Origin of the sequence: Marinomonas ostreistagni (genome assembly GCF_016461785.1) — a bacterium.
In the GTDB taxonomy this organism is placed as follows: Bacteria; Pseudomonadota; Gammaproteobacteria; order Pseudomonadales; family Marinomonadaceae; genus Marinomonas; species Marinomonas ostreistagni_A.
The window spans coordinates 1-115,343 of record NZ_JAEMUH010000002.1 but is presented as its reverse complement, the minus strand read 5'-3'; the positions used below and the strand labels follow the sequence as shown (position 1 = coordinate 115,343).

At 43.6% G+C, this 115,343-nt stretch carries 111 protein-coding genes and 4 tRNA genes (1 of these 115 running past the window's edge); 87 read left to right on the top strand and 28 right to left on the bottom strand.

What is annotated here, in order from left to right; all coding sequences use genetic code 11:
* The 4 genes from JHD44_RS02260 to JHD44_RS02245 all read left to right on the top strand — a co-directional run.
* Positions 1–418, top strand: the 3' portion of a protein-coding gene (locus JHD44_RS02260; RefSeq protein ID WP_199460676.1) for an O-methyltransferase. Its footprint begins 284 nt before the window's first position; only the last 418 of its 702 coding nucleotides appear in the window; its start codon lies beyond the left edge, outside the window; it ends in the stop codon at positions 416–418.
* Positions 419–516: 98 nt separating this feature from the next.
* A complete protein-coding gene (htpG, locus tag JHD44_RS02255; protein WP_199460674.1) occupies positions 517–2,436 on the top strand; it encodes a molecular chaperone HtpG in 1,920 nt (639 codons plus the stop codon).
* Positions 2,437–2,509: 73 nt separating this feature from the next.
* Positions 2,510–3,349, top strand: coding sequence for a DNA ligase (locus JHD44_RS02250; RefSeq protein WP_199460671.1), 840 nt, complete (start codon positions 2,510–2,512; stop codon positions 3,347–3,349).
* Position 3,350: 1 nt separating this feature from the next.
* Complete coding sequence (locus JHD44_RS02245; protein WP_199460669.1) at positions 3,351–4,061, top strand: alpha/beta fold hydrolase; 711 nt, start codon at positions 3,351–3,353, stop codon at positions 4,059–4,061.
* On the opposite strand, the gene JHD44_RS02240 is transcribed toward JHD44_RS02245, so the two are convergent.
* Together JHD44_RS02240 and xthA are read right to left on the bottom strand one after the other, a co-directional pair.
* Positions 4,037–4,348 carry an ArsR/SmtB family transcription factor gene (locus JHD44_RS02240; RefSeq protein ID WP_199460667.1) on the bottom strand — a complete coding sequence of 104 codons (312 nt, stop codon included), beginning with the start codon at positions 4,346–4,348 and terminating at the stop codon, positions 4,037–4,039. The genes JHD44_RS02245 and JHD44_RS02240 overlap by 25 nt on opposite strands.
* A 180-nt stretch (positions 4,349–4,528) precedes the next feature.
* On the bottom strand, positions 4,529–5,338 hold the full coding sequence (xthA, locus tag JHD44_RS02235; RefSeq protein ID WP_199460665.1) for an exodeoxyribonuclease III: 810 nt from the start codon (positions 5,336–5,338) through the stop codon (positions 4,529–4,531).
* A gap of 170 nt (positions 5,339–5,508) precedes the next feature.
* Between xthA and gorA the strand changes: the two genes are divergently transcribed.
* The 10 genes from gorA (at position 5,509) to JHD44_RS02185 (ending at position 18,592) form a co-directional block, all read left to right on the top strand.
* On the top strand, positions 5,509–6,867 hold the full coding sequence (gene gorA, locus JHD44_RS02230; RefSeq protein WP_199460663.1) for a glutathione-disulfide reductase: 1,359 nt from the start codon (positions 5,509–5,511) through the stop codon (positions 6,865–6,867).
* A gap of 69 nt (positions 6,868–6,936) precedes the next feature.
* Entirely contained in the window at positions 6,937–8,415 is a 1,479-nt protein-coding gene (locus tag JHD44_RS02225) for an aminoacyl-histidine dipeptidase (protein ID WP_199460660.1), read from the top strand.
* Positions 8,412–9,152 carry a 2Fe-2S iron-sulfur cluster binding domain-containing protein gene (locus JHD44_RS02220; RefSeq protein ID WP_199460659.1) on the top strand — a complete coding sequence of 247 codons (741 nt, stop codon included), beginning with the start codon at positions 8,412–8,414 and terminating at the stop codon, positions 9,150–9,152. The genes JHD44_RS02225 and JHD44_RS02220 overlap by 4 nt, the downstream gene beginning before the upstream one ends.
* Positions 9,152–10,345: an exonuclease SbcCD subunit D C-terminal domain-containing protein gene (locus JHD44_RS02215; protein ID WP_199460657.1), complete on the top strand. Its 1,194-nt coding sequence runs from the start codon at positions 9,152–9,154 to the stop codon at positions 10,343–10,345. The genes JHD44_RS02220 and JHD44_RS02215 overlap by 1 nt, the downstream gene beginning before the upstream one ends.
* Positions 10,342–14,004: an SbcC/MukB-like Walker B domain-containing protein gene (locus tag JHD44_RS02210; protein WP_199460655.1), complete on the top strand. Its 3,663-nt coding sequence runs from the start codon at positions 10,342–10,344 to the stop codon at positions 14,002–14,004. The genes JHD44_RS02215 and JHD44_RS02210 overlap by 4 nt, the downstream gene beginning before the upstream one ends.
* A 269-nt stretch (positions 14,005–14,273) precedes the next feature.
* Complete coding sequence (minC, locus tag JHD44_RS02205) at positions 14,274–15,002, top strand: septum site-determining protein MinC (protein ID WP_199460653.1); 729 nt, start codon at positions 14,274–14,276, stop codon at positions 15,000–15,002.
* Positions 15,003–15,046: 44 nt separating this feature from the next.
* Positions 15,047–15,856, top strand: a complete 810-nt coding sequence (gene minD / locus JHD44_RS02200) for a septum site-determining protein MinD (RefSeq protein ID WP_199460651.1) — start codon at positions 15,047–15,049, stop codon at positions 15,854–15,856.
* Between the two features lies 1 nt (position 15,857).
* Positions 15,858–16,115, top strand: coding sequence for a cell division topological specificity factor MinE (gene minE / locus JHD44_RS02195; RefSeq protein ID WP_133559943.1), 258 nt, complete (start codon positions 15,858–15,860; stop codon positions 16,113–16,115).
* A gap of 141 nt (positions 16,116–16,256) precedes the next feature.
* Entirely contained in the window at positions 16,257–17,438 is a 1,182-nt protein-coding gene (locus JHD44_RS02190; RefSeq protein ID WP_233401633.1) for a cytochrome-c peroxidase, read from the top strand.
* Between the two features lie 101 nt (positions 17,439–17,539).
* The gene (locus tag JHD44_RS02185) at positions 17,540–18,592 is read left to right on the top strand and encodes an aldo/keto reductase (RefSeq protein ID WP_199460649.1); all 1,053 of its coding nucleotides are present in this window, start codon (positions 17,540–17,542) and stop codon (positions 18,590–18,592) included.
* A gap of 74 nt (positions 18,593–18,666) precedes the next feature.
* On the opposite strand, the gene fusA is transcribed toward JHD44_RS02185, so the two are convergent.
* From fusA to JHD44_RS02165, 4 genes are all read right to left on the bottom strand, one after another.
* Positions 18,667–20,757, bottom strand: coding sequence for an elongation factor G (gene fusA / locus JHD44_RS02180; RefSeq protein ID WP_199460647.1), 2,091 nt, complete (start codon positions 20,755–20,757; stop codon positions 18,667–18,669).
* Between the two features lie 158 nt (positions 20,758–20,915).
* On the bottom strand, positions 20,916–22,097 hold the full coding sequence (locus tag JHD44_RS02175; RefSeq protein WP_199460645.1) for a cation:proton antiporter: 1,182 nt from the start codon (positions 22,095–22,097) through the stop codon (positions 20,916–20,918).
* Positions 22,098–22,117: 20 nt separating this feature from the next.
* A complete protein-coding gene (locus JHD44_RS02170) occupies positions 22,118–22,783 on the bottom strand; it encodes a TIGR04211 family SH3 domain-containing protein (protein WP_199460643.1) in 666 nt (221 codons plus the stop codon).
* A gap of 164 nt (positions 22,784–22,947) precedes the next feature.
* A complete protein-coding gene (locus JHD44_RS02165; RefSeq protein WP_199460641.1) occupies positions 22,948–23,532 on the bottom strand; it encodes a superoxide dismutase in 585 nt (194 codons plus the stop codon).
* A gap of 166 nt (positions 23,533–23,698) precedes the next feature.
* Between JHD44_RS02165 and JHD44_RS02160 the strand changes: the two genes are divergently transcribed.
* The 18 genes from JHD44_RS02160 (at position 23,699) to nadA (ending at position 39,704) form a co-directional block, all read left to right on the top strand.
* Positions 23,699–24,670: a hypothetical protein gene (locus JHD44_RS02160; RefSeq protein ID WP_199460639.1), complete on the top strand. Its 972-nt coding sequence runs from the start codon at positions 23,699–23,701 to the stop codon at positions 24,668–24,670.
* Between the two features lie 137 nt (positions 24,671–24,807).
* Positions 24,808–26,166, top strand: coding sequence for a tRNA 5-hydroxyuridine modification protein YegQ (yegQ, locus tag JHD44_RS02155; protein WP_199460637.1), 1,359 nt, complete (start codon positions 24,808–24,810; stop codon positions 26,164–26,166).
* A 157-nt stretch (positions 26,167–26,323) separates the two neighbouring features.
* On the top strand, positions 26,324–27,238 hold the full coding sequence (gene cysD / locus JHD44_RS02150; protein ID WP_199460635.1) for a sulfate adenylyltransferase subunit CysD: 915 nt from the start codon (positions 26,324–26,326) through the stop codon (positions 27,236–27,238).
* A gap of 17 nt (positions 27,239–27,255) precedes the next feature.
* Positions 27,256–28,869, top strand: a complete 1,614-nt coding sequence (gene cysN / locus JHD44_RS02145; RefSeq protein ID WP_199460633.1) for a sulfate adenylyltransferase subunit CysN — start codon at positions 27,256–27,258, stop codon at positions 28,867–28,869.
* A gap of 62 nt (positions 28,870–28,931) precedes the next feature.
* A complete protein-coding gene (locus JHD44_RS02140; RefSeq protein ID WP_199460631.1) occupies positions 28,932–29,417 on the top strand; it encodes a hypothetical protein in 486 nt (161 codons plus the stop codon).
* Positions 29,418–29,583: 166 nt separating this feature from the next.
* Positions 29,584–31,353, top strand: coding sequence for an aspartate--tRNA ligase (gene aspS / locus JHD44_RS02135; RefSeq protein ID WP_199460629.1), 1,770 nt, complete (start codon positions 29,584–29,586; stop codon positions 31,351–31,353).
* Between the two features lie 130 nt (positions 31,354–31,483).
* Positions 31,484–32,032: a crossover junction endodeoxyribonuclease RuvC gene (ruvC, locus tag JHD44_RS02130; RefSeq protein ID WP_199460627.1), complete on the top strand. Its 549-nt coding sequence runs from the start codon at positions 31,484–31,486 to the stop codon at positions 32,030–32,032.
* Positions 32,032–32,631: a Holliday junction branch migration protein RuvA gene (gene ruvA / locus JHD44_RS02125; RefSeq protein WP_199460625.1), complete on the top strand. Its 600-nt coding sequence runs from the start codon at positions 32,032–32,034 to the stop codon at positions 32,629–32,631. The genes ruvC and ruvA overlap by 1 nt, the downstream gene beginning before the upstream one ends.
* Before the next feature lie 3 nt (positions 32,632–32,634).
* Positions 32,635–33,648, top strand: a complete 1,014-nt coding sequence (gene ruvB, locus JHD44_RS02120; protein WP_199460623.1) for a Holliday junction branch migration DNA helicase RuvB — start codon at positions 32,635–32,637, stop codon at positions 33,646–33,648.
* Between the two features lie 14 nt (positions 33,649–33,662).
* On the top strand, positions 33,663–34,337 hold the full coding sequence (gene tolQ / locus JHD44_RS02115) for a protein TolQ (protein WP_199460621.1): 675 nt from the start codon (positions 33,663–33,665) through the stop codon (positions 34,335–34,337).
* Between the two features lie 2 nt (positions 34,338–34,339).
* Positions 34,340–34,762 (top strand): protein TolR, encoded by a 423-nt coding sequence (gene tolR / locus JHD44_RS02110; protein WP_199460619.1) that lies wholly within the window; start codon positions 34,340–34,342, stop codon positions 34,760–34,762.
* A gap of 3 nt (positions 34,763–34,765) precedes the next feature.
* The gene (locus tag JHD44_RS02105) at positions 34,766–35,752 is read left to right on the top strand and encodes a cell envelope integrity protein TolA (RefSeq protein ID WP_199460617.1); all 987 of its coding nucleotides are present in this window, start codon (positions 34,766–34,768) and stop codon (positions 35,750–35,752) included.
* A complete protein-coding gene (gene tolB / locus JHD44_RS02100) occupies positions 35,752–37,050 on the top strand; it encodes a Tol-Pal system beta propeller repeat protein TolB (protein WP_199460615.1) in 1,299 nt (432 codons plus the stop codon). Before JHD44_RS02105 ends, tolB begins: the two co-directional genes overlap by 1 nt.
* A 23-nt stretch (positions 37,051–37,073) precedes the next feature.
* Positions 37,074–37,628 (top strand): peptidoglycan-associated lipoprotein Pal, encoded by a 555-nt coding sequence (pal, locus tag JHD44_RS02095; RefSeq protein ID WP_199460613.1) that lies wholly within the window; start codon positions 37,074–37,076, stop codon positions 37,626–37,628.
* Positions 37,628–38,401: a tol-pal system protein YbgF gene (gene ybgF / locus JHD44_RS02090; RefSeq protein ID WP_199460611.1), complete on the top strand. Its 774-nt coding sequence runs from the start codon at positions 37,628–37,630 to the stop codon at positions 38,399–38,401. The genes pal and ybgF overlap by 1 nt, the downstream gene beginning before the upstream one ends.
* Positions 38,402–38,444: 43 nt before the next feature.
* Positions 38,445–38,520, top strand: a tRNA-Lys gene (locus tag JHD44_RS02085).
* A 22-nt stretch (positions 38,521–38,542) separates the two neighbouring features.
* Positions 38,543–38,618 (top strand) — tRNA-Lys (locus JHD44_RS02080).
* Between the two features lie 36 nt (positions 38,619–38,654).
* Positions 38,655–39,704 carry a quinolinate synthase NadA gene (nadA, locus tag JHD44_RS02075; protein WP_199460609.1) on the top strand — a complete coding sequence of 350 codons (1,050 nt, stop codon included), beginning with the start codon at positions 38,655–38,657 and terminating at the stop codon, positions 39,702–39,704.
* Positions 39,705–39,752: 48 nt separating this feature from the next.
* Here the strand turns inward: nadA and JHD44_RS02070 are convergent, their stop codons facing one another.
* On the bottom strand, positions 39,753–40,976 hold the full coding sequence (locus JHD44_RS02070) for a M48 family metallopeptidase (RefSeq protein WP_199460607.1): 1,224 nt from the start codon (positions 40,974–40,976) through the stop codon (positions 39,753–39,755).
* A gap of 223 nt (positions 40,977–41,199) precedes the next feature.
* Between JHD44_RS02070 and JHD44_RS02065 the strand changes: the two genes are divergently transcribed.
* Both JHD44_RS02065 and JHD44_RS02060 read left to right on the top strand, forming a co-directional pair.
* A complete protein-coding gene (locus JHD44_RS02065) occupies positions 41,200–41,451 on the top strand; it encodes a sulfurtransferase TusA family protein (protein ID WP_199460605.1) in 252 nt (83 codons plus the stop codon).
* Complete coding sequence (locus tag JHD44_RS02060) at positions 41,448–42,533, top strand: AI-2E family transporter (RefSeq protein ID WP_199460603.1); 1,086 nt, start codon at positions 41,448–41,450, stop codon at positions 42,531–42,533. Before JHD44_RS02065 ends, JHD44_RS02060 begins: the two co-directional genes overlap by 4 nt.
* Before the next feature lie 42 nt (positions 42,534–42,575).
* Here JHD44_RS02060 and bcp read toward each other — a convergent pair whose 3' ends face one another.
* Complete coding sequence (gene bcp, locus JHD44_RS02055; RefSeq protein ID WP_199460601.1) at positions 42,576–43,022, bottom strand: thioredoxin-dependent thiol peroxidase; 447 nt, start codon at positions 43,020–43,022, stop codon at positions 42,576–42,578.
* Between the two features lie 173 nt (positions 43,023–43,195).
* Between bcp and dapA the strand changes: the two genes are divergently transcribed.
* Genes dapA through JHD44_RS02030 form a run of 5 tightly spaced genes read left to right on the top strand, consistent with a single transcriptional unit; the run spans position 43,196 to position 47,899 of the window.
* Complete coding sequence (gene dapA / locus JHD44_RS02050) at positions 43,196–44,077, top strand: 4-hydroxy-tetrahydrodipicolinate synthase (RefSeq protein ID WP_199460599.1); 882 nt, start codon at positions 43,196–43,198, stop codon at positions 44,075–44,077.
* A 2-nt stretch (positions 44,078–44,079) separates the two neighbouring features.
* The gene (locus JHD44_RS02045) at positions 44,080–45,171 is read left to right on the top strand and encodes a hypothetical protein (RefSeq protein ID WP_199460597.1); all 1,092 of its coding nucleotides are present in this window, start codon (positions 44,080–44,082) and stop codon (positions 45,169–45,171) included.
* 35 nt (positions 45,172–45,206) lie between these two features.
* A complete protein-coding gene (gene purC, locus JHD44_RS02040) occupies positions 45,207–45,923 on the top strand; it encodes a phosphoribosylaminoimidazolesuccinocarboxamide synthase (protein WP_133559914.1) in 717 nt (238 codons plus the stop codon).
* Between the two features lie 58 nt (positions 45,924–45,981).
* A complete protein-coding gene (locus tag JHD44_RS02035) occupies positions 45,982–47,223 on the top strand; it encodes a lipoprotein-releasing ABC transporter permease subunit (protein WP_199460595.1) in 1,242 nt (413 codons plus the stop codon).
* Entirely contained in the window at positions 47,216–47,899 is a 684-nt protein-coding gene (locus tag JHD44_RS02030; protein WP_199460593.1) for an ABC transporter ATP-binding protein, read from the top strand. The genes JHD44_RS02035 and JHD44_RS02030 overlap by 8 nt, the downstream gene beginning before the upstream one ends.
* Positions 47,900–47,945: 46 nt before the next feature.
* On the opposite strand, the gene JHD44_RS02025 is transcribed toward JHD44_RS02030, so the two are convergent.
* The gene (locus JHD44_RS02025; RefSeq protein WP_199460591.1) at positions 47,946–48,467 is read right to left on the bottom strand and encodes a DUF2062 domain-containing protein; all 522 of its coding nucleotides are present in this window, start codon (positions 48,465–48,467) and stop codon (positions 47,946–47,948) included.
* 170 nt (positions 48,468–48,637) lie between these two features.
* On the opposite strand from JHD44_RS02025, the gene JHD44_RS02020 reads away from it, so the two are divergent.
* From JHD44_RS02020 to katG, 9 genes are all read left to right on the top strand, one after another.
* Entirely contained in the window at positions 48,638–50,311 is a 1,674-nt protein-coding gene (locus JHD44_RS02020) for a ComEC/Rec2 family competence protein (protein ID WP_199460589.1), read from the top strand.
* Entirely contained in the window at positions 50,295–50,906 is a 612-nt protein-coding gene (locus JHD44_RS02015; RefSeq protein WP_199460587.1) for a MotA/TolQ/ExbB proton channel family protein, read from the top strand. Before JHD44_RS02020 ends, JHD44_RS02015 begins: the two co-directional genes overlap by 17 nt.
* A gap of 12 nt (positions 50,907–50,918) precedes the next feature.
* Entirely contained in the window at positions 50,919–51,341 is a 423-nt protein-coding gene (locus JHD44_RS02010) for an ExbD/TolR family protein (RefSeq protein ID WP_199460585.1), read from the top strand.
* Positions 51,338–52,348, top strand: a complete 1,011-nt coding sequence (gene lpxK, locus JHD44_RS02005) for a tetraacyldisaccharide 4'-kinase (RefSeq protein ID WP_199460583.1) — start codon at positions 51,338–51,340, stop codon at positions 52,346–52,348. The genes JHD44_RS02010 and lpxK overlap by 4 nt, the downstream gene beginning before the upstream one ends.
* Before the next feature lie 13 nt (positions 52,349–52,361).
* Positions 52,362–52,550 (top strand): Trm112 family protein, encoded by a 189-nt coding sequence (locus JHD44_RS02000; RefSeq protein WP_199460581.1) that lies wholly within the window; start codon positions 52,362–52,364, stop codon positions 52,548–52,550.
* 4 nt (positions 52,551–52,554) lie between these two features.
* On the top strand, positions 52,555–53,010 hold the full coding sequence (locus JHD44_RS01995) for a low molecular weight protein-tyrosine-phosphatase (protein ID WP_199460579.1): 456 nt from the start codon (positions 52,555–52,557) through the stop codon (positions 53,008–53,010).
* Positions 53,003–54,049: a UDP-N-acetylmuramate dehydrogenase gene (murB, locus tag JHD44_RS01990; RefSeq protein WP_199460577.1), complete on the top strand. Its 1,047-nt coding sequence runs from the start codon at positions 53,003–53,005 to the stop codon at positions 54,047–54,049. The genes JHD44_RS01995 and murB overlap by 8 nt, the downstream gene beginning before the upstream one ends.
* On the top strand, positions 54,046–54,846 hold the full coding sequence (gene murI / locus JHD44_RS01985) for a glutamate racemase (RefSeq protein WP_199460575.1): 801 nt from the start codon (positions 54,046–54,048) through the stop codon (positions 54,844–54,846). Before murB ends, murI begins: the two co-directional genes overlap by 4 nt.
* A gap of 443 nt (positions 54,847–55,289) precedes the next feature.
* On the top strand, positions 55,290–57,419 hold the full coding sequence (gene katG / locus JHD44_RS01980; protein ID WP_233401670.1) for a catalase/peroxidase HPI: 2,130 nt from the start codon (positions 55,290–55,292) through the stop codon (positions 57,417–57,419).
* Positions 57,420–57,583: 164 nt separating this feature from the next.
* Here the strand turns inward: katG and rne are convergent, their stop codons facing one another.
* Positions 57,584–60,766 carry a ribonuclease E gene (gene rne / locus JHD44_RS01975; RefSeq protein ID WP_199460571.1) on the bottom strand — a complete coding sequence of 1,061 codons (3,183 nt, stop codon included), beginning with the start codon at positions 60,764–60,766 and terminating at the stop codon, positions 57,584–57,586.
* Between the two features lie 429 nt (positions 60,767–61,195).
* On the opposite strand from rne, the gene rluC reads away from it, so the two are divergent.
* A complete protein-coding gene (gene rluC / locus JHD44_RS01970; protein ID WP_199460569.1) occupies positions 61,196–62,167 on the top strand; it encodes a 23S rRNA pseudouridine(955/2504/2580) synthase RluC in 972 nt (323 codons plus the stop codon).
* A 78-nt stretch (positions 62,168–62,245) separates the two neighbouring features.
* Here the strand turns inward: rluC and JHD44_RS01965 are convergent, their stop codons facing one another.
* Complete coding sequence (locus JHD44_RS01965) at positions 62,246–62,653, bottom strand: MaoC family dehydratase (RefSeq protein WP_199460567.1); 408 nt, start codon at positions 62,651–62,653, stop codon at positions 62,246–62,248.
* Positions 62,654–62,785: 132 nt separating this feature from the next.
* Between JHD44_RS01965 and JHD44_RS01960 the strand changes: the two genes are divergently transcribed.
* Positions 62,786–63,787: a S49 family peptidase gene (locus JHD44_RS01960; RefSeq protein WP_199460565.1), complete on the top strand. Its 1,002-nt coding sequence runs from the start codon at positions 62,786–62,788 to the stop codon at positions 63,785–63,787.
* Positions 63,788–63,848: 61 nt separating this feature from the next.
* Here the strand turns inward: JHD44_RS01960 and JHD44_RS01955 are convergent, their stop codons facing one another.
* A complete protein-coding gene (locus tag JHD44_RS01955; RefSeq protein ID WP_199460563.1) occupies positions 63,849–64,436 on the bottom strand; it encodes a Maf family protein in 588 nt (195 codons plus the stop codon).
* A 113-nt stretch (positions 64,437–64,549) separates the two neighbouring features.
* On the opposite strand from JHD44_RS01955, the gene JHD44_RS01950 reads away from it, so the two are divergent.
* The 7 genes from JHD44_RS01950 (at position 64,550) to fabF (ending at position 69,633) form a co-directional block, all read left to right on the top strand.
* A complete protein-coding gene (locus tag JHD44_RS01950; RefSeq protein ID WP_233401630.1) occupies positions 64,550–65,101 on the top strand; it encodes a YceD family protein in 552 nt (183 codons plus the stop codon).
* Between the two features lie 11 nt (positions 65,102–65,112).
* Entirely contained in the window at positions 65,113–65,292 is a 180-nt protein-coding gene (gene rpmF / locus JHD44_RS01945; protein WP_067209547.1) for a 50S ribosomal protein L32, read from the top strand.
* Positions 65,293–65,304: 12 nt separating this feature from the next.
* A complete protein-coding gene (locus tag JHD44_RS01940; protein WP_199460561.1) occupies positions 65,305–66,255 on the top strand; it encodes a fatty acid synthesis protein in 951 nt (316 codons plus the stop codon).
* A complete protein-coding gene (fabD, locus tag JHD44_RS01935) occupies positions 66,252–67,178 on the top strand; it encodes an ACP S-malonyltransferase (RefSeq protein WP_199460559.1) in 927 nt (308 codons plus the stop codon). The genes JHD44_RS01940 and fabD overlap by 4 nt, the downstream gene beginning before the upstream one ends.
* Positions 67,179–67,197: 19 nt before the next feature.
* Positions 67,198–67,923, top strand: coding sequence for a 3-oxoacyl-ACP reductase FabG (gene fabG / locus JHD44_RS01930; protein WP_199460557.1), 726 nt, complete (start codon positions 67,198–67,200; stop codon positions 67,921–67,923).
* A gap of 135 nt (positions 67,924–68,058) precedes the next feature.
* A complete protein-coding gene (gene acpP / locus JHD44_RS01925; protein WP_055462884.1) occupies positions 68,059–68,292 on the top strand; it encodes an acyl carrier protein in 234 nt (77 codons plus the stop codon).
* Positions 68,293–68,394: 102 nt separating this feature from the next.
* Positions 68,395–69,633, top strand: a complete 1,239-nt coding sequence (gene fabF, locus JHD44_RS01920; RefSeq protein WP_199460555.1) for a beta-ketoacyl-ACP synthase II — start codon at positions 68,395–68,397, stop codon at positions 69,631–69,633.
* A gap of 38 nt (positions 69,634–69,671) precedes the next feature.
* On the opposite strand, the gene JHD44_RS01915 is transcribed toward fabF, so the two are convergent.
* Positions 69,672–70,085 carry a PA2817 family protein gene (locus tag JHD44_RS01915; RefSeq protein WP_325097032.1) on the bottom strand — a complete coding sequence of 138 codons (414 nt, stop codon included), beginning with the start codon at positions 70,083–70,085 and terminating at the stop codon, positions 69,672–69,674.
* A gap of 54 nt (positions 70,086–70,139) precedes the next feature.
* Here JHD44_RS01915 and JHD44_RS01910 point away from each other — a divergent pair, with 54 nt between their 5' ends.
* The 3 genes from JHD44_RS01910 to queF are packed head-to-tail and all read left to right on the top strand — an operon-like array spanning position 70,140 to position 72,655.
* Positions 70,140–71,057 carry an ABC transporter ATP-binding protein gene (locus JHD44_RS01910; RefSeq protein ID WP_199460551.1) on the top strand — a complete coding sequence of 306 codons (918 nt, stop codon included), beginning with the start codon at positions 70,140–70,142 and terminating at the stop codon, positions 71,055–71,057.
* Position 71,058: 1 nt separating this feature from the next.
* The gene (locus tag JHD44_RS01905) at positions 71,059–71,832 is read left to right on the top strand and encodes an ABC transporter permease (RefSeq protein WP_199460549.1); all 774 of its coding nucleotides are present in this window, start codon (positions 71,059–71,061) and stop codon (positions 71,830–71,832) included.
* Between the two features lie 10 nt (positions 71,833–71,842).
* On the top strand, positions 71,843–72,655 hold the full coding sequence (queF, locus tag JHD44_RS01900; protein WP_199460547.1) for an NADPH-dependent 7-cyano-7-deazaguanine reductase QueF: 813 nt from the start codon (positions 71,843–71,845) through the stop codon (positions 72,653–72,655).
* Between the two features lie 30 nt (positions 72,656–72,685).
* Here queF and JHD44_RS01895 read toward each other — a convergent pair whose 3' ends face one another.
* Positions 72,686–74,239, bottom strand: coding sequence for a hypothetical protein (locus JHD44_RS01895; RefSeq protein ID WP_199460545.1), 1,554 nt, complete (start codon positions 74,237–74,239; stop codon positions 72,686–72,688).
* 98 nt (positions 74,240–74,337) lie between these two features.
* Here JHD44_RS01895 and JHD44_RS01890 point away from each other — a divergent pair, with 98 nt between their 5' ends.
* Both JHD44_RS01890 and JHD44_RS01885 read left to right on the top strand, forming a co-directional pair.
* Positions 74,338–74,904 carry a nitroreductase family protein gene (locus tag JHD44_RS01890; protein WP_199460543.1) on the top strand — a complete coding sequence of 189 codons (567 nt, stop codon included), beginning with the start codon at positions 74,338–74,340 and terminating at the stop codon, positions 74,902–74,904.
* 72 nt (positions 74,905–74,976) lie between these two features.
* Positions 74,977–75,064: transfer RNA gene (locus tag JHD44_RS01885), tRNA-Ser, on the top strand.
* Positions 75,065–75,178: 114 nt separating this feature from the next.
* Here the strand turns inward: JHD44_RS01885 and JHD44_RS01880 are convergent.
* From JHD44_RS01880 to JHD44_RS01855, 6 genes are all read right to left on the bottom strand, one after another.
* Positions 75,179–75,580 carry an acyl-CoA thioesterase gene (locus JHD44_RS01880; RefSeq protein ID WP_199460541.1) on the bottom strand — a complete coding sequence of 134 codons (402 nt, stop codon included), beginning with the start codon at positions 75,578–75,580 and terminating at the stop codon, positions 75,179–75,181.
* Positions 75,581–75,601: 21 nt separating this feature from the next.
* Complete coding sequence (locus tag JHD44_RS01875; RefSeq protein WP_199460539.1) at positions 75,602–76,609, bottom strand: GGDEF domain-containing protein; 1,008 nt, start codon at positions 76,607–76,609, stop codon at positions 75,602–75,604.
* Between the two features lie 147 nt (positions 76,610–76,756).
* Positions 76,757–77,101, bottom strand: coding sequence for a translation initiation factor (locus JHD44_RS01870; RefSeq protein ID WP_199460537.1), 345 nt, complete (start codon positions 77,099–77,101; stop codon positions 76,757–76,759).
* A 9-nt stretch (positions 77,102–77,110) separates the two neighbouring features.
* Positions 77,111–77,839, bottom strand: coding sequence for an RluA family pseudouridine synthase (locus tag JHD44_RS01865; protein WP_199460535.1), 729 nt, complete (start codon positions 77,837–77,839; stop codon positions 77,111–77,113).
* Positions 77,836–78,777 (bottom strand): D-2-hydroxyacid dehydrogenase, encoded by a 942-nt coding sequence (locus tag JHD44_RS01860; protein WP_199460533.1) that lies wholly within the window; start codon positions 78,775–78,777, stop codon positions 77,836–77,838. Before JHD44_RS01860 ends, JHD44_RS01865 begins: the two co-directional genes overlap by 4 nt.
* A 12-nt stretch (positions 78,778–78,789) precedes the next feature.
* Complete coding sequence (locus JHD44_RS01855) at positions 78,790–79,404, bottom strand: arylesterase (protein ID WP_199460531.1); 615 nt, start codon at positions 79,402–79,404, stop codon at positions 78,790–78,792.
* A 13-nt stretch (positions 79,405–79,417) separates the two neighbouring features.
* Between JHD44_RS01855 and JHD44_RS01850 the strand changes: the two genes are divergently transcribed.
* The 5 genes from JHD44_RS01850 (at position 79,418) to JHD44_RS01830 (ending at position 86,000) form a co-directional block, all read left to right on the top strand.
* A complete protein-coding gene (locus JHD44_RS01850; protein ID WP_199460529.1) occupies positions 79,418–80,104 on the top strand; it encodes an ABC transporter ATP-binding protein in 687 nt (228 codons plus the stop codon).
* Positions 80,104–82,560 (top strand): ABC transporter permease, encoded by a 2,457-nt coding sequence (locus JHD44_RS01845; protein WP_199460527.1) that lies wholly within the window; start codon positions 80,104–80,106, stop codon positions 82,558–82,560. The genes JHD44_RS01850 and JHD44_RS01845 overlap by 1 nt, the downstream gene beginning before the upstream one ends.
* 12 nt (positions 82,561–82,572) lie before the next feature.
* On the top strand, positions 82,573–84,906 hold the full coding sequence (locus JHD44_RS01840; RefSeq protein WP_199460525.1) for a DNA polymerase II: 2,334 nt from the start codon (positions 82,573–82,575) through the stop codon (positions 84,904–84,906).
* A 115-nt stretch (positions 84,907–85,021) separates the two neighbouring features.
* Positions 85,022–85,690, top strand: a complete 669-nt coding sequence (locus tag JHD44_RS01835; protein WP_199460523.1) for a TetR/AcrR family transcriptional regulator — start codon at positions 85,022–85,024, stop codon at positions 85,688–85,690.
* Positions 85,683–86,000: a glutaredoxin family protein gene (locus tag JHD44_RS01830; protein WP_199460521.1), complete on the top strand. Its 318-nt coding sequence runs from the start codon at positions 85,683–85,685 to the stop codon at positions 85,998–86,000. The genes JHD44_RS01835 and JHD44_RS01830 overlap by 8 nt, the downstream gene beginning before the upstream one ends.
* Here the strand turns inward: JHD44_RS01830 and JHD44_RS01825 are convergent.
* Positions 85,977–86,756 carry a TatD family hydrolase gene (locus JHD44_RS01825; protein WP_199460519.1) on the bottom strand — a complete coding sequence of 260 codons (780 nt, stop codon included), beginning with the start codon at positions 86,754–86,756 and terminating at the stop codon, positions 85,977–85,979. The two genes, JHD44_RS01830 and JHD44_RS01825, sit on opposite strands and share 24 nt — an antisense overlap.
* 216 nt (positions 86,757–86,972) lie before the next feature.
* Here JHD44_RS01825 and JHD44_RS01820 point away from each other — a divergent pair, with 216 nt between their 5' ends.
* From JHD44_RS01820 to JHD44_RS01795, 6 genes are all read left to right on the top strand, one after another.
* Positions 86,973–87,908, top strand: a complete 936-nt coding sequence (locus tag JHD44_RS01820; RefSeq protein WP_199460517.1) for a chemotaxis protein CheV — start codon at positions 86,973–86,975, stop codon at positions 87,906–87,908.
* 360 nt (positions 87,909–88,268) lie between these two features.
* Entirely contained in the window at positions 88,269–88,700 is a 432-nt protein-coding gene (locus tag JHD44_RS01815; protein ID WP_199460515.1) for a hypothetical protein, read from the top strand.
* A 10-nt stretch (positions 88,701–88,710) separates the two neighbouring features.
* Positions 88,711–89,706 carry a ferrochelatase gene (gene hemH, locus JHD44_RS01810; RefSeq protein WP_199460513.1) on the top strand — a complete coding sequence of 332 codons (996 nt, stop codon included), beginning with the start codon at positions 88,711–88,713 and terminating at the stop codon, positions 89,704–89,706.
* A complete protein-coding gene (locus JHD44_RS01805) occupies positions 89,694–90,443 on the top strand; it encodes an HAD family hydrolase (RefSeq protein ID WP_199460511.1) in 750 nt (249 codons plus the stop codon). Before hemH ends, JHD44_RS01805 begins: the two co-directional genes overlap by 13 nt.
* The gene (locus JHD44_RS01800; RefSeq protein ID WP_199460509.1) at positions 90,443–90,793 is read left to right on the top strand and encodes a hypothetical protein; all 351 of its coding nucleotides are present in this window, start codon (positions 90,443–90,445) and stop codon (positions 90,791–90,793) included. The genes JHD44_RS01805 and JHD44_RS01800 overlap by 1 nt, the downstream gene beginning before the upstream one ends.
* A 6-nt stretch (positions 90,794–90,799) precedes the next feature.
* The gene (locus JHD44_RS01795) at positions 90,800–91,321 is read left to right on the top strand and encodes a type I DNA topoisomerase (RefSeq protein ID WP_199460507.1); all 522 of its coding nucleotides are present in this window, start codon (positions 90,800–90,802) and stop codon (positions 91,319–91,321) included.
* An 18-nt stretch (positions 91,322–91,339) separates the two neighbouring features.
* On the opposite strand, the gene JHD44_RS01790 is transcribed toward JHD44_RS01795, so the two are convergent.
* Entirely contained in the window at positions 91,340–92,206 is an 867-nt protein-coding gene (locus tag JHD44_RS01790; protein ID WP_199460505.1) for a TIGR01777 family oxidoreductase, read from the bottom strand.
* Positions 92,207–92,360: 154 nt separating this feature from the next.
* On the opposite strand from JHD44_RS01790, the gene JHD44_RS01785 reads away from it, so the two are divergent.
* The 8 genes from JHD44_RS01785 (at position 92,361) to JHD44_RS01750 (ending at position 102,934) form a co-directional block, all read left to right on the top strand.
* On the top strand, positions 92,361–92,738 hold the full coding sequence (locus JHD44_RS01785; RefSeq protein ID WP_133559865.1) for a sirohydrochlorin chelatase: 378 nt from the start codon (positions 92,361–92,363) through the stop codon (positions 92,736–92,738).
* Positions 92,739–92,779: 41 nt separating this feature from the next.
* Complete coding sequence (locus tag JHD44_RS01780; RefSeq protein WP_199460503.1) at positions 92,780–94,177, top strand: Wadjet anti-phage system protein JetA family protein; 1,398 nt, start codon at positions 92,780–92,782, stop codon at positions 94,175–94,177.
* A complete protein-coding gene (locus JHD44_RS01775) occupies positions 94,170–94,817 on the top strand; it encodes a DUF4194 domain-containing protein (protein ID WP_199460501.1) in 648 nt (215 codons plus the stop codon). The genes JHD44_RS01780 and JHD44_RS01775 overlap by 8 nt, the downstream gene beginning before the upstream one ends.
* Before the next feature lie 8 nt (positions 94,818–94,825).
* Complete coding sequence (locus JHD44_RS01770) at positions 94,826–98,269, top strand: SbcC/MukB-like Walker B domain-containing protein (RefSeq protein WP_199460499.1); 3,444 nt, start codon at positions 94,826–94,828, stop codon at positions 98,267–98,269.
* A gap of 20 nt (positions 98,270–98,289) precedes the next feature.
* Positions 98,290–98,598 carry a BolA family protein gene (locus JHD44_RS01765; RefSeq protein ID WP_133559861.1) on the top strand — a complete coding sequence of 103 codons (309 nt, stop codon included), beginning with the start codon at positions 98,290–98,292 and terminating at the stop codon, positions 98,596–98,598.
* A 24-nt stretch (positions 98,599–98,622) separates the two neighbouring features.
* On the top strand, positions 98,623–98,928 hold the full coding sequence (locus JHD44_RS01760) for an STAS domain-containing protein (RefSeq protein ID WP_199460497.1): 306 nt from the start codon (positions 98,623–98,625) through the stop codon (positions 98,926–98,928).
* A gap of 247 nt (positions 98,929–99,175) precedes the next feature.
* Positions 99,176–100,381, top strand: a complete 1,206-nt coding sequence (gene sstT / locus JHD44_RS01755) for a serine/threonine transporter SstT (RefSeq protein ID WP_199461018.1) — start codon at positions 99,176–99,178, stop codon at positions 100,379–100,381.
* A 249-nt stretch (positions 100,382–100,630) separates the two neighbouring features.
* Positions 100,631–102,934 carry an FdhF/YdeP family oxidoreductase gene (locus tag JHD44_RS01750; RefSeq protein WP_199460495.1) on the top strand — a complete coding sequence of 768 codons (2,304 nt, stop codon included), beginning with the start codon at positions 100,631–100,633 and terminating at the stop codon, positions 102,932–102,934.
* Between the two features lie 206 nt (positions 102,935–103,140).
* On the opposite strand, the gene gcvP is transcribed toward JHD44_RS01750, so the two are convergent.
* The 3 genes from gcvP to glyA form a co-directional block, all read right to left on the bottom strand.
* Positions 103,141–105,999, bottom strand: a complete 2,859-nt coding sequence (gcvP, locus tag JHD44_RS01745; protein WP_199460493.1) for an aminomethyl-transferring glycine dehydrogenase — start codon at positions 105,997–105,999, stop codon at positions 103,141–103,143.
* Positions 106,000–106,073: 74 nt separating this feature from the next.
* Complete coding sequence (gcvH, locus tag JHD44_RS01740) at positions 106,074–106,457, bottom strand: glycine cleavage system protein GcvH (RefSeq protein WP_199460491.1); 384 nt, start codon at positions 106,455–106,457, stop codon at positions 106,074–106,076.
* A gap of 56 nt (positions 106,458–106,513) precedes the next feature.
* Positions 106,514–107,791 (bottom strand): serine hydroxymethyltransferase, encoded by a 1,278-nt coding sequence (glyA, locus tag JHD44_RS01735; protein ID WP_133559855.1) that lies wholly within the window; start codon positions 107,789–107,791, stop codon positions 106,514–106,516.
* Positions 107,792–108,188: 397 nt separating this feature from the next.
* Here glyA and gcvT point away from each other — a divergent pair, with 397 nt between their 5' ends.
* From gcvT to JHD44_RS01715, 4 genes are read left to right on the top strand one after another with little or no spacing between them, the layout of a single operon-like run.
* Positions 108,189–109,283 (top strand): glycine cleavage system aminomethyltransferase GcvT, encoded by a 1,095-nt coding sequence (gene gcvT, locus JHD44_RS01730; protein ID WP_199460489.1) that lies wholly within the window; start codon positions 108,189–108,191, stop codon positions 109,281–109,283.
* A 56-nt stretch (positions 109,284–109,339) separates the two neighbouring features.
* Entirely contained in the window at positions 109,340–109,882 is a 543-nt protein-coding gene (locus tag JHD44_RS01725) for an elongation factor P hydroxylase (RefSeq protein ID WP_199460487.1), read from the top strand.
* Complete coding sequence (locus JHD44_RS01720) at positions 109,863–110,993, top strand: 4-phosphoerythronate dehydrogenase (protein WP_199460485.1); 1,131 nt, start codon at positions 109,863–109,865, stop codon at positions 110,991–110,993. Before JHD44_RS01725 ends, JHD44_RS01720 begins: the two co-directional genes overlap by 20 nt.
* Positions 110,994–111,001: 8 nt before the next feature.
* Positions 111,002–111,721 (top strand): flagellar brake protein, encoded by a 720-nt coding sequence (locus JHD44_RS01715; protein ID WP_199460483.1) that lies wholly within the window; start codon positions 111,002–111,004, stop codon positions 111,719–111,721.
* Positions 111,722–111,772: 51 nt separating this feature from the next.
* On the opposite strand, the gene htpX is transcribed toward JHD44_RS01715, so the two are convergent.
* Positions 111,773–112,657 (bottom strand): protease HtpX, encoded by an 885-nt coding sequence (htpX, locus tag JHD44_RS01710; RefSeq protein WP_199461016.1) that lies wholly within the window; start codon positions 112,655–112,657, stop codon positions 111,773–111,775.
* 67 nt (positions 112,658–112,724) lie between these two features.
* Complete coding sequence (locus JHD44_RS01705; RefSeq protein ID WP_325097031.1) at positions 112,725–113,939, bottom strand: pyridoxal phosphate-dependent aminotransferase; 1,215 nt, start codon at positions 113,937–113,939, stop codon at positions 112,725–112,727.
* Positions 113,940–114,007: 68 nt separating this feature from the next.
* Here JHD44_RS01705 and msrB point away from each other — a divergent pair, with 68 nt between their 5' ends.
* Positions 114,008–114,427 (top strand): peptide-methionine (R)-S-oxide reductase MsrB, encoded by a 420-nt coding sequence (gene msrB, locus JHD44_RS01700; RefSeq protein WP_199460479.1) that lies wholly within the window; start codon positions 114,008–114,010, stop codon positions 114,425–114,427.
* Between the two features lie 21 nt (positions 114,428–114,448).
* On the opposite strand, the gene JHD44_RS01695 is transcribed toward msrB, so the two are convergent.
* Positions 114,449–115,021, bottom strand: coding sequence for a YajG family lipoprotein (locus JHD44_RS01695; protein ID WP_199460477.1), 573 nt, complete (start codon positions 115,019–115,021; stop codon positions 114,449–114,451).
* Positions 115,022–115,172: 151 nt separating this feature from the next.
* Between JHD44_RS01695 and JHD44_RS01690 the strand changes: the two genes are divergently transcribed.
* A tRNA-Glu gene (locus tag JHD44_RS01690) sits at positions 115,173–115,248 on the top strand.
* Positions 115,249–115,343: the final 95 nt, after the last annotated feature.

Genomic DNA, 115,343 nt, shown 5'->3' with positions numbered 1-115,343 from the left:
ACTTGCGAAAGATGCGAAACTACTGGCCTTTGATAAAAAACAAATGTGGCTCGATATCGCTAATAAGCACATCGAGATGGCTGGTCTTTCTGAACGAGTAGAAACTCGCTGCTGCGACGCAAAAGCGTCCATGGAAGAATTGTTAACAGACCAAAAGGGGACTTTTGACTTTATCTTTGTTGATGCCGACAAAGCCAATCTACTGGCTTACTACGACATAGGGAAACAGTTGTTATGCCAAGGTGGTTGTATGGTGATTGATAATACCCTGTGGTGGGGCAATGTGGCGGACGAGGCCTTTGATGACAAAGATACGCGCATCGTACGTGAATTAAATGACCGCGTTCATCAAGACCAAGAAGTCGATTCTAGCCTGCTCCCGATTGGCGATGGTTTTACAATTATTCATAAACGCTAATTTTTGCCTTGAATTATTTTTCCATGCCTCCATATCGTTAAACATCATAAAGTTAAGCGCGTTTGCGCGTGTGTTGTAACGAAGGAGCATGGAGAAACATGACAACTGAAACTCAAAAAGAAACCTTAGGATTTCAAACTGAAGTAAAACAACTGCTTCATTTAATGATCCACTCTTTGTATTCAAACAAAGAAATCTTTCTGCGCGAGTTGATCTCTAACGCATCAGACGCTGTAGACAAATTACGTTTTGAGGCAGTATCTAACGCAGATCTATTGTCTGACGATCCAAATCTACGTGTACGCATTGGCTTTGATGCGGATGCCGGCACGATTACTATCGATGACAACGGTATCGGTATGAATCGCGATGAAGCGATCTCAAACCTAGGTACCATTGCAAAGTCAGGCACCGCTCAGTTCCTTGAGCAGCTAAGTGGTGATCAGAAGAAAGATAGCCAATTGATTGGTCAGTTTGGTGTAGGTTTCTACTCTGCGTTTATCGTAGCCGACAAAGTTACCGTTGAAACACGTCGTGCTGGCAGCGAAGAAGCAATTCGTTGGGAGTCAGAAGGCACCGGCGAATTCACAATCGAAGCGATCGATAAAGCTTCTCGTGGTACAAGCATTACTCTACATCTTAAAGAAGATGGTAGAGAGTTTGCAGATAATTGGCGTTTGCGTTCACTGGTATCAAAATACTCAGACCACATTTCCATTCCAGTTGAAATGCTTAAAGTACCAATGCCTGAGTACGATGAAGAGGGCAATGTCAAAGAAACAAGTGAGACGGAACCAACTTGGGAAGCGGTTAACTCAGCCAAAGCACTTTGGACGCGTCCTCGCAACGAAGTAAGTGACGAAGAATACAAAGAATTCTACAAGCATGTGTCTCATGATTTCCAAGAGCCACTAAAATGGTCGCACAACAAGGTTGAAGGTAAGCTTGAATACACAAGCCTACTGTACATTCCAGCCAAAGCGCCGCAAGATCTTTGGAACCGCGATATGTTGCGTGGCTTGAAGCTATACGTACAGCGCGTATTTATTATGGACGATGCGGAAGCCTTCCTCCCTCCATACATGCGTTTCGTAAAAGGTGTGATCGACTCAAATGATCTGTCTTTGAACGTTTCCCGTGAGATTCTTCAAAACGATAACGCAGTTGATTCGATGCGTTCTGCACTGACGAAACGTGTGCTAGACATGCTTTCGAAAATGGCGAAAAATGATGCGGAAACTTACCAGAAGTTCTGGGATGAGTTTGGTAACGTGCTTAAAGAAGGTCCAGCAGATGATTTTGGTAACAAAGATAAGATTGCTGAACTATTACGCTTTAGTACAACGCATACAGACAATGCCGCGCAAACTGAGTCTCTGAAAGACTACGTTGAGCGCATGGCAGAAGACCAAGACAAGATCTACTACATCTACGCTGAAAACCATAATACAGCGAAAAATAGCCCGCACTTAGAAGTGTTGCGTAAAAAAGGCTATGAAGTGTTGCTGCTAAGTGATCGCATCGATGAATGGATGATGTCGTCACTGCGTGAGTTTGATGGTAAGTCTTTCCAAGACGTCACCAAAGGCAAATTAGACATCGAAGTAGAAGAATCTGAAGAGCAGAAGAAAGAGAAAGAGCAAAAGGCTGAGCAAATGAAGCCATTGCTTGATCGTATGAAGTCTGTTCTTGAGGAAAAAGTGACTTCAGTGAACAGCACAGACCGTTTAACAAACTCGCCAGCATGTCTAGTGGTCGGGGAGTTTGATATGGGTCTACAGATGCGTCGTTTGTTGGAGCAAGCAGGTCAACAACTGCCAGAATCTAAGCCATCATTAGAAGTGAACCCTGATCACCCAATCGTTCAGAAGATGGATGCAGAGGCAGATGAAGATCGCTTTGCAGATATGGCTTGGCTTCTATACGAACAAGCAACATTAGCAGAAGGCGGTCAATTGGATGACCCAGCGACGTTTGTTTCTCGTATGAATAAACTGATCGTTCAGATGTCGAACTAATCAGATCTGTTCAGAAAGCCCAAGCCTAACGCTTGGGCTTTTTTATGGCACGATAAAAAGACAAGGAGGTCTTATGAAATGGTGTGTCGCTACTTGGTTATTTGCGTTTATTACGTTGGCTAATGCTCAGGAAGTGCAGCTGGCAACCCGATATGATGGTGAGGATGTACAAAACTATCTTGTGAGTGAAAAACTGGATGGTATACGGGGCATCTGGGATGGCGAAGTTTTACGAACTCGTCAAGGGCAACAGCTTAATCCACCCGATTGGTTTGTGTCAGGTTGGCCAAAAGTGTGGTTAGACGGTGAATTGTGGGCGGGAAGAAATCAATTCGGTGCAGTTCAAAATACAGTGCTAGATGCTATTCCCAATCATGAGCAATGGCGAAAGATCCGCTACATGGTGTTTGATGCGCCAGATAATGTTTCAACGTTTGAGCAAAGGGTAAAACGTTATCAAGCATTGGTGAGCGATTCAGAGAGCGCTTATATTCAAGCAGTCGATCAATTCACTGTTGATTCAGCTGAGCAACTCTACGACCAGTTGGACACGATGGTGTCGCTAGGGGCTGAAGGTCTTATGTTGCATAGGAAAACAGCGCTTTTTCGTTCAGGGCGATCTGATGCACTGTTGAAAGTGAAAAAGTACCAAGATGCAGAAGCCAAAGTGGTTGACCATGTGCCGGGGCAGGGGAAATATTCTGGTCAGCTCGGTGCGCTGATGGTCGAATTAGCCGATGGTAAACGTTTTAAGATTGGTACTGGATTTTCAGATCAAGACCGTGCGCAGCCGCCGCTAATTGGCTCATTTATTACTTTTCGTTACCAAGGTCTTACTTCTAAAGGTTTACCTCGTTTTGCGAGTTACCAGAGAGTAAGGCAGGGTCCTTTTGAGTTTAGAGTTCCACAATGATATGACTGAAGTTTACTGTTTACCAGGAACCATGTGTGATGGACGGCTTTGGCAATTTATTAAGCCGTTTTTACCCCAAAACATAAAATTACATGATGTCGAATTGCCTATTGAAGGTGACCTAGATGAATTGGTCGATAGTCTGATAGCTAGGCTTCCAAAGGAAGCTTCTCATTATATTGGATTTTCACTAGGTGGCTATTTGCTAACTGAAATAGCGAGAAAGAGGCCCGATATGTTGAAGTCTGCGGTATTGATTTCAAATGTCGGTACTAAGTTGCCTGAAGCTGAAAAAATACAGCGACAGCAAGCTTTGGAGTGGGTGTTAAAAGCAGGCTATCGCGGCATTCCTAGCAAAAAGGCACGACAAATGTTATCACCTGAACACCAAAGCTGCTCTGAACTGATACAAATTATTTCTGAAATGGACAAGGCTTTAGGGCAGGAGGCTTTCGTAGCTCAACTTCAGGCGACATTGGATAGGCGTGATAATCTTGATTCTATTCAATCTTCCAGAGTGGAATGGTTGGTCTTGGCTGGTTTATCAGATCAGTTTTTATCGCCTGGAAGGTTGAAAGAGTTGAGTAATCTAACAAATGTCCAAGTGAATGTGGTGGCTCAAAGCGGGCATATGCTCCCGCTTGAGCAACCCAGCTGGCTTGCTAGCAAACTCAGTAAATTTTACGGTCATTCTGCACAAAACAAGTCATGAAGAGTTTGTATTAATTGTTTAACTCGAGGGTCAGCAATTGAGTAAAAGATGGTTTGCGAGTCTCGTCGGGTTGCGACTAAACCGTCTTTTCTTAATACTGCTAAGTGTTGTGATAATGCTGATTGACTCAACAGTACGCGCTCATTCAACGCTCCAACAGATAATTCATCCTGTAGTAAGTTACATAGGATAATAAGTCTGTTTTCATTGCTCAGCGCTTTTAAAAAGCCTGATGCTTCACTGGCGCGTTCGAGCATACTTTTAATAGCTAGTTCTGATTGTGTCATGGTGTATTTTCGTTATGTATTTATAAAAATTAATGCGAATGAGTCTTGCTTTTATAGCAAATCCTCATTGTGAAATAAACAATCCACATTCATTGTGGATAAAACTGGGGGTAGTCTACGTACAAGCAGTAGGATAGCGTCTTATCCCTCAGTCTAATGCAGCTGATTAAAAAAGCATCATCAAATATTAAAATCTGCCCATATAGGAGCGTGATCGGATGGCTTTTCCTGGCTCCGTATGTGGTAATCAATTCCCGTTGTTAAAAGACGCTTTATCAATGGCTCTGTTGCCAGAACACCATCAATGCGAAGGCCCCTCTTTGGTGAATCATCAAAACCTTTTGAGCGATAGTCAAACCAGCTAAATAATGAATTATCTGTTGGGTTATGGTAACGATAAGTGTCAATTAATCCCCAATTTAGTAGCTTATCAAACCACTCTCGTTCTTCCGGCAAAAAGCTACATTTTCCCGTTCTTAACCAGCGTTTAGCATTTTGTTCGCCAATACCAATATCATTATCTTGTGCTGAAATATTAAAGTCCCCCATGACAACGATCTGTTCATCTGCAGTGTGTTGCTCCAGATAATTCATCAGGTCTTGGTAGAACTTTCGCTTCGCAGGGAACTTCGTCTCGTGATCTCTATTTTCACCCTGAGGGAAATAGCCATTGATCACTTTTAAAGGCCCAGACTCAGTATCGAACGTGGCGATGATCATACGGCGTTGAGCTTCTTCATCATCAGTAGGGAATCCATATTCCACTTTTGTTGCAGGCTGCTTACTAAAAATAGCAACGCCATAATGTGACTTTTGTCCAAAGTGATAAGCGTGGTACCCAACTGATTCAGGAATTTCGTGTGGAAATGCTTCATCATGAACTTTGATTTCTTGTAAACCAATGATGTCAGGCTGTTGTGTAGCAACTAATTCCTCTATTTGATGAGGCCGTGCACGCAATCCATTTATATTGAAGGATACTACTTTCATTTTTAAGGCAATCCAGACCAAGCTATTAATTTTTTGAATAGTTACAGATTAAAGTCGTATTGACAATATTAACTTTTTGGAACTAGTGGCGCTCTTGTTGCCCAACTATTGAAATTGGTGGCATTCAGCCCAACTTAACCAATATACATTACTTTACAAAGGTATTAACAATGGAATATCAATATGACCTATTTGTCATCGGTGCTGGTTCAGGCGGTGTGCGTGCCAGTCGAGTTGCTGCCTCAAAAGGGTTTAAAGTGGGCGTTGCTGAATCCCAAGCCTTAGGTGGAACTTGTGTCAATATAGGCTGTGTTCCCAAAAAACTGTTTGTCTATGGTTCGGAATTTAGTCACGTTACAGAGCAGGCAAAAGGTTATGGTTGGAGTTTTGAGAAGCCTGCTTTCGATTGGGCAACCTTACGCGATAACAAAACCAAAGAGATCGAGCGCCTGAACGGAATTTATAAAAATTTGTTAGAAAATCCTGGTGTAACGATTCATCAAGGTTATGGTGAGCTAGTCGATGCGCATACCGTCAAAGTTGGAGATGAGCTGATAACGGCTGAACGAATTTTGATTGCTGTTGGCGCGAAACCATTTGTGCCAGAGTTCTCTGGCAATGACCTTGTTCTTGTCTCCGATGACATGTTTTTCCTAGAAAAACTGCCAAAGTCCATTTTAGTGGTGGGCGGCGGCTATATTGCGGTTGAGTTTGCTGGTATCTGTAATGGTTTAGGTGTCGAAACAACGCTGATGTACCGTGGTGACAAATTGTTGCGTGGTTTCGATGAAGATGTTCGTAATTTCGCTTCAAATGAATACACTCGAGCAGGTGTGAATGTCGAATTAAACAGCGATGTTGAAAAGATTGAAGCTAAAGATGGCCAGAAACAAGTAACTCTAAAAGACGGCCGTGTCCTGATGTTCGATGAAGTCTTGTATGCAACAGGACGTGTTCCTAATACAAGCTCGTTAAACTTAGACGCAGTGGGGATAGAAACAGCTAAAAATGGTGCCATCATTGTCAATGATCGTTACCAAAGCTCGGTGGATTCTGTGTATGCCATTGGTGATGTAACGGATCGAGTTCAACTTACCCCTGTTGCGATTAAAGAAGCGATGGCGCTGATTGGGTATTGGTTTGATGGGATTGAGCCCAATTTTGATTACGATAATATCCCGACGGCAGTGTTCTCGCAGCCACCGATTGGCACTGTTGGTTTATCTGAACAAGAAGCGGATAAAAGGGGCCATGAAATTGATGTATACCAGACGGATTTTCGTGCAATGAAGCACACGCTTTCGGGCGCTCAAGAGCGCAGCTTTATGAAGCTAGTAGTTGATCGCAGCACGGATAAGGTTCTAGGGGCGCATATGGTCGGTGATTATGCGGGCGAAATCATTCAAGGTTTGGGCATTGCTATTAAGGCAGGGGCAACCAAAGCGCATTTTGATAGCACCGTTGGCGTTCATCCTACCAGCGCAGAAGAGTTTGTCACCTTTTCGGCTGGGTCGTTGAAAAAACGATAAGTACAACATAAAGTCTATAAGCCGCTTAATGCACTATTAAGCGGCTTATTTATTTGGAGAAGTAGAAGTATGAATCAATGGTTGGAGTCTTTAGCGCCACAAGCGGTATGGCGACAATTTCGTGTACTGTGTGATATTCCACGTCCATCCTTTCATGAGAAGGCATTACGCGATTATTTATTTAACTGGGCGCAAACGCTTGGTTTAACACCTTATATCGATACTGCTGGTAATTTGATTATTTATAAAGCCGCGACAGTTGGCATGGAAGATCGCGAAACAGTGGTACTTCAAGGCCATCTTGATATGGTGGCACAGAAAGAATCGGATTCAAATCACAACTTCGAAACGGATCCTATACATACCTACGAAAAAGAGGGTTGGGTCCACGCTAAGGGCACAACATTAGGTGCTGATAATGGCATCGGTGTGGCAGCTATCTTGGCAGTTTTAGAAAGCCAAGAAATTGCCCATGGTCCACTGGAAGCCGTTTTTACCATTGAAGAAGAAACCAGTTTACGTGGTGCAGCACAATTAGAAGAGGGCATCCTAAAAGGCAAACGAATGCTTAACTTGGATTCTGAGGATCGTGGCGACGTATACATCGGCTGTGCCGGTGGGATAGATATTAATGTCAGTCACCGTTTCGCTTCTGAAGTGAATCATCAGTTTGATACAGCATTTAAGGTTACCATCTCTGGATTAAAAGGTGGTCACTCTGGCTTGGATATCAATAAAGGCTTGGCGAATGCCAATGTTTTGCTAGTGCGCTTATTGAATAGTCTTGGAGCTGAGGTGGATTTCGGCTTATCAGAGCTAAATGGTGGCACCCTTCGCAATGCAATCGCACGCGATGCATTTGCTGTGCTACAGGTGCAATCTTCCGATCGTAGTAAGGTTCAGTCTTGGTTTTCTGAACAAGCTCAAATCATTAAGGATGAGTTTGCAGACACTGATCCAAATCTATCTATTTCCCTACAGCCGACTAATACCGCGGCGCACTTGCCTGCCTCTGTACAGAATCAATTGATTCAAGCCATGTTGTGTGCCCCAAATGGTGTTCATCGTATGTCTCCAACATTACAAGGGGTTGTCGAAACCTCCTGCAACTTTGGGGTGATTCGTTTGCATGAAGAAAATGACTCTATGAGTTTTTCTGGATGCTTATTAGTTCGTTCTTTAGTAGACAGTCAGACTGAATACTTGGCAAATGTTGCGAAAGCACCATTTGCTCTAATCGGCTGTGAAGTATTGTTGGAAAATGGCTACCCAGGCTGGAAACCAGAGCCTGAGTCAACTTTGCTGAAGCAATTTGATGCCGTACATCAGGAAGTCATGGGTTTTACACCAACCGTTAAAGTGATTCACGCGGGACTTGAATGTGGCATTATCGGTGCAAAGTACCCAGGTATGGAAATGGTTTCCTTTGGCCCAAACATACGTGGCGCCCATTCTCCATCTGAGCGTATGGAAATCAGCTCAGTGGGCGAATTCTGGGATATATTGGTTGCGCTATTAGCTAAGACACCGACAATTGATGCCGTATGAGTAACGGCTGTCGCATCAACCTTGACGGGCATGAGTACATCGTGCCCGTAGGGGATAATCTTTTATCTGGATTGCTACAGCGCGGGGTAATGGTTTCTCATAGTTGCCTTGCGGGCGCTTGCGGCAGCTGTCGATTATACCCATTGGTTGGTGATTCTATCTTGAGCTGCCAGCAGACGGTTCAAGATGATATGTCTTTATCATCAAAGCCAAACCAGCGATTTACCATTGCACTAGAGAATTATTCCTGTGAAGTTTTATCTGATCATTGGGGTAAAGTAAAAGCACATTGCCCTGTTAGTCTCCCCTTGGGGGCTGTGTTTCGATGGCAGCTTGGCGATCATATTGGTCGCTCTGTGTGTTGTAGCACCGCAGGCGAAGCGCTTGCTTTTTATTTTCCGTTAGCGTTTCAAGAGCGTCTATCAGAGTTGTTGATTGAACAAGGCGCACAACGGGCGACGATCGATATATCCGCGACTCACTTGCTGTTGTTTTCTGCGGACAATCGAGCTCTAGCGCAGAACTTTGCTGATGCGCTACAACAATATGGCGTTAGCCACTCTCCAATGCTTGAGGCCATTGATCTGTCATTACCTTCTAAGACATTAGCATTTCAGCGTTTCGATAAGGCTTTAATTCTTAACGATCAGCCTGTTTCAAAAGACTCCCTAGAAGACTGGTTAGCGGCGAGTCGCTGCCGTGTTGCAGACATCACCTTTATGACACATTCAAATTAATGAAAATTCTACATACTTCAGATTGGCACTTAGGCCAAAATTTTATGGGTAAAAGCCGCCTTGAAGAACACCGATTGTTCATTGAATGGTTGGCAAACACTGTTACGGAACATGACATAGAAGCCGTTATTTTAGCGGGTGATGTCTTTGATACCTCCACGCCTCCTAGTTACGCCCGTGAGATGTACCATGAGTGTGTCCTGCGTTTGCATGCCCTAAAATGTGTGTTTATCGTGGTAGCTGGTAATCATGATTCTGTGAGTGTGCTCAATGAAAGCAAAAATTTATTAACGACGTTAGATACTTATGTGGTGACGCAGCCTGCTTGGCAAAATGGATCTGAAGCCATCATAGAATTAAAAGACGGTTCTGGGAATGTGGGCGCTTTGATATGTGCCATCCCATTCCTACGGGCTCGCGATATGGTCCGTTATGAAGCCGGGCAGTCGGGCACAGATAAAAGACTTCAATTGGCGGATCAAATACAGCTGTACTACCAGCAACAATATGATTTGGCTAAATCTATGAATGATGAAGTTCCCATTATTGGGACTGGCCACTTAACCATGGTGGGAGGCGAAAAGACCGAATCGGTTCGTGATATCTACGTTGGCAATTTGGAATCGCTATCGCCAAGTTTGTTGCCGTCTTTCGATTATTTAGCGCTTGGCCATATTCATAAACCTATGCCTGTTGGTGGAAACTCTAACTGGCGTTATTCAGGTTCCCCGATGCCGATGAGTTTTGATGAGGCAAACAGCCCAAAATCTGTTTGCATCTACGATACGCATTCGAACAGCGTTGAGCGAATTGCCATTCCGGTATTTAGAAAGCTTATGCAAATGTCAGGTAATCGATCCCATCTGCTAAAGCAAATTGAAGCGTTGGAAGATACCGAAAATCTCTCCGTTTGGCTGGATATCACAGTTAACGAAGACATCAATTTGGGGCCATTTCAGGAAAAGCTAGCGGAGCTTTGTGATGGTCGCCCGATAGACATCGTCAAAGTGCAGCGAACCCGTAAAACAGCCACTTTGTTCGATGGTGACGGTGAAACGGCGACTCTTGAAGACATTACTCCAATGGAGGTATTTGAGCGTTTGCTTACGGAAAAAGACGTTGAACCCAATCGGGCGAGCACATTGAAAAGTTTGTTAAGCCAAATCATCAATGAACAGGAGGATTTGGCATGAAGATCTGTTCGTTACGGTTTGAAAATCTCAATTCCTTGAAGGGGAAATGGTTTATTGACTTCGAGTCTGAGCCTTTTAGAGATGCTGGCATTTTTGCGATCACCGGTCCCACTGGTGCGGGGAAATCCACATTATTGGATGCCATATGTTTGGCGCTTTACCACCAAACACCTCGAGTGAATATTTCTCAATCCGCTAATGAGGTGATGACACGTCATACCGGTTTTTGTTCGGCGGAGGTGGCGTTTGAAGTGAAAGGTAAGCGTTACGTTTCGAGTTGGGAGCAGAAGCGTGCCCGAAACAAGGCTGATGGAAATCTGCAGCCTGTTCAATGCAGTCTGTCATTGGCCGATGGCACAATTTTAGCGGATAAGATTGCCCACAAGCTCAGCCAAATATCAGATATCACTGGTTTGGACTTCGCCCGTTTTACCCGCTCAATGATGTTAGCTCAAGGTGGTTTTGCGGCGTTTCTTAACGCCAGAACCGATGAGCGCGCGGAGTTACTAGAAGAGCTAACGGGGACAGAGGTATACGCGGACATTTCTCGATGCGTGTTTGACAAACATCGAGATCAGAAAGCCCAGATTAAAGAGCTGGAGGCTGTCCAAGCAAGTCATAAACTGATGGATGAAAGCGAATGGATCGCTCTACAACAGCAAAAGCAAGCGATAGCGGAGCAGGAAGGATTACTGCAAGGTGATGTGGCGAACCTGGAGCAGGTCAGTGACTGGTATCGTGAATGTTCACGCCTAGAACAGAAATTAGCTCAGCAAAAGTTAGATGCTGAGCAGGCTGATGAGCAACTTATCGTGCTTGCGCCAGAGAAAGATCGTTTAGCCCACGCTGTTTTGGCTCGAAAAATCGAGCCTGACTTTAACGCTCTTGAAAAAGGTTTGGCTAACGAACAAGCGTTGAAAGAAGCTAAAAATCACCTCGTACAGGCTTTGAATAGTGTTCAAGTAAGGCTGACGGATTCAGAGCAAAAGCTAGCAATGTCTCAGGCGATGTTGCAGCAGCAGAAGGTCGCGCAGGAGCTATTTGAGCAAGAAGCTGAATCCACATGGTTACCAATAGAGTCAGAGTTGGCACAGCTTACCCGCGACAAAGCCTCTGCTCAGCAACGCTATATTACTAAGCAAGATGAACAAGTGCGATTTGAACAGCAATACAAGCATCACTTGGATCAGAAACAGCAAGCCGAGCAAAATATAAATGCTCAACGTGTCTACTTATCTTGCTGGCATGATGGGGAAAAGGCCTTGTCGCTATTAGAGAAATGGCGATTAGAGTCACATAGATCTTCATCCTTGCGAAAACAGCAGCAATTGCTCAATGAAAACTTGACCAGAATAGAAGTGGATCAGAACGCTTTAACGCAACAGTTGGAAAGTAATGCGGCTGCACTTCTTGAGACTGAGCAGCGCAAGCAAGCACTGTTAACCTCTGAGGCGGAAGCCAAAGCAGAAATTGACCGATTGATACAAGGTAAGCCGTATGAGCAGTGGCTGGAAGAATTAGAAAAGCTAGATCAGGAGCTCATCACGACTCAACAATGGTTAACTGCGACAGAGCAGTACCAGAGCCTCGATAAGCAGTTGCAAAACCATCTTATTGCTCGCCAGACGCTTGTGGATCAGCAGCGTGTAGTGCAAACCTCTCTTGCGGCAGATGAAGAAAAGTTAATGGCGCTCACGCAGCAGATAGAAGATATTGAGCAGCGCCTGCAGTTGCAGCAACGCATTAGCATTTTGGAGAAGGAACGCCAATTGCTTGAGTCAGGTTGTCCTTGTCCTTTATGTGGCAGTTCGGATCATAATCTCTCTGCTGTGGAATCTCAGTCCAAAGATGAAGCTTTACTGCAACGTTTAGAGCAATGCCAGATATCGCATTCGAGTACGACTTCTGCACAACAAGCGCAACATACTAAGTTAGCTCATTTAGCCGGTCGGATTGAAGCATTAGATCAAGCGATCAGCGATGTAGAGTTGTCAATCGAAAGTCACTGTAATGCGTATGAAGGCTTGACTGCGGTATCTATCGACACGGAAAGCTTGAGAGATAAAGTCTTAGCATTACAGGCGAAACAACAGCATTACAGGAATGCTAATAAATACTATCAAACGGTTGAGCGTCAGCATCGCCAATTACTAGAGTCACTGGGTGCAATTGACCATGAGTTGGCTCAGCAGCAATATCAAAATCAAAACATAGAACAGCAACGAACACAGCTAACGGATAAGAAAAAGGAGCTGGAAGCATTGTCGCTGGAGGCTACGGCAGATTACGAAAAATTGATTCAGGGACTGTATCTAGAGATAGCGCCTCTAATCGTTGAAAGTACGTTGCTTGAATCCCTGCCGCAAATATCAGCCATCGAACAATCACTTGAATCATGGCATCGCGCGCAGCAGCAGGTGCAAGCTCTTAATCAGGTTGTTTCTGAAAGTGACTGGCATTTACAGCAAATCAGTCAGCAGTCGTCCGTGATTCAGGTGCAGCTTGAAAGTGAGCAGGAGCAGCTTATTGCTCTGAATCGCCACTATGAGCAACTTAATGAAAAATATGCCACTGGATTAATGGGGCTGACTGTCAGTCAGAAACGCGCATCCATTAGTGAGCAAGTAGAACAGGGTCGATTAGAAAAAGACAATGCAAGTTCTCTGGTTGCAACGAATCAACTTGATTTGAAAGAGCATTCAGCACGCTTAGCGCAAACTGATAACCAACTTCAAACAATTGTCTCTGATAATGTCGTATTGCAGTCCAGTTGGCAGACCCGCTTGTCTGAACATGGCTTTGATAGCCAAGCACAGTGGCAGCAAACATTGATGAGTCAAATGGAGCAAGACGCATTAGCTGACCGAATAAAAGAAGCTGAAATGTTTGCTCAACGGTGTCAGGTATTACAGATGCAGACAAATGAAGAGCTTAAGCTTCATAAATTGAAGCAAGATACACTGCCTGATGTAGGGTCCTACGAGGATGAAAAGGCGCTCAATGAGTTGCATGATCAAGCAAAAAAAGCCTATCAATCAGTCTTGGTGGAGCTTGGGCAGTTGGCTGAACGGATTCAGTCAGAACAGCAAAAACGGCTGTCTAGTGAAACCATGTTGCAGCGAATCGCAAGTGAAAAGGCAGCATTCGAATGGTTAGATGACTTAAATGGGTTGATCGGGTCTTCGGATGGCGCGCGTTTTCGGCGTTATGCCCAAAGTGTCACATTGGATCATTTAGTGTGGTTGGCTAATCGTCACTTATCGACATTGCACGGACGTTATCAACTGAAGCGTCAAAAAGGTGAAGGGTTGTTTCTTGAGGTTATTGACGGATGGCAAGGGGATATTTCTCGTGATACCAAAACCTTGTCTGGTGGTGAGTCATTCTTGGTCAGTTTGGCGCTTGCTGTCTCTCTCTCTGAGTTAGTTAGTCATAAAACTTCTATTGATTCATTATTTCTTGATGAAGGTTTTGGTACTTTAGACAGTGAAACCTTAGATATTGCTTTAGATGCACTTGATCACCTTAACAGCTCAGGAAAAACAATTGGCGTAATCAGTCATGTAGAAGCACTGAAAGAGCGAATTCCTGTCCAATTGCAGGTGAACAAGCATGCAGGGTTGGGGGTGTCGACATTGGGGTCAACGTTTCGCGGGTGATTTTCTTGCTAAAGTTTAATCGCTTTACTTTTCCCCAGAAAAGATAGAAGAACCTTGTAAATAACTTGTAAAAGTTTAATAAATTCAGTGTGTTAAGCGTTTGGTTTAAATTGCACACAAGTGTACTATATGTTCACGTAAGTATGAGAGTTGACATTTGTTTGTCAGTTTTAACTTCAAATCTAGCAGTATGTTGTTAAAATAACACATTATTACAATATTTTTGAATTGAACGCTATGGCGTTGATTTAACTAAGGAAAATCGTTCAATGTCAGATACTGACTTTCGTTTGAAAGGGAGTGTTGTTACCACTGTTTTACTTGAGGTGAGGACATCTAATCTAGGCCAAATTATTAAGGGGCTGGAAGAGAAAATAGCCCAAGTGCCACAGTTTTTCGATCAAGCTCCACTAATCATTGATATTAGCCATGAAGCTATATCAATTTCCTTAGATGTTTTTAATGACTTGATTAAGTCGTGTCGAGAGTTAGGCTTGGCTGTGATTGGATGGCGGACTGCACAAGACTCAATTCCGAGCTGGCGGTTTGATTGTGAGTTGCCTCTTCTTCCTAACTCTAATACACGCAGTATTAATTTTAGAAATGAGTCTCCGGCACCAGCGCAAGACCCAGAAGTTGTTGTTAAAACTGTAATAGAAGAGCGTGAAGTCACTCAGCCTACCAAAGTTATAACGAAACCTGTCCGCTCTGGTCAGCAAATCTATGCTCAGGGTGATTTGGTTGTTCTTTCACAGGTTAGCGCTGGTGCAGAAGTTTTGGCAGAGGGAAATATACATATTTATGGAGCCTTGCGAGGACGTGCTTTAGCAGGTGTTAAAGGTGACAGCTCGGCTCGTATTTTTTGTAAAACTATGGAAGCAGAATTGGTCGCTATAGCAGGGAATTTCATGCTAAGCGATGCGCTGCAAAAAATTATTTGGAAAGATGCCGCGCAAGTGCTATTAGTGGATGACACATTAGAAATCGCCTCACTATAGGTTAGGGCAAAGGCTATTAGAATTACGTTTCGGGGGATATATAGTTGGCTAAAATAATCGTCGTAACCTCAGGTAAAGGTGGGGTTGGTAAAACAACTTCCAGTGCAGCGATCGGTACCGGTCTAGCATTGAAAGGACACAAAACCGTTATTATTGATTTTGATGTGGGTTTACGTAACTTAGACTTGATCATGGGGTGTGAGCGTCGAGTAGTGTATGACTTTGTTAATGTTATAAACAAAGAGGCGACACTTTCTCAAGCTTTAATTAAAGATAAGCGCACTAAGGATTTATTTATCCTGCCTGCCTCTCAAACTCGAGATAAAGATGCATTGACTGCCGAAGGTGTAGAGGCGGTGTTGGAAGAGTTGTCGAAAGAATTTGAATACATTGTATGTGACTCTCCTGCTGGCATTGAAAAAGGTGCTCAAATGGCGCTTTATTTCGCGGATGTCGCGATTGTTACCACCAATCCAGAGGTCTCATCTGTACGTGACTCAGATCGCATTTTGGGTATTCTTCAGAGTAAAAGTCGACGAGCTGAAAAAGGTTTGTCGCCTATTGAAGAGCATTTATTGCTGACGAGATACAACCCAGAACGTGTTTGTGAAGGGGAAATGCTAAGCGTCGAGGATGTTGAAGAAATTTTAGCTATTCCCTTGTTAGGTGTAATTCCAGAGTCCGATGCGGTTTTAAAAGCGTCAAACCAAGGTACACCTGTTATACTTGATGAGCAGGCGGAAGCAGGTCAGGCATATTCTGATGCAGTTGATCGTCTATTGGGAGAGCAACGTCCACTGCGTTTTACGGATGTTCAAAAGAAAGGATTTTTTAAGCGACTACTAGGGGGTTAAAGTGGGGATTTTTGACTATTTTAAAAGCAAAAGTGAGCCAACCTCTGCGTCGGTCGCTAAAGATCGACTTCAAATTATTGTTGCCCATGAGCGTAGCCGTAGAACTCAGCCAGACTATCTTGAGCAAATGCAGCAGGAAATCATTGCTGTAATTCGTAAGTATGTTCAAATTGAAAGTGACGATGTGCAAATTCAGTTAGAAAATACGGATGATTGTTCGGTCTTGGAGTTGAATGTTACCATTCCAGAAAAGAATTAATGCCTGTTAACTGAAGTGTGAATTGTGTGCGGTCAAAGTTTTATAGCTTTGGCCGTTTTTCTTTATTAAGTTTGATTCTCATTTGTTTAAAACTGGGTTCTCTAGGTGTATTATCTGACAACCTGAAGTGTTGGTGTCAGTATGAATTTTTATACCTCTGCTCTATTTATTATGTTGATAATGCCATTAGTGGGTTGCCAGCTTAGTAATGAAAACCTAGCGATTGAGTCATCCTCTGCAAGCCGAAAAAGTGACTTGCCTGTATCTTTAGATGATCCCAAAGCTCAACTGGGTAGTCAGCTTTTCTTCGATGTAAACCTTTCGAAAAACCGTAATCAATCCTGTGCGAGTTGTCATGATATTGGAAAGGGCTTTGTTGATGGTCGTGAGACTGTTGATTTTGGGTCAGTTTCACTTGGCAGTGATGATGCCTCGCATGGAGAGCGGAATGCGCCTTCAGCTGCTTACGCTGCATTGACCCCAGCTTTTCATAGGATGAGTAATGGCGAATATCGTGGCGGGCAATTTTGGGATGGTAGGGCGTCCAATCTTTCTGATCAGGCTGCGGGGCCGTTTGTAAATCCAGTTGAAATGCAAATGGAAAGTGAATCTGCAGTGGTTGAGCGTGTTTTGGAAAACCCAGCCTATGAGCGTCTTTTCAAAGATCTGTATGGTGAGTCGGTATTTTCTGCAAAAGATAAAGCGTTCAATGCGATTACTGATGCTATTGCTCACTTTGAACAGACGGAGTTGTTTATGCCCTTTGACTCGAAATACGATCGAGTGATGCGTGGTGAGGAGCGATTTACGCCTGAAGAGGAGTTAGGTAGAACGCTTTTCTTTTCTCAGCAATTCACAAACTGTAATGCTTGTCATCAACTGAATAGCTCGCCTTTTTATCCGAAAGAAACGTTTACGAACTACGAATACCGAAATATCGGTGTGCCTCGAAATCAGAATTTAGCTCTGGCAACGTTAGACGAAGGGTTATTTGATAATCCTTTGGTCAACGAAGAAAGTCAAAGGGGCAAGTTTAAAGTGCCGTCATTACGCAATGTGGCGGTTACAGGGCCATACATGCACAACGGTGTGTTCAAGGATTTGCGTACGGTTATCCTGTTTTATGATCATTACAATAACCCGATGAGAAAACTCAATCCTGAGACAGGGCAGCCTTGGCAGGCACCTGAGGTGCCTGAAAACATAGATCTGGAATCCCTAGAGATCGGGCCTCCTTTGGATAATCGCCGCGTGGATGCGCTAGAGGCGTTTCTTGAGACATTAACAGATCAGCGTTACGAGTATTTGCTAACGGAGCAATGATGTCATCCTTCACATTGTTTCCCTGAGCGGGTCTGGCTTTGTTGTGTCTGATTGTTTACATTTTTAACGGTTAAAGATAACAACAGAAGGAATATAACTTCATGAAGTACAGCAAGTTAGGGCGAACAGGGATTGATGTGTCCCGTGTATGTCTTGGAACGATGACTTGGGGGAAGCAAAATACGCAAGCGGATGCAGATGAGCAGATCGCTTTTGCATTGGATCAAGGTATCAACTTCTTCGATACCGCAGAAATGTATGCGGTTCCGCCCACACCTGAAACTTACGGTAAAACTGAATCTATCATTGGTAATTGGCTATCGCGTCATGCTTCTCGAAGAGAAGAAATGGTGTTGGCAACAAAGATTGCTGGTAATGGTTTAAGTTGGGTCCGAGGTGGTGGGGACGTCACTGGTGAGGCGATTATTACGTCGATTGATCAGTCACTTGATCGTCTTAAAACGGATTATATTGACCTTTACCAAATTCACTGGCCTAACCGTACATCTCCTCATTTTGCCAAGCACTGGCCGGGTATGCTGGACTTTTCCAGTGTCGATACGGCGCAACACTCAGCAGAAATGCTGGAAATTCTTCAGGCACTAGGTGAGTGTGTTAAATCTGGCAAGATTCGCCATTTTGGCCTATCGAACGAAACCCCTTGGGGGATTAATGAGTATCTTCGTTTAGCTGAAAAGCACGATTTACCTCGAGTAGCATCTATACAGAATGAATTTAGCTTGCTTCATGCGAAAGATTGGCCATTCTTAATCGAAAATTGTGTTCGGGAAGATGTGGCTTATTTGCCATGGTCTCCCCTTGCGGCAGGTGCATTGTCTGGAAAGTACATTGACGGTGCTCGACCAGAAGGTAGTCGCTGGAGCTTTGCGCAGCGTAATGGCCTGTTCCGTGATACAGAAGCCTCTAATGAAGCCATTAAAGCCTACAAAGAGCTTGCCGAAGCAAATGGTTTGACGGCATCACAATTGGCTTTAGCTTGGGTGGATCAAGTGGACGGTGTTACCTCTACGATTATTGGGGCGACTAAAATGACCCAGCTAGAAGAGGATCTGAAAGCGTTTGATATGGCGCTAGATGATGAGTTAATGGCACAAATTGGAAGCATCTTTAAGAAATATCCGATGCCTTATTAGTGCTTGTTCCTTTTCAAAGGATATAAAAAAACCCGGCAGTTGCCGGGTTTTTTGTAACCATCAGAAAGAGTGAATTACTTCTCTTCTTTCTTAGCTTTAGCAGCTTCGATAACCGCTTCTGCTACGTTTGCAGGACATGGGTTGTAGTGAGAGAACTCCATAGAGAACTGACCACGACCAGATGTCATTGTACGTAGGTGACCGATGTAGCCGAACATTTCTGATAGAGGAACGTCAGCTTTGATGCGTACGCCAGTAGCGCCAGCTTCTTGGTCTTTGATCATGCCGCGACGACGGTTCAAGTCACCGATTACGTCACCAACGTGATCTTCTGGAGTGAACACGTCAACTTTCATGATTGGCTCAAGAAGTTGTGCGCCAGCTTTTGGAATAGACTGACGGAACGCGCCTTTCGCAGCGATTTCGAAGGCAATTGCAGATGAGTCAACTGCGTGGTAGCTACCGTCGAAAAGTTCAACTTCTACGTCAAGAACAGGGTAGCCCGCTAGGACACCTTCTTGCATCATAGACTTGAAGCCTTTCTCAACTGCAGGCCAGAATTCTTTAGGTACGTTACCACCAACAACTGTTGAAGAGAACGTGAAGCCAGAGTTTTGCTCACCTGGTTTGATGCGGTAATCGATCTTACCGAACTGACCAGAACCACCAGACTGTTTCTTGTGAGTGTAGCTATCTTCTACTTCACGAGTGATTGTCTCACGGTAAGCTACTTGTGGCTGACCAACGATTAGGTCTACACCGTAAGTACGCTTAAGGATGTCTACCTTAATGTCTAGGTGAAGCTCACCCATACCTTTAAGGATAGTTTCACCTGATTCTTCGTCAGTCTCAACTTGGAAAGATGGATCTTCTGCAACCATTTTACCGATTGCGATACCCATTTTCTCGTTGCCACCTTTGTCTTTAGGCTGAACAGCGATAGAGATTACTGGCTCAGGGAAGATCATCGCTTCAAGAGTACATTCGTGCTTAGGATCACATAGAGTGTGACCAGTTTGAACGTTCTTCATACCGATAACCGCTAGGATATCACCAGCTTGCGCTTCAGTGATTTCAGTACGGTCGTCTGCTTGCATCTCAACCATACGGCCGATACGCTCAGTTTTACCTGTTGCAGAGTTAAGTACAGTGTCACCTTTCTTCATGCGACCAGAGTAGATACGGATGAATGTTAGGGCACCGAAACGGTCGTCCATGATCTTGAATGCAAGCGCACGTAGTGGCTCATCAGCAGATACGGTTGCAACTTTACCAGTTGGCTCACCAGTTTCTGGATCAGTAAGATCTTGTGGGTCAACTTCTGTTGGGTTTGGTAGGTAGTCAACAACAGCGTCAAGTACTAGTTGAACACCTTTGTTCTTGAATGCAGAACCACAGTAAGTTGGGAAGAACGCTAGGTCACGAGTACCTTTACGGATACAGCGCTTGATGTCTTCAATTGCTGGAACAGTACCTTCTTCAAGGTATTCCATCAATAGGTCTTCGTCTTGCTCAAGAGCAGTTTCGATTAGCGCTTCGTGGTATTCTTCTACTTTATCAGCCATGTCCGCTGGGACATCAGTGATTTCGTAGTTTTCAGGAAGACCAGTGTCGTCCCAAATGAATGCTTTCTTAGAAAGAACGTCTACAACACCAACGAAATCATCTTCTTCACCGATTGGAAGAGTCATAACAAGTGGGTTTGCAGCAAGTACGTTTTTAACTTGGTCAACAACGCGGTAGAAGTTAGCGCCTAGACGGTCAAGTTTGTTAACGAAGATAACACGAGCAACTTCTGACTCGTTAGCGTAGCGCCAGTTAGTTTCTGATTGTGGCTCTACACCACCAGAACCACAGAATACACCGATACCGCCATCCAATACTTTCAAAGAACGGTATACTTCAACTGTGAAGTCAACGTGTCCAGGAGTATCGATAACGTTTAGGCGGTGACCTTTCCACTCACAAGTAACAGCAGCAGACTGGATAGTAATACCGCGCTCTGCTTCTTGTTCCATGAAGTCTGTAGTAGATTCACCGTCGTGTACTTCACCAGTCTTGTGGATTTTACCGGTAAGCTTAAGAATACGTTCTGTAGTGGTAGTTTTACCCGCGTCTACGTGGGCAAAGATACCGATGTTTCTGTAAAGTGATAAGTCAGCCATTACATTACTCTAATAAGTGTAGGATGAATTTTTCGCATGGTTAGTATACAAGACTTTCTCAGCGAAGTAGTCAGGTATTCGCGCGTATTCTATATTACTTTGCTAGCGCAATAAAAGGGGCGCGCCATCTGGTCCCGATATTTATTTGATATTTTCGTCTAATCGCGCCTTAATCGATCAGATATCGCAATCGGGTTCGGGTAATACAAAATCACGACATAAGTAGACAGCGCAAATGTCAGAATCGCGGTTGCCTGGATGACATGGCTTGCTTCTTCACCAATCAACCCTAATGAAGCGGCCAAGTAAGCGATCAAAAGTGAGAATTCACTGACTTGGCCAAGTCTAAAACCAACTTCCCAGCTAGTAGACCGATCTTCCTGTAGGCCTTTTAGTAAGAATCTGAAAACAGTTGGCTTGATTATCATGGAGAGTGAAGCCAGTGCTAAGGCTGGCCAAATAACCAATCCTAATAAATCCAAGTTGAAACTTGCCCCGATAGAAAAGAAGAATAGAATCAGAAAAAAGTCACGAAGCGGTTTTAAATGCGTTGCAATGTATTGCGATATAGGGGAGGTTGCTAATGCAACGCCTGCTACAAAGGCACCCATCTCAGCAGATAACCCCAGAATCTCAGCTGCAGTTGCGAGCGAGAGGCACCAGCCGATAGACAAAAGGAAAATGTACTCGTGGAAGCGATCAAACTTGGTAATGAGTGGGAGTAATAAGTATTTAACCAGCGCAAACGCACCCACTATAAGTGTTGGTAATCCGACCAAAGGCAGCAGGTATTGTAAGTAAGCCGACTGTTCTGGGGTTTGTTCAGGGCTACCAAATGCCACTAAGCCAAGTAGAACGGCGATTGCAATAATGTCTTGCAGTAAGAGTAGGCCTACTACTAGTTCACCAGTGTGTTTGTGATGCAAAACGGTAGTTGGGAGTAGCTTTATGCAGACTATAGTGCTTGAAAACATCATTGCTAGCCCAACAATTATTGACTCGATCTCGGTGTATTGAAAGGCTTTGGCGGTAAGGTATCCAACGGCAGCAAAAGCCAAGGAAGATGCGATAGCGACCCAAGACGCTTTTTTTAGCATGTTAAAAAGGTGGCTTGGTTTCATATCGAGACCTAGCAAGAACAGTAAGAAAATAATTCCTACGTGAGACATGCCTTCAAGCAATTCGGGTTGATTGACAAGTTGTAAGGAGGATGGACCCAAAACAACCCCAAGGGCAATGTATGCAAGTATAAGGGGTTGTTTTGTGTAAAGGGCGATTGAGGCCACTACAGCAGCCCCAGCAAATATTAAGAAGAAGGAGTGTACAATTGTTACATCCATGTGCTGCCCTTATGATTAATTTACCAAGAGCTAGATGATACCTTCTTTTTACGTGTCATTGGAAATAGCAAACCAAAAACTCCGCCTAATAGCAAAGTGCCAGCGCCAATCATAAACCAACGTTGTTCTATGGAGGAACTTAGTTCATCATTTTGAGCAACTAATGTATCTACTTGTTGCTGCAAGGACTCAATTTTGTAGTCTGACTCTTGATTGGCAGATACTATTGCTTTTGCTTTCTGTGCAAGCTCTGAAACATCATTAAGTTGCTTCTCTAAGGCTTGTTTTTGAGTCGTTAACATTTCAACTGAATTGACTAATTCGTCATTTGTGTTTTTCGTTTCTTGCAGTGTTTCTTCTGCGGCTATTTGAGACTCTTTAGCTTTAGTTAGTTGATTTTGCAGGTAGACTAACTCATCACGACTAACTCGGTCTTCACTAATAAAATAATTTGGTAGCCAGCCTTCGTTGCCGTCTGGGGTGCGAACTTTTATATAGTCATTGCGGCGGTCTAATACGGTAAGAGGTGTTCCGCTTTTAATGCCGCGCTCTGTTGCACGCGTGTCATTACTTAACCCTTCACGGATTGCTACAAATTGTATATCAGAAACATAGACGGTTTCAGCGTATGCTGAGGTGATAACGCTAAAGGACGCTGTTAATCCGAACAGTATTTGTTTTAACACTTGAAGACCCTTTTACAATCAATTACTTGTATGCAGACAATAGCGCTACTGATAAGTAATCGCAACCGCTATGAAGCTGACTTTATATCGGTATTGTGTCAGCAACTTGTAAAACAAAAAAAGCGCAACCTTTGTTGCGCTTTTTAGACTGGCTTATAGCGTTGTTACGCTGCGAAATTCGCTGCTGCAAATTCCCAGTTCGCAAGTGCCCAGAAACCTTTTAGGTAGTCAGGGCGAACGTTGCGGTAATCGATGTAGTAAGCGTGTTCCCATAGGTCAACAGTGATCAATGCTGTTTGACCAGCAGTCATTGGCGTGCCTGCGTTGCTTGTGTTTACGATCTCTAGAGAGCCATCGGCATTTTTAACTAACCAAGTCCAGCTTGAGCCGAAGTTGTTAACAGCTTTGTCATTGAATTCTTCTTGGAATGCAGAGAAAGAACCCCACTTGGCATTAATTGCATCAGCAAGAGCGCCTGTAGGTTCACCACCACCATTAGGACTTAAGCTGTTCCAAAAGAACGTGTGGTTCCAGATTTGTGCTGCGTTGTTGAATACACCGCCAGCTGGAGCAGATTTGATGATCTCTTCAAGAGATTTGCCTTCGTACTCAGAACCAGGAACAAGACCGTTTAATTTTGTAACGTAAGTATTGTGGTGTTTACCGTAGTGAAACTCTAGTGTCTCAACAGACATGTGAGGCTCTAGTGCATCTTTTGCGTATGGTAGTGCTGGTAGTTCAAAAGCCATTTCTTTTCTCCTTGCTTTATTGTACTGAAAAGTGCTTGTGATCAAGCAGTTAATGGTGCTTATATAGTAGCATCGAACATATGAATATTATATTCATTCTGTTTGTGTGGTTATTTATTCCCAAAGTTTTTCATAGTTCTACAAAGATTGATGGCCGAACACTGTTATGCGCAAAGATGATGATGTCGAAATTCCTAGCTTAACTTTAGATCAGGATGAGTTAAGTGCTCGCAGCGGAGCTGCCTCTACACAAAAAGCTGGCCGACAGCGCCTAAATCCGCCCCCAGCAAGGCCTGCTTCAGCCAATGCGACTATTTCCCAAGCACCTGTTAAAAAAACCAGTCTAGCGTTTGTCTATTTTTTAATGCTATTGATTGTTTCTGCCATCGCGGGTGGTGGTTATTGGTTGTGGCTTGAAAACCAAAAATTGCGTTCAGAATTGCTTGGCGCTCGTAGTCAAATTCAAGACCTTGATAGTCAATTAGTTGCTGCTGATGTTTCTAATAGTAAACAAGGTGAAACGGTAGAAGAAAGATTAGCCAACCACGAAAGTGAAATTCGAAAGTTGTGGGGTATCTCTTATGATCGAAATCGCAAGGCGATTTCTGTGAACGATCAGGAAATTGAACAGTTGGAGAATAAGTTAGCCGAATTGCGAGATGTGGTCTCCACGCAAGGGAAAAGAGTTGCGATCCAAGCTGATACCTTTAACGACGTGGAAAATGGTTACAACAGAATGTTGAAGACTCTCGCGGAGATGGAAAAAGGTATTGCTGATCAGGCGCAGTCTGTTCAACAAACGAGGGGTGAAGTAGTGGCTCAAATTAATGAGCAAAAGAGCGCTACTCAATCAGTTACGAGCCAAGTTTCGGGGCTAGAGTCTCAGCTTGCAATACTGAAACGTTCTTTAACTGCCCTTGAAAAGAGTATAAATAGTCAAAGTAAAACCATTGCGACACTATCTGAAGCTCCGGCAACACCAGCAATACCAAGCGATCTAACGTCTCGTTTGTCAAATGCTGAGGAGGCTATTCGATCTATTGATGAATTTCGTCCGCAGGTGTTGCGAGAAATTAATAGCTTGAAGGCTCAAGTCCGTCAAATGTCGCTGGAGTTGAGTATTGCTAATGGTGGTTAATTTGATCATTGGTGGGTGTTTTTGATGTAGATCAAAGAAAGGCTGACTTGTTCAGCCTTTCTTATTTTTTGCTTAAGGAAAACTTCTATCAATTCGCTAGAATTCGCGCCATCGTAACCTCACTATAAAGATTTATTATGACCGAATTGCTCTCTCCTGCTGGCACCCTTAAAAATATGCGCTATGCCTATGCATACGGTGCTGACGCGGTTTACGCTGGCCAGCCACGCTACAGTCTGCGTGTGCGTAATAACGACTTCACCATGGCCAATCTTGCACAAGGTATTGAAGAGGCACATAGCCTAGGCAAGAAGCTGTACGTTGCTACTAACATTGCGCCACACAATGCCAAAATAAAGACGTTCATCAAAGATATGGAGCCTGTGGTTGAAATGGGTCCAGACGCTTTGATTATGTCGGATCCAGGTTTGATGATGCTGATTAAAGAGAAGTGGCCAGATATGCCGATTCATTTATCAGTGCAAGCTAATGCTGTGAACTGGGCGACAGTGAAGTTCTGGCATAATTTTGGCCTTGAGCGTGTCATTCTATCTCGTGAATTATCGCTTGATGAGGTGGGCGAAATTCGTCAGATGGTCCCAGAGATGGAGATCGAGACGTTTGTTCACGGTTCATTGTGTATTGCTTACTCTGGTCGTTGTCTGCTTTCGGGCTATTTCAATCGTCGTGATCCAAACCAGGGTACTTGCACTAACTCTTGCCGTTGGCAGTACGATGTGAAGTCTGCCGTGCAAGACGAGAATGGCGATATTGTGCCGGCGGATGGTAGTCATCTAAAAGGTGTGCAGAGTTTTGATCCTTCTGAATATACTGCGCCGACGTTAGGTGAAGGTAAGCCATTTGATGACGTGGTGTTGTTACGTGAGCAAGGGCGTGAAGGGGAGTTTATGCCTGCGTTTGAAGATGAGCACGGCACCTACATTATGAATAGCCGTGATCTACGTGCTATTCAGCATGTTGAAAAGCTGATCGAACTTGGTGTTCATTCGCTTAAAATTGAGGGCCGTACCAAGTCTCACTTCTATGCTGCGCGGACGGCACAGCTATACCGCAAGGCCATTGATGATGCCGTGCACGGTCAGCCGTTTGATATGTCACTAATGGATAAGCTGGAAGGGCTTGCAAACCGAGGTTACACGGAAGGCTTCTACCGTCGTCACGTTCATGATCAATACCAGAACTACCAATACGGTAACTCCATCTCTGATCGCCAGCAGTTTGTCGGTGAAATGCTGGATTGGAATAATGGCTGGTTAACAATTGATGTGAAAAACCGTTTTAAAGTAGGTGATTCGATTGAATTGATTACGCCAAAAGGCAGCATGATTTACAGCATCGAGGCGATGGAAAACTTAAAAGGTGAAACCATGGCTGTTGCGCCAGGGTCTGGCCATAAAGTGCGCATTCCATTGCCTCATCAGCCGGAGCAACTAGAGTTAGGTTTAGTGATGCGTAATCTGCCAAATGGCTTCTAACAATGTAGGTGTTGGTTTGACTCGTTAAAAGAGGCTCATTATGAGCCTTTTTTAATATCTATATGCTATGAAAATCTAGTTGGAGTGGTTTTTATAACTTTCTGGCATGTTATAGTTAGTGAAATGCCGAAGCCTTTTAATATTTGGACGAGATAATATGACAGTTACAGAGGCAAGACTTACTCATCTTAAACAGCTTGAAGCTGAGAGTATTCACATTATTCGTGAAGTGGCCGCAGAGTTTGATAATCCGGTCATGCTGTATTCCATTGGTAAAGATTCAGCGGTTATGCTGCATCTTGCTATGAAAGCGTTTTATCCAGGTAAGCCGCCTTTCCCGCTATTGCATGTTGACACAGGTTGGAAGTTCAAAGAAATGATCAAGTTTCGTGACGAACTTGTTGCGAAATTAGGTCTTGATCTTCTAGTGCATCAAAACCCAGAAGGTGTGGCTCAAGGTATCGGGCCATTTACTCATGGTAGTGCAGTACACACTGACGTGATGAAAACTCAAGGCTTGAAACAAGCGCTTGATAAATATGGTTTCGATGCAGCTTTTGGCGGTGCGCGTCGTGATGAAGAAAAATCACGTGCCAAAGAACGTGTTTATTCTTTCCGTGATAAGCAACATCGTTGGGACCCTAAAAACCAGCGTCCAGAACTATGGAACATCTATAACGGTAAAGTGAACAAAGGCGAAAGTATTCGAGTGTTCCCTCTATCTAACTGGACGGAATTAGATATCTGGCAATACATCTACCTTGAGAGCATTCCGATTGTTCCTCTTTACTTCGCTGCGAAGCGTCCAGTGGTTGAACGCGATGGTGTTCAAATCATGGTTGACGACGAGCGTATGCCATTAAAAGAAGGCGAAGTGCCAGAAATGAAATCAGTACGTTTCCGTACGCTTGGCTGTTACCCACTAACTGGTGCGGTAGAGTCAGAAGCGGATACGCTGCCTGAAATCATTCAAGAGATGCTTTTGACTAAGAGTTCAGAGCGTCAAGGCCGTGTCATCGACCACGATTCAGCGGGTTCGATGGAAGAGAAGAAGAAGCAAGGTTATTTCTAAGGCTAGGAGTTGTAAGAATGTCTCATCAATCAGAAATGATCAGTCAAGATATCCTTGGCTACCTAAAACAGCATGAAGAAAAAGACCTACTTCGTCTTCTTACTTGCGGTAACGTTGACGATGGTAAAAGTACCCTAATTGGTCGCTTGCTTCATGATTCTAAGTTGATCTATGAAGATCACCTAGATGCGGTAAAGCGTGACAGTAAAAAATCTGGTACGCAGGGTGAAGAAGTTGACCTAGCGCTGCTTGTTGACGGCCTGCAGGCTGAGCGTGAGCAAGGTATCACGATCGACGTAGCTTACCGTTACTTCTCAACTGAGAAGCGTAAGTTCATCATTGCGGATACACCTGGGCACGAGCAGTACACACGTAACATGGCGACGGGGGCATCTTCTTGTGACCTAGCGATCATTTTGATCGATGCTCGATACGGTGTGCAGACGCAAACACGTCGTCATAGCTACATTGCATCGTTGCTAGGTATCAAGCACGTTGTGGTTGCGATCAACAAAATGGATTTGGTGGACTTCTCGGAAGAGAAATTCAATGAAATCCGTACTGACTACCTAGCGTTCATTGAGCAACTAGGTAACCGTAAGCCTGAAGATGTTCACTTCGTGCCAATGTCTGCACTTAAGGGTGACAACGTGGTAAACGCATCAGAGCAAACGCCTTGGTACCAAGGTGGTCCTTTGATGGAAATTCTTGAGCAGGTACAGATTAACCGTGATGTGAAGAGCGATTCGTTCCGCTTCCCAGTGCAGTACGTAAACCGTCCAAACCTAGATTTCCGTGGTTTTGCTGGCACCATCGCAGCAGGGCAAGTGAAACCAGGGGATGAAATTATTGCACTGCCTTCTGGTAAGAAGTCTAAAGTTGCTGAGATTGTGACGTACGATGGAAACCTGGAAGTGGCCAAGAAAGGTCAAGCAGTTACATTAACTCTAGAAGACGAAATCGACATCAGTCGTGGTGATATGATTGTTCACCCGGGTCATGAGCCAGAAATTAGCTCGAACCTACGCGCTTCTATCGTATGGATGTCTGAGCAGCCATTGGTGCCTGGTAAGCTATATAACTTCAAGCTTGGTACGCAAACAGTTCCGGGTAAGGTTCATCATATTAACTACCGTGTTGATGTGAATACACTTGAACAAACTCTGGTTGAGCAAGTTGAACTAAATGTTATCGCTGATTGTGTAATTAGTTTTGACGCTCCAGTGGCATTCGATAACTATCAAACTAGTCCATTAACCGGCGCATTGATTGTTATAGATCGTCTTTCAAATGTAACCGTTGGCGCGGGTATGGTTGAAGAGACGGTGGGTGATTTAGATGCTGATGCAGTGGTTACCGCAGAAGAGCGTGCAGCTCGCTTAGGACAAAAACCAGCTATCGTTGCACTGTCATCAGGCTCTAAGGTTGAAGTTCAACAACTTGAACGTGCGTTATTACGTCGTGGTGTAGTGGCGCTTGCTAAGCTTGATGCATCTGCTGCAGAAGCTGAGCTACTTAAGCAGACGGGCGTTGTTGTAGTTGTGGCAAATGCAGCCGTTGCTGATATCGAGTTGACAGAAGGTGGCCTTGAAGAGGTTGCTGAGCAAATTTTATCGACTGTTCGTCTGTAATTAATCGATAAATCGTGTATAAAAGCCACTGTTTTACAGTGGCTTTTTTGTTTGTGAAGAAAATGACGTTAGATCAACTCTACTTAGCTCTTATCGCTTACGCTGAAAATCGCGTGCTAGTGGCAAAAGAAGCGGCTAATCAGGCTCGTTCTGCTGCAACGAATAAAGAGAGTGTTGCGGAAACAAAGTGGGATACATTTGGACTTGAGAATTCATACTTGGCTCATGGACAATCGGTTCGTGTGGCTGAATGTGAAACTGATTTGGCCTACTTTAGGAAATTCTCCTTTGCGGAAAGTGACGAGGTAACCGTGGGTTCTGCCTTTCAAGTCGAGCGTGAAGATGGTTGGGGTAAAGTTATTATCTTGTCTCAATGTTGTGGTGGCGGTGAGTTTGAGTGCCAAGGCAGGTCAATTTTATTAGTGACACCACAAACCCCTCTTGGAAGGTCTTTGCTTGGTAGAGAGGAGGGGGACAAGGTATTGATGAAGAGTCGTGGTGTCGATCAAGAAGCCAGAATTGTACGAATATTTCTACCACAAGAATAGAAATTTGAATCTCACCCTAGAGAGTAAAAGTCGCTTGGCATATAATGCTTGGCCTTAAATGAATAATACCGCCTTGTTAAGAGCATTCTTACCACTTTTAAGTGCGCAAACGGGGTGAATAACGGTACGTTCGCAAACTTTGCGAGACAGTAATAGGATAGGAATTATGCGCAGCCATTATTGCGGCGAGTTAACAGCAAAAAACATTTCAGAAGAAGTCACACTTAGCGGTTGGGTTCACCGCCGTCGAGATCACGGTGGAGTTATTTTCTTGGATCTACGTGATCGTGAAGGTATCACTCAAGTTGTATTCGATCCAGATCGTGCAGAAAGCTTTGCACTTGCGGATAGCTGCCGTAGTGAGTTCGTAGTAGAGATCAAGGGTCTTGTTCGTGCGCGTCCAGAAGGTACTGTTAATCCTAATATGATCACGGGTGAGATTGAGGTTCTTGGTCATGAACTTGAAATTCTTAACCGTGCTGCGACACCTCCATTCCAGCTTGATGATCATCAAACAGTTGGTGAAGACATTCGTCTTAAAAACCGTTTTATCGATCTTCGTCGTCCAGAAATTCAACAAAAGCTTCGTTTCCGCTCAAAAGTGACGTCTGTACTGCGTCGTTACCTAGATGAAAATGGCTTCTTAGATATCGAAACACCAATTTTGACTCGTGCGACACCTGAAGGTGCACGTGACTACTTGGTGCCAAGTCGAACTCACCAGGGTAGCTTCTTTGCTCTGCCTCAATCACCTCAGTTGTTTAAGCAACTACTGATGGTGTCTGGTTTTGATCGTTACTACCAAATCGCTAAATGTTTCCGCGATGAAGACCTTCGAGCAGATCGTCAGCCAGAATTTACTCAGATCGACTTAGAGACTTCTTTCCTAGGTCAGGAAGAGATCATGAATCTGACGGAAGGTATGATTGCAAACTTATTCAAAGAATTGAAAGACGTTGATTTAGGCGCGTTCCCACGCATGCCTTTCTCTGAAGCAATGGAAAAATACGGTTCAGATAAGCCTGACCTTCGTATTCCGTTAACGATTGAGACAGTTTCAGATCTTATGACTGAAGTAGACTTTAAAGTCTTCTCTGGTCCTGCGTCAGATCCAAAAGGTCGTGTTGCTGCGCTTAAAGTACCAGGTGGTAACTCGCTTACTCGTAAGCAAATCGATGAGTACACGAAATTCGTTGGCATTTACGGTGCTAAAGGTTTGGCTTACATCAAAGTTAACGATAAGTCTGATCTTGAAGAAGGTCTTCAGTCTCCAATCGTTAAGTTCTTGCCAACTGAAGTTCGTCAAACATTGCTTGATCGTGTCGAAGCACAAGATGGCGACTTGATTTTCTTTGGTGCTGACAAAGAAAGTATTGTAAACGAAGCGCTTGGCGCGTTACGTTGTAAGCTAGGTGCAGATCTTGACCTGTACACTTGTGAGTGGGCGCCACTTTGGGTTGTCGACTTCCCAATGTTTGAAGAGACGCCAGATGGCGGTGTGACTGCTATCCACCACCCATTCACTGCGCCTTCATGTTCTCCTGAAGATCTGAAAGCTAACCCGCTTACTGCGCTGTCTCAAGCGTATGACATGGTGCTTAATGGTACTGAGTTAGGCGGTGGTTCAATCCGTATTCACCAAGCAGATATGCAACAAACAGTATTTGAGTTGCTAAACATCTCTGCTGAAGAGCAAGAAGAGAAATTTGGCTTCTTATTAGATGCGCTTAAGTTTGGTGCGCCACCACACGGTGGTTTAGCGTTTGGCCTAGACCGTCTAGTAATGTTGATGACAGGTTCAGCTTCTATACGCGATGTGATTGCCTTCCCTAAAACTCAGAGTGCGACGTGTCTATTGACTCAAGCGCCAGGTGAGGTCAGTGATAAGCAGCTTAAAGAGTTAAGTATCCGTGTGCGTAAGCCAGTTGCGGAATAATTGATCAAGTTCACAGCGTGAATTTAAAAAGGGCCACTTCGTTGGCCCTTTTTTATTGCTTTGGATTGCAAAGTGCCGCGTAGCCTGTTGGAATATACAGTGTTTTGTAGGCTTGTTGTTAGGACGTGTTTTGGCTCGAATTTTAGCAATTGACCCGGGTTCTCGTTTAACGGGATTTGGTGTGTTGGATTTTATTAATGGGAAGACTCATTACGTGACTAGTGGGTGCATCCGCTTGCCTGATGAAAACCTGGCGATTCGTTTAAAGCGAATTTATGAGTGTGTTAGCGATGTAATTGATGAGTTTCGGCCAAACGAGTTTGCCATTGAGGAAGTTTTCTTGGCGAAAAATGCTAACTCAGCCTTAAAATTGGGGCAGGCTCGTGGTGCTGCAATTGTTGCAGCAGCGATGGCTGATTTGCCGGTTTATGAGTATGCCGCTCGAAGAGTAAAGCAGTCTGTAGTTGGTAATGGTAACGCGGATAAAGAGCAGGTGCAGGCGATGGTTCAGTTGCTATTAAAACTTGAGTCAACGCCACAAGCGGATGCGGCGGATGCCTTGGCTATCGCGTTATGTCATGTGAATACTCGCACTTCAGATGGTTTGGAGTATGGTGTTGGTAAGCGAGCAGGGCGTGCTTCAAAACGTTGGCAGTTATCAGATTTAAGGGTTAAATAATGATTGGGCGAATTGTTGGGACTTTGATAGAGAAATCACCGCCGGAATTGTTGGTTGATGTGAATGGGGTGGGCTATGAGATTATGGCCTCCATGAGCACAATCTATGAGTTGCCGCCAGTTGGTCAAAATGTAATGCTGCATACGCATTTTCAGGTCAAAGAAGATTCTCAGTCTTTATATGGGTTTGCGACAAAAGATGAGCGAGCCTTGTTTAAGATTCTTATTAGGGTGAATGGAATTGGTCCGAAAATGGCGCTTTCTGTGTTGTCTAGCATGTCAACTTCAGAGCTGATTTTGGCGGTTCAAGAGTCGCAAGTGGATTCCTTGGTGAAAATACCGGGGGTTGGTAAGCGAACGGCTGAGCGGTTAGTGGTTGAGTTGCGCGATAAGCTTGGCTCGGCGGCCAAGCAAGATCTCTTTACTGAGCGCTCAGTAGTGGCTCAGGTTCAAACAGATCCGCGTCAGGAAGCTGAAGCAGCATTAGTGGCGCTAGGTTACAAGCCGCAAGAGGCGGCGCGTGTTATTGCGAAGTTGCCTAAAGACAGTTCTGATAGTGAGACATTAATTAAAGCGGCTCTTAAGAGTATGTTGAAGTAATTTATGATTGAGCATGATCGAATAATTTCGCCTCAAATTAGAGGGACAGAAGGTCAAATAGACCGAGCTATACGTCCGCAAACACTGACAGAGTATATAGGTCAGCCTGTTGTAAAAGAGCAAATGGATATTTTTATTCAGGCGGCGCGTCAACGTGGAGAGCCACTTGATCATTCATTAATATTTGGTCCTCCAGGGCTTGGTAAAACAACATTAGCGAATATTATAGCTAATGAGATGGGTGCTGAAATTAAGACAACATCGGGCCCAGTGTTAGAGCGTGCGGGAGATTTGGCGGCGTTATTAACTAACCTTGAAGAAGGGGATGTGCTTTTTATTGATGAAATTCATCGATTAAGTCCCGCTATTGAAGAGGTGTTATATCCTGCAATGGAAGACTATCAAATCGACATTATGATCGGAGAAGGGCCGGCTGCTAGGTCTATAAAAATTGATATACCGCCGTTTACTTTAGTGGGTGCAACGACACGAGCAGGGTTGCTTACATCACCTTTACGCGATCGTTTCGGAATCGTGCAACGTTTAGAGTTTTATGATGTCCAATCACTGACTACAATCGTAAAGCGATCGGCTTCAAAGCTGGGTGTGAACTTAGATGACAGTGGCTGTTTTGAAGTAGCGAGGCGTTCTCGAGGGACGCCGCGTATAGCAAACCGGTTATTGCGTCGTGTCCGAGATGTTGCTCAAGTAAGTGGAGATCCCATAGTGGGACAAAAGGTTGCTCAACGTGCCTTGGATATGTTAAGTGTAGACAGTCAAGGGTTTGATCACCTAGATCGACGTATGTTGTTGACTATGATAGAAAAGTTTGATGGTCGTCCGGTGGGGCTAGATAGCATTGCCGCTGCTGTCGGTGAAGACAAAGATACTATTGAGGATGTCATTGAGCCATTTTTGATTCAGCAAGGATTTGTGATTCGAACGCCACGTGGAAGACAAGTTACTAAACGTGCTTACGAGCACTTTGATTATCAGTTACCAAAAGATTTTGAATAAAGGAATCTAAACACATGTCCATTTGGGGCTTAATTTTAAATGCCAGCTTTGTTGTGCAGTTGGTTATGTTGACTCTGTTGTTGGCATCGGTTTTTTCTTGGATTGTTATATTTCAACGTAAACGCGTACTTGGTCGTGCTAAGAAGGTAAGGAGAAATTTTGAAGATCAATTTTGGTCTGGGATTGATCTTAGCAATCTTTATCGTCAATTAACGGTTGATGGAAGGAAGGTCGAAGGTATGGAAAATATCTTTGCAGCTGGCATCAAGGAGTTTACACGTTTGCGTCAGAGTGGTGCGGTAGAAGCAGATGCCATCATTGAGGGCGTTGATCGAGCAATGCGTGTTGCTTTGTATCGTGAAGAGGAGCGGTTAGACCAGCATTTACCATTTTTGGCAACAGTTGGTTCTATAAGCCCATATATTGGCCTTTTTGGTACAGTGTGGGGGATTATGCACGCTTTTATCGGTTTATCAGAAGTGCAGCAAGCGACGCTTGCAACCGTAGCCCCGGGTATTGCAGAAGCCCTGATTGCTACGGCTATTGGTTTGGCTGCCGCAATTCCAGCGGTAGTGGCTTATAACCGTTTTTCAACGACTGCGGACTCATTGGCATCAAGCTATGAAAATTTTGCAAATGAATTTAGCAGCGTTCTGTATCGTAAAGTGCATGTGCGCGAAGGGAATTAATAATGCCTTCAAAACGTCGTATTAAACGTCGCAAACCTGTTGCAGAGATTAACGTTGTACCATACATCGACGTTATGCTCGTGTTGCTAGTGATTTTTATGATTACCGCTCCGATGTTGACTCAAGGTGTTGATGTTGAGTTGCCGAATGCTAATGCTGCTCCTATCCAAAACGATGAATCCGATGTCCTGATTGCATCGGTGGATCGTGATGGAAACTATTACATTGATATTGGTGGTGAGCAAAGCGCAATCTCTTTGAATGATTTGAAAACTCGTGTGCAAAAGGTGCTCTCCCAGAATCCTAGTTTACCGATATTAGTTCGGGGAGATAGAAATGTTCCGTATGGAGAAGTTGTTGGTTTAATGGTGGCGTTGCAGGGTGCAGGGGCTCCAAACGTTGGTTTGGTGACGGAGCCTGAGTAACTCATGAAGCTGACTGATAAAGAGAGTTACTCGCTTCCTGTTATATTTGCCATTGGGTTGCATTTAGCAGTTTTTATTGGTGGTGCGGTGTTGGCAGGCTTAACTGAGTCGGCACCGGAGCCGCCTAAAAGGCCTCCAATTGTTAATGCAACCATCATTGATGTTTCGGATACTGTTATTGGTAAGCGAGAGGCAGAACAGCAAAAAGCTGCGGCCGCGGCGAAAAAAGCACAAGAGGATGCAAAAAGAAAAATTGAAGCAGAGGCCAAGCGCAAAGCAGAAAAAGCTGCTTTAGAGAAGCAAAAGCGTGAAGCGGAGACAGCTCGTCAGAAGCAGCAACAAGCGCAACAGAAAGCAGAAGCGGAAAGAAACGCTGCCATTGAGAAGCAAAAAGCCGCTGCTGAGAAAGCGCGTCAAGAAAAAATAGCCAAAGAAAAGAAAGCAGCAGCAGAAAAAGCGAAGCAGGCTCAGCTTGAAAAAGAGCGTAAAGCGGCTGAAGAAAAAGCTAGGCGTGAGGCGGAGCAAAAAAGGCAGCAGGAGTTAGAGCGTCAGAAGCAGGCAGAGCTTGAAAGAAAGCGTCGTGCAGAAGAACAGGCCAAGCAAGAGGCAGAAAGAAGAAGGCGTGCAGAGGAAGCTGTGCAGCAAGCTGTTGCTGAAGAGGAGGCTCGCCGTCGAGAGGTTGAAGCTGGTCAGATGGTTCAATCGATTAGCGGTCTGATTAACCAAAGAATTACCAACGCTTGGATACGCCCCCCAAGTGCTAGAAATGGCATGAAAACACTTCTTCGCATTAACTTTTTGCCAAATGGCGAAGTGGCCGATGTTCAAGTTTTAAAGGGGAGTGGAAATACTACTTTCGATAAATATGCAGTGGATGCTGTCTATAAAGTTGGTCAAATTGAGGAATTAGCGGATTTAGAGTCTTATATTTTTGAGCGTAACTTTAGACAAGTTGATTTATTATTTAACCCACAAGATTTGAGAAACTAATGAAAAGAAACATTTTGTTTGCCCTTATGGTTGCATGTTTGGCTTTTGCTTTACCTGCAAGGGCTCAGCTAGTGATTGAAATTACCAGTGGTTCAGATCAATTGCTCCCTATTGCGGTTGTTCCATTTGGTTATTCAGGGGCTTCTCCGTTGCCTGAGGATGTTGCGGGTATTGTAGATGCTGATCTTCAGAGAAGCGGTGTTTTTGAAACCATACCTCGAGCAAACATGCTGAGCTTACCAAGTACTTCGGAAAATGTTTTCTACCGAGATTGGCGTCTTCTTAAAGCCGATTATGTTTTGGTGGGAAGTGTCTCGAATAATGGTAATGGTACGTATCGTATAAGCTATGAGTTGCTGAATGTGTTAACTCAGGCACGTGTAGGAAAACGTGAAGCTTTAGATGTAAAGCCTAGCAATTTTCGAGATGCCGCCCATTTTATCAGTGATAAAGTGTATGAACAGTTAACAGGTATCCGTGGCGCATTTAGTACTCGAATTTTGTATGTGACGGCGGAAGGTAACAAGGCTGCTCCAACATACAAACTGCAGGTGGCTGATGCAGATGGTTATAGACCTCAAGTTATCGTAAGTTCAAAAGAACCAATATTATCGCCTTCTTGGAGTCGCGACGGTCGCAAGATAGCATATGTTATGTTCCGAAATCGTCGACCTAGTATCTTTATTCAAGAGCTGGCAACAGGTAAACAGCAGCAATTAACTCAATTTAGAGGCTTGAATGGTGCGCCAGCATGGTCGCCTGATGGTAAGAAACTTGCGCTAGTGTTATCTAAAGATAATAACCCTGAAGTATATACATTAGATATTGCTACTCGTCAGCTTGAGCGTATGACAAATCACTACTCAATCGATACTGAGCCAAGCTGGGAGCCAGATGGTAATGGCATTATCTTTACGTCTGATCGAGGTGGTAACCCTCAGATCTATCGTGTAGATGTTAGAACTAAAAACGTTGAGCGTATTACTTTTGAGGGCGAGCTTAACACTCGCGCGCGTTTAACTCCGGACGGTCGTTACTTAGTTACTGTCCAGAAAAATGATGGGAACTACCATGTGGCTTTGCAAGACATGAATACAGGTCGTGTGCAAGTGCTAACAGAAACCTACTTGGATGAATCGCCAAGCATTGCACCAAACGGTAGTATGGTGATGTACGCTACATCTGATCGCGGAAAGGGTATCCTTTCAGTAGTTTCAGTTGATGGTCTTGTTAAATATAGGCTACCATCAGCTGATGGGGATGTGCGTGAACCTGCTTGGTCTCCCTATTTTAATTAAAAAAGCACTTTAAGGAGCTAATAATGAGTGTAACAAAACTAGGTAAGTTTGCAGTAATTGGTTTATCTGCAGCTTGGTTGGCAGGCTGTAGTACAACGGCATCTGACTCTGATACGTCTTCAATGACATCAGAGGGTTCAGAAGCAAGTTCTACGGATTCTACCTATGCTGCAGGCGAAGATGGTTCTTTAAACAGTGTGATCGTTGATGATCAGGCTGCCGCTCAAACAAGTGCAGATTTGCTTGCTGGCGTTGCGACCGTTTTCTACTTTGACTTTGATAAATCTGTTGTTCGTCCAGAGGCTCGTGAAGCCCTAGCTAAGCATGCTCAGTTCTTAATGGAAAACCCAAGCGCACGTATCGTTTTGGAAGGTCATGCAGACGAGCGTGGTACGCGTGAATACAATATGGCTCTAGGTGAGCGTCGTGCGAAAGCTATTATGCGTTATCTAACTATCCAAGGTGTGCCGGCTGCTCAGATCGAAACAGTAAGTTTTGGTGAAGAAGTGCCTGTGGCATTTGGTCACGATAGTTCTTCTTGGCAACTTAACCGTCGTGTAGAGGTGCGCTACGAGTAATGAGCACTCGTCTTAAGATAAGCTCCCTTGCATTGGTGCTGACTTTGTCAGCGCCAATCGCAACGGCGAACACGCTGAATGGTATCTCTCCTAATGTTGCTGCTGATCTTTTGTATCAACTAGAAACGCTTCAGCAAGAAGTGTCGCAGTTACGAGGACAGGTTGAGCAACAGCAATATCAGCTTGATAAACTTAAAGCTCTATCCAAGGATCGTTATATTGATTTGGATAAGCGTATTTCGAATGTTGCATCTCAAGCAAGTCCAGCTGTTAGCAATAGTCCAAATGTCATCAGTTCTCAAAATGAGGGCGTCACTTCTGCTCGAGAGTCTCTCGAGACTAATTCAACGTCTCTTGAGTCAGCCCCTGTTAGACCGGTTAAGCTTGAAGAGCCAAGCGCTCAAGCAAAAGCAGCCTACAATTCAGCTTACGAACTGATTCGAAATAAAAAGTTCGAAGATGCTCAAACTGCATTTCGAGCGTTCGTGCAACGCTTTCCTAACAATAGTTTGACTGGGAATGCTCATTATTGGCTGGGTGAGTTAGCGATTGTATTGGGCAATCAAGGCGAGGCTTTGGTGCAATTCAAAACGGTGCAAGATTCTTTTGCTGGTCATTCAAAAGTGCCAGATGCTGTCTATAAGCTCGGCATTGTTAATGACCAACTTGGTAATCAATCTGTCGCTAAAGAGTTTTTTCAAAAAGTCATTAAGCAATACCCAGATTCAAACTCGGCTACGTTGGCGAGTAATTATTTGAATAATATGAAATAATTGCTTGCAATATCCAGTGACCTCTGTAGTATACGCGCCCGTTGGGTCGTTAGCTCAGTTGGTAGAGCAGTTGACTTTTAATCAATTGGTCACTGGTTCGAATCCAGTACGACCCACCAACTCTTCTTATTTAGTGATAATGGGTCGTTAGCTCAGTTGGTAGAGCAGTTGACTTTTAATCAATTGGTCACTGGTTCGAATCCAGTACGACCCACCATCACTCCAACCTTGCCCACTTCTAAGGGGTTATCGAATGTCTGAATTACTTGATAAAGCAGCATTACGCGATACGGTTCAAAAATATTTGTCTGAAGCAGAAGAATCTCTAAAAAAACCTGTCGTTGATAATCAAGCTTTACGAGATGAAATTAAAGCTCTTCTGAAAGAGAAAGATGCTGTTCTCGTTGCGCATTACTATACGGAAGATGCAATACAAGAATTGGCGGAAGAGACGGGTGGCGTGATCGCTGACTCATTAGAAATGGCTCGTTTCGGCGCGGATCATCCAGCCAAAACTCTAGTAGTCGCTGGAGTTAAGTTTATGGGTGAAACGTCAAAAATTCTCAGTCCAGAGAAGACGGTTTTGATGCCTACGCTCGAAGCAACTTGCTCATTAGATATCGGCTGTCCTGAAGAAGAGTTCTCTAGGTTTTGTGATGAGCACCCAGATCGCACAGTAGTAGTTTATGCAAATACTTCGGCTGCTGTGAAGGCTCGAGCAGACTGGGTAGTTACCTCTGCCATAGCATTGGATGTTGTTCAGCACTTGAGCGATAAGGGCGAAAAAATAATCTGGGCCCCTGATCAGCATTTAGGTCGCTATGTGCAGGCTCAAACAGGTGCTGATGTTTTGCTTTGGGACGGAGCTTGTATTGTTCACGAAGAATTCAAAGCTAAAGGGATTCATGACCTTAAAGCAATCTACCCAGATGCTGCAGTATTGGTGCACCCTGAATCCCCTGAATCTGTTGTTGAGATCGCGGATGTTGTGGGGTCTACTTCCCAGCTACTTAAGGCCAGTCAAGATCTTCCTAATCAAACATTTATTGTTGCGACAGATCGAGGCATTTTTTATAAGATGAAACAGGCTTCTCCGAGCAAGCGCTTTGTAGAAGCCCCTACAGCTGGTTCAGGCGCAACATGCCGCAGTTGTGCTCATTGTCCTTGGATGGCATTAAACTCTTTAGAGCTTTTACGAAATGCGCTTAGAGATGGCACAGGAGAAGTCTTCGTTGATGAGGATGTCCGGTTAAAGGGGCTAATTCCCTTACAGAGAATGCTTGATTTCAAGAAATCTTCTTAAAAAAACTTTTCTCGATTAATTTTAAAAAGCAGCCTCGGGCTGCTTTTTTTATTCAAGTCGCTCTGATTTCTGTGCCTCTTGCAGCCTTTCTAGTTGCTCAATACTAGCGCTGACTTCATCTTTGTCGGAATCAGTTGCTTGCTTAAGCACTCGGTTTAGCAGGTGAAGCGCAGGCTTGTCTTGCCCAAGTTCAAACTGAAGAAGGGCGTGCTGATACAGTGCATAGGGTTTATTGTGTTCTTTTTTGGCTATGGCAATGTTGTGTCGAAGTTTCATTCTTTTTTCGTAGCTCAAGTCATTATTTTGAATCTTTAAATAATGACTTGAGTGGTGCATTTGGCCTTTTAAGTATAGGAATGTCAAATTGTCAGGTGCGATATTTAAGCGTGAGTCAATGATATTTTCGGCTTGTTCAATTTGGTTGTTTGTTAAAGCAACTAGTGCTTTTAGATAATCGATAAATTCATTTGATGTGGTTAACTTGCTGAGACTTTGAGCAGACTTAGTGTTGTAGTGCAGTAGCAATTCAGCAAGAGCTAAGGCGTAGTATTGCTGATTTGGTGAGCGTAAATTTTGTTCGATAAAAGATTGATATTGACTGCCTTCAAGAGTGGCCCTGTAAGCCAATACTGTTGCTCTGAAGTATTGAAACTCTTCGGATGATGGTTGATACAGGACAGAGCTTTGCTGTTTTGCAGTAAGACTATCACTTAGGCGGTTTTGTGGCAGAGGATGGGTAGATAGAAACTCGATACGCTGGCTACCCATTGCTTGTTTTTGGAGTCCTGCAAGCAGCTCATTCATCCCTGTCGTTGTATGTCCGCTTTGTTCAAGCAACTCCCGCCCACGTCTATCTGCTTCTTGTTCATGTTCACGAGAGTATCTAAGCATGTTTTCAGCTTGGTTAGCCATGCCGCCTAGCCATAGCGCAGAAGTAGCTTCTCCATCTCCAGCTGTTGCTGCAGCAACACCTGCCAGCATTAAGAGAAATGCTTTTGCTTGTTCATTTTTTTGATTGTCGAGAGTTCTTTGGTAGTGGTGTAGCTCCAAATGTGAAATCTCATGTGAAAGAAGACCTAGAAAAGCAGTCTCGGTATTTATCAACTTAAGAATGTCTGAATAAATAAACAGATGATTGCCTGGAATGACAAATGCATTAGTTTGCGAGCTATTTAGAATGGCTATTTCAATGGTTTTATTGTTCAGGCCGGTAAAGGGCACAAGCTCAGAAATGGCCTCTCTGAGATAGTTGTATGCTGGGGGGAATTCCATTAATCCAGCACTCCCATTCAGCTTTCTAAACCAATATTGCCCTAATATGTAGCTTGGGTTGGATGAGCTTCTTTCATTCTCATTGCTTGTCAAATCAGGCAATGCTTTAGAGTTTGCATGGGTAAAAAGTGAGGTGCTAATAAGGCAAAGTGCCAGAAGTAGCTTGCTGATTTGTAAAAAAAAATGTCTCATAGTGGCCTAGATTTAGAGAGCAGGTTCAAAAATGCTAGAAGAAAAGCAGTATGACGTAATCCTAGATGCAAAAGAAGATCGTTGTCCAATGCCTTTACTTAAGTTGAAGATGGCGTTGGCTAATATGGCTATTAATGAAACAGTCTGTATTCTTGCTACGGATTCTGGCTCATTACGTGATATTCCTCACTTCTTAGATCTGGTAGGTCTGCCGATGCTAGAGCAGGGCGATATCGATGGCTGTTTCTATTTTGTTACGTCTAAGCGAGAGTCGAAAATATGATTCGGATACTTGATAACTTAATGACTCGATATTTAAATAACGAAGAGGTCGTTATTTTTATATTGCTGCTTATTTCTACACTTTTAGTGGTGGCGTTTTGGGGTGGGGTTCTTGCGCCTGTATTCATCGCGGTCGTTTTTGCCTTTCTTTTACAGGGGGTTATCGCTCGTTGTAAGAAACTCGGTTTAAGTCATAACTTTTCTGTCAGTGTGGTTTTCCTCTCTTTTGTTACTGTGTGTGGTACGTTTATTGGTGTTATGGTGCCTATTATTTGGCGTCAGGCAGTGCGTTTTGTGAATGACCTCCCTCGCATGTTTTCGGATTTACAAGATTTCATTCAGGCAATGGCGCTAGAGCATTCCGCATATGTTAGCCAAGCAGCGGTTGATGAAGTCGTAAACGTGCTGGCGGCAGAGGCGGCAAGCCTTGGACAGTGGCTGTTATCTTACTCTCTAACAAGTATACCTTCACTGTTTTCATTGTTGTTGTACTTGGTGTTGGTTCCTTTGGTGATGTTTTTTCTCTTAAAAGACCAGACTCAAATTATGTCTTACTTGACGTCTTGGTTGCCTAAGGAAAGGCAGATGATTAAAGATATTTCCCATGAAATGAATGATCAAATTGCTAACTACATTCGTGGCAAAGTGATCGAGATGATTGTTGTGGGAGTGGTGACTTTCGCAGTGTTTTGGTTTTTTGATTTACGTTATTCGGCGTTGCTTGCATTATTGGTAGGTCTATCCGTTTTGATACCCTATATTGGCGCTGCGGCCGTCACTGTTCCGGTTGTGTTGGTTGCTTTCTATCAGTTCGGTGCAAGTAATGAGTTTTGGTATGTCTTCATTGCTTACATAGTCGTTCAGGCTCTTGATGGTAACGTTCTAGTTCCTCTGCTTTTTTCTGAAGCGGTTAATTTGCATCCACTAGCGATCATTATCGCTGTACTCTTCTTTGGCGGTATATGGGGATTTTGGGGAGTGTTTTTTGCCATACCATTAGCGACACTCGTTAAGGCAATCATTAATGCTTGGCCAAGAGTGCATGACCACCAACTTTTATCTAGTCGTTCACAACACAAATAGCAAAAAACGCCCAGCACTTGTTGGGCGTTTTAATATTAAAGACTATAAGATCTGAGCGGTGTGATCTTTAGTTTTAACTTTTTCAATGATGTCTGAAATCTTGCCTTCTTCGTCAATAATAAAAGTTGTTCGAACAGTCCCCATGTACTCTCGTCCCATGAACTTTTTGAGTTGCCATGTGCCATATAGTTCGTGAACAGACTTGTCTTCATCTGATATCAGAGTAAAAGGTAGTTCATTTTTACTAATGAAATTTTGGTGACGCTTTTCGCTGTCAGGGCTGATGCCTAAAACGATATATCCTGACTCTGTAAGTTCTTTATAGTTGTCGCGTAGATTGCAGGCCTGTGCGGTACATCCAGGTGTCGAATCTTTTGGATAAAAATAGAGCACTACTTTTTTGCCACGAAACTCACTCAAAGTGATTGGATTGCCATCTTGGTCTTTTGATGTGAAATCTGGTGCAGGTTGTCCAATTGCTAAGCTCATCATTTGCTCCATTTTTTAATTAATGTCGGCACCAATTACGTAAGGAGATGCCAAATTGGATGCCAAGTGTACTTGATATCGTTTTTGGACTAAATATTGCCTTGATGTTCTGTTGTATAGGGGATACGTGAGCGGTAGACTATGCACGCTTAATTCAATGTGGAGATGTAAGAATGATTACTGGAAGCTTAGTGGCGCTTATCACACCAATGATGTCTGATGGTAGTATCGATAAGCAAAAGCTAGATGAGCTAGTAGAGTACCATATCGCCCAAGGTACGCACGGTATTGTTGCTGTGGGTACGACAGGTGAGTCTGCCACATTGACATACGATGAGCATGCCAATGTTATTCGCCAAGTTGTTGCAAAGGTAAACGGTCGAATTCCTGTTATTGCTGGTACAGGTGCAAATTCAACCCACGAAGCAATTGATCTTACAAAGCGAGCCAAAGAAGCAGGTGCCGATGCTTGTTTACTTGTTGTTCCTTATTATAACCGTCCTACACAGGAGGGTTTATATTTACATTTTAAAGCCATTGCAGAAGCCGTTGATATCCCGCAAATTTTATACAATGTACCTGGGCGTACAGCTTGTGACATGAGTAATGAAACTGTTTTACGATTGTCTGGCATCAAGAACATCATTGGTATCAAAGATGCCACGGGTGATTTAGAGCGTGGAAAGGAATTGATAAATTCAGTACCAGCTGATTTTGCAGTGTACTCAGGAGATGACGCGACGGCTGTCGGTTTAATGTTACTAGGTGGTAAAGGGAATATTTCGGTGACAGCAAACATCGCGCCTTCGCAAGTGGCGAAAGCCGCTGAGCATGCAATTGCAGGTAATGCTGAGGCTGCTCATGAAGTGGATGCTGGCATTAAAGGTTTACACAAATCACTGTTTGTGGAACCTAACCCTATTCCGGTTAAGTGGGCTGCTGCTCAACTTGGATTGAGTGGGGCTTCAATTCGACTCCCGTTAACTGAATTGTCAGAGCAATTTCATGCTGAAGTGCTTGCAGCACTGGAAGTGGCTGGAGTAAAAGGTGAATGACTATGATGAATAAAAAGTCATGGGTGTTAACCAGTAGCATTTTGTCTGCTGCGTTGCTTACGGGTTGTTCAACAGTGGTTACTGACCATGGATTAGATTATCAAACAGCGAAGAGTAGTGAAGTCAATCTAGAATTGCCTGAAGGTCGTTATGATATTTCGGACAAAATGATTATCCCTAATGAAGACCGCGTTGCATCCTTAGAGCCATCAAATGAGTTTGAAACGCCGCGTGCGCCTAAACCATTTTTGTCGATGACTTATATCCCTATGGTGATTGGTCAATATGATGTGACTTACCAGTTGCCGCTTTCGCTAAATCCATCCAAGAAAATAGTCACCGACTATTTTTCAACGTTAAGTGGGGAGTCAGTGGTATTTGAATCTATTAATGATACCAATTTGATTAGTGCCCCCATTCAGTTGGATGAACAAGGAAGCTTGGCTAAGTTGTGGAGTAGCATTACTCGTCTTAAACCTAGTCAATATCAGCTTAGTATAGAGTTTGTGCCTGATCGAACTACAACAAGCGCTGTTATTACTGTTTTGGTAAGTGATAATGAAGGTCATCAAGAGAAAGTAGATTTAACTGTGAACGAAACGATCGCTTCGCAAATGGTGAACGCTTGGTCTCATATGTCCCGCGAATTAAGTGTTGATACAGTATTGCTATCGAATCAAGGCAGAGAGCCTGTTTTAAAGTCTAGAATCTGGACAAACCGGGATGACAAGCTAGCATTGTATTTGGGTAAAGAAGCTGATGAACAATCAGTTGAGCGATTTATTCGCTCTACCTCAGGTATTCATATTACAACTGACTCTCCAAAAGAGCTTGCATTAGTGCCACAGGATCAATTGGCTAAAGTTGGTGACATCATTGATTTTAAAGTGCCGCTTGGTGCTCTTGGTGAGAATAAAGAAACCGTTTTATTTAAGGTGCGTCGACGTAATTTAGATGATGTGCCATGGACTGAGCGTAGCTATCCTTATCAGTTGATACGCCAAAAGGAAGGCTACTTTTTAACGGTTGATACGTCCGTGACAGATAACCCTGCATTGACTTCATACCGAATCCTTTCGCTGTTAGCGAAATAACTATCCCCTCACAGTATTAATTGGAGATTCTCCACATGGAAAAACGACAAGAGCTATATGCAGGCAAGGCAAAATCGGTATTTCGTACCGATGATCCTGATAAAATGGTTCTGGTATTCCGTAACGACACTTCTGCTTTCGACGGTAAAAAAGTTGAACAGCTAGATCGTAAAGGCATGGTAAATAATAAATTTAATGCCTTTATTATGAGTAAACTAGAAGAGGCTGGCATTCCTACTCACTTTGAAGCGCTGCTGAGCGATACTGAGTCTTTGGTTAAATGCTTGGATATGATGCCAGTAGAGTGTGTGGTTCGTAACGTAGCGGCTGGTAGTTTATGTCGTCGCTTAGGTGTTGAAGAGGGCCAAGAGCTTACTCCTCCTACTTTTGAATTGTTCCTTAAGAATGATGCACTAGGCGACCCAATGATCAATGAATCACACGTTGAGTCATTTGGTTGGGCGAAAGCGGAGCATTTAGCGAAAGCAAAAGAGCTAACCTACAAAGTAAACGATGTACTGAAAGCATTGTTTGCTGAAGGTGGTATGATCCTAGTGGATTACAAACTTGAGTTTGGTCTATTCAAAGGTGAAGTGGTGCTAGGTGATGAGTTTTCTCCAGACGGTTGCCGTTTGTGGGATGCGAAGACCAAAGAAAAACTAGACAAAGATCGCTTCCGCCAAGGCCTTGGTGGTGTGATTGAAGCCTATGAAGATGTAGGTCGTCGTATTGGCATCGATTTTGATGCTTAATATACGCTGATCACAAGAAGGGGCTTTATGCCCCTTCTTTGTTATGGACGCATGTTGTATGAATTTATTGCCTGTCAAAATTGGTTTGCGTTATGCACGTGCTAAACGTGCCAATCACTTTATTTCTTTTATAAGTTTCTCATCTATTGCGGGTATTGCATTAGGCGTGGCTGTTCTGATTACAGTGTTATCTGTGATGAATGGTTTCGATCGAGAGCTGCGTCAACGAATTCTCGGAATGGTGCCTCACGCAACAGTGTGGGGGGCACCAACATTAGTATCTTGGCATGAGACCGCAGAGCAAGTGGCTAAAATGCCTGGTGTAAAAGCCGTCGCACCTCATATTCAAGCACAAGTTATGTTTCAATCTGCCCGTGGTGTTCATGGGGCACTTCTAAATGGAATTAATCCGCAATTGGAGGCGAAGGTGTCTATTTTGCCTGAACATATGTCCTCAGGAAATTTAGAAGATCTAAAGGCGGGTGACTTTGGTATTGTCTTAGGCGAACAGCTGGCACGTATTCTTGGTGTTCGTATAGGTGATAAAGTCACGGCTCTAATGCCAAAAGCTAATGTTTCTATTGCTGGCATTACGCCCACACTTAAGCGATTCACTCTTGTTGGTACTTTCAAAGTGGGGGCCGAATTAGACTCAAGTTTGGCTTATATCAATATAAAAGATGCCGCTAGATTGAAGCGATATGAGGCGGATGATGTTGAGGCTTTACGTATAGCATTTGATAACTTATTTGATGCGCCAACATTAATCTGGGACATTGCGCGTGCTATTCCAGGCCAAAATAAAGTGAGCGATTGGACTCGAACCCACGGCAATTTATTTCAGGCGATTAAAATGGAAAAAACCATGATAGGTTTGCTTCTTTTGTTAATCGTTGCGGTGGCTGCTTTTAATATAGTCTCTACTTTGGTGATGGTTGTTACCGATAAAAGAACAGACATTGCCATACTAAGAACGATGGGGCTAACCTCAGCTCAAGTAATGTGGGTGTTTGTGGTGCAGGGTATTTTTATTGGGTTGCTAGGTACTCTGATTGGGCTGGCATTAGGAGTAACAGCGGCACTTAATGTAAGCGATGCTATTGCGTGGCTTGAGGGTGTTCTGGGTATACAGTTTTTAAGTGGAGATGTGTATTTCATTAACTATTTACCGTCTCAACTCGAGTGGCAAGATGTAAGGGTTATTGTTACCGCTGCGTTTTTTATGACAGTGTTGGCAACGTTATACCCTGCTTGGCGTGCCTCCAAAGTTGATCCAGCTGAGGCGTTACGTTATGAATAGTATAGTTTTATCAAGTCACGACCTAAGTAAGCAGTATCGCGATGGTAAGCGTGACGTTCAAGTGTTTGAGAAAATCGATTTTGAACTACGTCAAGGAGAGGCTGTTGCTATTGTTGGTAGCTCTGGGTCGGGGAAAACAACTTTGCTCAACTTATTAGCTGGATTGGATAAAGCATCTCAAGGTAGTGTTGAAATAGATGGGATTGCTTGGCATTCTTTAAGTGACTCTAAACGCTCGAAACTGAGAAATGAAAAGCTTGGCTTTGTGTATCAATTTCATCACCTTTTGCCTGAGTTTAGTGCTTTAGAAAATGTCATGATGCCCCTGCTAATTGCAGGTGATAACACGGCTAAAGCGAAAGGTATAGCAACGCAACTGTTAACTGAAGTGGGATTATCTTCACGTTTAACACACAGACCATCCCAGTTGTCTGGGGGAGAGCGTCAACGTGTTGCCATTGCAAGAGCGCTAGCGCAAAATCCAGCATGCGTGTTAATGGATGAACCCACAGGCAATCTAGATGAAACAACTTCTCTAGAGATACAGGATTTAATTTTACGCTTGAAGCGCGAAAAAAATATGGCTTTCTTAGTCGTTACCCATGATGAGAAAATGTTAAGTTGGATGGATCGTGCTTATCGATTAAGCAATAGAACACTTGAAAAGATCGAGTGATTTTTAATGAGAGCTAGGCCGCATATTGGTCATGCAGCTTAGCTTTCTAAAGAGTTGAGTGGTTTCTTTTTTTGCGGTTTTTCCAGCGCTTGATGACGTGTAATCGCCATAGTAATAGAATCGATGCATAACCAATGCCCCCTACAACAAACCCTGCCACGGCAGAGCCAACGTAAAGTGGTAACCATATATGCTCAATTTGCTTCCAAATCCACTCAACAGACATATGGAACTCTGAGTCAATTCCTTTGCCTACTATCCAAGTGCCTATCAAGTAGTTGACATAAAATACGACAGGCATTGTAAGCGGGTTGGTGATCCAAACCAGTGCGATTGATAGTGGGATGTTAGCGCGCAGTGGAATGGCAAACAGTGCAGACACAACCATTTGGAATGGCATTGGAATTGCAGCCCAAAACAAACCATTCCAAAACGCTTTGGCAACAGAGCGTCTTGACAAGTGCCAAAGATCAGCTTCGTATATTTGTGAACCGAGTAACTTAAGAGCTTTGCTCTGTTTTAGTTTCTCTGGATGTGGAACAAACTTCTTCAGATAACGCTTTGGCATAATAACTACTTAAGGCTACAAATGGACAGGGAGGTCCAATGTTGCTTTTGAATATTTGCTTGCTTGTGGCAGCTGTTTTAACACCACCCTCTCTACGGTGGCTGTATTCTACGCATTTGATCTTGTTATGTCTCTATCAAATCTTTCGTAAAGATTGGCGTGGACTAATCTTGATTTCAATTTCCTTAGTTTCTCTGATAATCAACAATATTTGGCAAGAGAAATTAACAACGACAAACCTATTTTATATTTCTGTTTCAGAGCAATGCTGGTTTTCACCAACGGTGACTGAGTCGCTCAATATATTGGTTAAAACTGCTTATGCCAGCCATAAGTACGCTTTGTGCCAGGAAGGAGGTGAGCGTGAATCTAGCATCAAAGTAAAACCAAACTTCGCAGATCCCTTTGGAGACTATCGGCAGCGTCTTGCTTTCGCGAAGCATGTCGATGCGCTGGTTATTCTGTATGGAAATTCTTTTGAGAAAAAAGCTGACATGGAAGCGTTAACAAAGCTTCCAAGTTGGCGTTTTGCTTACTCGATTGTAAAGGGAGATCGTTCAACATGGAGTCAACGAGACCGGTGGTTGATTAATTATTTTGGTATAACGCATCTGTTTGTTGTGTCGGGCTTGCATATAGGATTTGTGTGCATCTTAGCCCTTTCTTTAAGTCAGTGTATTTGGAAGGTATTAACGAACTATAGTCTCCTTTTAAGCTTTAGGCGTGCTCATCTAGATATCTTAATAGCGTCCCCTATGGTTTTTGGCTATGCCATTTGGAGTGGTGCAGGGGAGCCCGTGATACGGGCAGCATTTATGGTGCTAGTTGTTTTAAGTGTCAGGGGGTGTGGTCTTCAGACTAGTGTTTTTAAGGTTTTGCAATGTTGCGGTTGGGGGATGCTGCTGTATTGGCCTGGGAAAATTCTTGATCCATCTTTTTGGTTGTCGTTTTCATTTGTGGCGTTGATTTGCTTGCTTGTAAACCGAATCGCAGAGAATCAATTTAAATTAAAATTTTTGAAGATGCAGTTTCTATTGTCGGCATTTGCAATGTTGCTATTGTTCGGTTGGCAAGATGAATTAAGTGTTTTGACTATCCTCATCAATTTAGTAATGGTGCCATTTGTCGCATTTGTATGGTTTCCAATTACTTGGCTGGCCTTACTGGAATATTCGTTTTTTCAAAGTACTAAGCTTTATGAGGTGTTTGACTGGCTAATGGTTCTTAGCTACTCATGGCTTGAGCCTTTCATTTTTAGAGGTCCATCGCTTTTGCTGCAGCAAAACCCTTCCACCTGGTTGAAGTTGTTATTGTTGGTGCTGGCTTACTATTTTGTTTTATGGCTGCCATCTAAAAGAGGGTGGGTAGGTCTGTTAGTCGTTTTTTTTGTGCCATTAGTATTTACACAAGAAAGTCAGTTCAAGCGTGTCTGGAACATTGATGCAAACCTTACTTTTAACGAGTGGGTGGAAGATGGCCGCAGTTACTACTTTCATTCGTCTAGGGTAAGTAGAATTGATCAAATGGTATTTGTTCTTAACCCATCAGACACGCATTTAGCTCAAGCTGCGATAAGAGAGAATTGGCAATATGTGGTGCTACTTAACTCTCGTATAGATGAACAAGAATTGCTTCGCTCAATGGGAGTTAAAGTTTTAACAATTCGGGAAGGGGAACGAGTGTACTTCCGGTTCTCTAATGGTCTATGGAAGGTGCACTCATCAGATTGTTATCATTTATTAAATGTTTGGAAAACAGTTGCTTGCGAGAATGCAGAATTACTAGAGAGTGTGTTAAATTACTCTGCATTGGAAACAGGAGGTCTCGGTGTTAGAGCTTTTTAAATCAGGTGGTCCGTTCATGTGGCCATTATTGTTGTGTTCGATTCTTACGCTTGCGATCATTCTTGAGCGGTTTTGGACATTGCGTGGTAATCGTGTTGCACCGAGGGCCTTATTGGCCGATGTGATGGCTCGTTTACGTGAAGATCGTATGACATTAGAGTACATAAGATCTATGCAGGCTCAATCTGGGCTAAGCTCGATTCTTGCAGCTGGGTTATTAAGCTCCAAGCACGGAAGAAGAGCAATGAAGGAAAGTATTCAAGAGGCTGCGAACCATGTAATTCATGAGTTAGAGCGTTTTATGAGTACGTTAGGAACGATTGCTGCGATTGCTCCTCTAGTTGGTCTACTTGGCACGGTTGTCGGTATGATTAAAGTGTTTAATGTTCTAATGGAGCAGGGTGCAGGCAATACTCAATTGCTGGCAGGCGGTATTTCTGAGGCTTTATTAACCACTGCTGCGGGGCTACTAGTTGCAATTCCTGCCTTGGCTTTCCATCGTTATTTCGCCAGACGAATTGATGAGTTGGTTGTCAATATGGAACAACAGTCAACCAAGTTAATCGACGTTTTGAATGCGGATGGCAAAGAATAACAGGGGGATAGATTGAAGTTTCGTAGACAGAAGATTGAAGATGTCCACATCAATCTAACGCCCTTGATTGATGTGGTATTTTTACTATTGATTTTTTTCATGGTCAGTACCACGTTCAAACAAACCACGGACTTAACCATTGATTTGCCAACAGCAGCAAATGGCGCACCATCTGTGACGACTCTTGATCCTGTCGAGGTTACCATTACTAAAGATGGTCGATTTGTGATCAATGGGCAAACGTTAATTAATGAAAGAGTGGCTACTCTTGTTCAGGGTCTTAAAGAAACGTTTTCAGACAACTTTGATCGTCCACTGATTATCACGGCTGATGCTAATGCTTCTTATGAAATGGTGATGAAGGTGTATGATGCCGCATCGCAGCTAGGCGTCACCAAGTTAGCTCATACCGCTCAACGTGAGGATGTTCAGTGAGCTTGGAGAATGCTTTGACCAAGTCTTGGTATAGAAGGCTTGGTTGGACTTGGGTGTTGTGTCCTCTATTGTTTATTACTGCACCTATCGTCTTTTCAAAACGACGCACTTTCTTAAAGCATCGTAATACCCAAGCTTATCGTTCTAGATATCCCGTTATTGTAGTGGGCAACATTACGGTAGGCGGGACAGGTAAATCCCCTATGGTGATTGCTTTATGCTCCTTCCTTAAGTCAAAGGGGTGGAATCCTGGAGTAATAACAAGAGGTCACAAGCGCGAAACCAACGCTGCTGTGTTGGTTTCAGAGGCTTCCAGTGCGCTTGAAGTAGGGGATGAGCCTCTTATGCTAGCGCGTCGTACAGGTTGCCCAATTTCAGTATCAAGTAATAGAGCACTTGCTATTAAGATGCTTGAGGAATTAGATAACGTCGATATTATAATAAGTGATGATGGGTTACAGCATTACGCCATAGATCGAGATATTGAGATTGTGATGGTTGATTCTCAGAGGGGGCTAGGTAATAAGCAACTTTTGCCAGTAGGTCCACTTCGTGAGCCTGCACATCGTCTGTCAGAGGTAGATTGTGTGTTTTCAATCAATCAGTTGCCGTTAGTCAATTGCAGTGCTCCTGTGTTTTCAGGACCTATAAAACTCACTCAGATAAGGCACATAAAGGAACACCAGAAATTCAGCCCTCTTACTTCGCTTCACTCAGGGGCTTGGCATGTTGTTGCAGGAATTGGAAATCCTAGTCGCTTTTGGGATGCCTTACTCGAATTTGGCTTATCTAAAGCGTCTAAGTTTACTTACTTTTCTGATCACCATCAGTTTAAAAGAGAAGACTTGCCAGATTCAGAGCGCGTTATCATGACTGAAAAGGATGCAGTAAAAGTAGAGGCATTTGCTAAGAGCTCTGATGAGTGGTGGTATGCCTCGGCTGAATTGTTACTTCCTGAGAATTTTAAGCAGTTTATTACGAGACGATTGTCTCAATTATCCAAGTAGAAGATTTTAACTTATGAATAAAGCACTATTAGAAATTTTAGTTTGTCCGGTTACAAAAGCTCCATTGACGCTAAGTGAAGATGGTTCAGAGCTAATCAGTAAAGTGGGAGGAATGGCTTATCCAGTGCGTGATGGTATTCCGGTTTTGCTTGAAACTGAAGCGCGAACTCTTAAAGCAGAAGAGCGTTTAGACGATAAGTAAACCGATGAAAATTCTTACAGTCTGTCTTGGTAACATTTGCCGTTCTCCTGCAGCTCAGGGTATTTTGGAGTATATTGCTGAAGTTCGCTCTATCCCTGTAACGATAGACTCAGCCGGTACTGCTGCTTATCACATAGGAAATCAGCCTGATCAAAGGTCTATTAAGGCATTAAAGGAAATTGGTATCGATATTAGTACGCAACGTGCTAGAAAAGTGTGTACGCAGGATTTTTACGATTTTGATTGGATTCTTGTAATGGATAGACAGAATCTATCGAACTTGATGGAGATTATGCCAACTGATGCCAGCGCGAGAGTAGTAATGTTTGGTGAATTTGATGGGACAGCTCAGTATGGCGAGGTATCTGATCCATACTATGGGCGAGAAGCGGGTTTTACTCTTATGAGAGAGCATTTAGTTCAAATTGCTGAAGACTTTTTCGGTAAGCATTATGAATAAGCTCGAGACCGAGTTGTCGATTCCTTCCATTGTTAAAACAGGTGCCTCTCTTAAACCGTTTAACACTTTTTCTTTTGATTATGCTGCACAATATTTTGCCATCGTACACTCTGAAATAGAGTTGTTCGAGGTAATCTGTTGGGCCAATAGCAATGACCTTTCGGTAACAATTTTAGGCGGAGGCAGTAATCTCTTAATTCAGGGAGATATTGATGGCTTGGTCATTGTTAATAAAATTATTGGCCGTGAAATACTGCATGACTTAGCAGACACTGTTACCGTGCAATTCGCAGCAGGAGAGGTGTGGCATGACTGTGTTACTTGGGCTGTTGATCAAGGCCTTGGTGGAATAGAAAACTTAGCCCTAATTCCTGGCTCTGCTGGTGCTGCGCCGGTTCAGAATATAGGTGCTTATGGTGTTGAAATAAAAGATATTTTACAGACTGTAAAAGTTCTTGATCGGAGAAGTTTGGAAATCAAATACTTCGATGCTCACGATTGTGATTTTGGCTATCGTGATTCTCTTTTTAAACATGAGTGGAAAGAGCTGTACATTATTTTGGCCATAGAGCTCAGGCTCGAAAAAACACCTAAGTTAAACCTTTCTTATGGTGGCCTGAATAAACTGCTTGGAGCGGATTCAACAGTCAGAGAGGTTTATGATTGTGTATGCAAAATCCGATCTGAAAAGCTTCCAAACCCTGAGAAATTATCTAATTCAGGCAGTTTTTTTAAAAACCCCATAGTTACAAATGAACATTATGCGCAATTGAAAATGAAGTACCCTGATATTGTGGCTTTTCCTTATGGCGATTCATGGAAACTTGCAGCAGGTTGGATGAATGACAAGGCTGGGTGGAAAGGGGTTCGTAGGGATGGCGTTGGTGTTTATGACAAGCAAGCTTTAGTGCTGGTGAACTTTAACTGTGACAAGGCGGATGCGCTGTTGCAATTAGAAAGAGACATAAAATCTTCTATCAATGGGCTGTTTGATGTGCAGCTTGAGCGTGAGCCTATTCTGCTTGGTACTAATGAATGAGCATAAAAATTGGAGTGATGGACTCGGGAGCTGGTGGTTTAACAATTCTTAGATCAATACATCATGCCATACCTCATGCTGAGCTCCTTTATTTTGCAGATCAGGCAAATGCACCATATGGCAGTAAAAGTGATCACTTTATTACAAATCGTCTAATTTCTATTGCAAAATATTTTAGAGAGCAGCAATGTGATGTGATGGTTGTTGCGTGTAATACCGCTACGGTAGCAGGAATTAGCGCTTTAAGGGCAGAGTTAATTTTGCCTATTATTGGTGTGGAGCCTGCGGTAAAGCCCGCATGTCTTAACAGTCACCGAAAGCATATTTCGGTGTTAGCAACATTAGCTACTAGCAAAAGTCAGCGCTTAAATGAACTGATTGAAAATTGGCGTTTTGATACATCTGTCCAAGTAATTTCAAGTCCCTCCTTGGCGTCACTTATTGATGAAATGCCAGAATCACACGAGCAGATCTTGCAGGAGTTAGATAGGCTATCTCGGTTAATTAAAGTGCATAAGTCGGATGCCCTGGTGCTGGCGTGCACGCATTACCCACTTATTAAGGAAATGTTCTCTGATGTACTGCCTGGCGTCCAGATAGTTGAACCCAGTCAGGGTGTGACGGCGCAAGTTCGTAGGGTTTTGAGTTGTCTAAAGCCAGGCTCATTAGAGAGCGTAACAATAAAAGGCCAAGGGCCAGTCAGTTTGTTCACCAATGGTAGAGAAGGTTTTCAAAGCTGTCTTAAGTTCTGGTCCACAAGCTTAACTTTGGTAAAGCTAAGCTATCTTGATATTTAGTTACGCTCCTCTGATTGCAAATGGCTACAGTGTCTTCTCTTCGAATAATTCTTCGACTCTCTTAACTCTTCCATTCATTTTATCTAGTTGAATCGATTTTAAAGCCGTCGTCTGCAATTTTTGACTGGTACTTCCTTCTTCTCATTAATAGATAATGAGATGCAAATCTGATGGTTTGTGCTGTTTGGTTGATTATAAGTATGTGTTAAAGCTATTTTGTAATTGTCAAAAGCTATTAGATTGATTTCAAAACAATATTTTATTAATTTTTCGCGCTGTTATAGTCTTTATCTTAAGCAACGCTTCTAATAAGCATGATCTTTAAGCTTAAGTTATTACGTAACAAATAATGTTCTATGCTTGTCGTTGCGCCTAAGAAAATAAATTATAAGGAGTTTGATGTGAGCCAAAGTAACAATACTTCAGCAGGTAAATGTCCAGTAATGCATGGTAGTCATACATTATCTGGTTCGTCTAACACAGATTGGTGGCCAAATGCTCTTAACTTGGACATTCTTCATCAGCATGATACAAAAACTAATCCTTTAGGTGGCGACTTTAATTATCGCGAAGAATTAAAGAAACTAGATGTTGAAGCGCTAAAGAGCGATCTTCGTGAATTGTTAAGTACAAGCCAAGATTGGTGGCCTGCTGATCACGGCTTCTACGGTGGTATGATGGCCCGCGTTGCTTGGCATGCTGCAGGCTCGTACCGCTTGCAAGACGGTCGTGGTGGCGCAAGTACTGGTAATCAACGTTTTGCTCCTTTAAATAGCTGGCCTGATAACGCTAATACAGATAAAGGTCGTCGTATTCTTTGGCCGATAAAAAAGAAATACGGTAATAAAATCTCATGGGCAGATCTCATGATATTTGCTGGTACGGTTGCATACGAAATGGCGGGGCTAAAAACTTACGGTTTTGCCTTTGGTCGTGAAGATATTTGGCATCCTGAAAAAGATATTTACTGGGGTGCAGAACGTGAGTGGTTAGCGCCTTCAGATACTCGTTATGAAGCAGTTGAAAAGCCTGACACTATGGAAAACCCATTGTCAGCTGTTCAAATGGGCCTTATTTATGTAAACCCAGAAGGCGTTAATGGCAACCCCGATCCACAGGCAACCGCTCATCAGATTCGTGAAACATTTGCTCGAATGGCAATGAATGATGAAGAGACCGTTGCATTAACAGCTGGTGGCCACACCATTGGTAAGAGTCATGGTGGTGAATCAGCGGATAACGTTGGGCCAGCGCCTGAAGATGCCGATATTGCAGATCAAGGATTAGGCTGGATGCCTAAAGGTAAGCGTGGAATTGGTCGCAATGTTGTTGCTGGTGGGCCAGAAGGAGCGTGGACAACGGATCCTACTAAATGGGATATGGGCTTCTTCGATATGCTATTTGGGCATGAGTGGGAACTAACTAAATCTCCTGCCGGTGCCAAGCAATGGAAGCCTGTAAACATCAAAGAAGAAGATATGCCTACTGATGCAGAAGATTCAAGCATTCGAGTTATGCCTCTGATGACTGACGCAGATATGGCAATGAAAGTAGACCCTATTTATAACGAAATTTGTCAGAAGTTCATGGCTGATCCAGAGTACTTTTCGCAAACGTTTGCTAAGGCTTGGTTCAAGCTTACTCACCGAGACTTAGGACCAAAATCTCGATATGTTGGTCCAGATGCACCGGAAGAAGACTTGATTTGGCAAGATCCAATCCCAAAGGGCGCTACTCATTACGACATTGGTCACTTGAAATCGCTCATAGCTAACAGTGGCTTGAGTATTCAAGATATGATTAATACTGCATGGGACAGTGCTCGTACATTCCGAGGTTCAGATAACCGAGGTGGTGCAAATGGTGCACGTATTCGTTTGGCACCACAAAAAGATTGGCTAGGAAACGAGCCGGAAAGGTTGCAACGAGTTTTAGCCATCCTTGAGCCTTTGGCAGAACAAGTTGGTGCTTCAGTAGCTGATACTATTGTCTTGGCTGGTAACGTAGGTGTTGAAATGGCAGCTAAAGCTGCTGGAGTAAATGTTTCTGTACCGTTTGAGCCTGGTCGTGGTGATGCGACTGATGAGATGACCGATGCCGAATCGTTTGAAGTACTTGAGCCACTTGCTGATGGCTTCAGGAACTTTATCAAGAAAGATTATATTCCTGCGCCAGAAGAAATGCTTTTAGATAGAGCGCAATTAATGGGACTGACAGCCCCAGAAATGACGGTATTAGTCGGTGGCTTACGTGTTATTGGTGCGAATTATGGTGGCAGCAAGCACGGTGTATTTACCGATAAAGTAGGTGTGCTTTCTACTGACTTTTTTGACGTGCTAACAGACATGTCATACAAATGGGAGCCTGCTAGTAAGTCTCATTACAATATTGTTGATCGCGTCTCAGGGGAAAACAAATACACTGCGACTCGCGTAGATTTAGTATTTGGTTCCAACTCGATTCTTCGTGCATACGCTGAGGTTTATGCGCAGGATGATAATAATGAAAAATTTGTCAATGACTTTGTAAGCGCTTGGGTCAAAGTCATGAATGCTGACAGATTTGATGTGTAATAGTAAAGTACATTAAGTAATACGTTATAGCCATTTAAAACGCCTCAGTTAAAGTATGAGGCGTTTTTTTTTGAAGGGTGTAATGACAAGCTATTATTGAGTACTAAGAAATAAAAAGGCCTATCGAGTTGCTCGATAGGCCTTTGTCTGTATTAAAGCAAAAGTTACTCTTCTGAAGTTTCTACTTGGCTTTCTGTAGCTGGTTCAGGTTGGCGTGATAAACGAGGATCGTTTTTGACGCGACCAGATCGACGTTGGCGTCGTTGCTGAGCAGCTTGCTCTCGTTTTTCAAGCAACTCTTGTTTAGCTTTTTCCTGCTGCTCAATAAGCGCTTTAGGAAGCTCAACAGGTGCTTTTTGCTCTGTTGCAGGTTTGTTGACTTTTTTGCCGCGAATAGGGCGAGGTTGTCGAACTTTTTTGCCTGTTTCAGTTGCTTTAACTTGTTCAGATGAGTCAGTAGTATCAGCTTGTTCTGACTTAGCTTCATTCAGAATAGGTGTTTCTAATTCTGATGTGTCTTCAGCAAGAGGTTCTTCTGAGTTCTCAGTTGTTGCCTCTTTTGCTTTTGATGCATCTTCATGTTGAGTTATTTCAACCGAAGTATCGCTTACTGGTTTGGCTTTCTCTTCACTGATATCAGATGCATCATTAGGTTCGGCTTGTGATGTAGCTTCATCGTTTGATGTTTTATCTGAGATATGGTCAGCATTTTGAGCGGCTGCAACAGTAGGCTGGGCTTTCGTTACACCTGTTTCAGATGGTTGATCAGATTCTAGAGTTGCGTTTTCAGAGGCTTCTGCATCAGTGTTTTCACTGCTAGAGGATGCGGCTACTTCTTCAGTGTTATCTGGTTTGGCAATTTTGTTCATGCCAGCTTTCACAGACATTTTTGGTTTGGCAGGCTTCTCTTCAGTCGCTTCGATTTGATTAGCTTCTTCGCCTGCTGTTGCCGCAGGAGCATCTTCTTGAGATAAGGTCTCTCTAGTCGTAGTAGGCTCTGGTGTGTTGACTTCTGTTTCAGCAGAAGGTACTTCAGCAGTCTGCTCGTTAGCATTTTCCTGTGTCTCAGGTGTTGCTTTAGCCGCTTCATCAGACTTGTTACGACGTGAACGGCGAGAGCGACGTGGCTTGCGTTCAGTAGAGTTGCTTTCCTCATTACTTTGATTAGAAGCAGAAGTGTCGGCGTTTTGAGTTTGCTCAGCTGTAACTTTAGCATCTTTCGCTTCTTGATCAGCTTGAAGTTGCTGTTGTTGAGCTAATTCGACCTCGTCTTTAAGTTTACCATTACGACGCTTGTTTTCATTACGGTCACGCTTGCGCTCTTTAACTTCTGGCTCTGGTCGACGTGCTTTTACCTTAGGCACAGAATCTTTGCTTTGTGCGTCTTTATTCGTCTTTTCTCGCTGCTTATTACGATTGCTACCAGTGTCTTTATTAGACTCTTGAGCCTCTGCTTGCGCGCGACGAGACTGGCGCGTTGACTTAGGTTTCTGGTGCTCAGTGTTGTTCTGATCCTTTTGGTCCTTGTCGCTGCTTTGTCGAGAAGGACGACGATCACGCTGACGATTGCGAGATGGTTTGCGTTCATCAGAGGGCTTTTCAAAAGCCTTCTTCGTGTCTTTTTGAGGTGCCTTTTCTGCTTTCTCTGACTCTTCAGTGCTTCCGAATAATGCGTTCAATAAGCGTTTAAAGAAACCTGGTTTAGCAGTAGATTTCTTCTCAGTTTCGGTTGGTGCAGGAGCTGGAGAGGCAGGTGAAATGCTTGTCACTACCGCTTGTTGACGAGCGTTTTCATTGGCCTTTCTTGGCTCGTAAGGCGGTTGAACAGGCTCTTCAACAAGCGTGTAACTGCTGTCGTCTTGTGCGATAACTTCGTTGTCATCACGAATTCGCTCAACATGGAAGTGAGGTGTTTCCATATGAGGATTAGGTACCAAGATGATATGAACATCGTTACGCTTTTCGATTTTCGCAATATTGGTACGCTTTTCATTCAATAGGAATGTTGCTACAGATACTGGCAGAATAGCGCGAATCTGGGCGGTACGCTCTTTAGCACATTCTTCTTCAATGAGGCGTAGAACAGATAAAGCAAGTGACTCTACGTCACGGATAAATCCTTGTCCATTACAACGAGGACAAACAATACCGCTGGTTTCACCTAGTGAAGGACGAAGGCGTTGGCGTGACATTTCAAGTAAGCCGAAGCGTGAAATACGGCCAATTTGCACACGCGCCCGATCTGCTTCAAGTGCCGCTTTCATGCGGTTTTCAACTTCTTTTTGGTTGCGCACAGGCGTCATGTCGATGAAGTCGATAACAACTAGGCCACCAATGTCACGAAGACGTAATTGGCGGGCAATTTCGTCAGCTGCTTCTAAGTTGGTCTGTAGTGCTGTTTCTTCAATGTCCCCACCTTTCGTTGCGCGGGCGGAGTTGATGTCAATGGAAACGAGCGCTTCTGTTGGGTCGATTACGATCGAACCGCCTGAAGGAAGGCGAACTTCACGCTGGAAGGCTGTTTCGATCTGGGTTTCGATCTGGAAACGGTTAAAAAGTGGAGTAGGTTCTGTATACAGTTTGATGCGGTTTTTAAAGTGCGGCATCACCTGCATAACGAAGTTTAGCGCGTCTTGATAAACGTTCTTTTCGTCGATCAAAACTTCGCCAATGTCATCGCGTAAATAGTCGCGAATTGCGCGGATCACGATGTTGCTTTCTTGGTAAATCAAGAAAGGAGCAGGGCGATCAGCCGCGGCTTTTGTGATCGAATCCCAAAGTGTCTGTAGGTAATCTAAGTCCCACTGAAGCTCTTCAGTTGAGCGGCCGACACCTGCAGTACGGACAATCAAACCACCATTATCTGGAACATCAAGGCCAGACATAGCTTCTTTTAGTTGAGTTCGGTCGTCACCATCAATACGGCGTGAAATACCTCCAGCGCGAGGGTTGTTTGGCATCAAAACCAAGTAGCGACCTGCTAGGCTGACAAATGTTGTTAGCGCTGCACCCTTGTTGCCTCGCTCTTCTTTGTCAACTTGAACGATGACTTCTTGTCCCTCAGTTAGCACATCTTTAATGTTTAAACGGCCGTCTGAATTGGATTTTTTAGAGAAGTAGGTTTTTGAGATTTCTTTGAGAGGAAGGAAACCATGGCGTTCTGCGCCGTAGTCTACGAAAGCAGCTTCTAAACTAGGTTCAATACGAGTGATTTTGCCTTTATAGATATTTGCTTTTTTTTGTTCGCGAGATCCTGACTCGATATCTAGATCGTACAGGCGCTGCCCATCCACTAACGCAACGCGCAACTCTTCTTGTTGAGTTGCGTTTATTAACATTCTAATCATTAATGCTGACTCTTTCTAATGATTCGGTGAATGCTAAGTTCATGAAATGTAACGAGATTTTTGAATTGGCGGTCGCAATCAGACACAATTTAAAGGCTCGCCACAAAAGGCTAAAATCGCCATGGCGTCGCTCTTTTCTGTGTTGCTGTAATACGTATTTCAACTATCGGTCAACATGAAAGGTGCTGATCTTGAAAGCGTCTTCAATGGTAAACTGTTACACCCACGAACCGATTCACTGATTCATGCGGTTTATTATATAAAATTAACTTTTTGCTCAGAGGTAAGAAATGACCAAAGTGTCGCTTTGGTATTGGCTATTCATTCGTTACAATTACTTCTTCGAGGCTTTCTGTTGCCTCTTACCCTCTGCGGTTTTGAATATAACAGTAAAATCTAAGTGCTTCAATTACATAGGAAACCATTCTTTTGGCAGCAAGTGAAAATAATGGCGCGTCTGAGCGCCCACAGGTACGTTTTGTAACCATTGACGAGAATAATGATGGTCAACGTATCGACAACTTTCTGGTGACTTTTCTTAAAGGAGTTCCCAAGGGGAAGATTTATAACTTGCTGCGCAAGGGAGAGATTCGAGTTAATAAGAAAAGAATTAAACCGGATTTTCGCTTAAGTAACGAAGATGTCATACGTATAGCGCCGATTGTTGTGGCTCAACCATCTGATAAGCCAATGGTGGCAGAAGGTTTAAAGCAGGAGATCGAAAGTCGAATCGTATTTGAAGATAAGGGATTGATTGTGGTTAATAAACCATCAGGATTGGCTGTCCATGGTGGTAGTGGTTTAAGCTTTGGCTTGGTAGAAGTTGTTCGCCAGATGCGCCCACAGGAGAAATTTATTGAGTTGGTGCATCGTTTGGATCGTGATACTTCAGGGTTAATCATGATTGCCAAGAAACGGAGTGTACTAAAGATGCTGCATGCTGCCTTGCGTGAAAAGGAGGGCGTACAGAAAACTTATAATGCTTTAGTGTTTGGCTCTTGGCCAAAGCGGAAGTTGCAGGTCAATGCTCCGCTTCTTAAAAATGAGCTGAAATCTGGTGAGCGTGTGGTGAAGGTTCATACAGATGGTAAAGAGTCTTTAACGCGATTTAAGGTGGTTCGTAATTTTGAGGGTTACACTTTAATTGAATGTGAACCGGTCACAGGGCGTACTCATCAAATTCGTGTGCACACTCAATTTGCGGGCTACCCAATTGTTGGTGATGAAAAATATTCGCCTAATGAGGCAAATGCCGAGGCGAAACAGCTTGGTTTTAAACGTTTGTGCTTACATGCTTCTCGATTAGTGATTGATAGCTATGAGGGGCAAAAGCTTGTGCTCGAAGCGCCGATTGAAGACGCTTGGAAAGATGCGATGCAGGCTCTTCCGAGCAAATTTTGATCTCTCGTTAAGGTTTGAAAAAAAAGCCGTAGCATCAAAGTTGCTGCGGCTTTTTGGATTCTAGGCACTAATCATTGCTTATGGCAGCATGATGGTGGCTTCGCCCGTTACAACCTTCTTACCATCTACTGTGCATACTGTTTCCAATACAGCCCGACGGCGGCGTTCGTTAAGCTCTTTCACGGTTACAGTCGTTGTTACTGTTGCGCCAATAAATACAGGAGCGCGGAACTTAAGTGATTGCTCCAAATAAATACAACCAGGCCCTGGTAGTTTTGTGCCGATGGCTGCTGAAATGAAACCTGCCGTTAGCATTCCGTGAGCAATTGGCTTTTCAAAACTAGTGGTGGCAGCGTAGTCTGCATCCAGGTGAACGGGGTTGGTGTCTCCTGTTACTTGAGCAAAGGCCTGAACATCTTGTTCTGTAACAACTTTTTCAAAGCTTTCGCTTAGGCCTTCTGTTAATTCTTCGAATGAATAGCTCACTATTAAGTCCTTATTTCTGTAAATGTCGCTATGTTACACTTCAACCTGTTATAACTTAAGTGCTTCGGCATGTTGAATAGTGTATTTGTTATAAGACCTTTCATTAAAGTTGATGGGTGAGTGGAGAAGTTCATGGCGTGGAATGAAGAAGACGATAAGAAAAATGTAGAGCCCGAGGTAAAAGATCGGGAGGTTGCCTCGGCATCAAAAGATACGTCAGATGGTGTTGTTGAGGCTTTAAAAGAGGTGTTAGGGGCGCAAGTAGTTGAGCGACGCCGTACACGCCGCTGGAAAATATTTTTCCGATTTATCTACTTAATAATTTTTATTGGTGTTTTGTCTGCTGCCTTCATGAATGTTGATATGGATGAAGTGACAGTAAATGATAGTGTTGCTGTCATTCGTATGCAGGGAACGATAGGGGCGCAAAGTGAGGTGGATGCAAACGATTATGTCCCTCTTTTTGATGATATCTATGCTGATTCTCGTAATAAAGCTGTATTGATTGAGATGAATAGTCCAGGTGGAAGTCCTGTTCATGCGGGGATTTTGCATGATGTGATTATGCAATATAGACAGCAGTTTCCTTCGATACCTGTTGTTGTGGCAGTAGAGGATATGGCCGCCTCTGGCGGTTACTACATCGCATCGGCAGCAGATAAAATTGTGGTAGATAAAGCAAGTTTAGTTGGTTCTATTGGTGTTATCTCTGGTGGTTTTGAAGCCAGTGAACTGATCGAAAAGCTCGGTGTAAAACGTCGTTTATTTACTGCCGGTGAAAATAAAGGTTTCTTAGATCCATTTTCACCAATGAGCGAGCAGGCTCGTGAAAGTTGGCAGGCGGTACTGGATGAGACACATCAGCAATTTATTAATGCGGTAAAAGAAGGGCGCGGCGACCGATTAACAAATGATCCGCAGATGTTTTCTGGGATGGTGTTCACAGGAGCTCAGGCACTCGAAAATGGCTTGGCTGATGAGTTAGGATATGCTCAGAAGTTACTTAACACAGAATTCTCGGGGCTTACACCAGCTTATTATACTCCTTACCAAGAGCCGTGGGAAAAAGTGGCCAAGCAGTTAGGTGTTGAGCTATCGGCAGGCGTAAAATCTTGGCTGTATGAACTACGTTAAGTTTTGCTTCATCAAATGAATTGAAAACGGAGTTTAACGCTCCGTTTTTTATTTTTGATTGTTAGCCCAGCGGGTTCATGCCTAGTTGTCGCAGGCTTTTGCATGTTTCAATTAAAGGGAGGCCTACTAATGAGGTGGGGTCTTCTCCTTCCATTTTCTCGAACAAAGTAACACCTAGACCTTCACATTTAAAACTGCCAGCACAATCTAGTGGAGACTCAAGATCAATATATCGCTCAATTTCACATGCACTTAACTCTCGAAAAGTTACTTTAAACTCAGACAAAATGTATCGGCTTTGATGGGAGTGGGTGCTATAAGTGTAAAGTCCGGTTAAAAAAGTGACGGTTTTGCCACTGAAGTTTAGGAGTTGCTCGCAGGCTTTCTCTTTAGTGTGCGGTTTGCCAATAATAGTGCCATTAAATGTAGCGCATTGGTCTGATGTGATTAAGATGCTGGTATCGTCAAGCTGGCTTGTTAGGGCGTGAGCTTTTGCCTTAGTGATACGTTCAATGTAACTCCTCGGGGTTTCGTTTGGAAATTGGCTTTCATCGATGTCAGGAGTGAGTGTGGTGAACGGAATCTGAAGACGCTTTAAAAGGCTTTGACGGTATTTTGAAGAGGAGCCTAAGATCAATTTTTGTGTCATATGAAACTTACAGTGCCTTGATTTGTCGAAAAAATAGCTAAAAATTTGAATTGCACGAAATAATACGTAAAAAATGCCATTTATGCCTCAGTAATCTTTGACAAGAATGGTCCTTGGCAATATTATTCCCCGCCATGTTGAATGACACATTACCTAAATATTTTGACCCTCGTAAATATGCTGCTCAAGAAGTTGCATTAGAGGGGCGTTTACCACTCAGTGTATTTCCGGAGTTGAGCGCTGCTTTAGCGTCAAATGAAGGGGATGCGTTAATTCATCTAAACTTTAGAGTCGATGAAGATAGGCGCTACATTGCGACCGGATCTATTGCTGCAACCGTTCAAGTTGAGTGTCAACGATGCTTGGAAGCTGCGCCAGTTGATCTGGAGGTTGATCTATGTGTGTGCTTCGTTTATGACGAAGACCATGCTAAGAATATTCCTAGCGACTATGATCCCGTTGTCATGACCGATGGTGAGGTCGTTCTCGCTAATATGGTCGAGCAAGAGTTACTTCTCGCTTTACCTATTGTTGCCTATCACGAAGAAAGTGGTTGCAACCCAGTAGCTCTAAAGTATGCATCGTCTACCGATGACGCACCGGATGACGAAAATAAACCGAATCCATTTAGTATATTGGCCGAATTAAAGGCTAAGAAAAATTAGGAGCTCCAAAAATGGCAGTACAAAAAAGTAAAGTGACTCGTTCACGTCGCGGCCAGCGCCGTTCACACGATGCACTATCTAACCCAACTCTTTCTGTTGAACAGACTACTGGTGAACTACACCGTCGTCACCATGTTTCTGCAGACGGTTTTTACCGTGGTCGTCAAGTCGTTACTCCTAAGGGTGAGTAATTAGATACCCCAATGATTAGGGTAGCTATTGACGCTATGGGCGGGGACTTAGGTCCCCGCATTGCATTCCAAGCAACAGAAAAAATTGTTGCCGCCTTTGCGGATGTCGAGGCGTATTTCTACTTTGATTCTCAGGTATTTGAATTTCCTGATGAGTCGCCATCTTCTCGAATTATTCCTGTCGCTTGTCACGATTCCGTATCCTGTATGGAAGTTGTCGATCGCTCGTTGTTTAAACGAGTTGATGCCACAATATATCGAGCGCTATCTGATTTATCCGTTAGTCAAGCTGATGTCGTGGTGACATTTGGTAATACAGCGGCCATGGTGGCGTTGGCCCGTCATATTGTTGGTTTGCTAAGGCCAAAACTGTATCCAGCTTTAATTCGAGAGATGCGACCTAACCCATTGCGTTGTTTAGTAGATTTGGGGGCGAATGTTCATTGCCCTGCGGAAATGTTGAATGGTTTTGCCTTGCTGGGGGCTTCATATGTAGAGGCTCGCAGTGACAGTGAGGCAAATGTTGCCTTGTTAAATGTTGGTGTTGAGACCAGTAAAGGTAGCTCGGTTATCAAGGAGTGTTACCAAATGCTCTCTGATCAAAATTGGCCTAAGTTCTCAGGCTTTGCTGAGGGGTTTGAGCTTTTCGCGGGCGAGAAAAATGTAATTGTTTGTGATGGCATGGTGGGCAATGCTGTACTGAAGGCTTCCGAAGGGTTGTTTATGTTTTTGCTCTCTCAGCTGCCTAAGCATTCAATGGATACTTCTGCTATCGAGCAGCTAGTACAGGCGGAAAGTCGCCATGGTGCATGTTTAGTAGGTATTAAAGGGAATTTGGTAAAAGGTCATGGTCGGTCAGACCTTAAGGCCATGATGGGTGCGATTGAGTACGGTATTGATATAGCTCGCACGAATTTATACAAAAGAATAGAAACTAAGTTAACTCAACAGGGGGTGTTATGAACTCTTCATTAGCATTCGTGTTTCCGGGTCAGGGTTCTCAGCAATTAGGTATGCTGTCTGACTTGGCGGAAAAATACGACATTATCAAATCAACGTTTGATGAAGCATCAAAAGTCCTAGGTTACGACCTATGGGATTTGGTGCAAAACGACGCAGAATCTTTAAGTCAAACAGATAAAACTCAGCCAGCTCTTTTGACTAGTAGTGTTGCTTTGTGGCGCCTATGGGAGCAGCAAGGGGGCGAGCAGCCAGCTTATGTTGCAGGTCATAGTCTAGGTGAGTATTCAGCGTTAGTTTGCGCAGGTGTGATCGAGTTTGCCGATGCTGTTGAGCTTGTTAAATTGCGTGGTGAGTACATGCAGCAAGCTGTACCTGCAGGTGCGGGGGCGATGGCTGCTATCATTGGTTTGTCTGATGAGCAAGTGGTTGCGGCGTGTGAAGCGGTCTCTGAAGGTGTTGTCAGTGCTGTTAACTTTAACTCACCGGGGCAGGTGGTTATTGCTGGTGAAGCAGCGGCAGTAGAGCTGGCGATGGCAAATGCTAAAGAAGCGGGGGCGAAGCGCGCTTTGCCTTTGCCTGTTAGTGTGCCGTCGCATTGTAAATTGATGGTTCCTGCAGGTGAAAAACTGGCTGAGCGTTTGAATGCGATTGAATTTAAGGAGCCAGCGATTAAACTTGTGCAAAATGTCACTGCGCAGGCGGTTTCAGATGCAGTGCAGATCAAATCAAACCTTGTTTCTCAGTTAAGTGAGCCTGTTTTATGGACACAATCTATTGCCTTGCTGAATGAGCTTGGTGTAGAAAAGACTGTTGAATGTGGTCCGGGTAAGGTTTTAACAGGTCTAAACAAACGAATTGTAAAAGGTTTAGAAGCGGTAGCAATTGGAGATGTGGCAGGCTTTGAGGCTGCTACAGGAATTTAAAATTACTGGAGATAACTTGATGAGCAAGATTGCGCTAGTAACTGGTGCGACGCGAGGCATTGGTAAAGCCATCGCTGAAGCACTGGTCGCTAATGGTATGACTGTAGTGGGTACCGCAACAAGCGAGGCGGGTGCTGCAAGCATTAGCGAGTACTTAGGCGAGAACGGTAAGGGTGTGGTGCTGGACGTTTCTAATGACGAATCAGTGGATGCCGTTATCAAGCAAATCAACGAAGAGTTTGGTGCGCCGACAGTTTTGGTAAATAACGCTGGTATTACCCGTGATAACCTAATGATGCGTATGAAGATGGATGAATGGGATCAAGTGATTAACACTAACCTTACATCTGTTTTCCGCGTAACAAAAGCGTGTCTACGTGGTATGACAAAGGCTAAATTTGGTCGAATCGTAACGATTAGCTCTGTTGTTGGCTCAATGGGTAATGCTGGTCAAGCAAATTACTCAGCAGCAAAGGCTGGTCTTGAAGGGTTTAGTCGTTCATTGGCTGCTGAAATTGGTTCTCGTGGTATCACTGTTAACTGTGTTGCGCCAGGCTTTATTGCAACAGATATGACTAAAGACTTGCCTGAGGAGCATAAGGCGAACTTGGTTTCTAAAGTGCCTGCGGCGCGCCTTGGTGAGCCAACTGAAATTGCAGCAGCTGTTGCTTTCTTGACCTCTGATGCGGCAGGTTACATCACTGGTGAAACGTTACATGTCAATGGTGGTATGTACATGGCGTAATTTGAGTTGAAATTCGTAATGAATTCAACGAAAATACGTCTCCGGTTCATGATGAGAATCACGCCCGATATGGGTGTCACTAATTTTTATAATATGCTCAAAGTGAGCTATTAACGAGTAGAGTAGGAACTTCTAATGAGTAGCATTGAAGAACGCGTTAAAAAAATCGTTTGCGAACAACTAGGTGTTAAAGAGGAAGAAGTTGTGCCAGCAGCGTCTTTCGTAGACGATCTAGGTGCTGATTCCCTAGACACAGTTGAGCTTGTGATGGCTCTTGAAGAGGAATTCGACACAGAAATTCCTGATGAAGAAGCAGAGAAAATCACCACTGTACAAGCAGCAATTGATTACATCAACGCTAACTTGTAATACTCTGGTGCACTGAGTTTCCGAAAAGCCGCTCGTATTATATGTACAGCGGCTTTTCTTATTCATACCCCTATGTAAAAGGGAGTTTTTCGGAGGAATTGTATGTCTCGTCGTCGGGTCGTTGTCACCGGTATGGGAATGGTGAGCCCCCTTGGCAATAACGTAAAAGACTCTTGGGATAATGTAATTGAAGGCAAAAGTGGCGTCTCGGCAATTGAACACTTCGATGCATCTCAGTTCTCAACCCGTTTCGCAGCACAAGTAAAAGACTTCGATGCATCGCAATACATGAGCATAAAAGAAGCTCGTAAAATGGATGTTTTCATTCAATATGGTATTGCAGCAGCTGTTCAAGCCATTGAAGATGCTGGACTAACCCCTGAAACAGTTGACTATAAGCGCATAGGATGTGCGATTGGTTCTGGGATTGGTGGTTTGCCAATGATCGAAAAGAATGTGGAGTTGTTGAGTGCTTCAGGTCCTAAGCGAATTTCGCCATTCTTTGTTCCAGGCGCAATTATAAACATGATTTCAGGTCATGTAGCTATTCGTTTTGGCTTCCAAGGGCCTAATATTTCTATTGTTACGGCCTGCACTACTGGTACGCACAATATTGGCATGGCTGGTCGTATGATCTCATATGGCGACGCAGATATAATGGTCGCTGGCGGTGCAGAAATGGCTATTACTCCGTTAGGTATTGGTGGTTTTGGTGCAGCGCGAGCATTGTCTACGCGAAATGATGACCCAAAAACAGCGAGTCGTCCTTGGGACAAAGATAGAGATGGCTTTGTCATGGGTGATGGAGCGGGGATTTTGGTGCTAGAAGAGTACGACCACGCTGTTGCGCGTGGAGCTACGATTTACGCTGAATTGGCTGGTTTTGGTATGAGTGATGATGCATATCACATGACTGCGCCGCCTGAAAAAGGCGAGGGAGCTCTGTCCGCGATGACTGCTGCTTTGAAAGATGCGAATGCTGAAGCCTATGAAATTGATTATATCAATGCACACGGTACATCAACACCAATAGGTGATTTGGCAGAAACGGAAGCAGTTAAGTCATTAATGGGAGCTGATGCCTCTGATGTCGCCATAAGTTCGACCAAATCAATGACAGGGCATTTATTGGGTGCAGCAGGGGCGGTTGAATCTATTTTTTCAGTTCTGGCTATACGCGATCAATTGGCTCCACCGACAATAAATCTAGAGGAGCCTAGTGAAGGGTGTGATCTGAATTACGTCGCCAATACTGCACAAAAGCGGAAAGTTGACCTGGTTTTAAACAACTCATTTGGTTTCGGAGGAACTAACGGAACCCTGGTGTTTAAAAAGGTTTAAAAAAGCGGCTCAGCCGCTTTTTTTATAAAAGTTTAATTTTATTGCAAATTTTCGCCTTGAGTCATAGAGCTGTTCGCCTCTATTATTTGACCAATATCAATAGTGTCTCCTGCCTGCTCGGCTTCATAGAGCTGTTCATCGACTTCTTGATAAAAGGAGAGTTCTTCATCACCAAGGTAATGTAGGCATTCTCCACCGATGAAATAGAGCAAATCCCTATGCATTAAAGGGACAAGATTTGGATAGCAGCGTATGAAGCGACTAAGTAGTTCTTGAGCGTCAAATAGAAACTCCGGTGATGTTTGTTGCCCAGAGGCTATTAATTCTTCCCACTTTTGCATGAAATCATGCTCCTCCTCGGCGAGCAACTCTCGATCGAAGGGGTCATGTTGTTTTATGCGTTGGTGTAATTGATTTAGACGGTTCAAAATGAATTGAATTCTGGGACTCACGTGTCAAGAAACCTATTTTGGTGGGTTTAAGATATATTAACTAAGAAGGTTATTATGACATATGCAATTGAAATAAAGGACCTAAAAAAACGTTATGACAATGGATTTGAAGCCTTAAAAGGGGTGGATTTGAATGTCGAGCAAGGTGATTTCTTTGCACTATTAGGACCAAATGGAGCAGGTAAATCGACCACAATTGGTATTCTTTGTTCTTTAGTGAACAAGTCGTCTGGTCGAGTTCGCATTTTTGGTGTTGATATTGATGAGGACTTTGCAGGTGCTAAGTTGCATTTAGGTGTGGTGCCGCAAGAGTTTAATTTTAATGTCTTCGAGACTGTTTTTAACGTGGTGGTTACACAAGCCGGTTTCTACGGTATTCCTTTAGAGCTCGCAAAGGAAAGGGCGGAAAAGTACCTTAAGAAACTAGATCTTTGGGATAAAAAAGATACCCAATCTCGAATGCTATCAGGTGGTATGAAGCGACGCCTCATGATTGCTCGTGCGTTAATACATGAGCCTAAAATTCTGATTTTGGATGAGCCGACTGCAGGTGTAGACATAGAACTTCGTCGATCAATGTGGGAGTTTATTAAAGAGCTCAATGAGCAAGGCACAACGATTATTCTAACGACACATTATCTTGAAGAAGCAGAACAACTTTGTCGAAATATTGCCATCATTAACAGTGGTGAAATCGTTGAAAATACCAGTGTTAAGGCTCTTTTAAAGACATTAAGTAGTGAGACATTTGTGTTGGATTTAGATGGCTCCCTTTCTAATGTAGCGCTTGAAGGTTATGAAATGAATTTAGTCGGAGATGGCTCTTCAATTGAAGTAGCAGTTATGAAGGGGCAAAACCTTAACGATGTGTTTGCTTATTTAACTCAAATGGATGTTAAGGTCATCAGTATGCGTAATAAATCAAACCGCCTTGAAGAGTTATTTGTTAAGTTAATTAAAGGGAGTAAGTAGTATGTCCTCATCAGAAATTTGGATTGCTTTTTACACCATTTTACGTCGAGAAATTCGTCGTTTTATGCGAATTTGGCCGCAAACTCTTTTACCTCCTGCTATAACGATGACTCTTTATTTTGCGATTTTCGGTAATCTAATCGGAAGCCGTATTGGGGAAATGGGTGGCTTCAGTTACATGCAGTTCATTGTCCCTGGGTTGATTATGATGTCGGTTATTACCAACTCATATTCCAACGTTGCTTCATCGTTTTTCTCGGCAAAGTTTCAGCATAGTGTTCAGGAGTTGCTGGTATCGCCAACACCAAACTGGGTGATTTTGCTTGGCTATGTTCTAGGTGGTGTCGCACGTGGTCTATTTGTTGGAGCAATTGTGACAGTGCTATCACTGTTTTTTACGCACATGCACCTACACAATTTATTGCTGACGGTGCTTATCGTGTTTCTGACTTCGGTGATGTTTTCGCTAGGAGGCTTTGTCAATGCGCTCTATGCGCGTTCGTTTGATGATGTCTCTATCGTGCCGACGTTTATTCTAACGCCGCTTACTTACCTTGGAGGCGTGTTTTACTCTATCAGTTTGCTACCAGAGGTTTGGCAAGGTATTTCCATGCTAAATCCGGTGCTGTATATGGTAAATGCGTTCCGTTATGGCATTTTAGGTGTTTCAGATATTGACGTGACGTGGGCTTTGTTTATTATCGCTGCCTTTATTATTGCGTTATTTTATATTGGTCTATCTCTACTCAATCGTGGTAGAGGCATTAGAAGTTGAGGTGTTGAACATGGGTTTTTTGCCCCTAGGACAGAAAACGGAATATGTGTCTGAGTACGATCCAGGATTGTTGTTTCCCATACCACGTGTAGACAAGTGGAAAGACATGGGAATTGAGTCTGAACGCTTACCATTTCATGGTGAGGACATTTGGAATGCATATGAGTTGTCCTGGTTAAATAAAAAAGGCAAGCCTATTGTTGCGACGGCTGAGTTTCGTCTGCCTTGTCATTCACCAAATATCATTGAATCGAAGTCTTTTAAGTTGTATCTGAATTCGCTGAATCAGATGCGCTACGAAGATCAGTTTGAAGTACAAGAGTTGCTTGAAAAAGATCTATCAGCGGCGGCTGGTGCAGATGTGACGGTGATCATACGTGATGTGGAAGCCATGGAAGCACTTGTGGTACTGACGCCTGATTACTGCATCGATGATTTGGATGTTGAGATCAATGAGTATCATCCTAATGCAGATCTTTTGATGGTGGTAGAAGGTGAACAAGTAGAAGAGCGCTTGGTGAGTCATTTGCTTAAATCAAACTGTCCTGTGACGAATCAGCCTGACTGGGGTTCTGTATTCATAGATTATCGTGGATCTAAAATCGATCATGCTGGCCTTCTAAAGTATGTTGCTTCATTTCGTGAGCATACTGACTTCCATGAGCAGTGTGTGGAGCGAATATTCATTGATATCATGACGCAATGCAAACCAGAAAGTTTGATTGTCTACGCACGTTACGTACGACGTGGCGGATTGGATATTAATCCATATCGCTCAAGCACTCCTATTGTGCTTGGTAATGACCGTCTAACTCGACAATAACGACTTGGCTCCGCTAGTTGTATTGGCTGGCTAGCGGAGTGTTCCTAAGTATTTCCGTTCTAAGTCTGAATAAGCTAATTGAAGCCTATCTAATTCTAAGCTCTTTTTGTTGTATTCGTTTCTTAATGATTTCTCAGTAGAGCCAGATACTTGGCTTAATAGTTTGTCTTTCATGTGTTGAATCTGAGCAACCAGATCTCTGTGTTCCTCACGAAGGGCTTCCAGTTCAATTAACTCTTTAGGCATATCTTCAGGAGAGGTAAGATTTCTCTTGTCTTTGGCCGATCGCTCTATTTTCTCTCTTAATGCTATATTTTCTGCTTCTGCGCTTTCAAGTTCCTGAGCTAGTAGTTGAACGCAGGTTTCAGACTCTTTTAACATCTGCTCTAAATTGAGTACCTCTTTTTCTTGTTGTGAAAATGAATCAGCGTGTTCTTGGGTATCTTTATTGAGGTCCGCAATCCCGCCTAAAATCGATTCTAAGGCATCGCGTTTGTTGGTAGAGAGCGCTTGGAATTCACCTAAAACACCACCATCGCTGGATTTAAGCTGCTCGTCAATTTCTTTAAGTTGTTTGTCTTTGTCATGGATATCTTGTTTTAAAGAAGTGATTGATAGATTGGTTGATTCAAGCTCGGATTGTAGTTGCTCAATGAGTGACCTTGATTCATTAGTAAGTCTCTCCATGCGGCTAAGAGCAATTTGTTGAGCTTCTTCCTGCTGCTCACCTTTGTTTGATGAGCTATTTTTCAGTTGTGCCTGTAAGTGCTCAATAATTGCCTGTTGTCGTTTTGACAGTCTTTCTAGCTGGTGTAAATGTCTTGTTGAATGATGCTGAGGTTGATTTGTCTTATCTTCACCATGCTGTGAAGATTGACTGAATTGCTGATCATGATTTGCATGTTGCTCAAGTTTGTTAATTTGTTCTTGCTGAGATTTAAGCTCTAGGCGTAGCCGTTGTAATTCATTCTCTTTTACTTTGAGCTTATTAAGTTTTTGTTCGGCAAGCTCGATGTTTTTATACAATTCGTTATGCAGCTCACGCTGATTGGTTACAAGCTCTTCTTTCGAAATCAATAGCTCGCTGGCTTGTATAAACTCGGCATCCGTTTCTTTTAATGTTTCTGTTAGAGAGTGTTTATTAAGGTTGCGATTTTTAACGCTTTCTAATGTGCTGATGATACTGGCCATAAACCTATTGAGAATAGCTTGTGGTTTTTCTGTATCATCGTTCAGTAAAATTGCACGTTCAGCTTTAACAAGAGTGCCCCAAAGTTTAAAGCGTGTGACACTATCAAGGTCATCGGATGTACGAAGGTTTTTTAGAGTATCTGCGGCTTCATTAGCTTGATGCTCCAGTACTTTAGCAAATGCTTTAAATGGGGGATTTGCTTCGCTTGATTTGGCATTTTCATCGGTGTTTGATGAATTGTCTTGATGATCTGTTGATGGTGCTTGTTCGGCGTGTTCTGATGGTTGATTATTTTTCTGGCTTAGCTTACGGGTTCTCCAAAGTATCCAGGCAGATGCAATAGCCATCACGGTCGCGGCTTCTAGTAACACCCATAGAATCCATTTTTCCATATTATCTACCTTATAAATGAGAGTCGTTTAGATTTACTTGTCTAAGCACATTCGTTATCTTTAGGTATATATATGATATTAACGGAATTTTTCATCCTATGAGTAAAGAATTTTTACGATTTATGCGTGATCGTGTATCTCGCAACCAACTTGCTGAGCCAGCACCTTCAAAAGATGAGTGGTTTGATATTCTTGATGCTGCTAGCCGAGCAGCGGATCATGGGGCACTTAAGCCATGGCGTTTCAAGGTGTTCACCGGTAGTGGTCGCGAGCAAGTTGGTCAAGTATATTGGCAACATGCTAAGAAAGAAGTGCCAGAGCTCTCTGATGATAAAGCTGATACATTTATCAAAAAAGCTTTCCGTGCACCTGCCATTTTGTTGGTTTATGCTGAAATAGTGAAACACCCCAAAGTGCCGGAGTTTGAGCAAGTAATGGCGGCCTCTGCAGCAGCGCAACAAGCGCTGCTTGGTTTGGATGCTTTAGGGTATGGCGGTATTTGGCGAACGGGGCCAGCAGTATTTACTGATACAGCGAAAGACTTGTTTGATTTGTCAGATAATCAACAGGTCGTTGGCTTGATTTACGCTGGAACACCTACTCAAACACCAGAACGAGTTGGCGATACTGGAATTAATGAAAGACTTAGTTTTGTAGAGCTATAAAAGGCTTGCAATTCAATAACTTCGTCATTAAGATACGCTCCAAGTTTCGTAGATCTGCGAACAAAAAGTTTTGGTGAGCTGTCCGAGTGGCCGAAGGAGCACGCCTGGAAAGCGTGTATGTCGAAAGGCATCAAGAGTTCGAATCTCTTGCTCACCGCCATATCAAAAAAGACGTCTATCGACGTCTTTTTTTGTTTTAAAACTTTCATCTCTTGTTTCATTAATGCATACGAGCAATTGATCATTTCACGAGTTGAAGTGGTTGTCTGTATTTCTAATCAAATAATAGATCAATTGATTTAAGTAAAGTTGGCCGCCCACTTTCTGAGATTGAAGCTATGATAAAGCGAGCTGATGCACTCAAAATAGTTTCCTCACTTTCAATGCTGATTTTTTGTCTGAATTCTGTTTTAAATCTACTGATTGGCTTACATTGAGTTTCGATTATCGCTGTCATGCCACTTTTCAGTGGGGATCGATAGTCAATTTCTGCACGCATTACTACTAAATGTATGCCTGATTGAGTGATTTCGGCGAAATCTAGTCCTCTGTCTTTGAGAAAGGCATGACGTGCATGTTCAAGGTAATTTTGATAAACGGCATTATTTACAATGCCTTGCATATCACATTCGTAATCACGAACATGAATTAATAGGGTATGAGGTCTTACATCCATTAAGAAGATCTTTACTTTTGGTTAGCGACTAGCCGTACGATTTCGGCCCTGACGTTTCGCATTATCCAAATAACCACTGGCTCTCGCAATGAGATTGTTTGGGCTTTCTTGTCCTATAATCGTCGCTACACCTGCTGATACACAAATCTTTTCAATGATACCTTGTCCAGAACGATTTTTGAGTCGTTGTTTATTTAGATGGCCGCGGAGAATTTCTGCGTATTCGATTGCATAGTCTAGGGTTGCCTCATGCAATACAATTGCGAATGTGCCGCCGTTGAGGCGAGCTAAAGTGGCATTCTCAAGTTTTTTGCTCAATAGAATACGACCAATATGGCAAATTAGTGCTGTACCTGCTCTCCGCCCATGCTTGGTATTGATGTCTTTCAAATGATCGATGTCTAAAATCAATAATGATAGGTCATCTTCAGAGCCTGGTATCAAACTGTATAGCTGTCGCTCTAATCCCTTTTGATTGAAAAGTTGAGTTAAAGGGTCTAAATCGACATTATTCTTAATTTCGTCTAACTCAGCTTTAAGTTGAAGAACTTCTTCGTTAACTTGGTTGAGTGTTTGGGAAAAATGTTGTGCGTCCGCAAGGGCTTTTTTTGTGCCTTGATCTAAGTAACGAACAACTTTCTCTAAGTGTTTATGTCGATCGGCGCGTGCAAGCACTCGTTGGCTTTTTGTTACAACGCCTTCTAGCTCTTGTAGGCTATTAGACATGGTGTATGTATTAGTTGATATATTATCAACTAGGGCTTCAAGCTTATCTTTGTGTTCATTGTTATAGCGGGCTTCTTCCGAAACTAAGAACTGATGAAAAAGCTCTTTGGAAATAAAGCTTGGAAGGCTACCTAAACGACCTATAGTGGAATCAACGAGCTGATTAAGCTTGGGAGAGGTTTGACGAACATACTCGTACCAAATGCCATAGTTGTATGGAGTAGGTGCGATGTCCATTTTTCGCATCAGCGGCACGGCTTTGTGCAATAGAGCATTAGCTTGTCGCGGACTGTCAGGATGCATTCAAACCTCTTTTATGAATTTGCATTCACATAAATTTAACAATAAGGATTAAAAAATCAAAATAAAAATCATTGATATTTGGCGCTTTTTTTTGATTAATTCGTATAGCTTAAGTTACATAGGACTTGTTTTGTAATTTTATGTAACTCAACTGCCTGCGATTTTCGCTTTAATGTCGATGCCAGTTAAAAAGTCCAATACTTTTTGTCTCTGATCGCCTTGTATTTCGATTACACCATCTTTTACTGAGCCACCTACACCGCAATGGTTTTTCAGTTTTTTGCCTAGCACTTTTAGCTCATCGGCTGTCATGGCTAACTCTTTAATCAAAGTTACCCCTTTTCCTTTTCTTCCTTTGGTTTCAAGCTGAATCTTTACTTTTCCAGAGCCTAGAATTGCAGCGCTATCATTACATTGGCAATCGTCGATGGCGTAATCACATTCTGGGCAGATACGGCCTTGGTCAGTCGAGTAGACAAGTTTATTTTTCATGATGAGTTCTCAGTTACTTGGATGTTTCTCTAGCCAGCTCAATAGGGTTTGCATGTCTTGTTCAAGGGGGGCTTCGATAGACAGCGTCGATTGAGTGGTTGGGTGTATAAATGTTAGCGACTTGGCATGTAGCATTAAGCGTAGGTCTTCAGACCAGTGTTGGCGCATGACTTGGTTGTGATGCCTGCAGCCATATCGAGTGTCGCCTAGAAGCGGATGGAATATGTGCTTAAAGTGTCGTCTTATCTGGTGCGTACGTCCTTGTTCAGGCTTAACTTCAACTAGACTAAGGCGCATTTTCGGGTAGCGGCTCACAGGTATATTGATTTCGTAACGAGCTAGGGTCTTGAAGTGGCTGACAGCAGGTTTTTCAGTGCCCTCGATTTTAAAGCGAGAACGACCTTTTTCTTCGTTGAGCTTGGCAAGAGGGTAGTCAATTGTACCAAGTTCTTGCGGATAGCCTCTCACAATCGCTTGATACACTTTTTCGGTGGTTCGAGCCATAAACTGCTCGCCTAGTGCTCCCGCCACATCCTCTTTCAGAGCCATGACCAGTACACCTGAAGTTGCTCTGTCTAGGCGATGAATGGGGTAAACCCACTTTCCCAATTGCTCATTTAATCTTTGTACAACGGCGTCTTGCTCATGTTTGGCTAAGTCGGTGCGATGGACGAGCAGTCCACTGGGTTTGTTGACGACGACTAGGTCGTCGTCAAGATATAGTATGTCTAAGGTCATTCAGCTTTCTGATCAATAAAAGCGGTCATGTTATCACAGGCGATCTGCAGTAGTCGTGTCATAGCGCTGTGGCTGGCCCAAGCAACATGAGGTGTCAGAATAAAATTGGGGTAGTGGGCGATGGCTTGCAGTGGATGATCTTTTGGCATTGGCTCAACGGTGGCTACATCAAATCCAGCGCCAGCGATTTGTTGCTGTTTTAATGCGTTTACAAGAGCGGTTTCGTTGACTAACCCACCACGGCCAGTATTAATTAGAATGGCGCTGGGTTTCATCTTGGCGAATGTAGCTTCGTCTATTACGTCACGAGTTTGATCCGTTAACGGGCAGTGTAATGTAATGATATCCGCTTGTTTAATGGCCTCATCAAACCCGACATAACCTTCTCGTACATCAGGGGCCTGTTTGTGTTCAGCGAAGATGACATTCATGCCAAATGCTTCTGCAATGGTCGCGACACGATTGCCTAATGCGCCTTTTCCAATAATACAAAGCGTGCTCTGATCCAAATCTAAGATGGGGAAATCCATAAAGCAAAAGAACTCTGAAGATGCCCATTGCCCTTGTTTTACCGCTTCACGATAACGAGTTAGGTTGCGTCGTAACTCTAGAATCATCGCAAATGTGTGTTCTGGTACACTGACGGTAGAATATCCAGCCACGTTTTGGACGGTGATCCCTAATGCTTGGCAAGCTTCTAAATCAACATTGTTCATCCCTGTCGCCATAATCTGAACAAGCTTAATAGAAGGGCACTTTTCAAGTATTTCTCTCGATAACACAAACTTGTTGGTCATTACGATGTCAGCGTCTTTGATTCTATCAATCACATTGCTTTCGTTGGAATTGTGGTAATACCTGTATTCACTCACTTTTTCTGGAAGCAAAATGTCTACTTGATCAGGAAAAGATCCACGATCCAAAAATACAGCTTTCATCGTAAGTCCTTATTATTTGTTAAGCAGTGGTAAAAGGGTTGGTGTAATGTTGTTTAAAACAACAGGTTGGCCCTTAGCATTAGGATGAAGCCCATCATTTTGCATCAAGCTTGGATCGAGTGCGACATTTTCCAGCATGAAAGGCACATATGCGATTTGATATTGCTCGGCTAAGTCTTTGTAAAGGTTAAAAAACTGAGTGGTGTAAGTGCGACCATAGTTACTAGGTAAGTGATTCCCTAACAGGATAACCTCAGCAGATTTTTGCTGGATCAACTCAATCATGGAAGCAAGGTTTTGCTTGGCTTGGTTTAGAGGGTAGCCCCGAAGACCATCATTAGCGCCAAGCTCCAGAACAACCCAAGCTGGCTGATGTGTTTCGAGTAGTTTTGGAAGCCGAGCTAACCCGCCTTGCGTCGTTTCTCCACTGATACTGGCGTTGATGATCGTTATATCAGGGTGGCTTTGATTTATTTGTTCGCCAAGTAAACTTACCCAGCCTTGTTGTTGTCTTAAGTTGTACGCAGCACTCAGGCTGTCCCCAAATACCATTAAAGTCTTTGCTTGAACGTTGGTAGCAAAGATCGAGAAGAAACAAAGTAACGAAACAATTAATTTAGACATCATAGGCAATCCACTTATGCAGGACACGGAAACTTTATCAGCTTTAACAATAGAAAAGCTTAATCATTCTGTTGCAACAAGCAACGGTGAATTGGACATACTAAAAGGAATAAATCTGTCAATTCGTGATGGTGAGTCCGTTGCGATTGTGGGGGCCTCTGGTTCTGGGAAGTCGACATTACTGGGGCTGATGGCGGGCCTAGATCAGCATACACAAGGTTCTATCCGTTTGTACGATCAGCCTCTTGAACAATTGGATGAAGAGGGTCGTGCCGTGTTAAGAGGACAATATGTCGGCTTTATTTTCCAGTCTTTTCATCTGTTACCAAGTTTAACTGCTCTTGAGAACGTTATGTTGCCAAATGAGCTGAAAGGTGATCGTAGCGCCAAAGATCGTGCGCAATCCCTTTTAGATCAGGTGGGACTGTCACACCGTATCAGTCATTATCCACGTCAACTGTCAGGGGGGGAGCAGCAACGAGTTGCCATTGCCCGCGCGTTTGCTTCAGCGCCCAAAATACTCTTTGCCGATGAACCTACAGGTAATCTAGACAGCAAAAACGGTGCCTTAGTTGAAGATTTGCTTTTTGAATTAAATCAAAAGCAAGGCACCACCTTAGTTGTCGTCACTCACGATCCAGAGCTTGCCGCTCGCTGTGATCGCCAAATTGAAATTCACGATGGCGAACTCAAGGAGTCCTAATGTTTGCATGGCGATTATTGTTAAGGGAATGCAAAACCGGTGACGTGCTGACATTATTGGTTGCGCTCGTGCTCTCCGTTGCAACAGTAACGGGCATAGGTTTGTTTGTTGACCGATTGCAACAGTCATTTGAAGTGCAGTCCGCTAATTTGTTAGGTGCAGACCGTAGTGTGCGTCGTGATGACCCCATTCCCTCAGAGTGGATAAGTCAGGCCCAAACAGAAGGACTTGAAACCGCTCAAACGGCTTCGTTTTCATCGATGGTGTTCAGTGACCAAGGTCTACAGCTGGCTCAATTGAGTGCAGTGTCTAGTAACTACCCATTACGTGGAGAGTTTCTGGTTGATCAGCAATTGTTTGGTACCGGTGTTTCAACGACAGACGCACCTGCATCCGGCGAAATCTGGCTCTCTTCGCGCTTAGCCAGTTTATTAGAGGCTGATATTTCAGATGAGGTTCGTGTTGGGGAAGTAACGCTTCGGGTGACTAAGTTCTTAGTCCGTGACCCCGGTAGCGCTACGTCAGCTTTTGCCATTGCTCCTAGGGCAGTGATGAATCAAGAAGACTTAGCTGCAACCCAGATCATCATACCAGGGGCTCGCGTTCGCTATGCATTCTTGTATGCGGGTGACGCAGAGACTCTTGAGCGGTTCGACTTTAATCTACGGCCTATGTTGGGCGAAGGTGAACGAATTCGTACTCCGATTGAACGAGGTGAGCGGGTAGGTAACACTGTCAATCGTGCAGAGTCATTCTTGCTGTTGGCAGGCACTTTAGCAGTTGTTATGTCCGGTGTTGCCATGGCGTTGGCGTCTTCTCGATATGTGAAAAGGCATCTCATACAATTTGCTGTGATGAAAACGATGGGGGCGACACCTAAAAAATTGTCTTCACTAATGGCGATTCAAATTACGGCTATCGTGCTATTTGGTATCTTTATTGGTTCTGGATTAGGACTTTTAGTTCAAGCACTGATTGCTGATTTATTGTCATCTTTAATGAATACTGCACTGCCTTCTCCTAGCTGGAGTAAACTGTGGTTAGGGGCAGCGACGGCTATTATTTCCACCTTAGCATTCTGTGCGCCGTTGCTCGCTAGATTGGTTAGTGTGCCTCCGCTAACGGTGCTTCAACCTGCTGCTGCATTGCCCATGCGTTCAACGTCCTTGCTGTTGTTTGGCTTGGTGGGGATGTACGGTCTGATGATTATCTATGCTGGCGGATGGCAGTTGCCTTCCATTCTAATGCTGGGTTTAGCGGTTGTGACAGCACTGGTGTTCATCGTGGGTTGGGGCATGTTTGCGCTAAGTCGTAAACTCTCTAAGCAGTCGACAACTGGCTGGCAAGTTGGGTTAGCTGCTTTGCATAGGCGATTAGTCTCTAACTTGTTCCAGCTATTAGTGTTTACTTTGATCATTATGCTGAGTTTGATCTTGATCGGTGTGCAAAGCAACTTGGTCAGTGACTGGCAGGCTCAAGTGCCAGAAAATACCCCTAATCATTATTTGTTTAACGCACAAGCCCCTCAAGTAGAAGATATTAAACAATATACCCAAGAAAATGGGTTAGCTACTTCCGACTGGTTCCCGATGGTTCGAGGGCGCGTTATTAGGATTAATGGTGAAGACGTTGAGTCGTTATATCCCAATAGACGTGATGAGCCTGAAATTGCAGAGCGTGAGTTGAATCTAACCTGGGCTGACCAAATAGGAGAAGGCTCAACATTGTTAGAAGGGGACTTTAGCGCGCAAGGGGTCTCAATCGAACAGCAAGCGGCGATTGAAGCAAATGTGACAATTGGTGATGAGCTAACCATTAGTATCGGGGGGCTTGAATACACCTTGCCAATCACCTCGATCCGCTCTGTAGACTGGCAAAGTATGCAGCCAAACTTTTACTTGATCTTGCCTAAGACCGTTTTGTCGGATTATCAAGCGAACTATGTCAGCAGCGTCTTCTTAGATCAAACCAATGCGGCAGACTTCTACCGTTTTATGTCGAGTTACCCAACAGTGTCGATGTTAAATATTGGCGAGCTGTTGAAGCAAGTCCAAGATATTATCGCGCAATTGGCAAATGCCTTAAAAATTGTTTTAAGTTTCATCTTAGGTGCTGGTGCACTAGTACTGGTTGCGAGTGTGCGAACGACTCTCGATGAACGTTTACAAGAGGGCGCTTTACTGCGCACTCTTGGGGCGACGAAACGGATTGTACGCCAAGCGTTGTTGGTTGAGTTTGGTGCGTTAGGTTTATTTGCTGGTGTGATTGGCGCCGCGGGAGCAGAGATGGCTTTGGTTGGCTTACAGCACTTTGTATTTGAAATGGAAATCTCGTTCCATCTCTCTCTTTGGCTGATTGGCCCGATTGCGGGATGGGGAATTGTGACAATTATAGGTGTATTTGCGAGCCGAGCTGTGCTAAAAGTGCCGCCCATTCGTTTATTGAGATCCATCTAAGTACACTTATACATGTTTGAAACGCAACAAGGTTACATTGTCAGTCGTCACAGCAGTGATGAAAACGGTCGATTATCGATACATTATTACGTGAAGACTGACAAGGCGACCGTTAAAGTCACCATTGCCAATCCTGAAACATTATTTTTTACCAATGCACCTGTCGAGGCGATTGCGACAGATGTGCATGGCGTCGACTGTGAGCCTAGCCAACTCAAAACTTTTTCTCACGATGAAGTGACAGTCGTGCGCTGTCAAAGTTTGTTGCTTCAGCAACAAATGGTGGCATTGGTGAAAAAATTAGGCTTCACCGTCTATGAAGAAGATGTAAAGCCTGAAGACCGCTACTTAATGGAGCGTCATATTCGAGGCAAGGTCACGTTTATCGGCCAGCCAGATGCTTCGGGGCAAAGCTTCAATGAAGCCCGTTTAAAAGTAGGAGAGTATGAGCCTGCATGGCAAGTATGGTCTTTGGATATTGAGACCTCTGTTACCCGTAATGAGTTACTATCGATTGGTATTACATCCGGTGACAGAAAAGTTGTTTTAGTGGTGTCGCCTGAGCCAACGGATTTAGAGAACGTTTATACCTTTGCGGATGAACGCAAGCTGCTGATGGCTTTTATCAAGTTTGTCAGAAAGCACTCTCCAGATATTATTATTGGCTGGAATGTGATTGGTTTCGACCTAATGTTTTTAGATCAGAGATTTAAGGCATTAGGCATTAAGCCTGCTTTGGGTGTGCAAGGCGAAACGTGGCGCGTTCGGGAAGCCAAAGAAAGTGGTAAGGTATTTGCTAGCATAGCGGGCCGTGTAGTTTTAGATGGCATTACCATGCTTAAGGTGGGCGGTTACCACTTTAATTCTTACAGTCTTAACAATGTTAGCCAAGAGCTATTGGATGCTTCTAAGCTATTGACTGGTGGCAATCGTTGGCAAGAAATTGAACGTATGCATCGAGAAGAGTTAGCGAACTTTGTTGCTTATAATCTTCAAGATTGTGTATTGGTTGAACAAATCTTTGCCAAACTCCAGTTAATCGAATTGCAGCAAACCCGTGTTGATTTAACCGGGATACCTCTCTCACAAACTGGCGGTTCAGTGGCATCGTTTGAAAACCTATACCTACCTCGTTTACACCGTAAAGGGTGGGTGGCACCGGCATGGAGTGATGACAAATTCGTGCCAAGCCCAGGCGGCTTCGTGATGAACTCTTTACCCGGGTTATACAAAAATGTCTTAGTGTTCGACTTTAAGAGTCTGTATCCAAGCATTATCCGAACTTTCTACGTGGATCCACTTGCACGAGTAGTTGGGCAAGCGCTATCTCATGAGGAAGGTGTTGTACCAGGATATCGCGGAGCTTCTTTTCAGCGTCAATTTGCGATTCTGCCGGAACTCGTTGCTGAGTTAGCGCACTCTCGCGAACAAGCTAAACAAGATGGCAACGACATCTTAAGTTACGCTATTAAAATTATCATGAACTCTTTTTATGGTGTTTTGGGCTCGTCTGTTTGTCGTTTCTATCATGCGGAGCTGGCTAGCTCTATCACCATGCGTGGTCATGAGTTACTGGGGCGCAGTAAGCAGTGGATGGAAGAGCGCGGCGCCAAGGTCATTTATGGGGATACCGACTCTATTTTCATTACATTGTCAGATGAACTGAGTGAAGAGCAAGCGTGGGAAGCGGGTAAACAACTGTGCGCGGTGGTTAACCAATGCTTGTCTGAATGGTGTGGTGATTATGCTGACATTGAGTCACATTTAGAACTAGAGTTTGAGACGCTATATACGCGTTTCTACATGCCCACTATTAGAGGTCAGGAAGAAGGCTCTAAAAAACGCTACGCGGGTTTATCTGGTGGCGAACTTATTTTTAAGGGCTTGGAAGCTGCTCGTAGTGATTGGACACCATTGGCGAAACGCTTTCAGGTAGAGTTGTTTGAGCACTTATTCTTCGATAAAGATCTCAATCAGTATGTGAGTAGCTTTGTAGCAGAGTTATTGGAAGGGCGCTATGACAGTGAACTAGTTTATACCAAGCAACTCACTCGACCATTGTCAAAATATACGAAAACACAGCCTCCCCATGTGCGGGCAGCTCGAATGATTGATGAGCAACGAGCTCAGCAAGGACTACCGCCTGAATACGATCGTGGTCGTAAACGTGTTCAATATGTTTATACTTTAAGTGGTGTTTTGCCTTTTTTAGATGAGCAAGCATTAGACTCATTGGATTATCAGCATTATATCGACAAACAGGTTTTGCCAATTGCTGAAGGCGTTTTTCAAATGCTTAACTTGGAAGTTACTGATATACTGACCCCACAATTTAACCTACTATAAAATGTAAGGTTAATGGTGTGTAAAGATTAGTGAGGGTATCTTAAGACAAATGATGCCCTTGTTAGCTTGCATCTACCCCCAACTTTATGGAATGACAGTTGAGTAGAGTTACGACATGGCTTCTCCCCCAAAAAGAGTAATTACCCAAGATCGGCTTCGAAGTGCCGTTCAAAATTTGCTGCTTGAAACTGATTGGAGTGAAATCACAGTTCAACATGTATCAGGCTGTGCTGGTGTTAGTATCGGTACATTTTATAATTACTATGATAGTAAAGATGATGCCTTGGCGGATGTAAGGCAAAGCTTGTCTTTGCTTATTAAGAAAGATTTAAATAGCCTTTTATCAACGCAAACAACTGTGGAAGCAAGGATTTCCATGTTGTTAAAATATTTTATAAATGTACTGAACACAAAGCCAACTTGGGCAAATTACTTTTACAAGGCTGACCACTTTTCAGAGCGCCTTGAGGGAGGTTTAGTTTCCATTTTAGAGCCTCTCGTACTAGAGAGTGTTTTGTCCCAAAAGGGACATGTGACAGATGCTCGTATGACGGCCCTTTTTATCGAGAATGGCTTTTTTCCTTTGCTCAAATCCTGTCATCATCAGCATTTATCAATAAGCGATGAACAGGCTACGCAGATTGTGATTGTGGCACTTTCATCATTAGGTTTGAGTGGTGATACGCTATTCAAAGCTGCCAGCATGCTTTGTCCAGTAACTCCATTAGCCGCCCTTCCACAATCCATTTACGAATTGGAAAACAGTCAAACGGGATATGTCTAATTTTAAATTGTATGGAACCCTCGGTTGTCATTTGTGCGAGGAGGCGGAATCTTGGCTTAAGCATTTCTTTCCATGGGCAAGCTATATGTATGTGGATATTGCTTGTGATGAGAAGCTTGTAGAAAGTTTTGGTCTTCGAATTCCTGTGCTTTCGAATGGTATTGATGACGTGAATTGGCCTTTTGATATACAGCAAGTTCACAGGCTTTTTTTAGAGCAAGCAGCTATAGAGCCTCAGAAAACAACCACTTTGTCTTCTGAGGCACCATTACCTTCCAGACGGGTTTTATTGCCCCGAACTGAAAAATAGTTTTTGTGTATTTTGTGCCGTTATATGTTTGATAGATTCTAAATCTATGTTCTTTATCTCGGCTATTGCTTGTGCGATGTATCCTAAAAATTTAGGGTGATTTCTCTTTGGTCTGGGGCGTATGTTCCTTGGAAGAAGGTAAGGCGCATCGGTTTCGATAAGCAATCTGTCCATAGGCAAATATTTTAATGCTTCTGCTAAATCTTGATTTCGACGCTCATCAAGAAGCCACCCCGTTATTCCTACAAATAGACCGAGATCTAGATATGTTTTTAATTGCTCTTTGTCTCCGGTAAAACAGTGAATCACGCCACTATTTTTTAATCTGTTAACCTGTAATCTTTGGCTTAACTCTTTAAAAGCATCGCGTTCATGGAGATAAGCTGGTCTCGAAATGTTATTGGCCAGTTCAATTTGAGCTTCAAAGGCAAGAAGTTGTTCACTTTGAGTAGAATAGTTTCTATTAAAGTCCAGTCCCATTTCACCAACTGCAACGGCTTTAGAGTGCAGTTGAAATAGGTTTTTATATGCGTCGAAATGATGGGCTTTCCATGACGAAGCATAATGAGGGTGGCATCCTAGTGTATAGTGCATATTCTCACGGTTATGGCAAAGTTCAATTAACTTTTGAGCCTCTTCATAATTCGAGGATATACAGATGATGCCTTGGATACCTGCGCTTTGGTATTCTTGTTGAAACCCTGCTAAGTCCTTTATAAAGGATGAATGGTCAAGGTTGACGCCAATATCAAACATGAGAGCTCCGTGAGGTTTAGGTTTGCGAAAGTTTATCAGCCTCAGGTCGTGTTACCGAATGGTTTATCTGCAACGGCAACAAATTTATACGAAATTCTTTATAGATCATGACTTAACGGTTTTTGTGTGCAAAAAATTACTGTTATGTTGGGCAGAATTAACTATCATGATATTTAGACAAACTAAGAGTGTTAAACTTACGTTTCGGAGTATGCTATGGCAGGAATGTTAGATGCGGTTGACCAGAGAACCCAGCTAGTTGGTGAAAACCGACTTGAGCTGTTGATGTTTCGCCTGGGCGGTATGCAGCTATTTGCTATCAACGTATTTAAAGTGCAAGAGGTGGTGCAACTACCACGCCTGAATCTAATGCCCCATCGACACCCTTCGGTAGCTGGTGTGACACATTTTCGTGGTCGAACTATCCCTGTTATTGATTTGTCTGAATCGATAGGTCTACGACCAATAGACAAAGATAAGCCCTGTAATTTAATCGTCACAGAATATAATAATACCGTTCAAGGTTTTATGGTTGGAGAAGTTGATCGAATCATAAATATGAACTGGAGTGAAATTTTACCGCCGCCAGACGGTACGGGGCGTCAGCACTACTTAACAGCAATTACTCGAGTAAATGATCGATTGGTTGAAATCATCGACGTTGAAAAGGTACTTGCTGAAATTGCTCCATACAATACGAATATTTCTGATGAAGTGATCGATAAAGAGTTATTGGCTTTGGCTAAAGGGCTAGAGGTTTTGGTGGTGGACGATTCTTCAGTGGGTCTTGCTCAGTGTAAGTCGACACTTGACCATCTTAATATCAAAGTGCATTCAGCTACAGATGGTAAGCGCGGATTGGACTTGCTTAAAAAGTGGGCAGGTGAAGGGGAAGACGTACCGAATAAACTTTTGATGATGATCACTGATGCTGAAATGCCAGAGATGGACGGCTATCGTCTGACACGAGAAGTACGAGAAGACCCACGCTTGAAAGATTTATATATTGTCTTACACACCTCATTAAGTGGAAGCTTCAATAAAGCGATGGTTCAAAAAGTGGGATGTGATGACTTTTTATCGAAATTCCAACCTGACAAATTAGCTTCCATAATTCAGGATCGCATTCGTAGCGTAATGGAAGCTGAGTAGCTTACCTAACTTATCACCTTGGCGTTAGCCAGGGTGAATTTTCTTATGCTTTTATCTATTTATATTTTTTTAACTAGTGTGGCTGTAGTCCTAGTCAGTAGACCACTGCGTTTCGACCCTACGTTTATCATTTTACCAAGTGCCTTGATACTCATTGCAGACGTATATAAATGGGTGAGTATTTACCTAAGCTTAATTCCCTGTTTATTAATGTTTGCTTTATGTTTGGTTTTCCCCCTTAGAAATGAGTTGCAATTAGAGCGTTTGACTAGGATTGGAGCAGGGCTCTCTCTCGGTAGTTTTGTCGGAATTCAATGCTTAATATTGTTGCCTGTAAGCCTAACAATGTTAGTCATACTTATGATGTTGAGTACATGTATTGCGCTGCTCTTAAATCGAAATTCGTTTGTTAACCTCCTTTCTTTGCCAAAAGGTGTTTCTCTTTGGTTAGGTATGTTGATAGGCGTGGGACAGGTTCTAACTCTGGGGGCAGGTTGGTTTGTTCTGGCTGCCGACAAGCAATTAGGTAGTGCCAACCGTTATGTGCTTTGGTTGTTTTCTCTGATTGGTGTGTTAGTTGGAGTGATTGCATTACCAGAAGAGGTTCAATTGATAACTATTTCTTGGCCAGTACTGCTAGCAAATGGGCTAGGTCTTATGGCGGGAGGAGTGTTACTCAGATTTGTATCTCATTCATTATTTGAATCCAAAATATTAAATTGGACCGTATTGGCCATGTGCTTGAGTGTGTGGGGACATGTTTTAATCAAGCATTACGTTTTGTCTAGCTAGTAGGAAAAGTATGAGTCAGGAAACGAATAAAATTGGCGTGTTGCTGATTAACCTTGGAACACCCGAATCACCAACGCCAAAAGCGGTGCGAAAATATTTAAAAGAGTTCCTTTCTGATCCCAGAGTTGTTGATGTCAATCCTCTGATCTGGAAACCAATACTGAACGGCGTAATTCTGAACATAAGACCGCGCAAGGTTGCTAAAGTCTACCAGGAAGTTTGGATGTCTGATGGTTCGCCTTTGCTGGTGTTAGGGCAGCGACTTGAGAAAAAATTAAGCGAGACACTCAATGCTGAAGGGGATCGTTTTGTTGTGTCCATGGCTATGACCTATGGTAAGCCAAGTGTAGAAGATTCCGCGAAAATTTTTCGCCAGCATAATATCGATAAAATATTTGTTCTTCCTATGTACCCGCAATTTTCTCGCTCAACGACTGCAGCGGCTTATGACCGGCTTATGTCTTCGTTAAAGCGTTGTCCACACTGGCCGGCTTTATCACTGTTGCAAGATTATGCCGATCATGAGCAATACATCGATGCCTTAGTGAAAAGTATTCGGGCTCAATGGCAAGCTCAGGGAGAACAACGGCACTTGATGTTTTCTTATCATGGTATTCCAAAGCGTTACGTGACTGAGGGTGATCCTTACCAATCTCGTTGTGAAGCCACTACAAAAGCAGTTGTGGAGCGCTTAGGTTTAAAAGAATCTGAATATACTCATGCCTATCAGTCTCGTTTTGGACGTGAGGAATGGTTGAAACCTTACGCTGATGAAACCATAAAAGGTTTACCTTCGAAAGGCATCTCGAAACTCAATATGATTAGTCCAGCTTTTTCAATAGATTGTATTGAAACGCTGGAAGAAATTGATATGCAATTACGTGATGAGTTCACTGAAGCTGGTGGTCAGGCTTTTGATTATATTCCAGCACTTAACGATAGCGATGATCATGTTGAATTGTATAAAACATTGGTTCTTGAAAACACTAAACAATGGATGAACTAGATTTGCAAAAGCCCATCATTACTACCATTGCCTTTGATGCTGATGACACCTTATGGCGTAACGAAGACGTTTTTCTCAGTACGCAGCAGTATTTCGTAGAGATGCTGTCTTCTTATCATTCAAAGGAATACATTTTAGAAAGGCTAAATGAAGTGCAAATTTCTAACCTTTCAAATTTCGGCTATGGTATTAAAGGCTTTACACTTTCACTGATTGAAACGGCAATTTCATTGACCGAAGGTCGCATTACGGGATATGAGGTGCATGAAATTATCCAGTTGGCGAAGCAAATGTTGGCGGCGCCTGTTCATATGCTGCCTGGTATAGAAGATCTATTACGCTCCTTAAAAGGTAAATGCCAACTGATGGTAATTACGAAAGGGGACTTGCTGGACCAAGAGGGAAAGCTGGCTCGTTCTGGTCTGAGTGAGTATTTTGATTGGTATGAGGTAGTGAGCAATAAAAAAGTGGCTAATTACCAAAAAGTCTTTGAGAGTTTACAGTTATCGCCAAGTGAAGTCTTAATGATAGGTAATTCTTTACGCTCGGATGTGTTACCAGTATTAGATGCTGGAGCTCACGCACTCCATGTTCCATATCATACGACATGGAGTCACGAACAAGTGACAGATGAAGAGCTTAAGCAATACCCTGATATTCAATCCGTGTCGTCGGCATCGGAAATCGAAAATTGGATAAGAAATCATTTCCAGTTGAGTGGAGAGGTTAGATCATAATGTTAAAAAAACTACTATTACCTTGCATGGTGTTGATCCTATCCGTGACGGCGCCTGTACATGCTAATGAAACGTGGGAAAGCTTCAAAAAATCAGCTAGTGATGTGGCGGAAAAGACTCGTGATGTGGCAGGTGATGTGGCTGATCGTACTAGTGAAGTAGCGGGTGATGCCGTGGATCGTTCCAAAGAAGTGGGTCAAAACATCGCTGATAGTAAGGCTTGGAAAAAAACTAAAGAAGTTGGCAATGCAACGGCTGATGCAGCACGCAGTGGTGTAAATAAGGTTAAGTCTTATATCAACTCACAGAAATGTGCCGAAGAAGACAAGCTTAACTGTGCATCGGAGTAGTCACCCTTGAGTCAAGACGAAGGTAACGATCAACCTACTCATGTATCCAGTGCTTGGGAGCAGGAGTTTTTGAGCCAAGATAGCACTGGTTATATCGGTGCACCGAGTAAACGTTATCGTTGCCCTAAGTGTCAGCACCCATTAGTTCTAAAGAAAGGTAAGAACGGATCGTTTTGGGGGTGTGAGGATTTTCCTCGTTGTGACTATACAGCTAATAATGAAGAAGGGCGTCCTGTAAGGGCGAAAAAATTCTTTTGTCCGCTATGTGGTGGGCAATTGCGTAAGAAAACCTACTCTGAAAATGTATTTTGGGGTTGTAGCAATTACCCTGAGTGCAAAGCGACGTTAGAAGATGTGAATGGAGAGCCTGCCTCTGCCCGTAAGTATCCTTGCCGTGTCTGCGGTCACTACCTGGTTCGGAAGAAAGGGGCAAAAGGGTATTTTTGGGGTTGCATCAAATACCCTGAATGTCGACATACATTGCCCGATGACAACGGCCAGCCTGTACCCAGAAAGCTGCGTGGCTAGCGTTCCCCAAGAGTGTTTCTAAGTTAAGTCTTTTAAAGCATATTCGATGGTTGGAAATTCAAAACTGAATGATGATTCTTCTAATGCTTTAGGTATCACTTTTTGACCTTGTGTTAGCAAACAACTCATCTCGCCAAATATTCTTTCCAGCAACCAGGATGGTGTTGTGAGTAAAGCAGGTCTATTCAGTGCATCCGCATAAGCTGTGGCAAACTGCTCTTGAGTGATGACCTGAGGGGCTACTAAGTTATAGTGGCCAGAGTACGACTCTTGTTCTATGGCTGTCACAAGGAAGCGGCATACATCATGGATATGTATCCATGGAAAAAATTGTTCGCCAGTGGCTATTTTTCCGCCTAATCCCATCTGGAATGGGAGCTTCATTTTAGCCAAGGCACCACCGTGGCCTAGTACGACTCCTAGCCTAAAAATGATTGTTCTGACCCCATGATCCTGCAAGTGGGCAGCTTCTTGCTCCCAAGCTGCGCACAACTCGTGGGTGAAACCTCCATTGGGCTCGCTTTCTTCTGTGAATGTTTTACTTTTATCAAAGCCGTAATAGCCAACAGCAGAGGCATTTAAGAGAGTCTTTGGCTTAATAGTGAGTTTACTGAATAGCTCTTTGGTAAAGCTAACTCGACTATGAAAGAGCGTTTCTTTACGTGAAGTGCTCCATCGTTGAGCTGCAATATTTGCCCCTGCGAGATTAATGATGACATCAAAATTCTCTCCCGGTAATTCATCTAAAGTGATCTTTCTTACGTAAGAGGGAATTAAACTTTGGTGCTTATGAATAAGCGCCACCGATTCATAACCAGCGGCCGTCAGTAATGGGTAAAGGTTGCTAGCGATAAAACCATTTGCTCCCGTCACTAAAATTCTCATTGCTCACTCCTTAGAAGGATGGTTTTTTAAGTGTACGACATTTTTCGAATGTTAGATCAGAAGGATTTTCATGCTAAAGCAAATGAAAGTCGCTAGTCCCTTCTTTTTAAAAGGGTTAATCGGTAAAATACACTCCTCAACATAAGGTATGAGCATGCAACTAGAGCAATTTGACCACATTATTTTATTAGCACATGGAAGCAGTGATCCCCGTTGGAAGGTGCCATTTGAGCAGTTATTGTCGAGGGTGACTGGTGTCGTGTCTGAAGATAAGGTAACGTTGGCTTACATGGAATTGTGCAAGCCTTCTATCGAAGATGTTTTGCAAATTTTGCCAAGTGAGACTGCTCAGATCGCCGTATACCCTTTGTTTTTCGCACAAGGTAGACATTTACGTGTTGATGTACCTGAGCAACTTGCACAATTAAATACTGAACATCGCACTCTGACACTGCTTGACCCCATCGGGGACGACCCGGAAGTGGTTGCGGCAATGGAGCAGGCTATTCTCTCCAAGCTGACGTCAGAGTGACATATACAGTCAGCTTACTTAAATGAATGGATTGGTTCTGAATGCTATTCACCCATTTGCCCGATGAGATCTTTCAGGCTCTCTCGGGCTCCAATAAGGCGCTTATAGAAGCCGTACTATTTGATCTTTCCGATGTGTTCTATGATCACGCAGAAGATCCTATAAAAGAAAAATCAGCCATCATAGAAGCGATCGAAGATTCGCTCCATAAACTTGATACCTTAGCATGGCATGATGATCATAAGGATGGGTTTGATTCACCTAAAACGATCCATGAATACGCGTTGCGTATCTATCATCGATTAGTGAATACAGGTTGGCTGATTGAAGAGCAAGAGTTATATCGTGTCAGCGTGCTGATGTCACCACAAGTGTCGATGTTGTTGCGTTCACTCGTTGAAATTAGTCGTCACGGTAAACGCAACTACGGTGCAACAGTACTGAGTATTCTGAGTAACCTTGAATCCGTAGCTAATCATCCAATCGAGCGTGGTGTGACACTCAGTCAAACTGCTGAGGCAGCCCGCGAATTCTCTGCTCACCTAAACCAGATCTTATTAGGTATCCGAAGTCTTCAACGCGATTTGTTTGCTAAACGCGATCCGAAAGAAATTGTGGCAGGCTTTTTTGATTTATTTGTTGAAGGTATTCTGATTGCTGACTACAAAACGATCAAAACCAGCAATAACCCGTTCCGATTCCGTCGTCAAATTTTAGAGCTAACCCAAGGTTTCCTAGCCGAGCCAAGTTTGATGGGTAATATCGCACAATGTTATGCGGATCAACAGTTAATCTCTGTGGATCTTGCCCTAGCGGCAGTCGAGAAAGACTGTCGTGATATTATTCAAACGTTCACTACGATTGAGCAACGTTTAGAGCGTATTGATGAATACCGTTATCGACTTGAAAAACGTGCTGCCGATACTGCACGCTACATGGATTCATCTCGTCCTGGTTTAGCTAATAAAGTGGCAGGCATTATCACGGATGTCGCTACATTTGATAGCTTGCCTGTTTTGAAAAACATGGTAGGCACGAAAATTGTGGGCGTAGAATCTGGCGCACAACCAATGAAACGCCGTGAACCACCTCCACCTAGGGTTATTACGCAAGCAGAAGTGTCTCAGTCAGCCATTGCCTTTAGAGATCGTCAGCGACGTTTTCATGAGGCGCGCCAAGTGAGTGTGACTAAGCTGCAAGGCTACTTGGATCGTCAGTTATCAGAAAAAACAGCGATGCATATTTTAGATTTCACGATCGAGTCTGTGGAAGATTTTGTTTGCTTTGACCATCTTCGTTACATTGGTTCTTTAGGAATCAACGCGAAGCGAATCGAAAAATCCTTTGATGTGATCTTTACCGATCAATTTATAAACGTTCGCGAATTTGTCGAATGTAGAGAGTTTAACGTAGTGCGCAGGAGCAAATCGAATGCTTAGAGAATTAAAACGGGTCGTAGAAGAGTCCGGTAAAGACCCACAAGAATTTCAGCAAACTGCGAACTACTTATTGGCAAACCAATTTGTCAGCGCTTTCAAACATGGTCAACGACGTCATTTTTTGTTGGTTGAAATGTACCAGCAGTATTTTGGCAATCTTTTCGATGCTCTTGGAATGAAGCTTTACGTTAATGAAAATGAGCGTCTTGCTGGGCTTCTGCCAGTTGAGCGTGAAGCATTTGTTCGGTTAAAGACGGATGAAACCTTATTTTTGTTGGTGTTGCGCCAAATCTACGAAGAGAAAGTTGAAAACTTTGAGATCGACAATGGTTTCGTGGCAACGAATAGCGTTGCCATTCTCGAACGTTATGTTCAGTTAGTGAAACGTGAAATTCCAACTGAGACGCGTTTCAAAGATATTCTTACGTTATTCAGCAAACATGGCGTGATCATTCGTGGCAAGGCCTATGAAGAAGATGCCAAAAACTTAATGATCAACATTACGCCAGTCGTACGTTTAATTGTCACTGAAGCGTATCTTCGTCAGTTAGAGTCGTTTAATGGTGCGGATCCAGAAGAAGATGAAGTGCTGGATGAACAAATCGAGCAAAACCCAGAAGAATCGCAAGTGACGCAATAGGAATTAGAATGAAAAAGTTAAATCGAATTGTTCTGGTAAATTGGTACTTGCTGGGTGCTGAAGAAATTAACGTTCGTGGCAACACGGCCATCATCGGTCCGACTGGTTCTGGTAAATCTTCTTTGTTGGACGCTATTCAGACAGTACTTACTGGTGCGAGTAAACGTCACTTAAACTACAACGCCAGCGCTAACGACGGTAAAGCATCAGGGCGAAGTATCCGCTCCTATATTCTGGGTATGATTGACTCCGGCCAAGCCAGTGAAAAAGTTAACGGCGTACAAACACGCCAAGATGCTATTTCTTATCTTGCGCTGGTTTTTGAAGACTCAAGTACCGGTAAAGAGTCGACCGTAGGGCTGTGTCTGTCTGCATCGCTAGCAAGTCCAGAAGAAGATGTGCTTGGGCGTTTTGTACTGTCGAACTACGGTGTTCGTCGTGAAGATTTCATCGAAACCTTAGGTGAGAAGCAATACAAGGCGAAGCCTTGGCCTGAAGTCCGCGAAGCGATGAAAAAAGTTTGCTTGGATCCTTACATTAAGTCTGGTAGCGCTTCTGCAACACAGTACATGAATCGTTACTTGGAGGAGTTGAGTCCAAGTTCTGAACAGCTGATTACGCTGGATTCTTTCCTAAAAAACTTCAAGAACGCTCTCAAGTTTGTACCGATTGCGTCACCCACTCGATTTGTTCAAGATTTTGTCCTAGCGGAGCAACCTTTACAGGTAGGGGCTTATCAAAAGTCTCTTGTAGAATATCGTCAGCTTGAGGCGAAGACACAAGAAGTTGCAAAGCGTATTGATGATCTTAAGGCTATTCAAGTTGAATGTGAGAAGAAACATCAGCAAGAACAGACAGTAGTGAATTATCAATGGATTGCAACCGAAGCTCGCTTCGATCAACTGGGCAGCAAGCAAGATGAGATTCAAGATCAATACGAAAACTTCAAAGAGCGTGAAGAAGAGATTGACGAAGAAATCGTTGCCCAAGCGAACTTACTTAAGCAATTACAAGCGCAGCTGGTTCGACTTGAGCAGCAATATGAGCATTCTGATGTTGGTCTAAAGCTACAGCAGCTAGAACAGAGTAAAAAACTGTTGACGCTTGAAGGTCAACAAGACCGCAAGATGGTGATTCAAGCCCATCAAGTCATGCAATTGCTGGCGGCGTTGCAAGCATTTGAAGATGTGTTGTCCACAGAAATTAAAGAGCTCATTAGAGAAGCACAATCTTTAGTGGGTTCTATTGATAGTGAAGGTAACATTTTAGGCAGTGCAAAAGCGGTAAGCCGCTTACTGGTAAAAATTAATGATGCTTTAGATGAAGGTAAGGGCGCGCTTTTCCAGCAGCGTACACAGCTAAATCGCAATATCCTTAACCTAAAAGATGAGTGTCGCCAGCTTGAAGCCGACGTTTCATCTCTAAAAGGTGGCTCAAGTCCTTTATCACCCAATGTTAAACGCCTGATTGATTTATTAGATCAAGCCAATATTAAAGCGACACCACTTAGCCATTTAGCAGAAGTAACGGATCACAAATGGCAAGATGCCATTGAAGGGTACTTGGGCAGCCAGCGTGAAGCGCTGATCGTAGAGCCTGATGATGCGGAAGAGGCGATTCGTATTTTCCGTGCCCACCGTCGTCAGTTAATGGGCTGTCGGGTGATCGATACTACACAAACGCGCCTATGGTTGAATCGTGGCGATCAAAACTCTGTTTTGCGTTTTATTCGTTGTAATAATGATCATGCTCAAGCGTATTTGAATCGCCGTTTAGGTGGTATCAAGCCGGTAGATACTGAGCGTCAACTGCTGCGTGAAGACAGTGCAATGACTTCAGACGGCATGTTAAAGCTGTCTGGTACGATTTCGACTATCCGCTTCATGCCTCATATGATGGTGGGTATCAATACCGATGGCATGCGTCAGTCTCGTGAAGCGCAATTGCAACAATTGAGCGGCGAATTGATGGACTACATGAAAACGGACCAACGGCTAGAGCAAGCGGACTCTATGTTAGGACGTGTCATGGCAGCTAATCAATTTGACGCTGAAGCACTTCAGGAAGCCGGTGTTGCAAATACTCGAATTGCCCAAGATCTTGCAGATGTAGAGGCTCAAATTGCCGCATTGCAGCAACGTGATGATACCGATTTGCAAGAGCGTATCGACAGTTTGAAAGAACGCATTCAGTCAATCGAGCTTGAGCGCAAAAAGTTAGACCGAGAACGTCAACAGATTGCAGAGCAATATGGTTCTTTGAATACGCAAAAGAACCAATTGGCAGAAGCGTTATCAGCGTTGGATGAAGAACGTACTCGCATTACCTCCATCCCGTTATTCAATGCTGAATACGCGAGTGAGCGATATGACCTGCTTGAATCTAGCATGGTCAATGGTGCTGCGATTTACAAAGAAGCGATGAGTCGTTCTGAAAAGGCGACTGAAAAAGTCAAAATGTTTGATCAGAAGGTTCGTAAAGAAGTGGCTGATCACTACGCTAAGTATCACAACAGTAGTTTAGATGATGATATCCAGCTTGATTACTTGGAATCAAAATTTGAAGAATTTGAGCATTACGTAACGCACCAGATTAATGTATTAAGTGAAACGGAATTGGCGAAATATGCTAAGCGAGCTGAGTTAGCCCGACGAGAGGCAGAAGAAACCTTCCGTAGCGATTATGTGTCGAAATTAAAAGACTCATTGGATCAGGTGGCTTTGATCATTAAAGAGCTCAATAACAGCTTAAAACGTCGCCCATTTAACCAGGAAGTATATCAATTTAGGTTCTATCCAAATGGCGATATGAAAGATATTCTGGATTTAGTGGCGAAATTTAGTGCTCAAGATCAGGCTAATGTTGGCGGTCTATTTGACCCTGAGCAAACAGGTGACCCAGAGCATGCGAAAGCGATCGCTGTTATTCAAGAGCTGATCAGCGATGAAGAGAAGCAGAAAGATCTTGCTGACTACCGTAAGTTTTATAACTTCGAAGTCGATATCTTAGATTTAGATGGCCAGAAGAAAACAACATTGTCCCAGCGTATACAGACGGGCTCAGGTGGTGAGCACCAAATTCCGTTCTACTTGGCGATTGCTGCGGCGCTTTCTACCACTTATCGTCTTCATGAAACCATGGATGGTGATATTGTCGGTGGTTTCTCATTGGCGATGTTTGATGAGGCCTTCAACAAGATTGATATGGCGAAAACGTCCACTTGTATGGGCTTTATGCGTGATATCGGTCTGCAAGTAATTGCGGCGGCGCCGGATGATAAGCGTGCAGTGATGGCGGCAAATATGGATACCATTATCAGTGTGTGGCGTGAAGGCGGAGCGGTATCGATTGATGTTGCTTACCCGCAACAGCGTGGTAAAGCCTTGCTAAGTGGGGACCATGAGTTGGATAATGAAAACAACGCAGACCAGACAACGGTTGCAGCAGAGTAAACGCAGCGCGTGGAGTTAGTATGAGCGTAGAAAACGAAATCAGTGAAACCATTCAGCGAGCGTTTAATGTTCATCACATTGAGCTAGAAAACGAAAGCTACAAGCATAATGTTCCTGAGGGGAGTGAATCCCATTTTAAACTGACTTTAGTGAGTAATGTGTTTGTAGGGAAGCGTGCAGTTCAACGTCATCAACTGGTTTATGGCGCTTTAACTGATCAAATGAAGAAAATTCATGCATTAGCGCTACACTTATATACTGATGAAGAGTGGGAGGCTCGCCGCTATGAATCCCCGCAATCACCAAACTGTATGGGAGGCGGCCATTAAGCTAATACGCTAAGGTCATAATATATGAGCATCACAGTCACCGAACATAAAGTTAAGGGTATTGTCGAAATTTCAGTGGAAGGGAGTTTTGACTTCTCATTATTTAATGACTTCAGAGCATCCTATGAAGAATATGTTGGTAGTCAATATGAAGTGTTTGTTATTAACATTGAGAGCGTTGAATATTTAGACAGTGCCGCGCTAGGTATGTTGCTAAGCATGAAAGCAGCGCTGGGTGAAAATGTTGAAGTTAAGATTGATGGTGCGAATGGTTTTATCCGCAATATCTTGATGATTTCACGCTTTGATAAGAGATTCACGATTACTTAAGATCTTATCTGTTATCGACTTCCTAAAAAGCAAACCAACGTGTTTGCTTTTTTTATGCCTGTTAAGCTTTATTTTGGTGCGTTCATCTATGATCCGGTGCTATTGCTAAAGCGCTTTGGTAAGAAGAAGCTGTTTTTTATCTATTGAATTGGAGATTTTCAAGACAATTTAACCTTAAAGGTTCATTTATTGTTTGTGATGCTTTATGGTGCACGCTCAAAAAAATGATGGACTCCTTTACATGGCTATGAGCTCGACCCCGACGCTTTTTCAGCGTTACATGAATGGCAGCCTTGTGTTGCAAATTATTGTTGGCATTGTCTGTGGTGTTATTTTAGCTTCGATTGCACCCAGTGCTGGACAGTCCGCTGGGATATTAGGCGGCTTTTTTGTTAAGGCATTGAAAGGCATTGCGCCTGTGCTGGTTTTCTTACTCGTTATTGCTTCCATTGCAAATCATAAGAAAAATCAGCAAACACATATCAAACCAGTCTTAGTGCTTTATATCCTTGGAACACTGATCGCCGCAGTAACAGCGGTTATGTTCAGCTTTGCTTTTCCAGGTGAATTAAATCTGGTTGCGACAGATTTAAGTCGTGCTGCGCCAAGAGGTATTGGTGAGGTGCTACAAACCCTTGTATTCAATATGGTTGATAATCCGGTTAACGCTTTAGTTAATGGAAATTACATCGGTATACTGACTTGGGCAATCGTGATCGGAATTGGTCTACGTCAAGCTACAGACACAACAAAAGACCTATTGCAAAACTTAGCCGATGGCATAACGACTGTGGTAGGTTTTGTCATTCGTCTAGCGCCTTTTGGTGTATTCGGTTTGGTGGCCAATACCGTTGCTACGACAGGATTCGAGGCATTATTTAGCTATTCTCATCTTTTAGCTGTACTAATTGGTGCCATGCTTTTCATTGCACTAGTGACAAATCCGCTATTAGTCTTCCTAGCGACTCGTCAGAACCCGTACCCACTCGTTTTTCAATGTTTGAAATCTAGTGGTATCACTGCATTTTTTACTCGAAGCTCAGCGGCGAATATTCCAGTTAACATGGCGCTTTGTGAAAAGCTTGGTTTAGACGAAGATACCTACTCTGTATCGATTCCACTTGGCGCGACGGTCAATATGGCTGGGGCAGCAATCACCATTACAGTATTAACCCTAGCAGCGGTGAATACTTTAGGTATTCCTGTTGATATGGGGACTGCTATTCTTCTTAGCATCATTGCTGCGGTGTCTGCGGGTGGTAGCTCTGGTGTGGCAGGTGGTTCTTTATTGCTGATTCCTTTAGCATGTAGTCTTTTCAATATTCCTAATGACATCGCCATGCAAGTGGTTGCAGTCGGATTTATTATTGGTGTTTTGCAAGATTCTGCCGAAACAGCTTTAAACAGCTCAACAGATGTTTTATTTACGGCTGCGGCTTGTCGTCGCGTATAAAATTTATCTAAGAAACAATGTTTTTGAAAGCGAGCGCTAAGCTCGCTTTTTTGATTTTATCAATCGTTGATGCATGGTGATCATGCTGCCTACCTTAGTTTCAGACTTTTTCATAATGACTAATTGATCCACATAATGGGTCTGTATCGAGGTAGGTCATTATGCTATTTTGTGACCAATTCTCATTAACCCATTGTCATGGTCGACTGTTCGTTTGCGCCATGATTTGCTTTATGGATCCAGCGTCGCATGCGCAAAAACGATATTTACTTGACCCCATATTCAGGCCCAGCAGGTGGTTGGGGCGCATTAAAAAGCACCACTAAGCACTTATTGAAAAGTCGAAATGCCACCAGAAATATTTTTACACTGCTTAAGACAAATCAGCCGACAGGTTTTGATTGTCCTGGATGTGCATGGGGAGAAAAGCACGATCCCGCCAAAATACGGTTTTGTGAGAACGGGGCGAAGGCCGTAAATTGGGAAGCAACTTCTCGTAAAGTCGGCGCAGATTTTTTTGCTCGGCATTCCGTAAGCTGGTTAAAAGAGCAAAGTGACTATTTCTTAGAATATCAAGGGCGACTTACTGAGCCAGTGCGCTATATCTCGGATTCAGACAAATATGAACCGATTACTTGGGCAGATGCGTTTGCATTGATTGCCAAACATCTCAAGGCGTTGCCTTCGCCGCATTATGGCGCGTTTTATACCTCTGGCCGTGCGAGCAATGAGGCAGCGTTCCTATATCAATTGTTTGTTCGAGCTTTTGGTACCAATAACTTCCCAGATTGTTCGAACATGTGTCATGAGGCCAGTGGTTATGCGTTAACCAGTAGTATTGGTGCGGGTAAAGGTACGGTTACTATTGACGACTTTGAAGAAGCGGATTGTGTGTTTGTATTTGGGCAAAATCCCGGTACAAACCATCCACGTATGCTTGATACCCTGCGTGACTGCGTCGAAAATGGTGCTCAGGTATTAACGTTTAATACCTTAAAAGAGCGTGGATTAGAAAGATTCCAACATCCGCAGAACCCAGTGGAAATGCTGACAAATTCGTCTAAACCGCTCAACACTGCCTATTTTACACCGAAACTGGGCGGAGATATGGCGGTGATTCGGGGCATAGCCAAGCATTTAGTTGAACGCGAAGACGCAGGAGAAAGTCTGCTAGATTGGGCGTTCTTAAAAGATCATACACAAGGTTATGAAGCCTACCTTGATCGCGTTCGCGAAACACCATGGTCTAAGATTCTGGAGCAATCAGGCCTTAGCCGTGATGACATTGAATATGCAGCGAATCAGTATGCCAATGCAGAGCGAACCATTTGCACTTGGGCAATGGGGGTGACTCAACATTACCACTCCGTGCCGACTATCCATGAAATCATCAACTTCTTAAGCTTGCGTGGCAATATCGGCAAGCCTGGGGCTGGGGCATGCCCTGTACGTGGTCACAGTAATGTTCAGGGTGACCGGACTATGGGGATTAATGAAAAGCCGAGCCAAGTATTACTTGATAGCCTTGAGAAGCGCTTTGGCTTTAAGCCGCCTCAAGAGCATGGTTACGCAGTGGTTGATACCATTCGGGCGATGAAGGAAGGGAAGGTTAAAGCCTTCATTGCCTTGGGAGGCAACTTTGCTGCAGCAACGCCTGATACGCAAGCGACAGTTGAAGCGCTTCAACAATGTGATTTAACCGTTCAGATCAGTACCAAACTAAACCGATCTCATTTAATTACGGGTAAAGACGCCCTGATTTTGCCTTGTTTAGGGCGAACTGACATCGACCTTCTGCGTAGTGGAGAGCAAGTTGTCACCGTGGAGGATTCGTTTAGTATGGTGCATGCATCGGGTGGTGTTATGGAGCCTCTGTCATCGCAAATGCGTTCAGAGCCATGGATCATCGCAAGTATGGCCCAGGCGACGCTTGGGGAGTTTCCAGTAGACTGGATGGCGACCGTTGAAGACTACGGCCATATTCGAAATATGATTGCCGATGTCTTCCCTGCATTTACGGGGTTCAACGAAAAGATTAAGCAAGCTGGAGGTTTTTACTTAGGTAGTCACCCTCGTGAGCGCATATGGGACACCCCAACCGGAAAAGCCGTCATGCACTCACATGATCTACCCATCAGCATTTTGCCTCTCAATGCGAGTAAGATGATGAGTGATCAATCTTTAGTGCTACAGACCTTACGCTCTCATGATCAATATAATACGACCGTTTATGGTATGAATGATCGTTACCGTGGCATCAAAAACGAGCGACAAGTGTTGTTTATCAACCCATCTGACATCGAACGTTTAGGGTTCGAAGCAGGGCAGAAAGTAGATCTATTTTCTTTGTGGGATGACAAAGTTGAGCGAACAGCTAAAGGCTTCAAACTTGTGCCTTACGACATCCCAGAAGGAAATATTGCTGCTTATTACCCTGAAACCAATCCGCTGGTACCTTTAGATAGCATCGGTGAATTCAGTGATACCCCAACTTCAAAAAGTATAGGGGTGGATCTTAAGCCGCATGAGGAAGACGGAACACGAATTCTTTAGCAACTAGTCCGTTATCAGAAATAAATCCGGGCAAGGAGGCTCCTTTCCACAATTTTAGGCCACGGAACGGAGTACGCTCGACAGGAGCAATGTTCCCTCGCGCAGCGAGGTCCTACAGGAGCGTATCTTGGGACAGAACCAGCGCATACAAAACGAAAAAGGCGAATCCGTGGATTCGCCTTTTTGGTGTCTAAACTAATCTGTGATTAGTCTTGGTAGCTTTCTACAGGTAGACACTCACAGAACAAGTTACGGTCACCGTAAACGTTGTCGATACGACCTACTGGTGGCCAGTATTTACGTGCTGCAATCCATGGTAGTGGGTAAGCCGCTTCTTCACGAGTGTAAGCATGCGCCCAGTCACCATTTAGTAGAGACGCTGCTGTGTGCGGTGCGTTTACTAGTGGGTTGTCTTCTAGAGGCCATTCGCCTGCTTGGACTTTCGCGATTTCGTTGCGGATCTGGATCATCGCGTCACAGAAACGATCAAGTTCTTCGCGGCTTTCAGACTCTGTAGGCTCAATCATAAGTGTGCCAGCAACAGGGAATGACATAGTTGGCGCGTGGAAGCCGAAGTCCATTAGACGCTTAGCGATGTCTTCTTCAGAAATGCCAGACTCTGCTTTGATCGGACGAATGTCGATAATACATTCGTGCGCTACGGTGCCGTTTTTACCAGTGTAAAGAACAGGGTAGTGATCACCTAAACGTTTCGCGATGTAGTTCGCATTAAGGATCGCGTGGAATGTAGCATCACGTAGACCGCGGTCACCCATCATCTTAATGTACATCCAAGTGATGACTAGAATGCTTGCCGAACCGTAAGGTGCTGCCGATACTGCACCGTGTTGAGTTTCGTTCTGAACAACAGGTGATACTGCGTGGCCTGGTAGGAATGGCGCTAGGTGTGATTTAACACCGATAGGCCCCATGCCTGGACCGCCACCACCGTGTGGGATACAGAATGTTTTGTGTAGGTTCAAGTGCGATACGTCACCACCGAAGCTACCTGGAGGTGCGATACCTACCAAGGCGTTCAAGTTAGCGCCGTCGATGTAAACCTGGCCACCATTGTCATGCACGATGTCACATACTTCGCGGATTTGTTCTTCGAACACACCGTGAGTGGATGGGTAAGTCGCCATGATACAGCTTAGATTTTCAGCATGTTTCTCTGCTTTTTCTTTCAAATCGGCGATGTCGATGTTGCCGTTCTCGTCACATTTAACGATAACAACTTTCATACCGGCAAGGGCTGCAGACGCTGGGTTAGTACCGTGTGCAGAGCTTGGGATTAGACAGATATCACGCTGATCGTCGCCACGAGATTTGTGGTATTTGTCGATCGCGATTAGACCTGCGTATTCACCTTGCGCACCTGAGTTCGGCTGCAAAGAAATAGTGTCGTAGCCCGTCGCTTTAGACAGCATAGCAATTAGGTCATTAAGCAGTGCTTGGTAACCCGATACTTGTGCTTTTGGTGCGAATGGGTGGATGCGACCAAACTCTTCCCATGTTACAGGGATCATTTCTGAGGCAGAGTTAAGTTTCATCGTACATGAGCCTAGTGGGATCATGCTTTGGTTTAACGCGATGTCTTTAACTTCTAACTGACGCATGTAACGCATTAGTTCAGTTTCGCTGTGGTGCGAGTTGAACACTGGGTGCGTTAGGATGTCATCAGTACGCAGCATGCTTTCTTCGATACCGAAGCCAACTTCTGCGTCTAGCATTTCGTCAGTCAGTTCTACATCGAAGCTGCTTGCTAGGTTGTATAGATCTTCGATGGTGCTTGTTTCGCTGAATGATAGCGACAGCTCAGTGCTGCTTGCGCGGTACAGGTTGATGTTCTTTTCAGCTGCGCTCTTAAGGATTGCATCTGTCTTATCAAGCGTCTTAACAACAAGTGTATCGAAGTAAGTGCCATTGTAAGAGTAAGTGCCTTTAAGGGCTTTCGCGAAGATGTTTGTGAAGCCCGCTACACGTGACGCGATTTGTTTTAGACCTTTAGGGCCGTGATATACCGCGTAGAAACCGGCCATCATTGCTAACAGTGCTTGCGCTGTACAAATGTTAGAGGTCGCTTTTTCACGACGGATGTGCTGCTCACGGGTTTGCATCGCCATACGCAGTGCAGGCTTGTCGTGACTATCTTTAGAAACACCGATTACACGGCCAGGCATAGAGCGCTTGAATTTGTCTTTTGTTGCTAGGAATGCAGCGTGTGGTCCACCGAAGCCCATTGGTACACCGAAACGCTGTGCGCTACCCACAACGATGTCAGCACCCATGTCTGCAGGGGATTTCAATAATACTAGTGACAATAGGTCTACCGCTGTGGTGACCAAGGCTTTTTGCTCGTGTGCTTGAGCAATAACATCACTTAAATCGTTTACAGAGCCGTCGATGCCAGGGTATTGAACGATGACACCGAATACATCGTAGTTACCAAGATTGGCAATATCGTCAACGATGACTTCAAACTCAAGCAGTTCTGCTCGTGTTTTTACAACGTCGATGGTTTGAGGTAGCACATTGTCTGCGACAAACACCGTGTTGACTTTCTTTTTGCTGGAGCGCTGCATAAGCGTCATGGCTTCTGCTGCGGCAGTTGCTTCATCCAGCAGCGAAGCGTTAGAAATCTCCATGCCAGTTAGATCAATGATCACTTGTTGGAAGTTTAATAATGCTTCCAAGCGTCCTTGAGAAATTTCTGGTTGGTAAGGCGTGTACGCTGTATACCAGCCTGGGTTTTCTAGCAGGTTACGTAGGATAGGCGTTGGTACGAATGTGTCGTGGTAACCCATGCCGATGTAACTGCGGGCAACTTTGTTGCGACCTGCAATTTCTTTTAGTTGCGACAGTGCTTCGTTCTCACTGACGGGCTGTTTAGACATATCAAGATTGGCCAAACGGATCGCGTTTGGAATGGTATTCTCGATCAATAGGTCTAATGAGTCGAAGCCTAGAGTGTTTAGCATCGATTGCTGTTCGCTCGAATCAGGACCAATGTGGCGAGCGATAAATTCGTCTTTGCCTAGCAAATCGCGGATACACGATGTCATGGAAAGTCACCTATAAAAGAAATTGCAAGATAAATGGGGAGAAGCACCCCTCTAGAAGAGGGGTGTGGTATCGATTACTCGATAGAGCTAGCGTACGCGTCTGCGTCCATTAGCTTGTCTAGTTCACTGGCATCGCTAAGTTTGATTTTAGCGATCCAAGCGTCCTCGAAAGGTGATTCGTTAACAAGCTCAGGAGAGTCATCCAGAGCTTCGTTAACTTCAATAACTTCACCAGATACAGGGGCATAAATATCTGATGCAGCTTTAACGGACTCAACCAAAGAAAACTGTTCAGAAGCAGTGGTTTCTGCACCAACTTCAGGCAGTTCTAGGTAAACAACATCACCTAGTAGTTCTTGTGCGTGGTCTGTGATACCAACAGTAACAGTACCGTCACCGTTATCTAAAACCCACTCGTGAGAGTCCGCGTATTTCAAATTCGATGGAATGTTGCTCATGGCGATCTATCCTTTATTATAAATAGCCCGAGAATATCTCTCGGGCATTGCGCAAATTAGCGATAAAGAGGGAAGCGTTTGCAAAGCTCTTGTACTTCTGCCTTTACGCGAGCTTCTACTTCAGGATTACCTTCTGGCATTGCAACTAGGCCGTCTAGTACGTCACTGATTAGGTGACCAACTTTACGGAATTCTTCTTCACCGAAGCCACGAGAGGTTGCCGCAGGTGTACCTAGACGGATACCTGAAGTAACCATTGGTTTTTCAGTGTCGAATGGAATGCCGTTTTTGTTACAAGTGATACCAGCACGCTCAAGTGCGGCATCCGCTGCATTACCTTTTAGACCTTTTGGACGAAGGTCTACAAGCATTAGGTGAGTGTCGGTACCACCGGTAACGATGTCGCAACCACGCTCAACCATTACTTCTGCTAGCGCTTTAGCATTAGCAACAACTTGCTTGATGTAGTCAGTGAACTCTGGTTTTAGTGCTTCACCGAATGCAACCGCTTTACCAGCGATAACGTGCATTAGTGGGCCACCTTGGTAGCCAGGGAATACAGCAGAGTTGATCTTCTTACCTAGTTCAAGGTCGTTAGATAGAATCATACCGCCACGTGGGCCACGTAGAGTCTTGTGAGTTGTTGTTGTAACAACGTGTGCGTGCTCAAGAGGCGATGGGTGAACGCCTGTAGCAACTAGACCGGCAATGTGTGCCATGTCAACGAATAGGTAAGCGCCTACTTTGTCAGCGATCTCACGGAAACGCTTGAAGTCGATTTGACGTGGAATAGCAGAGCCACCCGCGATGATCATTTTCGGTTTGCACTCAAGAGCTTGTGCTTCAATCGCATCGTAGTCCATCAACAATGTTTCTGGGTTTACATCGTATTGAACAGCGTTGAACCATTTGCCTGATTGAGCTGGTGCAGCACCGTGAGTTAAGTGACCACCTGAAGAAAGTGTCATACCCATTACAGTGTCACCTGGCTGAAGTAATGCAAGCATTACAGCACCGTTTGCTTGTGCACCAGAGTGTGGCTGAACGTTAACAAATTCGCAGTTAAACAGTTTCTTAGCACGATCAATGGCAAGTTGCTCAGTTACGTCTACCGCTTCACAGCCACCGTAGTAACGACGGTTAGGGTAGCCTTCCGCGTACTTGTTAGTCAAAACAGAGCCTTGAGCTTCTAGTACAGCTTTAGAAACGATGTTTTCAGATGCGATAAGCTCGATACCTGTTTCTTGGCGTTCTTGCTCTTCCACAAGCGTTGCGAATAACTCAGCATCGCGGTCTTTAAGCGCTTGGCTGAAAAAGGCTTCAGTGTTAGCCATTTTGAGATCCTCTTAATTGAAATTCATGTCGATGACATTCTGAGACAATTCTTATTCTATCATTTATGTCGGAAAATGAATTGAAAAAAGATCATCTCTGCTTTCGTACTAATCATCTGCATTGCTATGAGATGAATGCATCATAAACAAAAAGTTTCCGATTGGAAACATGTGTTCAAAAACAAAATCGCATGAATTCATAAATATGTCGCAAATAGGAAAATTGACCAAGCGTTTAGTTTTGTGCATTCTACTCGCGTAGCAACTGGTAGTGCTGGATTTTAATAGAAGAAAACTCATTCTTGGTTGCATTCATTTAGATTAACGAAGATACTTTGTTTCCGATTGGAAACATCCGAAACATCCCATTTTGATTTAATGTTAACCAGAGGTGCTCATGAAACGTACTCCTTTATATCAAGCGCATGTCGATGCTGGCGCTCGCATGGTCGAATTTGCAGGCTATGAAATGCCTGTTCAATACCCAATGGGGGTGAAGAAAGAGCACCTTTGGACGCGTTCCTCGGCTGGTCTATTTGATGTGTCGCATATGGGACAAGTTATTTTGCGTGGCGAGAACGTAAAGCAAGAATTAGAAGCGCTTTTGCCAGTCGATGTCATTGGTTTAGGACTTAATCAACAACGCTATGGTGTGTTTACGACTGCTAATGGTGGTATCTCTGATGATTTGATGTTTACAAATTGGGGCGATGAAGAAATTTACATGGTAGTGAACGCTGCTTGTAAAGAACAAGATGTTGCTCATTTGACTAACAATTTACCAACAACGTCAGTCGAAGTGGTTGATCGTGCCCTGGTTGCGCTGCAAGGGCCTAAAGCTCGTGAAGCGGCGGCTAAGCTATTGCCTGAACTAAAAGCATTAGTGTTTATGCAATCCACTAAGGTGATGTGGAACGATGTTGAGCTTTGGGTAAGTTGCTCTGGCTACACTGGTGAAGACGGTTACGAGATCTCTGTGCCAAACGAGAATGCCACAGCTTTCTGCCAAGCATTACTTGCTCTAGAAGAAGTGGAATGGATTGGTCTTGGTGCCCGTGACTCACTTCGTTTAGAAGCGGGTCTTTGTTTATATGGCCATGACTTAGACCAATCGACTACCCCTGTTGAAGCTTCAATCACCTGGGCGATTCAGAAGGTTCGTCGTGCTGAAGGTGAGCGTGCTGGTAACTTTGTTGGGGCTGATGTGGTTTTACAGCATTTTTCAGAAGGTGTTTCGCGTAAGCGTGTTGGTTTCTTGGTTGAAGGTAAGGCGCCAGTTCGTGAAGGTGTGGATATTGTGACCGAATCAGGTGATTTAGCTGGCTCTGTTACTAGTGGTGGCTTTGCACCATCCCTTGAGAAGCCAATTGTCATGGGTTATGTGCAGACAGATAAACTTGAGCAGCCCCTTTTCGCTTCATTACGTGGTAAACTTATCCCGTTAACCCCTGCGAAGATGCCATTCTTCCCATCACGATACTTCCGTGGCTAAGTCATTTTTGAATAAAGCCCTCGTGATGAGAGAGGGCTTTGATTTTGAGTGATTAAGTGAACGCACAATTTCTCGAAAAGACGTTTTATGACGTCTTTTTTTCGACCTACCAAACAGTTTTAAAGGGCGGTTTTGACGAACCATTTTATTTGGCTTGTGATGAGTCTGGTGTCAGTCAAATTCAATATCGTTACAACTACGCCTCAAGTGCTTTGCATGAAGTCAGCCATTGGTGTGTGGCTGGAAAAGAAAGGCGTCAACAAGACGATTTTGGCTATTGGTATGCCGAAGATGGTCGTACCCTCGCTCAGCAAAAAGAGTTTGAAAAATTTGAGGTGCAACCTCAAGCATATGAATGTCTATTCCATTGGTCATGCGGAATGAAATTTGATGTCAGCGTGGATAATTTGGCATTACCTGATTATGACCCATCTCCGTTTAGAAACGTTGTTTTACATCGAGTGTCAGAACTGATAGAGAATGGTCTTCCCAATCGCGTCTCACTGTTTGCCCAAGCTTTATTTGCTCGCCATTATCAGTCTTCAGAATCTTTAGTTATACCCCACCTAAGAGAGTGCTATGAAAATTATTGCCGATGAGAATATGCCGAATGTTGAAGCGCTTTTTGGCGGTTTAGGCGACATCACCCTAGTTAATGGTCGCTCCTTATCGAAAGAGCAATTAATGGATGCGGATGTACTGTTAGTGCGCTCTGTTACCAAAGTAAATGAGTCGTTGCTCGAAGGAACGCCTGTTAAATATGTTGGAAGTGCCACCATAGGTACGGATCATGTAGATACGGAATACTTATTGGCAAAGGGTATTGGTTTTAACAGTGCGCCTGGTTGTAATGCTGATGCCGTAGCCGACTACGTTTTTAGTTCGTTGTCATATTTGTATTTCACTAAGTCGCTAAACTGGCTTGAAGCTAAAATTGGTGTAGTCGGGCAGGGTAATGTCGGCCGTTGTGTAGCGTCACGTTTTGTTGAGTTGGGATGTGAGGTCATTGCTTATGATCCACTGGTGGAAGAGACAGTTGCAGGGGTAACTTTAACCACACTTTGTGAAGTGATGAGCTGTGATGTGATCTGCCTGCATGCACCATTAACGCATACTGGCGATTATCCAAGCTTTGATATGATTAATGATGAATATGTATCTCACTTGGCCGCAGGGCAAACAATCATTTCAGCTGGTCGAGGCGGTATTATTAATGAGGTCGGGCTGATAGAACGGTTTCACGCACTAGATGGTAATCTTAACTTAGTGTTTGATGTATGGCATGAAGAGCCGCATCCTAATATGCAATTGGCAGCAATATGTGATATCGCAACACCTCATATTGCAGGATACAGCAAACAAGGTAGAGAGAAAGGTACTTGGTTTATTTATCAGTCAGTCTGCCAATTCTTTGATATATCATTAAAAAGTAGTTTTGCGGAAGCTGTAAGTCAGGGTAGTATTTGTGAAATAAAAATGAACTTTGCGCTTAAGCGAGAGGAAGCTATCAACCGAGCAATTCAATGTTGTTTTGATGTGGCAAGAGATTCCGCCCGTTTTAAGTATGTCATGAGTGGTAATTTTGCTAATGGTTTTGATTGGCTGCGCAAAAATTACGTTGAACGTGATGAATTCAATACTATGACCATAGAGCATCCTGAATTTTCCAGTGAACTTAATGCGTTAGGATTTCATCAAGTAGGCCTTTAGGAGTATTAATGGCGGAAGTCACGCAAGTTGCTTTTGATGGTATTTCTATACCTGTCGGTACAAGTGTTCAAATTGAATTTATCTCGCCACCAGGTCGACATACAGTAAAAGTTTTGGGCCGAATTTCTGGGCGCTCTTTAATTGTCTCATGTCCTCGTGTGAATGGTAAAAATATCATTGTTCGTGATAACCAAGTGGTCAATGTGCGCTTGATGTCAGAGACAGTGGTGTGTGCATTTTCAACAAAAATCGCAAAAAGCTATTTGGAGCCTTCTGCGCATTTGCATATATCGACCCCTGAAATGGTTGATGCGTCTGAAGTGCGGCAGGCCGTTCGTGTAGAAACGCGATTGATATGTTCTATGGAGTCAGGAGGGGATCAGCCTATTTTGACGGGTGCGACGGGTGTCGTTGTTGACCTAAGTACCGGTGGCTGTAAAATCATTTCTAAAGAAGATTTTGGCTCTGTCAATCAAACCATGAAGATGGCTTTGAATCTTCAGATTGGTGGTTTTAAACATATACTAAAAATAGATTGTGAGATTCGCTCGCAAGAGATTCAGATGTTGGAGCAGTTGCAGGCCTCCATAGCTGACAATGCTTTTTTGTCGCGTATGAACGTAGAATATATGTATGTTTATGGAATAAAGTTCAACAACATAGAGAAAGAGCAAGGCATTCCACTATTGGCATTCATACTGGAAAGTATTTCAAAGAAGCAGCGTTAGATTTTGTGAATAATAAAAAAAGGCCCATCGGGCCTTTTTTATTGGGTCTGATTACAGCTTTTGTAATGCTGCAATTCGATCGTTAATCGGTGGGTGGCTGGAAAATAGCTCGCCGAAGCTTGATTTTCGGCCGCGGCGAATACCAAATGCAACCATCGTATCGGGCATGTGCGACACTTCATGCTCACTTTGAATTCGAGCTAAAGCTGCAATCATCGCGCCTTTACCTGCCAAGCGGGCTCCGGCCTCATCTGCGCGAAACTCACGGTAACGAGAGAACCACATCACGATCATACTTGCCAAAATGCCAAATAGAATTTCGAAGACCATGGTTGCGATGTAGTAACCCCAACCCACTGAACCTTCACCTTCTTCATCGCGGCGTAGGAACTGATCCACTGCATAACCTGCAATACGAGCAAAGAACATTACGAAAGTGTTCACCACACCCTGAATCAAGGTCAATGTCACCATGTCGCCATTTGCAACGTGGCCAATTTCGTGTGCCATGACTGCGCGGATCTCATCTGGTGGGTAACGGTCTAGCATACCGCTAGAAACGGCCACTAATGCATCATTCTTGTTCCAGCCAGTCGCGAATGCATTGGCTTCATGAGCAGGGAAAACAGCGACTTCTGGCATTTTAATACCAGCGTCATTTGCCAGCTCTTGAACAGTCGTTAGAAGCCATTGCTCCTTGTGGTTACGTGGCTGCTCAATTACTTGAGCTTTTGAACCCCATTTCGCCATTTTTTTAGAGAGCAATAAGGAAATAATACTTCCTGTGAAACCGAATACGGCACAGAAAATGAGTAGTGATGTGAGGTTTAAACCGCTGCTTGAAATGTAGCGCTCAACGCCCAAAACACTCAAAACGATGCTGGCAACGACCAAAACCGCAATGTTGGTTAAAAGGAAAAGCAATATACGCATTATAGAGATGCTCCAGAGTGAAAATACTATGGAGCATCATAGGGGCAATTGGTTCCTTTTCAAGTAGGATTTAATTGCGCAAACGAGATAAAAACGCAGCAAAGCGTTCCATGGCAGGCTGCAATTCTTCGACGTGTGGTAAGAATACGATACGTAAGTGATCTGGTGTTGGCCAGTTGAAGCCTGTTCCATGTACCAGCAAGACCTTTTCTTCTTTAAGGAAGCGAAGGGCCACTTCTACGTCATCTTTAATGTTGTAGACTTTAGGGTCGAGTCTTGGGAAGAGGTATAAAGCCCCTTCAGGCTTATGGCAATGAACTCCAGGGATGCTGTCTAGTATTTCCCATGCTAAGTTGCGCTGTTCGAATAATCGTCCGCCAGGTGCGGTTAATTCATTAATGGTTTGGTAGCCACCTAAGGCTGTTTGCACGGCATGTTGTGCCGGCACATTGGCACATAGGCGCATAGAGCTCAGCATGTCTATACCAGCAATATAATCTTCAATACCTGTTTTGGGACCTGTGATAATCATCCAGCCAGATCGGAAGCCAGCTGTTCGGTAGACTTTTGATAAGCCGCCAAATGTGACACATGGTACTTTTCCTTCCGTTAAAGTAGCGGTCGGAATGTGTTGGGCGTCGTCGTACAAAATTTTGTCGTAAATTTCGTCAGAGAACAGCAGTAGGCCGTGTTCTTCGGCGAGTGCAACCAATTCTTTCAATATGGCTTCAGAATAGACAGCGCCAGTTGGGTTGTTTGGGTTGATGATTACCAGTGCTTTGGTTTTATTGGTGATTTTTGATTTGATGTCGGCAATATCTGGTTGCCAGCCATTTTCTTCATCACATAAATAGTGTCGTACGTAACCACCAGATAGGGTGGCGGCAGCGGTCCAAAGAGGGTAGTCGGGCGCTGGAATAAGAATCTCATCGCCATCATTTAGTAAAGCCTGCATGGCCATCACGATAAGCTCGCTGACTCCATTGCCCATGCAAACGTTTTCGACGTTGGCTGAACGAATGCCTAGGGCCTGGTATTTTTGCATAACAGCCTTACGCGCAGAGAACAGGCCTTTTGATTCGCAGTACCCTTGCGCGTTAGGCAAGTTCTTAATGACATCAACTAGGATTTCGTCAGGAGCTTCGAAGCCAAATGGTGCTGGATTGCCGATATTTAGCTTAAGGATGCGGTGGCCTTCGTCTTCCATACGTACCGCTTCTTTAAGTACTGGTCCGCGAATCTCATAGCAGATGTTTGCAAGTTTATTCGATTTACGTATTTGCACCACGCTTCCTCATATAGGGTAATGGAATCAGTTATAATGTAGAGACACAAAAACAGGAGTCATGTTTTATGAGTAATGAACAACAGCCGAGCCAGTTTCAATCACTAAGTGATGAAGAGTGGAAGCAGCGTCTCCCAGAAGAAGTGTATCAAATCGTTCGTCAGAAAGGCACTGAGCGAGCGTTTACTGGACGTTATGAAAAGTTTTATGAAGAAGGTCATTACGAATGTGTTTGTTGTGGAGCGCATCTTTTTGATTCAGAAACAAAATATAATTCTGGATCTGGATGGCCGAGCTTCTATGATGCAGATAAAGAAAACATTAAAGAGGTAGAAGATAACTCCTGGATGATGCAGCGTGTCGAAATTGTATGTGAAAAATGTGATGCGCATCTTGGTCATGTCTTTCCAGATGGTCCAAAGCCAACTGGCATTCGATACTGTGTAAACTCTGCTTCGTTGAAATTTCAGCCTAAAGGAGAAGCTTAGGCTGAAATAGTAGGGGAGCTATTATTGGCCGAGTAACTGGACAAGCTTCTTGTCTTTAAAAGCTCGGTCAATGGTTTTGCCTAACAGTTCATTGATCTCACTTTCCACAACGTCTCTATCTGGTAGTGTGCCATATTGGTCTACCTTCTCTGATTTAAAAGTAGCGGTATATGTTTGCTCTCCTTGTGAAACCGTTGCACGTATTTGTGATGTCAGTTTAGCTTCTGTTTTAAGAGCAATGGTTTTAGTGACATAGCTAAGCTCATTCAGCTCAATGGTGAATAGTGTTGCTGGCAACTGGCCTTGATTGGTTTTAAAGCCAAGCATGTTAAGTTTGTTATTCATGTAATCGCTCAAGGCTTGTTGAACATTGTTGCCGATTTCGATATCTGCCTTTTCTCCAATTCCTGTTTTGATGTGACCAACAGAGGTTTCCTGAAAAGGTTTCACGACAACATGGATTTGGCGCTGGTTACTGTACTGAGCTTCTAGAGTTGTATCTTGAGGTTCGATATTGATGGTGTGGGTTGTGTTGGCACAGCCTTGTAGGCCTAGTGCAACAAGGACTAGGCTGCTTGCGATCAATGCTTTCATTGTTCTCCCTCTTTAATTGAGTAGTTGTTATAGGTAAAAGTACAGGAAACAACTTTTTTTCGCTTAGATTACAGATATTTAAAAAAAGTTGTTGATTTTCCGTTTGTTAACAGTAATATACGCACCCGCTTACACAGCAAGGCGCACAAGTGTCCCATTCGTCTAGAGGCCTAGGACACCGCCCTTTCACGGCGGTAACAGGGGTTCGAACCCCCTATGGGACGCCAATCTACGGATTGGCAAAACCATGCTAGCTTAGCTGATGTTTGTGAAAGCTTAAAGCGGGAATAGCTCAGTGGTAGAGCACAACCTTGCCAAGGTT

Coding starts and splice junctions, on each gene's coding strand:
- JHD44_RS01890 (WP_199460543.1), top strand. CDS start 74,338: ATGAGTAAAGAATTTTTACGATTTATGCGTGATCGTGTATCTCGCAAC.
- rne (WP_199460571.1), bottom strand. CDS start 60,766: ATGATTAGAATGTTAATAAACGCAACTCAACAAGAAGAGTTGCGCGTT.
- JHD44_RS01790 (WP_199460505.1), bottom strand. CDS start 92,206: ATGAGAATTTTAGTGACGGGAGCAAATGGTTTTATCGCTAGCAACCTT.
- tolQ (WP_199460621.1), top strand. CDS start 33,663: ATGTCCATTTGGGGCTTAATTTTAAATGCCAGCTTTGTTGTGCAGTTG.
- JHD44_RS01860 (WP_199460533.1), bottom strand. CDS start 78,777: ATGAAAGCTGTATTTTTGGATCGTGGATCTTTTCCTGATCAAGTAGAC.
- JHD44_RS02210 (WP_199460655.1), top strand. CDS start 10,342: ATGAAGATCTGTTCGTTACGGTTTGAAAATCTCAATTCCTTGAAGGGG.
- JHD44_RS02160 (WP_199460639.1), top strand. CDS start 23,699: ATGCGCAAAGATGATGATGTCGAAATTCCTAGCTTAACTTTAGATCAG.
- rpmF (WP_067209547.1), top strand. CDS start 65,113: ATGGCAGTACAAAAAAGTAAAGTGACTCGTTCACGTCGCGGCCAGCGC.
- JHD44_RS02065 (WP_199460605.1), top strand. CDS start 41,200: ATGCTAGAAGAAAAGCAGTATGACGTAATCCTAGATGCAAAAGAAGAT.
- ruvB (WP_199460623.1), top strand. CDS start 32,635: ATGATTGAGCATGATCGAATAATTTCGCCTCAAATTAGAGGGACAGAA.
- JHD44_RS01850 (WP_199460529.1), top strand. CDS start 79,418: ATGCAGGACACGGAAACTTTATCAGCTTTAACAATAGAAAAGCTTAAT.
- queF (WP_199460547.1), top strand. CDS start 71,843: ATGGGTTTTTTGCCCCTAGGACAGAAAACGGAATATGTGTCTGAGTAC.
- JHD44_RS02165 (WP_199460641.1), bottom strand. CDS start 23,532: ATGGCTTTTGAACTACCAGCACTACCATACGCAAAAGATGCACTAGAG.
- JHD44_RS01855 (WP_199460531.1), bottom strand. CDS start 79,404: ATGATGTCTAAATTAATTGTTTCGTTACTTTGTTTCTTCTCGATCTTT.
- JHD44_RS02025 (WP_199460591.1), bottom strand. CDS start 48,467: ATGCCAAAGCGTTATCTGAAGAAGTTTGTTCCACATCCAGAGAAACTA.
- JHD44_RS02030 (WP_199460593.1), top strand. CDS start 47,216: ATGAATAGTATAGTTTTATCAAGTCACGACCTAAGTAAGCAGTATCGC.
- JHD44_RS01720 (WP_199460485.1), top strand. CDS start 109,863: ATGAAAATTATTGCCGATGAGAATATGCCGAATGTTGAAGCGCTTTTT.
- JHD44_RS01770 (WP_199460499.1), top strand. CDS start 94,826: ATGAAAAAGTTAAATCGAATTGTTCTGGTAAATTGGTACTTGCTGGGT.
- JHD44_RS02045 (WP_199460597.1), top strand. CDS start 44,080: ATGATGAATAAAAAGTCATGGGTGTTAACCAGTAGCATTTTGTCTGCT.
- purC (WP_133559914.1), top strand. CDS start 45,207: ATGGAAAAACGACAAGAGCTATATGCAGGCAAGGCAAAATCGGTATTT.
- gcvH (WP_199460491.1), bottom strand. CDS start 106,457: ATGAGCAACATTCCATCGAATTTGAAATACGCGGACTCTCACGAGTGG.
- xthA (WP_199460665.1), bottom strand. CDS start 5,338: ATGAAAGTAGTATCCTTCAATATAAATGGATTGCGTGCACGGCCTCAT.
- JHD44_RS02035 (WP_199460595.1), top strand. CDS start 45,982: ATGAATTTATTGCCTGTCAAAATTGGTTTGCGTTATGCACGTGCTAAA.
- ruvA (WP_199460625.1), top strand. CDS start 32,032: ATGATTGGGCGAATTGTTGGGACTTTGATAGAGAAATCACCGCCGGAA.
- dapA (WP_199460599.1), top strand. CDS start 43,196: ATGATTACTGGAAGCTTAGTGGCGCTTATCACACCAATGATGTCTGAT.
- JHD44_RS01940 (WP_199460561.1), top strand. CDS start 65,305: ATGATTAGGGTAGCTATTGACGCTATGGGCGGGGACTTAGGTCCCCGC.
- JHD44_RS01895 (WP_199460545.1), bottom strand. CDS start 74,239: ATGGAAAAATGGATTCTATGGGTGTTACTAGAAGCCGCGACCGTGATG.
- JHD44_RS02225 (WP_199460660.1), top strand. CDS start 6,937: ATGAATCAATGGTTGGAGTCTTTAGCGCCACAAGCGGTATGGCGACAA.
- JHD44_RS01760 (WP_199460497.1), top strand. CDS start 98,623: ATGAGCATCACAGTCACCGAACATAAAGTTAAGGGTATTGTCGAAATT.
- JHD44_RS01820 (WP_199460517.1), top strand. CDS start 86,973: ATGGCAGGAATGTTAGATGCGGTTGACCAGAGAACCCAGCTAGTTGGT.
- JHD44_RS02070 (WP_199460607.1), bottom strand. CDS start 40,976: ATGGAATTCCCCCCAGCATACAACTATCTCAGAGAGGCCATTTCTGAG.
- JHD44_RS01955 (WP_199460563.1), bottom strand. CDS start 64,436: ATGACACAAAAATTGATCTTAGGCTCCTCTTCAAAATACCGTCAAAGC.
- JHD44_RS01995 (WP_199460579.1), top strand. CDS start 52,555: ATGAAAATTCTTACAGTCTGTCTTGGTAACATTTGCCGTTCTCCTGCA.
- pal (WP_199460613.1), top strand. CDS start 37,074: ATGAGTGTAACAAAACTAGGTAAGTTTGCAGTAATTGGTTTATCTGCA.
- nadA (WP_199460609.1), top strand. CDS start 38,655: ATGTCTGAATTACTTGATAAAGCAGCATTACGCGATACGGTTCAAAAA.
- glyA (WP_133559855.1), bottom strand. CDS start 107,791: ATGGCTAACACTGAAGCCTTTTTCAGCCAAGCGCTTAAAGACCGCGAT.
- JHD44_RS01800 (WP_199460509.1), top strand. CDS start 90,443: ATGTTAAAAAAACTACTATTACCTTGCATGGTGTTGATCCTATCCGTG.
- JHD44_RS01695 (WP_199460477.1), bottom strand. CDS start 115,021: ATGAAAGCATTGATCGCAAGCAGCCTAGTCCTTGTTGCACTAGGCCTA.
- JHD44_RS02105 (WP_199460617.1), top strand. CDS start 34,766: ATGAAGCTGACTGATAAAGAGAGTTACTCGCTTCCTGTTATATTTGCC.
- gcvP (WP_199460493.1), bottom strand. CDS start 105,999: ATGACATCGTGTATCCGCGATTTGCTAGGCAAAGACGAATTTATCGCT.
- JHD44_RS01785 (WP_133559865.1), top strand. CDS start 92,361: ATGCAACTAGAGCAATTTGACCACATTATTTTATTAGCACATGGAAGC.
- JHD44_RS02240 (WP_199460667.1), bottom strand. CDS start 4,348: ATGACACAATCAGAACTAGCTATTAAAAGTATGCTCGAACGCGCCAGT.
- bcp (WP_199460601.1), bottom strand. CDS start 43,022: ATGAGCTTAGCAATTGGACAACCTGCACCAGATTTCACATCAAAAGAC.
- JHD44_RS01880 (WP_199460541.1), bottom strand. CDS start 75,580: ATGGATGTAAGACCTCATACCCTATTAATTCATGTTCGTGATTACGAA.
- murI (WP_199460575.1), top strand. CDS start 54,046: ATGAGCATAAAAATTGGAGTGATGGACTCGGGAGCTGGTGGTTTAACA.
- cysD (WP_199460635.1), top strand. CDS start 26,324: ATGACAGTTACAGAGGCAAGACTTACTCATCTTAAACAGCTTGAAGCT.
- JHD44_RS02175 (WP_199460645.1), bottom strand. CDS start 22,097: ATGGATGTAACAATTGTACACTCCTTCTTCTTAATATTTGCTGGGGCT.
- minC (WP_199460653.1), top strand. CDS start 14,274: ATGTCAGATACTGACTTTCGTTTGAAAGGGAGTGTTGTTACCACTGTT.
- JHD44_RS01830 (WP_199460521.1), top strand. CDS start 85,683: ATGTCTAATTTTAAATTGTATGGAACCCTCGGTTGTCATTTGTGCGAG.
- JHD44_RS02185 (WP_199460649.1), top strand. CDS start 17,540: ATGAAGTACAGCAAGTTAGGGCGAACAGGGATTGATGTGTCCCGTGTA.
- JHD44_RS01825 (WP_199460519.1), bottom strand. CDS start 86,756: ATGTTTGATATTGGCGTCAACCTTGACCATTCATCCTTTATAAAGGAC.
- fabG (WP_199460557.1), top strand. CDS start 67,198: ATGAGCAAGATTGCGCTAGTAACTGGTGCGACGCGAGGCATTGGTAAA.
- aspS (WP_199460629.1), top strand. CDS start 29,584: ATGCGCAGCCATTATTGCGGCGAGTTAACAGCAAAAAACATTTCAGAA.
- JHD44_RS01840 (WP_199460525.1), top strand. CDS start 82,573: ATGTTTGAAACGCAACAAGGTTACATTGTCAGTCGTCACAGCAGTGAT.
- JHD44_RS01845 (WP_199460527.1), top strand. CDS start 80,104: ATGTTTGCATGGCGATTATTGTTAAGGGAATGCAAAACCGGTGACGTG.
- msrB (WP_199460479.1), top strand. CDS start 114,008: ATGAGTAATGAACAACAGCCGAGCCAGTTTCAATCACTAAGTGATGAA.
- JHD44_RS01715 (WP_199460483.1), top strand. CDS start 111,002: ATGGCGGAAGTCACGCAAGTTGCTTTTGATGGTATTTCTATACCTGTC.
- murB (WP_199460577.1), top strand. CDS start 53,003: ATGAATAAGCTCGAGACCGAGTTGTCGATTCCTTCCATTGTTAAAACA.
- JHD44_RS01815 (WP_199460515.1), top strand. CDS start 88,269: ATGATGTTGAGTACATGTATTGCGCTGCTCTTAAATCGAAATTCGTTT.
- tolB (WP_199460615.1), top strand. CDS start 35,752: ATGAAAAGAAACATTTTGTTTGCCCTTATGGTTGCATGTTTGGCTTTT.
- JHD44_RS01835 (WP_199460523.1), top strand. CDS start 85,022: ATGGCTTCTCCCCCAAAAAGAGTAATTACCCAAGATCGGCTTCGAAGT.
- JHD44_RS02245 (WP_199460669.1), top strand. CDS start 3,351: ATGACTGAAGTTTACTGTTTACCAGGAACCATGTGTGATGGACGGCTT.
- JHD44_RS02140 (WP_199460631.1), top strand. CDS start 28,932: ATGACGTTAGATCAACTCTACTTAGCTCTTATCGCTTACGCTGAAAAT.
- fabD (WP_199460559.1), top strand. CDS start 66,252: ATGAACTCTTCATTAGCATTCGTGTTTCCGGGTCAGGGTTCTCAGCAA.
- gcvT (WP_199460489.1), top strand. CDS start 108,189: ATGAAACGTACTCCTTTATATCAAGCGCATGTCGATGCTGGCGCTCGC.
- fabF (WP_199460555.1), top strand. CDS start 68,395: ATGTCTCGTCGTCGGGTCGTTGTCACCGGTATGGGAATGGTGAGCCCC.
- JHD44_RS01870 (WP_199460537.1), bottom strand. CDS start 77,101: ATGAAAAATAAACTTGTCTACTCGACTGACCAAGGCCGTATCTGCCCA.
- htpG (WP_199460674.1), top strand. CDS start 517: ATGACAACTGAAACTCAAAAAGAAACCTTAGGATTTCAAACTGAAGTA.
- katG (WP_233401670.1), top strand. CDS start 55,290: ATGCATGGTAGTCATACATTATCTGGTTCGTCTAACACAGATTGGTGG.
- JHD44_RS01865 (WP_199460535.1), bottom strand. CDS start 77,839: ATGACCTTAGACATACTATATCTTGACGACGACCTAGTCGTCGTCAAC.
- fusA (WP_199460647.1), bottom strand. CDS start 20,757: ATGGCTGACTTATCACTTTACAGAAACATCGGTATCTTTGCCCACGTA.
- JHD44_RS02220 (WP_199460659.1), top strand. CDS start 8,412: ATGAGTAACGGCTGTCGCATCAACCTTGACGGGCATGAGTACATCGTG.
- JHD44_RS01805 (WP_199460511.1), top strand. CDS start 89,694: ATGGATGAACTAGATTTGCAAAAGCCCATCATTACTACCATTGCCTTT.
- JHD44_RS01875 (WP_199460539.1), bottom strand. CDS start 76,609: ATGCATCCTGACAGTCCGCGACAAGCTAATGCTCTATTGCACAAAGCC.
- yegQ (WP_199460637.1), top strand. CDS start 24,808: ATGACCGAATTGCTCTCTCCTGCTGGCACCCTTAAAAATATGCGCTAT.
- JHD44_RS02000 (WP_199460581.1), top strand. CDS start 52,362: ATGAATAAAGCACTATTAGAAATTTTAGTTTGTCCGGTTACAAAAGCT.
- JHD44_RS01775 (WP_199460501.1), top strand. CDS start 94,170: ATGCTTAGAGAATTAAAACGGGTCGTAGAAGAGTCCGGTAAAGACCCA.
- tolR (WP_199460619.1), top strand. CDS start 34,340: ATGCCTTCAAAACGTCGTATTAAACGTCGCAAACCTGTTGCAGAGATT.
- JHD44_RS02215 (WP_199460657.1), top strand. CDS start 9,152: ATGAAAATTCTACATACTTCAGATTGGCACTTAGGCCAAAATTTTATG.
- JHD44_RS01750 (WP_199460495.1), top strand. CDS start 100,631: ATGCGCAAAAACGATATTTACTTGACCCCATATTCAGGCCCAGCAGGT.
- JHD44_RS02250 (WP_199460671.1), top strand. CDS start 2,510: ATGAAATGGTGTGTCGCTACTTGGTTATTTGCGTTTATTACGTTGGCT.
- ybgF (WP_199460611.1), top strand. CDS start 37,628: ATGAGCACTCGTCTTAAGATAAGCTCCCTTGCATTGGTGCTGACTTTG.
- sstT (WP_199461018.1), top strand. CDS start 99,176: ATGAGCTCGACCCCGACGCTTTTTCAGCGTTACATGAATGGCAGCCTT.
- JHD44_RS01910 (WP_199460551.1), top strand. CDS start 70,140: ATGACATATGCAATTGAAATAAAGGACCTAAAAAAACGTTATGACAAT.
- JHD44_RS01960 (WP_199460565.1), top strand. CDS start 62,786: ATGGCGTGGAATGAAGAAGACGATAAGAAAAATGTAGAGCCCGAGGTA.
- JHD44_RS01780 (WP_199460503.1), top strand. CDS start 92,780: ATGCTATTCACCCATTTGCCCGATGAGATCTTTCAGGCTCTCTCGGGC.
- JHD44_RS01905 (WP_199460549.1), top strand. CDS start 71,059: ATGTCCTCATCAGAAATTTGGATTGCTTTTTACACCATTTTACGTCGA.
- gorA (WP_199460663.1), top strand. CDS start 5,509: ATGGAATATCAATATGACCTATTTGTCATCGGTGCTGGTTCAGGCGGT.
- JHD44_RS02190 (WP_233401633.1), top strand. CDS start 16,257: ATGAATTTTTATACCTCTGCTCTATTTATTATGTTGATAATGCCATTA.
- acpP (WP_055462884.1), top strand. CDS start 68,059: ATGAGTAGCATTGAAGAACGCGTTAAAAAAATCGTTTGCGAACAACTA.
- hemH (WP_199460513.1), top strand. CDS start 88,711: ATGAGTCAGGAAACGAATAAAATTGGCGTGTTGCTGATTAACCTTGGA.
- JHD44_RS01765 (WP_133559861.1), top strand. CDS start 98,290: ATGAGCGTAGAAAACGAAATCAGTGAAACCATTCAGCGAGCGTTTAAT.
- cysN (WP_199460633.1), top strand. CDS start 27,256: ATGTCTCATCAATCAGAAATGATCAGTCAAGATATCCTTGGCTACCTA.
- JHD44_RS02060 (WP_199460603.1), top strand. CDS start 41,448: ATGATTCGGATACTTGATAACTTAATGACTCGATATTTAAATAACGAA.